This window comes from Veronia pacifica (assembly GCF_001707825.1).
Lineage (GTDB): Bacteria > Pseudomonadota > Gammaproteobacteria > Enterobacterales > Vibrionaceae > Veronia > Veronia pacifica.
Map to the genome: position 1 here is coordinate 230,686 of NZ_LYBM01000001.1, position 109,366 is coordinate 340,051.

Annotated in this window: 103 protein-coding genes, 5 pseudogenes and 1 riboswitch (1 of these 109 cut by a window edge); of the genes and pseudogenes, 61 read left to right on the top strand and 47 right to left on the bottom strand. The window is 43.2% G+C overall.

Annotation, left to right across the window (positions count from 1 at the left end):
- Positions 1-269 carry the 3' end of a TetR/AcrR family transcriptional regulator gene (locus tag A8L45_RS01030; protein WP_068898492.1) on the top strand. It extends 337 nt beyond the left edge of the window, so the window shows 269 of its 606 coding nt (coding positions 338-606); the start codon falls outside the window, past its left edge; it ends in the stop codon at positions 267-269.
- Positions 270-363: 94 nt separating this feature from the next.
- Here A8L45_RS01030 and A8L45_RS01035 read toward each other — a convergent pair whose 3' ends face one another.
- Both A8L45_RS01035 and A8L45_RS01040 read right to left on the bottom strand, forming a co-directional pair.
- Entirely contained in the window at positions 364-1,041 is a 678-nt protein-coding gene (locus A8L45_RS01035; RefSeq protein ID WP_068898305.1) for a peptidoglycan DD-metalloendopeptidase family protein, read from the bottom strand.
- Entirely contained in the window at positions 1,038-2,261 is a 1,224-nt protein-coding gene (locus A8L45_RS01040; RefSeq protein WP_068898307.1) for an MFS transporter, read from the bottom strand. The genes A8L45_RS01035 and A8L45_RS01040 overlap by 4 nt, the downstream gene beginning before the upstream one ends.
- A 372-nt stretch (positions 2,262-2,633) precedes the next feature.
- Between A8L45_RS01040 and A8L45_RS01045 the strand changes: the two genes are divergently transcribed.
- From A8L45_RS01045 to A8L45_RS01055, 3 genes are all read left to right on the top strand, one after another.
- Positions 2,634-3,701: a helix-turn-helix domain-containing protein gene (locus A8L45_RS01045; RefSeq protein ID WP_083228130.1), complete on the top strand. Its 1,068-nt coding sequence runs from the start codon at positions 2,634-2,636 to the stop codon at positions 3,699-3,701.
- A gap of 149 nt (positions 3,702-3,850) precedes the next feature.
- Positions 3,851-5,113: a sterol desaturase family protein gene (locus tag A8L45_RS01050; RefSeq protein WP_068898312.1), complete on the top strand. Its 1,263-nt coding sequence runs from the start codon at positions 3,851-3,853 to the stop codon at positions 5,111-5,113.
- A gap of 288 nt (positions 5,114-5,401) precedes the next feature.
- Entirely contained in the window at positions 5,402-5,977 is a 576-nt protein-coding gene (locus A8L45_RS01055) for a glutathione S-transferase family protein (RefSeq protein WP_068898315.1), read from the top strand.
- Positions 5,978-6,088: 111 nt separating this feature from the next.
- Here the strand turns inward: A8L45_RS01055 and A8L45_RS01060 are convergent, their stop codons facing one another.
- Positions 6,089-7,297 carry an amino acid deaminase gene (locus tag A8L45_RS01060; protein ID WP_175401865.1) on the bottom strand — a complete coding sequence of 403 codons (1,209 nt, stop codon included), beginning with the start codon at positions 7,295-7,297 and terminating at the stop codon, positions 6,089-6,091.
- Between the two features lie 273 nt (positions 7,298-7,570).
- Entirely contained in the window at positions 7,571-8,056 is a 486-nt protein-coding gene (locus tag A8L45_RS01065; RefSeq protein ID WP_068898319.1) for a DM13 domain-containing protein, read from the bottom strand.
- Positions 8,057-8,350: 294 nt separating this feature from the next.
- Here A8L45_RS01065 and A8L45_RS01070 point away from each other — a divergent pair, with 294 nt between their 5' ends.
- On the top strand, positions 8,351-8,728 hold the full coding sequence (locus A8L45_RS01070; RefSeq protein WP_068898322.1) for a RidA family protein: 378 nt from the start codon (positions 8,351-8,353) through the stop codon (positions 8,726-8,728).
- Between the two features lie 182 nt (positions 8,729-8,910).
- The gene (locus A8L45_RS01075) at positions 8,911-10,509 is read left to right on the top strand and encodes a hypothetical protein (protein ID WP_068898324.1); all 1,599 of its coding nucleotides are present in this window, start codon (positions 8,911-8,913) and stop codon (positions 10,507-10,509) included.
- A 172-nt stretch (positions 10,510-10,681) separates the two neighbouring features.
- Here the strand turns inward: A8L45_RS01075 and A8L45_RS01080 are convergent, their stop codons facing one another.
- The 7 genes from A8L45_RS01080 to A8L45_RS01110 form a co-directional block, all read right to left on the bottom strand.
- On the bottom strand, positions 10,682-11,215 hold the full coding sequence (locus tag A8L45_RS01080; RefSeq protein ID WP_068898326.1) for a hypothetical protein: 534 nt from the start codon (positions 11,213-11,215) through the stop codon (positions 10,682-10,684).
- A 196-nt stretch (positions 11,216-11,411) separates the two neighbouring features.
- Positions 11,412-12,887: an alkaline phosphatase gene (locus A8L45_RS01085; protein WP_068898328.1), complete on the bottom strand. Its 1,476-nt coding sequence runs from the start codon at positions 12,885-12,887 to the stop codon at positions 11,412-11,414.
- 271 nt (positions 12,888-13,158) lie between these two features.
- Entirely contained in the window at positions 13,159-14,871 is a 1,713-nt protein-coding gene (locus A8L45_RS01090) for a pentapeptide repeat-containing protein (protein ID WP_068898331.1), read from the bottom strand.
- A 532-nt stretch (positions 14,872-15,403) separates the two neighbouring features.
- Complete coding sequence (locus A8L45_RS01095; RefSeq protein ID WP_068898333.1) at positions 15,404-16,990, bottom strand: S1 family serine peptidase; 1,587 nt, start codon at positions 16,988-16,990, stop codon at positions 15,404-15,406.
- A 620-nt stretch (positions 16,991-17,610) separates the two neighbouring features.
- Positions 17,611-17,988 carry a DOPA 4,5-dioxygenase family protein gene (locus tag A8L45_RS01100; RefSeq protein WP_068898336.1) on the bottom strand — a complete coding sequence of 126 codons (378 nt, stop codon included), beginning with the start codon at positions 17,986-17,988 and terminating at the stop codon, positions 17,611-17,613.
- 183 nt (positions 17,989-18,171) lie between these two features.
- Positions 18,172-20,151, bottom strand: coding sequence for an EAL domain-containing protein (locus A8L45_RS01105; protein WP_068898338.1), 1,980 nt, complete (start codon positions 20,149-20,151; stop codon positions 18,172-18,174).
- A gap of 685 nt (positions 20,152-20,836) precedes the next feature.
- Positions 20,837-21,394, bottom strand: coding sequence for a TMEM165/GDT1 family protein (locus A8L45_RS01110; RefSeq protein WP_068898493.1), 558 nt, complete (start codon positions 21,392-21,394; stop codon positions 20,837-20,839).
- A gap of 88 nt (positions 21,395-21,482) precedes the next feature.
- Positions 21,483-21,584, bottom strand: a riboswitch (yybP-ykoY riboswitch).
- A 235-nt stretch (positions 21,585-21,819) separates the two neighbouring features.
- Between A8L45_RS01110 and A8L45_RS01115 the strand changes: the two genes are divergently transcribed.
- Together A8L45_RS01115 and arsH are read left to right on the top strand one after the other, a co-directional pair.
- On the top strand, positions 21,820-23,298 hold the full coding sequence (locus A8L45_RS01115) for a cobyric acid synthase (RefSeq protein ID WP_068898494.1): 1,479 nt from the start codon (positions 21,820-21,822) through the stop codon (positions 23,296-23,298).
- Positions 23,299-24,348: 1,050 nt separating this feature from the next.
- Positions 24,349-25,071 carry an arsenical resistance protein ArsH gene (gene arsH / locus A8L45_RS01120; RefSeq protein ID WP_068898341.1) on the top strand — a complete coding sequence of 241 codons (723 nt, stop codon included), beginning with the start codon at positions 24,349-24,351 and terminating at the stop codon, positions 25,069-25,071.
- Positions 25,072-25,461: 390 nt separating this feature from the next.
- Here the strand turns inward: arsH and A8L45_RS24110 are convergent, their stop codons facing one another.
- The 3 genes from A8L45_RS24110 to A8L45_RS24330 form a co-directional block, all read right to left on the bottom strand.
- Positions 25,462-25,647: a hypothetical protein gene (locus tag A8L45_RS24110; RefSeq protein ID WP_139122268.1), complete on the bottom strand. Its 186-nt coding sequence runs from the start codon at positions 25,645-25,647 to the stop codon at positions 25,462-25,464.
- Between the two features lie 419 nt (positions 25,648-26,066).
- Positions 26,067-26,699, bottom strand: coding sequence for a flavin reductase family protein (locus A8L45_RS01125; RefSeq protein WP_068898343.1), 633 nt, complete (start codon positions 26,697-26,699; stop codon positions 26,067-26,069).
- A gap of 59 nt (positions 26,700-26,758) precedes the next feature.
- Positions 26,759-26,899: a hypothetical protein gene (locus A8L45_RS24330; RefSeq protein ID WP_175401866.1), complete on the bottom strand. Its 141-nt coding sequence runs from the start codon at positions 26,897-26,899 to the stop codon at positions 26,759-26,761.
- 154 nt (positions 26,900-27,053) lie between these two features.
- Here A8L45_RS24330 and A8L45_RS01130 point away from each other — a divergent pair, with 154 nt between their 5' ends.
- Complete coding sequence (locus tag A8L45_RS01130) at positions 27,054-27,776, top strand: AzlC family ABC transporter permease (RefSeq protein WP_245680625.1); 723 nt, start codon at positions 27,054-27,056, stop codon at positions 27,774-27,776.
- Positions 27,776-28,078 (top strand): AzlD domain-containing protein, encoded by a 303-nt coding sequence (locus tag A8L45_RS01135; RefSeq protein ID WP_068898345.1) that lies wholly within the window; start codon positions 27,776-27,778, stop codon positions 28,076-28,078. The genes A8L45_RS01130 and A8L45_RS01135 overlap by 1 nt, the downstream gene beginning before the upstream one ends.
- 215 nt (positions 28,079-28,293) lie before the next feature.
- On the opposite strand, the gene A8L45_RS01140 is transcribed toward A8L45_RS01135, so the two are convergent.
- Entirely contained in the window at positions 28,294-28,833 is a 540-nt protein-coding gene (locus tag A8L45_RS01140) for a YybH family protein (protein ID WP_245680617.1), read from the bottom strand.
- A gap of 391 nt (positions 28,834-29,224) precedes the next feature.
- On the opposite strand from A8L45_RS01140, the gene A8L45_RS01145 reads away from it, so the two are divergent.
- The 4 genes from A8L45_RS01145 to A8L45_RS01160 all read left to right on the top strand — a co-directional run bounded on the left by A8L45_RS01145 (position 29,225) and on the right by A8L45_RS01160 (position 34,806).
- Positions 29,225-30,988, top strand: a complete 1,764-nt coding sequence (locus A8L45_RS01145; RefSeq protein WP_068898348.1) for a diguanylate cyclase — start codon at positions 29,225-29,227, stop codon at positions 30,986-30,988.
- Between the two features lie 743 nt (positions 30,989-31,731).
- Entirely contained in the window at positions 31,732-32,550 is an 819-nt protein-coding gene (locus A8L45_RS01150) for an FKBP-type peptidyl-prolyl cis-trans isomerase (protein ID WP_068898350.1), read from the top strand.
- 608 nt (positions 32,551-33,158) lie between these two features.
- A complete protein-coding gene (locus tag A8L45_RS01155) occupies positions 33,159-33,815 on the top strand; it encodes an outer membrane protein (RefSeq protein ID WP_139122269.1) in 657 nt (218 codons plus the stop codon).
- Positions 33,816-34,173: 358 nt separating this feature from the next.
- Entirely contained in the window at positions 34,174-34,806 is a 633-nt protein-coding gene (locus tag A8L45_RS01160; protein WP_068898352.1) for an outer membrane beta-barrel protein, read from the top strand.
- 89 nt (positions 34,807-34,895) lie between these two features.
- On the opposite strand, the gene A8L45_RS01165 is transcribed toward A8L45_RS01160, so the two are convergent.
- The 4 genes from A8L45_RS01165 to A8L45_RS01180 all read right to left on the bottom strand — a co-directional run bounded on the left by A8L45_RS01165 (position 34,896) and on the right by A8L45_RS01180 (position 39,264).
- Entirely contained in the window at positions 34,896-35,192 is a 297-nt protein-coding gene (locus tag A8L45_RS01165) for a hypothetical protein (RefSeq protein ID WP_068898354.1), read from the bottom strand.
- Between the two features lie 233 nt (positions 35,193-35,425).
- A complete protein-coding gene (locus tag A8L45_RS01170; protein ID WP_068898356.1) occupies positions 35,426-36,736 on the bottom strand; it encodes a metallopeptidase TldD-related protein in 1,311 nt (436 codons plus the stop codon).
- A gap of 3 nt (positions 36,737-36,739) precedes the next feature.
- A complete protein-coding gene (locus A8L45_RS01175; RefSeq protein ID WP_068898358.1) occupies positions 36,740-38,173 on the bottom strand; it encodes a TldD/PmbA family protein in 1,434 nt (477 codons plus the stop codon).
- A 467-nt stretch (positions 38,174-38,640) separates the two neighbouring features.
- The gene (locus A8L45_RS01180; protein ID WP_068898360.1) at positions 38,641-39,264 is read right to left on the bottom strand and encodes a MarC family protein; all 624 of its coding nucleotides are present in this window, start codon (positions 39,262-39,264) and stop codon (positions 38,641-38,643) included.
- A 463-nt stretch (positions 39,265-39,727) separates the two neighbouring features.
- On the opposite strand from A8L45_RS01180, the gene A8L45_RS01185 reads away from it, so the two are divergent.
- From A8L45_RS01185 to A8L45_RS01195, 3 genes and pseudogenes are all read left to right on the top strand, one after another.
- A complete protein-coding gene (locus A8L45_RS01185) occupies positions 39,728-40,723 on the top strand; it encodes a TRAP transporter substrate-binding protein (RefSeq protein WP_068898362.1) in 996 nt (331 codons plus the stop codon).
- 69 nt (positions 40,724-40,792) lie between these two features.
- Complete coding sequence (locus A8L45_RS01190) at positions 40,793-41,443, top strand: TRAP transporter small permease (RefSeq protein ID WP_068898364.1); 651 nt, start codon at positions 40,793-40,795, stop codon at positions 41,441-41,443.
- A gap of 3 nt (positions 41,444-41,446) precedes the next feature.
- Positions 41,447-42,807 (top strand): annotated as a pseudogene (locus A8L45_RS01195) (TRAP transporter large permease).
- A 51-nt stretch (positions 42,808-42,858) separates the two neighbouring features.
- On the opposite strand, the gene A8L45_RS01200 reads toward A8L45_RS01195, so the two are convergent.
- The 5 genes from A8L45_RS01200 to A8L45_RS01220 form a co-directional block, all read right to left on the bottom strand.
- Positions 42,859-44,205: a sigma-54-dependent transcriptional regulator gene (locus tag A8L45_RS01200; RefSeq protein WP_068898366.1), complete on the bottom strand. Its 1,347-nt coding sequence runs from the start codon at positions 44,203-44,205 to the stop codon at positions 42,859-42,861.
- Positions 44,198-45,994 (bottom strand): ATP-binding protein, encoded by a 1,797-nt coding sequence (locus A8L45_RS01205; RefSeq protein ID WP_068898368.1) that lies wholly within the window; start codon positions 45,992-45,994, stop codon positions 44,198-44,200. Before A8L45_RS01205 ends, A8L45_RS01200 begins: the two co-directional genes overlap by 8 nt.
- Before the next feature lie 300 nt (positions 45,995-46,294).
- Positions 46,295-47,575 carry a ribonucleotide-diphosphate reductase subunit beta gene (locus A8L45_RS01210; RefSeq protein WP_068898370.1) on the bottom strand — a complete coding sequence of 427 codons (1,281 nt, stop codon included), beginning with the start codon at positions 47,573-47,575 and terminating at the stop codon, positions 46,295-46,297.
- Between the two features lie 16 nt (positions 47,576-47,591).
- Positions 47,592-49,262: a ribonucleoside-diphosphate reductase subunit alpha gene (locus A8L45_RS01215; protein WP_068898372.1), complete on the bottom strand. Its 1,671-nt coding sequence runs from the start codon at positions 49,260-49,262 to the stop codon at positions 47,592-47,594.
- A 541-nt stretch (positions 49,263-49,803) separates the two neighbouring features.
- A complete protein-coding gene (locus tag A8L45_RS01220; RefSeq protein WP_139122279.1) occupies positions 49,804-50,343 on the bottom strand; it encodes a methyltransferase in 540 nt (179 codons plus the stop codon).
- A gap of 47 nt (positions 50,344-50,390) precedes the next feature.
- On the opposite strand from A8L45_RS01220, the gene A8L45_RS24335 reads away from it, so the two are divergent.
- Positions 50,391-50,573 carry a hypothetical protein gene (locus tag A8L45_RS24335; protein WP_175401867.1) on the top strand — a complete coding sequence of 61 codons (183 nt, stop codon included), beginning with the start codon at positions 50,391-50,393 and terminating at the stop codon, positions 50,571-50,573.
- 59 nt (positions 50,574-50,632) lie between these two features.
- On the opposite strand, the gene A8L45_RS01225 is transcribed toward A8L45_RS24335, so the two are convergent.
- Positions 50,633-50,911 carry a pyocin activator PrtN family protein gene (locus A8L45_RS01225; RefSeq protein WP_068898376.1) on the bottom strand — a complete coding sequence of 93 codons (279 nt, stop codon included), beginning with the start codon at positions 50,909-50,911 and terminating at the stop codon, positions 50,633-50,635.
- A 34-nt stretch (positions 50,912-50,945) separates the two neighbouring features.
- A complete protein-coding gene (locus A8L45_RS01230; protein ID WP_068898378.1) occupies positions 50,946-51,827 on the bottom strand; it encodes a hypothetical protein in 882 nt (293 codons plus the stop codon).
- A gap of 523 nt (positions 51,828-52,350) precedes the next feature.
- Between A8L45_RS01230 and A8L45_RS24340 the strand changes: the two genes are divergently transcribed.
- On the top strand, positions 52,351-52,515 hold the full coding sequence (locus A8L45_RS24340) for a hypothetical protein (RefSeq protein WP_175401858.1): 165 nt from the start codon (positions 52,351-52,353) through the stop codon (positions 52,513-52,515).
- A gap of 239 nt (positions 52,516-52,754) precedes the next feature.
- Positions 52,755-53,249: a GNAT family N-acetyltransferase gene (locus tag A8L45_RS01240; protein ID WP_068898382.1), complete on the top strand. Its 495-nt coding sequence runs from the start codon at positions 52,755-52,757 to the stop codon at positions 53,247-53,249.
- A gap of 123 nt (positions 53,250-53,372) precedes the next feature.
- Here A8L45_RS01240 and A8L45_RS01245 read toward each other — a convergent pair whose 3' ends face one another.
- From A8L45_RS01245 to A8L45_RS23690, 4 genes are all read right to left on the bottom strand, one after another.
- Complete coding sequence (locus tag A8L45_RS01245) at positions 53,373-53,891, bottom strand: hypothetical protein (protein ID WP_068898384.1); 519 nt, start codon at positions 53,889-53,891, stop codon at positions 53,373-53,375.
- A gap of 307 nt (positions 53,892-54,198) precedes the next feature.
- The gene (locus A8L45_RS01250; RefSeq protein WP_068898385.1) at positions 54,199-54,822 is read right to left on the bottom strand and encodes a CIA30 family protein; all 624 of its coding nucleotides are present in this window, start codon (positions 54,820-54,822) and stop codon (positions 54,199-54,201) included.
- A 481-nt stretch (positions 54,823-55,303) separates the two neighbouring features.
- Entirely contained in the window at positions 55,304-55,537 is a 234-nt protein-coding gene (locus A8L45_RS01255; protein ID WP_068898387.1) for a hypothetical protein, read from the bottom strand.
- 253 nt (positions 55,538-55,790) lie between these two features.
- On the bottom strand, positions 55,791-57,473 hold the full coding sequence (locus tag A8L45_RS23690; RefSeq protein ID WP_175401868.1) for a cholesterol oxidase substrate-binding domain-containing protein: 1,683 nt from the start codon (positions 57,471-57,473) through the stop codon (positions 55,791-55,793).
- A gap of 97 nt (positions 57,474-57,570) precedes the next feature.
- On the opposite strand from A8L45_RS23690, the gene A8L45_RS24345 reads away from it, so the two are divergent.
- The 4 genes from A8L45_RS24345 (at position 57,571) to A8L45_RS01280 (ending at position 63,133) form a co-directional block, all read left to right on the top strand.
- On the top strand, positions 57,571-57,756 hold the full coding sequence (locus A8L45_RS24345; protein ID WP_175401869.1) for a hypothetical protein: 186 nt from the start codon (positions 57,571-57,573) through the stop codon (positions 57,754-57,756).
- A gap of 552 nt (positions 57,757-58,308) precedes the next feature.
- Positions 58,309-58,518, top strand: a complete 210-nt coding sequence (locus A8L45_RS01265) for a hypothetical protein (RefSeq protein ID WP_139122271.1) — start codon at positions 58,309-58,311, stop codon at positions 58,516-58,518.
- A gap of 1,380 nt (positions 58,519-59,898) precedes the next feature.
- The gene (locus A8L45_RS01275; RefSeq protein WP_068898394.1) at positions 59,899-61,401 is read left to right on the top strand and encodes an RCC1 domain-containing protein; all 1,503 of its coding nucleotides are present in this window, start codon (positions 59,899-59,901) and stop codon (positions 61,399-61,401) included.
- A gap of 910 nt (positions 61,402-62,311) precedes the next feature.
- Positions 62,312-63,133, top strand: a complete 822-nt coding sequence (locus A8L45_RS01280) for a hypothetical protein (protein ID WP_068898396.1) — start codon at positions 62,312-62,314, stop codon at positions 63,131-63,133.
- A gap of 147 nt (positions 63,134-63,280) precedes the next feature.
- On the opposite strand, the gene A8L45_RS01285 is transcribed toward A8L45_RS01280, so the two are convergent.
- The 6 genes from A8L45_RS01285 to A8L45_RS01305 all read right to left on the bottom strand — a co-directional run bounded on the left by A8L45_RS01285 (position 63,281) and on the right by A8L45_RS01305 (position 66,738).
- Positions 63,281-63,490 carry a hypothetical protein gene (locus tag A8L45_RS01285; protein ID WP_139122272.1) on the bottom strand — a complete coding sequence of 70 codons (210 nt, stop codon included), beginning with the start codon at positions 63,488-63,490 and terminating at the stop codon, positions 63,281-63,283.
- Positions 63,491-63,804: 314 nt separating this feature from the next.
- The gene (locus A8L45_RS01290) at positions 63,805-64,254 is read right to left on the bottom strand and encodes a GNAT family N-acetyltransferase (protein ID WP_068898399.1); all 450 of its coding nucleotides are present in this window, start codon (positions 64,252-64,254) and stop codon (positions 63,805-63,807) included.
- Between the two features lie 76 nt (positions 64,255-64,330).
- Positions 64,331-65,044, bottom strand: a complete 714-nt coding sequence (locus A8L45_RS01295; protein ID WP_175401871.1) for a hypothetical protein — start codon at positions 65,042-65,044, stop codon at positions 64,331-64,333.
- A gap of 420 nt (positions 65,045-65,464) precedes the next feature.
- Positions 65,465-66,004: a disulfide bond formation protein B gene (locus A8L45_RS01300; protein WP_068898403.1), complete on the bottom strand. Its 540-nt coding sequence runs from the start codon at positions 66,002-66,004 to the stop codon at positions 65,465-65,467.
- An 8-nt stretch (positions 66,005-66,012) separates the two neighbouring features.
- Positions 66,013-66,165 carry a DUF5993 family protein gene (locus A8L45_RS24355; RefSeq protein WP_175401859.1) on the bottom strand — a complete coding sequence of 51 codons (153 nt, stop codon included), beginning with the start codon at positions 66,163-66,165 and terminating at the stop codon, positions 66,013-66,015.
- Positions 66,166-66,558: 393 nt separating this feature from the next.
- Positions 66,559-66,738 (bottom strand): hypothetical protein, encoded by a 180-nt coding sequence (locus tag A8L45_RS01305; RefSeq protein WP_068898404.1) that lies wholly within the window; start codon positions 66,736-66,738, stop codon positions 66,559-66,561.
- Between the two features lie 587 nt (positions 66,739-67,325).
- On the opposite strand from A8L45_RS01305, the gene def reads away from it, so the two are divergent.
- Positions 67,326-67,847: a peptide deformylase gene (gene def / locus A8L45_RS01310; protein WP_245680620.1), complete on the top strand. Its 522-nt coding sequence runs from the start codon at positions 67,326-67,328 to the stop codon at positions 67,845-67,847.
- A 214-nt stretch (positions 67,848-68,061) separates the two neighbouring features.
- Entirely contained in the window at positions 68,062-68,496 is a 435-nt protein-coding gene (locus A8L45_RS01315) for a TIR domain-containing protein (RefSeq protein ID WP_068898408.1), read from the top strand.
- A gap of 66 nt (positions 68,497-68,562) precedes the next feature.
- Here A8L45_RS01315 and A8L45_RS01320 read toward each other — a convergent pair whose 3' ends face one another.
- Together A8L45_RS01320 and A8L45_RS01325 are read right to left on the bottom strand one after the other, a co-directional pair.
- A complete protein-coding gene (locus A8L45_RS01320) occupies positions 68,563-69,207 on the bottom strand; it encodes a hypothetical protein (protein ID WP_068898410.1) in 645 nt (214 codons plus the stop codon).
- A gap of 414 nt (positions 69,208-69,621) precedes the next feature.
- Positions 69,622-69,990 (bottom strand): YgiW/YdeI family stress tolerance OB fold protein, encoded by a 369-nt coding sequence (locus tag A8L45_RS01325; RefSeq protein WP_068898411.1) that lies wholly within the window; start codon positions 69,988-69,990, stop codon positions 69,622-69,624.
- An 876-nt stretch (positions 69,991-70,866) separates the two neighbouring features.
- Between A8L45_RS01325 and A8L45_RS01330 the strand changes: the two genes are divergently transcribed.
- From A8L45_RS01330 to A8L45_RS01390, 14 genes and pseudogenes are all read left to right on the top strand, one after another.
- Positions 70,867-71,868, top strand: a complete 1,002-nt coding sequence (locus A8L45_RS01330) for a DUF1996 domain-containing protein (protein ID WP_175401872.1) — start codon at positions 70,867-70,869, stop codon at positions 71,866-71,868.
- A 249-nt stretch (positions 71,869-72,117) separates the two neighbouring features.
- Positions 72,118-72,615, top strand: a complete 498-nt coding sequence (locus A8L45_RS01335; protein ID WP_068898415.1) for a GNAT family N-acetyltransferase — start codon at positions 72,118-72,120, stop codon at positions 72,613-72,615.
- Positions 72,616-72,697: 82 nt separating this feature from the next.
- Positions 72,698-73,240, top strand: a complete 543-nt coding sequence (locus tag A8L45_RS01340) for a DinB family protein (protein ID WP_068898416.1) — start codon at positions 72,698-72,700, stop codon at positions 73,238-73,240.
- Between the two features lie 797 nt (positions 73,241-74,037).
- Positions 74,038-74,178 (top strand): annotated as a pseudogene (locus tag A8L45_RS25660) (DUF6881 domain-containing protein); the annotation flags it as partial.
- Positions 74,179-74,245: 67 nt separating this feature from the next.
- Positions 74,246-75,136, top strand: coding sequence for a hypothetical protein (locus tag A8L45_RS01345; RefSeq protein ID WP_068898418.1), 891 nt, complete (start codon positions 74,246-74,248; stop codon positions 75,134-75,136).
- A gap of 544 nt (positions 75,137-75,680) precedes the next feature.
- Positions 75,681-76,100, top strand: a complete 420-nt coding sequence (locus tag A8L45_RS01350) for a cytidine deaminase (protein WP_068898420.1) — start codon at positions 75,681-75,683, stop codon at positions 76,098-76,100.
- Positions 76,101-76,283: 183 nt separating this feature from the next.
- Positions 76,284-76,790, top strand: a complete 507-nt coding sequence (locus A8L45_RS01355; protein ID WP_068898422.1) for a P-loop nucleotide/nucleoside kinase family protein — start codon at positions 76,284-76,286, stop codon at positions 76,788-76,790.
- A gap of 300 nt (positions 76,791-77,090) precedes the next feature.
- A complete protein-coding gene (locus tag A8L45_RS01360) occupies positions 77,091-77,456 on the top strand; it encodes a DUF4870 family protein (protein WP_068898424.1) in 366 nt (121 codons plus the stop codon).
- Positions 77,457-77,687: 231 nt separating this feature from the next.
- A complete protein-coding gene (locus A8L45_RS01365) occupies positions 77,688-78,101 on the top strand; it encodes an NUDIX domain-containing protein (RefSeq protein ID WP_068898426.1) in 414 nt (137 codons plus the stop codon).
- A gap of 486 nt (positions 78,102-78,587) precedes the next feature.
- Positions 78,588-79,253 (top strand): DUF2491 family protein, encoded by a 666-nt coding sequence (locus A8L45_RS01370; RefSeq protein ID WP_175401873.1) that lies wholly within the window; start codon positions 78,588-78,590, stop codon positions 79,251-79,253.
- A complete protein-coding gene (locus A8L45_RS01375) occupies positions 79,250-79,684 on the top strand; it encodes a DUF350 domain-containing protein (protein WP_068898428.1) in 435 nt (144 codons plus the stop codon). The genes A8L45_RS01370 and A8L45_RS01375 overlap by 4 nt, the downstream gene beginning before the upstream one ends.
- A 10-nt stretch (positions 79,685-79,694) precedes the next feature.
- A complete protein-coding gene (locus A8L45_RS01380) occupies positions 79,695-80,675 on the top strand; it encodes a DUF1190 domain-containing protein (RefSeq protein ID WP_068898429.1) in 981 nt (326 codons plus the stop codon).
- 129 nt (positions 80,676-80,804) lie between these two features.
- The gene (locus A8L45_RS01385) at positions 80,805-81,974 is read left to right on the top strand and encodes a glutathionylspermidine synthase family protein (protein ID WP_068898430.1); all 1,170 of its coding nucleotides are present in this window, start codon (positions 80,805-80,807) and stop codon (positions 81,972-81,974) included.
- 187 nt (positions 81,975-82,161) lie between these two features.
- Positions 82,162-82,584: a bleomycin resistance protein gene (locus A8L45_RS01390; protein WP_068898431.1), complete on the top strand. Its 423-nt coding sequence runs from the start codon at positions 82,162-82,164 to the stop codon at positions 82,582-82,584.
- A 182-nt stretch (positions 82,585-82,766) separates the two neighbouring features.
- Here A8L45_RS01390 and A8L45_RS01395 read toward each other — a convergent pair whose 3' ends face one another.
- The gene (locus A8L45_RS01395; protein ID WP_175401874.1) at positions 82,767-84,077 is read right to left on the bottom strand and encodes a hypothetical protein; all 1,311 of its coding nucleotides are present in this window, start codon (positions 84,075-84,077) and stop codon (positions 82,767-82,769) included.
- A gap of 1,757 nt (positions 84,078-85,834) precedes the next feature.
- Between A8L45_RS01395 and A8L45_RS24115 the strand changes: the two genes are divergently transcribed.
- From A8L45_RS24115 to A8L45_RS01420, 7 genes are all read left to right on the top strand, one after another.
- On the top strand, positions 85,835-86,185 hold the full coding sequence (locus tag A8L45_RS24115; RefSeq protein ID WP_139122273.1) for a hypothetical protein: 351 nt from the start codon (positions 85,835-85,837) through the stop codon (positions 86,183-86,185).
- 55 nt (positions 86,186-86,240) lie between these two features.
- Entirely contained in the window at positions 86,241-86,984 is a 744-nt protein-coding gene (locus A8L45_RS01400; RefSeq protein WP_068898435.1) for a HupE/UreJ family protein, read from the top strand.
- A 16-nt stretch (positions 86,985-87,000) separates the two neighbouring features.
- Positions 87,001-87,855: a hypothetical protein gene (locus tag A8L45_RS25150; RefSeq protein ID WP_068898437.1), complete on the top strand. Its 855-nt coding sequence runs from the start codon at positions 87,001-87,003 to the stop codon at positions 87,853-87,855.
- Positions 87,856-88,336: 481 nt separating this feature from the next.
- Positions 88,337-89,023 carry an HAD family hydrolase gene (locus tag A8L45_RS01410; RefSeq protein WP_068898439.1) on the top strand — a complete coding sequence of 229 codons (687 nt, stop codon included), beginning with the start codon at positions 88,337-88,339 and terminating at the stop codon, positions 89,021-89,023.
- Between the two features lie 422 nt (positions 89,024-89,445).
- The gene (locus tag A8L45_RS01415; RefSeq protein WP_068898441.1) at positions 89,446-89,871 is read left to right on the top strand and encodes a beta-galactosidase; all 426 of its coding nucleotides are present in this window, start codon (positions 89,446-89,448) and stop codon (positions 89,869-89,871) included.
- A 60-nt stretch (positions 89,872-89,931) separates the two neighbouring features.
- Positions 89,932-90,099 (top strand): hypothetical protein, encoded by a 168-nt coding sequence (locus A8L45_RS24360; protein ID WP_175401875.1) that lies wholly within the window; start codon positions 89,932-89,934, stop codon positions 90,097-90,099.
- Positions 90,100-90,138: 39 nt separating this feature from the next.
- Positions 90,139-90,705: a hypothetical protein gene (locus A8L45_RS01420; RefSeq protein ID WP_139122274.1), complete on the top strand. Its 567-nt coding sequence runs from the start codon at positions 90,139-90,141 to the stop codon at positions 90,703-90,705.
- A gap of 69 nt (positions 90,706-90,774) precedes the next feature.
- Here A8L45_RS01420 and A8L45_RS23705 read toward each other — a convergent pair.
- Together A8L45_RS23705 and A8L45_RS24365 are read right to left on the bottom strand one after the other, a co-directional pair.
- Positions 90,775-91,047 (bottom strand): annotated as a pseudogene (locus A8L45_RS23705) (IS4 family transposase); the annotation flags it as partial.
- On the bottom strand, positions 90,995-91,234 hold the full coding sequence (locus A8L45_RS24365; RefSeq protein ID WP_068898444.1) for a hypothetical protein: 240 nt from the start codon (positions 91,232-91,234) through the stop codon (positions 90,995-90,997). The gene A8L45_RS24365 and the pseudogene A8L45_RS23705, both read right to left, overlap by 53 nt.
- 219 nt (positions 91,235-91,453) lie before the next feature.
- On the opposite strand from A8L45_RS24365, the gene A8L45_RS01430 reads away from it, so the two are divergent.
- Entirely contained in the window at positions 91,454-91,927 is a 474-nt protein-coding gene (locus A8L45_RS01430) for a GNAT family N-acetyltransferase (RefSeq protein WP_068898447.1), read from the top strand.
- A 351-nt stretch (positions 91,928-92,278) separates the two neighbouring features.
- Here A8L45_RS01430 and A8L45_RS01435 read toward each other — a convergent pair whose 3' ends face one another.
- Positions 92,279-92,977 carry a lipase family protein gene (locus A8L45_RS01435; protein WP_217492106.1) on the bottom strand — a complete coding sequence of 233 codons (699 nt, stop codon included), beginning with the start codon at positions 92,975-92,977 and terminating at the stop codon, positions 92,279-92,281.
- A gap of 322 nt (positions 92,978-93,299) precedes the next feature.
- Entirely contained in the window at positions 93,300-95,180 is a 1,881-nt protein-coding gene (locus tag A8L45_RS01440; RefSeq protein ID WP_068898448.1) for a sensor histidine kinase, read from the bottom strand.
- Between the two features lie 111 nt (positions 95,181-95,291).
- On the opposite strand from A8L45_RS01440, the gene A8L45_RS01445 reads away from it, so the two are divergent.
- The 5 genes from A8L45_RS01445 (at position 95,292) to A8L45_RS01465 (ending at position 99,297) form a co-directional block, all read left to right on the top strand.
- Positions 95,292-96,464 (top strand): Mur ligase family protein, encoded by a 1,173-nt coding sequence (locus A8L45_RS01445; RefSeq protein ID WP_068898450.1) that lies wholly within the window; start codon positions 95,292-95,294, stop codon positions 96,462-96,464.
- An 87-nt stretch (positions 96,465-96,551) separates the two neighbouring features.
- A complete protein-coding gene (locus A8L45_RS25155) occupies positions 96,552-96,836 on the top strand; it encodes an SGNH/GDSL hydrolase family protein (RefSeq protein WP_068898452.1) in 285 nt (94 codons plus the stop codon).
- A 133-nt stretch (positions 96,837-96,969) separates the two neighbouring features.
- The gene (locus tag A8L45_RS01455; RefSeq protein WP_245680621.1) at positions 96,970-98,118 is read left to right on the top strand and encodes a hypothetical protein; all 1,149 of its coding nucleotides are present in this window, start codon (positions 96,970-96,972) and stop codon (positions 98,116-98,118) included.
- Positions 98,119-98,131: 13 nt separating this feature from the next.
- On the top strand, positions 98,132-98,818 hold the full coding sequence (locus A8L45_RS01460) for a tail fiber domain-containing protein (protein WP_068898457.1): 687 nt from the start codon (positions 98,132-98,134) through the stop codon (positions 98,816-98,818).
- 89 nt (positions 98,819-98,907) lie between these two features.
- Entirely contained in the window at positions 98,908-99,297 is a 390-nt protein-coding gene (locus A8L45_RS01465; protein WP_068898459.1) for a M15 family metallopeptidase, read from the top strand.
- Between the two features lie 56 nt (positions 99,298-99,353).
- Here the strand turns inward: A8L45_RS01465 and A8L45_RS01470 are convergent, their stop codons facing one another.
- Positions 99,354-99,980: a response regulator gene (locus A8L45_RS01470; RefSeq protein ID WP_068898460.1), complete on the bottom strand. Its 627-nt coding sequence runs from the start codon at positions 99,978-99,980 to the stop codon at positions 99,354-99,356.
- A 653-nt stretch (positions 99,981-100,633) separates the two neighbouring features.
- Here A8L45_RS01470 and A8L45_RS24370 point away from each other — a divergent pair.
- Positions 100,634-100,990 carry a hypothetical protein gene (locus A8L45_RS24370; RefSeq protein ID WP_068898505.1) on the top strand — a complete coding sequence of 119 codons (357 nt, stop codon included), beginning with the start codon at positions 100,634-100,636 and terminating at the stop codon, positions 100,988-100,990.
- Positions 100,991-101,249: 259 nt separating this feature from the next.
- On the opposite strand, the gene A8L45_RS01480 is transcribed toward A8L45_RS24370, so the two are convergent.
- Positions 101,250-102,155: a LysR family transcriptional regulator gene (locus A8L45_RS01480; RefSeq protein WP_068898462.1), complete on the bottom strand. Its 906-nt coding sequence runs from the start codon at positions 102,153-102,155 to the stop codon at positions 101,250-101,252.
- A gap of 120 nt (positions 102,156-102,275) precedes the next feature.
- Between A8L45_RS01480 and A8L45_RS01485 the strand changes: the two genes are divergently transcribed.
- The 5 genes and pseudogenes from A8L45_RS01485 to A8L45_RS25600 all read left to right on the top strand — a co-directional run.
- Positions 102,276-103,073 (top strand): DMT family transporter, encoded by a 798-nt coding sequence (locus A8L45_RS01485; protein ID WP_083228136.1) that lies wholly within the window; start codon positions 102,276-102,278, stop codon positions 103,071-103,073.
- Between the two features lie 24 nt (positions 103,074-103,097).
- Positions 103,098-103,262 carry a hypothetical protein gene (locus tag A8L45_RS24375; RefSeq protein WP_175401876.1) on the top strand — a complete coding sequence of 55 codons (165 nt, stop codon included), beginning with the start codon at positions 103,098-103,100 and terminating at the stop codon, positions 103,260-103,262.
- A gap of 177 nt (positions 103,263-103,439) precedes the next feature.
- A complete protein-coding gene (locus A8L45_RS01490) occupies positions 103,440-103,943 on the top strand; it encodes a GNAT family N-acetyltransferase (protein ID WP_068898465.1) in 504 nt (167 codons plus the stop codon).
- 253 nt (positions 103,944-104,196) lie between these two features.
- Complete coding sequence (locus A8L45_RS01495) at positions 104,197-104,562, top strand: GFA family protein (protein WP_083228137.1); 366 nt, start codon at positions 104,197-104,199, stop codon at positions 104,560-104,562.
- Positions 104,563-104,758: 196 nt separating this feature from the next.
- Positions 104,759-104,884 (top strand): annotated as a pseudogene (locus tag A8L45_RS25600) (transposase); the annotation flags it as partial.
- 56 nt (positions 104,885-104,940) lie between these two features.
- On the opposite strand, the gene A8L45_RS01500 reads toward A8L45_RS25600, so the two are convergent.
- Entirely contained in the window at positions 104,941-105,675 is a 735-nt protein-coding gene (locus A8L45_RS01500; RefSeq protein ID WP_175401877.1) for a trypsin-like serine protease, read from the bottom strand.
- Between the two features lie 969 nt (positions 105,676-106,644).
- On the opposite strand from A8L45_RS01500, the gene A8L45_RS01505 reads away from it, so the two are divergent.
- Complete coding sequence (locus tag A8L45_RS01505; protein WP_068898469.1) at positions 106,645-107,115, top strand: hypothetical protein; 471 nt, start codon at positions 106,645-106,647, stop codon at positions 107,113-107,115.
- A 95-nt stretch (positions 107,116-107,210) separates the two neighbouring features.
- Positions 107,211-107,768, top strand: a complete 558-nt coding sequence (locus A8L45_RS01510) for a nucleotidyltransferase domain-containing protein (RefSeq protein ID WP_068898471.1) — start codon at positions 107,211-107,213, stop codon at positions 107,766-107,768.
- Positions 107,769-108,145: 377 nt separating this feature from the next.
- Here the strand turns inward: A8L45_RS01510 and A8L45_RS01515 are convergent.
- Positions 108,146-109,167: pseudogene (locus A8L45_RS01515) on the bottom strand (IS110 family RNA-guided transposase).
- Positions 109,168-109,366 lie beyond the last annotated feature (199 nt).

Below are 109,366 nucleotides of genomic sequence, written 5' to 3' on the forward strand. Positions count from 1 at the left end.
ATTGTGATGATGAGGTTATTGAAATATGTAATAGCTTCTTTGTCGCGATGGAGGAAGCGGTGTCAAACGCGCTAAAAAACGATATCGAGCGAGGTATTATTCGAGGAGATACTGACGTTTCAGGAGCATCTGGGATGATGATAACCCAGTTACAGGGGATGAGAGTACTGTCTAAAGGCAGACAAATGCCTATCGTCAGCCAGAGTAAGCTTATGATTGAAAATATTATTAACGGATTTCGTCATTCTCAACCAGCGGTTGAGATTTAGCAGAGCCACTGTCGGTAAGTGGCTCTGCTATTGATAACGTTAGCTTTCAAAGTCGAAAAAGCATGTGTTTAAACGTCAGTTGCTTCAACCACGTCTAAATATCGTCACGACGAATTAATAAATTTGGATTTGGGCAGTTCGCTAACATGTATTCAGAGTCTGACATAAAAGCGACACCGGGATAGTCGTCTGTATATTCACCAAGCTCTTTGATTATCTGAAGGTGAAGGTGAGGTGCCCATCCTCCGTTTTCTGACTTTTCTCCGACCCAACCAAGTAGCTCACCAGCAGCAAGTGTTTGACCGGGAGTGAGATGAGATAAAGTTTCACTCGCCAGATGTCCAAAAAGGGTGAAGAAAACGACCTTCTCAATCTGATGGCGCAAGATAACTGTAGGACCATAGTCTCCCTGATGTTGGTGGTCAGCCACACTGTGCACGGTTGCTTTCAGAGGACTAAAACACGGTGTGCCTGATGGTACCCCCAAATCGAGGCCAATGTGCAGATCACGAGAAGGTGTATCCGCAAACTGTTCTGTGTTTTCGTATATCGGTCGTTGTTCGTTGTAGCGACCAATTGACATGACGGCCTGTCTTTCAGCCATCTGGGATAATACCCAAGTGTCGACATCCTTTTTCTCAGCAGCTGCTTGCTGCCATATCTTGCTGGTGCGCGATAAATCAACAACCAACGCTCTACCAAACTGGAACTTTTCGGGCAGAATATTGGCGACTTCTTGAAACTTTAACAGTGACTCAAAGGATGTATTCATGATGACTTTTTCGTTTTAGTGAGCAAGAGCGCCGAGAATAAGCCCGCGCCAGCAATCCACAATGGCAAATACAGAGCAACATTTACCATCATAGCTGTTATGTATCCACTGAGTGTCCATGCCAATCCAATCGCTGCACTTGCAAGTGCCATCGCCCACCCTTGATCCTTTTCAGATGCCGACACAGAAAGTTTTGTCAGATAGAAAGGGTAGAGCACCGCGACAGCGATTATCGTCGGTATCAGCACCACCATATGCATCCAGAATTCAGCACATAGCGTCAAGACAAACATACCGGATGCGGCGATCACAAGGCCTGTACGGAGGCATTTTTCAAGCGGCCACTGCTTCAACATCGCGGATGGCAGTAAAAGCAATGAGCCTATCATCACAATGCCTATGGTTGACATCAGCCACTGATATTGACTGCTTTCCACTGAGTGACCAAATACTTCTGGCAAAATAAACGATACACTTTGGAAGTAAAGACTCCAGCAAAACTGACAAGTAAAGATGAGCCCGAGTGAGGCAATGAGTCCGTGACGACTACGACGTAATGGAGCGATTAGTGACAGAGGATTTTCTCTTGCTACTGCCTTGGTAGACATGGGTATAAATTGTAAAAGGAAGAGATTAAAGATAGCGATCAATAGGCAAGCATAAAAGGGTGCTGATATGCCAAATTCTGCACTCAGTTTGCTACCCAGTGCCGGTCCAAAGGACATTGCTGCTGTCATGACGACACCAACTAAACTCATGAGTCTGGCACGGCGAGTACCCTCTGCCATGTTAGCCAGTTCTGCTTGTGCAATGGGTTGGCTTGCCGAGCCTAAGCTATTGATCATGTTTCCTGCAAAAAGCAGAATCACTGAGCTTGCTGCGATAGCCATTACCGGCATGACAAAGCCAATCGACGCGATGATCAGACAGAAAGACATCATGAATTTTCTGGAAATACTGTCCGATAAACGGGCTAAAAAAGGTGTAAATAGCATTGAAATAAAAGGGGCTGCAGACATGACCAGACCGAAAAGCTGTCGACGATCTTCAATAGTCATACTCGGATCTGTCATTCCCTCTGCTGTCCCTAAAAAGAGGCCAACGTATGACGGAATGGTGATAAAAAAACCTGCTGAGCCTAGGAAAATAATTGAAAACAAAGTGAAGAGGCGAAGTGCCTCTGAGGTGTTGCGCGCTGGCAACGCCTGATGGTTAGACATAGTGTTGCTCCTCTAATAACCGCGGCATTTTAGAGCAACTTGCTGCAACCATCTAGCAGAAAAAATAGTCAGATTTTGTTTGTGAAGTTCAGTTAATTAAAACAAAAAAAGTTGTACAAAGAATCGACGATCAGTGTTGGTGATAAGTTACTAAAACTCAAATACGTTACATGTGAAAGTGTTAATAAGAGGTAAGATTGTAGGGATTTTTTGAACAAAAATGAATTTCCACAGGTAAAAACAGAAAATTTTTACTAGTTTTTCAGTATCTAAGATTATTTAGTCAAACTTACAGAAAGATATGTAATTATTTGGATTTTATCAATAATTTCAGTTTTCTATATTAATTTAACATGTGAAAATACCGAGAAAATGAAAGAATTATTATTACCAACATATATGTCTTCTTTCACAGTACTTTTGATACTTGGATTAGTTCTGATAAAACAATATAAGAAGCTACCAACATCTTATCTAAGTCTTTGGAATCTTGCCTTTATCGTTTGTATTCTTAGCCACATTGTAAGAACAACATTCTCTAATTCAATTGGTTATTGGTTACATTGGGTGAATGGTATTGAATATTTCACGCCAGTACTTTTTTTGATCTGTATGAGACTACAGTTTGAGGATGGATTTCAACTTACATGGGTTGAAAAATCAGCACTTATAATAAGTATTCTGTTTTATATTTCATTTATGTATCTAGGCCCAGTAAAAAATAGTAAAACGCATGATTCTATGTACTTTTACTATATAACAAGCATCCAGTTTTCCCTTGATACTCTTTGCGTCATTTATGCATATTGGATTATGTTTAAGAATTGGTCAAGTGATCTTATTTATATAAGAAGGCTTTCAAGATTATTTCTTCTAGTAGTGACTGGGCCTACAATTATTTTATGTATTATTTTACATTTTGTTGGAAATAGTATCTTTGATAGATCTTATTCTTCAGCAAGTGATTTTATTATCGCCGTTGCCATTATTATTCATGGAATAGTAATATTAGTGAGTTTTCTTGAAATAAGACAAGATATAGATCCATTAATACCTAGTGTAGAAAATAATGAAATAAAATCATCTGAAGAATATCAATTTGATTTAGAGTTGTTAGAAAATAAAATGCATAAAGAGTTTCTCTATCGTGATATTGACTTATCATTAACGAATTTATCTGAAAAATTAGGTATACCAATATATCGAGTTAGGAATGCGATTAATAAAGGGTTAGGCTACAAAAACTTTCACGCATTCCTCAATAGATATCGTATCGAAGAAGCAAAGGGCCGATTATTGGAAAAGGGCAATCAAGATACTATTCTAAAGGTATCAATTGAAGTGGGTTATAAAAACCTCTCTACATTTAATAAAGCTTTTAAAGATAACTGTGGTATAACACCGACTGAGTACAGAAAGAGTAATGAAAATATAAAATGAATAAATTCATTACTCTGTTTTTTCTAATTTAATATACTGAAATTATTATTTTTTTACCTTTTCATTGGTTGTGACCAATCTATTCATTGGAACAACGACAGCTGCTTGACCACATTAGGGTTACGTTTTTTAAGCATTCCGGTGGGAAGATGACTTTTCAAGAGAGTTTGTTCATTGCTGTGCCGAGTTTCGTGCTGCTGATTTCGATTGAGTTTATTGCATCTCGTATTATGAAAAAGGATGTCTATCCGAGTCTCCCTGATGTTATTAGCTCACTGAGCTCAGGCCTCGGGAATATAACATTTTCGACTATTGGTCTGATATTTGTATTGGTACCTTACGATTGGCTTGTAGCCCGAGTAGCACTTTTTGATATTTCATCAGAATCGTGGTTAGCGTGGATAATTGTGATCCTTCTAAAGGATTTTTCTGCCTATTGGATACATAGATGGAATCATAAGATAAATGGTCTCTGGCAACTCCATTTAATACATCATAGTAGTGAGGAGTTCAATTTACCTGTTGCGCTTAGGCAGCCTGTAAATGGATTTATTAATTATCAGAGCGTGGCGTTAATACCTGCAGCTATTATGGGTATCCCAACAGAGATGGTCGCTATCATTGGGTTTGTGCATTTATTTTATCAATATTGGTATCACACTCAGTTAATTGGGAGTCTTGGGTGGCTGGAATACGTTATTATGACGCCGCAACAGCACAGTATTCATCATGCAATGAATAAAGAATATATGGATAAGAATTTTGGTGCCTGGTTTAGCATTTGGGATCAAATGTTTGGTACATTCCAGCTAAAAATATCCGGCGTCGAAGAGGTATATGGTGTTACTCAGCCAGTAGAAACCTGGAATCCAATTAAGATTGATTTTATGCATTGGACTAAAATGATGAGGGACAGTATACATACTAAGAAATGGTCTGATAAATTTGGAGTTTGGTACAAGTCTACAAATTGGCGACCTGATGACGTGGCTAAGAAATTCCCAAGTAATAAAATTGAGCATGTTTCCAAGCTCGAGAAATTTGATCCTAAAATTTCATTACCTCTTATTGTTTGGTCAACTTTAGAACTTGGTCTCGCAACGACGCTGGTAGCCATTTTCTTCCTCACATTACCCGACCTCAGCGCAACACATATTTATGTGATTGGTGGTTTCATCCTTCTTAATATCGCAACGTATACAACGATAATGGAAGGGAAAAAACAGTTTTTATTGCCAATATCTCGGGTTGTCGCTTTTGCTCTGGTATTCCTCTGGGGAGATGTCGATTTGACAAACATACCTTGGCTTCAGTTTGTAGAGATAGTGCTTTTTTGTGCATATGTTACTGCCATCTGGGTGGCGCAATCGTGGAATGAGAAAAGGACGGGTATTAGAGAAACGGCAGTATGATCCACTTTCTGCTGTTCCGTATACTGCCTGAGTATCCTGCTAACGGAACAGCAGCTTTTATCTTAATATATACAGTTTTAAAGTGTTAAAATCATCCTGCACTATTGATCCATAGTGTCTTCGTCGACTCGTCTCTACGTTAATCAACAACATCGTTTCGTCACTTCACCAGTGATATGAGTCGCTCATTTGCGTTGCTCTCATTTCGCTTTGATAGATGTATTTGACCAGAGTGTCATTAAGAGTTGAATATAGTCATCTTTCCGCAAATGATAATTCGGAGAAGCAATGCTAACTTTATTCGGCTCGCACCCGTCACCCTATGTAAGACGCATACGTATCTTACTGGCAGAAAGAGATTTCGAATTTATACCTTTAAATATTTTTGGGTCTGAAGATAGGGCAGTATTGACGAAAATTAATCCCACCTTGAAGATTCCCATGCTAGATGATGACGGTCAGATAATTTTCGATTCTAGTGTCATCTATCGATACCTATCAGAAAAATATACCTATCCAGTTCTCGATTGGCAGCAGGAGAACCTGCTAACGTGTATCAATACGGTCAACGATACGATGGTGCAAGTGATGACTATGAAGCGTTCAGGCTTTAAAACTGGCGATGATAAGTTTGTCTTCAATCTTCAAAGAGAACGGGCGGGGGTGCTCTTTAACTACCTTGATGACCAGGCTGCTCGGGGCCAATTTTCGGAATGGGACTTTCCGTCAATTGCTCTTTACTGTTTGCTGGATTGGGTCAATTTTCGTTCGCTTCATGATTGGTCTGAACATACTAACTTATGTCGTTTTTTCCAGCAGCATGAGCATCGGGCTGCGGTCTTGGATACCATCCCCCACGACTGAATGCATCCCATTTTACCCAATGGTGCAACATCTAGTGTGGCTACGGACAGGCCTACTGTGAGGTTGCGCTAGTGTCTACCCACGTTGGGCGTATTGCTAAAACTACGTCATTTAAAACTTTGTTTTGATGGTGTCCAGCAGATTGAATGAGTAATCAACAAGGTGTATTTGTCGCCATTTGTCCATCGTTAAGCAAGGATGGCTTTGACTAAATGCGACAATGTCTCCCGGCAACACATTACTGTTAGTCGGTATATCAATCATTAAATGTTGATCCATAATGCCAGTGACCTGCCATTTGAACATCTCAGTTTTCTGGCCAACTTGATTGCGGTAATGACGTATCGGTTTCGGATATCCAGCGTCAAACGCGATGTCCCGTTTACCGATATTCACTATAATTTTTCCCGGCTCAGGCACCGAACAGATATACGCCCAAACCTCAAGGCAGTTGAGTAGCTGGCCGGGAACAGAACCAGCTATGTCATCTCTCTCTATCACTTTATCCTGCGCTTGCTGATAAATACCCTCGTCATGAGTGATATAACAACCGGGTCTGAGAACAGGAAAAATGTTGTCAGGCAGAATGGCGTGACTAATAATGTCCGCGACGACATCGTACCATGCAGAGCCTGCTCCGGTGAGAAAGACCTCGTCAGTATCAAAGGCAGACTGATGAAGGAGTAGGAGAGTGGTGTCTACTGCCCGCTCAATAAAGCGTGATACTTCATTAACTGGATTCTCTCCCTTAATCACACCCTCGTAGAATTCAATGCCTTTCAGGCGAACCGCGTGATGCTTTGAGATCTCAGTAACAAGTTGTTGGACCTGCTCGTCACTTCTGCAGCCGCATCGACCGCCTTCTGTACCCAACTCAATTAATACATCTATCTGTTGATCAGCCGCTGAGAAAAAATCGGCCAATTGCTTCACGTTGTCTATTGAGTCGACAACACAGCAAAACTGAACGTCTTCATCAGAGAGTAGCTGAGAGATGATACGCATGTTTGCCTGACCGACTAGTTGGTTAGCCATCAGCAAGTTTTTGGCACCTGTCTGGTACGCATTATAAATCTGTATCGGTGTTGCCAGGGTCAAACCCCATGCTCCCATTTCACGCTGACGGGTAAAAATATAAGGCGACATAGTCGTTTTAGCATGAGGGGCAAAACGAACATTACGTTTGTCGCAGAACGTCTGCATCCAAGCAAGGTTGCGTTCGAGAAGATCAGAGAAAATGACGGCAGCAGGGAGACTGATATCTTCTTTCAATAGATTAGCTTTACGCCCTTCTTGAACAAAGTTGTGTCCTTTTTCCATGTGGATTTCCTTGCTGTGTATGTTGAGTCCAGCCCTTACAAGCATTGGTTTTTATAATGCCTGACATAGTTCAGCAAAAATATGTTAACTGCAACTGTGTTATTCATCAGAAAGGTTCGATCGATGGACTCGTCGGTCGATATGCCGACCGACATGACCCGCCATATGCTTTGTACATAAAACGATAGTGCAGTGAGCTCAGTGCTTTATATTGGGTGTACGTCAGCCATTCAAAATGACCTCATCTTGCCTGCAACCGTAAGAGAAGGTTCTTCATTGGTACGGGGTATATTGTGCAGATGTGATAAATTCTCCGAATGTTTCACACCAAACAATGACGGTATTAAATTTTGACGGATCGATAGTGTCTGGTAGGTCGACAATAAAGTTATCGAAGGTTTTAATGTTCCCTGCGCGTAACATGTCTGTTTTTAGGCGGTTGAAATCCTCTTCTGTTTCAATGAACTGGGGAGAGAAATACAGATAATAATCAGGACCGGGCGCCAGTTCGCCGGAGAAAACCACTTGTGTATCAGTGATGGATACATCTCCTTCTCCCCAATGGAAATTATCGCTGTCAATGCGGTCACGTTCGAATTTACCTGAGTACTCAGTGGCTGCGGAAGCCGCTTCGATTGCTTCACCATCCGGAGCGGGTGGTGCGATGAGAATAGGTAATGCGTAAATTCCCAGAGCAAATCCGACAATAAGCATCGCTGAGTGACTCACAGTCAATATCGCAATTGTTGTCTTTTTCATTTTGTTCTCCGCGTAAACCTTTTCTTCACTATACCCATGCATGAAAAAAAGAGTCGGTGTGAAACCTTATCGATGAGATAGATAAATCACAGTTTGCGAAGATACCTCTGAAAAATATAAGCGCAGGTTCACGTGATATCTTTTTTGTGTGAGGAATGACGCCAACTAATCAATTTCACAGCTTGCGATGTGCTTCTCGCTCAAACACATTTTTAGCAAATACAACTGAAAAACAGTGATAATGCAACGACGGCTGTTAGTTTTGAAATACCTTACGCATTTGGAGATACTTTTATGACCAGAAAGCTCATTTCAAGTGGTTCAGAGTTTGAAGCTTTGATTGGCTACTCCCGTGCTGTCGTTGATGATAACTGGGTCTTTGTATCCGGTACAACGGGCTACGACTATAACACGATGACAATCAGTGATGATGTCACTGCTCAGGCTGAACAATGTATGGTTAATATCCAACAAGCGCTTGAGCAGGCAAACTGCAATATGACAGATATTGTACGTGTCACTTATATACTGCCTGACAGAGACAACTTTGAAGCTTGTTGGCCTGTACTTGCCAAATGGCTGGGCGATATTCGACCTGCAGCGACCATGTACGAAGCACGATTAATGAACGATGAAATGAAAATTGAAATTGAGGTGACGGCAAAGAAATAAGTTTCAAGTTATTCTGTCGGAATATACTGTAAAAACTCAATAATCCAATCGAGTTTGATGTGATTCACATATAGTAAAACACATTTGACCTTACACATGATGTAAACGATTACCAACGTTGCCGTCTAAAACATAAAAAGCTAGTTTGTGCAAAAAACAATCTAAAAATAATGGGTTAGGTTATGCATAAATCTTATGTTTTATGGGCTTTAATAAGCCTTACAGCCTGTGGTGGCAGCGAGTCACCCGTTTCTGACATTCCCAAAAAATCTATCGTACAACTCAATCCTAATTATCGAGTCGAGCTGGGTGACAGCACTTTTTATCCTTCCTTAACTGAGCAAACCAGCCAGGTTTATGTTCCTGTTAATCAGTCGGCTTCTTTTTGGTTAAGAGGCTTGTCCGATGACATCATCGCCAGTCACACTTGGTCCCTGAAGAAGCAATCTGATAGCGGATCTACTACAGATGTGGGAGTGACAAAACTTGGGGGAAAACAGTATGAGTTTTTACCCAGCTCGCCAGGCCAGTATGTGCTGGAGTCTTGCGTGGACAAGCGAAACTATAATCCCACCTTGCCCGATGGTTTTTTTCATTGTCTATACATTAATATTCATGCAGTTAATCCAGAACAAATAGATGTCGTGACCGATAAAAATACGGCGATTGATATTCCTGCGAGCAAATTTATTGATGATGATGGCATGCGTTTTATTGATGTCGAGCAACCAAAGCGGGGTGTCCTACTTGTTGACAAAGCAAGACAAACGTTAACGTATCGACCCTTCAAGGATTTCGATTATCTTATGGATGATATGCCCGCTGAGGTGCAGAACATCAATGTCACTCTCACCAATGGTACTCAAACAGTCATAAAGACACTCCGTTTAACCGTTTCTGGAACGGCGTCGTCTCCTGCATGCCATGAGGGGAATAGCCGCAGAATCGAGCCGGGTGCATGGGGTGACGAGCCAACAATCATTGAACCTGATGAATGTATTGAGATGGATGCCAGTAATTACTCACCATCAGGTCGGTGGGATACTATTCGCTCTTTCAATGACATCACTCTCTTTGAGGCACTGCTGGGTATCGATGCCGATAGCCAGATAATCCGTTTCAAATATCCGTTTTATGGTCATTTTTGGTTGTCTTGGTGTGAAGGGCCGAATCAGTGTGAGAGCGATCTTTGGCAAGTTAAAACCAATCTAGAAAGAAGCAGCATTATTGAGGCACCAAAACTTGAGAGAATGGCCCCAGAGGTGGCAGAAGTGGGTACAGTGTTTGCTGCTAGTGCTAACGTCTCTGATGGTAATGATAGCGAACTTTTTTATCACTGGACGATCACTGACATCTCCACCAATAGTGTTGTTTTGGGCAATATGATAACGGATAGCGCTCAGCTGGATATTGCCTTGCCCTCTAAGACAAGCGATTTAAAAATATCGGTAAAGGCGCAAGGTGCATCGCGCATTGTCGATGACTACTACGGTAACGACTCGATCAGTTTCCCTGAGCGACAATATTTACATGTGCGAGGAGATAGAGATGACGCGCCTGAAGTAGTGGTAAAACTTAACGGAAAAACCTACAAAGGAAGTGATCACAAGGGAGAGATTGTTTACTTTTTAGATGCTGAACCGGGTGATTCGTTGAGTTTTGATGGACTGAATCAATATTTAGTTCTGCTTCGCCCTTTAATCATGTTGCGTATTACTCTTATGTTCGTGGCTCATCACCCACAAAAATTGTGCGAAATGGCACCTTTAATCACACCTTAATAGATAACGCCTATCAGGCGGTCATAGTGTGTGCTCATAACGACTATCTCTGGACTGGAGTAGATGGAAGTTGTATTGAGTTTTACCTCCGCTAGCCAATCTGAAGAGGGCTTAAAAGCCCTCTTTTTTTATGAGCTTGATATAGCGTTGCCTTCATTTCAATATTTTCTATTTAACAGTTTATAGATGCCATATAAAAATCAGAGACGGTTTGTTTCTCAAACCTGAACGGGGTTTGCTCTTCCGGGCTGCCGTTCAGTTTCATGGATTCACCAAACTCGACACTTAGCGTTTGAATTGAGTCAAAATTTGTAGGATAAAAAATATTGATAAAGGCACTGTAGTATTCGCTCCCCCTTCTGGGCTGGCGTTTATCGACAGTAAAATGCTCTGGCTCTTGCGGTTTTCCATTCACTAAAATGACAACCTTGCTGGCATTGAGTGAGATAATATCCTTTTCTGATTGAACATATACATGCACATAAAACGAATGTTCGTTACTATTATTGGGTTTAACTTCCAAATAATAATCTTTTGTTTTACGCGACAAGGTATCCAGTTTTGTTTTTTGATAGCCACAACCTTGTGAGCGACTCAATGTGCCGTCGTCTGGATTAGGTGCCAAATAGGTTCGGGAAGAGGGATATACAACACATCCTGACAGTAATATTGCCAATCCTACAACTGTGAAAAAGCGGGTAAGCATGACTTGCTCAGGATTCTGTTTTTCTGATAGTTATAACGATAAACGGAACGGGCAATTTGTAAAAGTAAACAGCGGGGTGTGACGAAAGGAAAGGCACTTCGTGAGATAAAGTGCCTTCTAACGTTTGTCGAATTTAGCTTTTTTCAGTACGCGTTTATACGATCATTGTCAGTGAAGGTAATACATACTGTCTGGACTAGTTAGTCAGCCCCGCAGCATCATTGATGACATGGTAAATATAACTTTGCTCGACGGTGCCCTGAAACAGCCAAGCCTGAGGCCCCTGAGCAAAAATAGTTACGTCCTCCCCTGAATGTGTTTCTGAGCTCAAACGAACCAATGCCTGCTGTTTGTAGTCCATAGCGGTAACATCATCGTCGTTAGGATTAGCTCGCACACTGTTTTCTGCACCAGGACCGTTACCGTAAACAAGCGTGGTGTACTTTTTGCCATCCTTGTCTTCGTTATATTTACCCTTCGCTTTTGACAGCCCAAGAATTGGGTTACCACGTTGAGAGTACCCATTCATGATAAGCGTATGAGCATGATCCGCCGTGACAATAATCAGCGTGTCTTCTGGATTAGTTTTTTTCAGTGCAACGTCGATGGCTTTGTCGAACGCCAGCGTGTCTTCCAGAGCTCTTGCAGCATTCCCGCCATGGTGAGCATGATCAATACGTCCTGCCTCTACCATCATTAGGTATCCATCTTTGTCTTTCTTAAGAATATCAATGGCTTTTTCTGTCATCTCAGCGAGTGACGGCTCGTTATTCGCTTCTTTTCGGTCCGCTTCGAACTGCATATGACTATTTTCGAATAGGCCAAAAACACGTTCCGCCGCTGCAGCGTTAATGGTGTCGAAACCTTTGCGGTCATAAACGAATTGACCGTTGGGATAGCGTGTTTCCCATTCGGAAATCAGGTTACGGCCATCCTTACGTTTACCTTTTTTCCCTTCAGTTTCAGGATCCGCCATTTCAGCAGGAATGAACTCACGACGTCCACCGCCAAACGCCACCTGAAAACCATCTCCGTGGTCGAATTCAACAAACTGGCGGGCAATATCTACACACCCTTGGATCCTATTGACGTTACTGATTTTACCGTCGTTTTCCCAGCCCCTGTCCGGGCTATGCGCGTAGGCGGTTGCGGGTGTTGCATGGGTCAAGCGGGCGGTTGATATCACACCCAGTGCTTTACCTTTTTCTGCCGCCATCTGGAATATTGTTTTGGTTTTATTTCCATCGACAGTACTACAGAAGCCACGTTTTACATTGTCATTAATATTCAGGACACCGGCTTTCGTTTTGACACCTGAGACCATCGCAGTTGCTGTTCCTGCTGAGTCGGGTGTTTGCATATCTGTGTTATATGTTTTCGCTAGCGCAACATGCGGCAGAGCCTCCATCATCAGGCTGTTCTCCTCGCCCGGATTACCCTGCATTTGGCCTGCATAGATTCGTGCCGCAGTCATGGTGCCAACACTCATGCCGTCACCAACGAACAGGATAACGTTTTTGGCTTTCCCTACAATTGGCTTATTTGCTTTTGCTTTTTTAATTGCATTCTGGCCTTGAGAATACCAAGCATCTGACTGTTGTGGCGGGGTTGCAATGGCCGAGTTGGAAATTAGTGCAGCGGTAATAGCAGAAAGAATAAATAAGGGCTTCACGGCTTTACTCCATAGGAATTAAATAAGACGTGGCTAATATTCTAGTGACAGTGTTGCGAGTTTCTTACATCTCATATTAAAGTGCTGAAAAAGTGCGCTTTGGCGTAAAAGTTGAGAGTATGTTCATAACTCTGGCTCCATACTCTATGTAATAACTGATTGCCCCACGTAGCCAGTGGATTCATGACATCAGATAACGATACTCACGTATCTTGATATGTTAACAGCGGCGATATCGATTAAAGCGAGCAGGTTGTATGTTTCCATACGTTTAATCTTTAAATCCGTTTCGAATGCCTATCAAAGCAGAGACAGCACAAACGATGCAGAAAAATTGGCAAATGATTCGGACTGAGGTGGGCAGTGGCGTTAACACTGTGGTCAGTGAATGACTGGTTATACTATCTTGGTTATTTAAAGAGCCGATGTTCGGTAAATATGGGAACAGCTCATGTATCGCAAAACTCAGGCTTGCTAACCAATCGTGTTGAGTAAGTAACAAGAGCTCTTTTGCTGATGCGACAAGGTCTTTTTGGTTAAGACTTTGTGGAGAAAAATCTGATACCGAAAAGACAGTATGTAGCAGTATCAACACTAAAATGATGAAGAGAGGTCGACAAACGTATTGGCCGTAACCGCTGATGAAACTGACCAGTATGTCGAGAACTGATTCTAACCTTGTTAACGTGTGCCAGCGCTGTGCTCTGCGTTGTAGCTTCCATAATTTTTTTGATAATCGGGTATTCCCACTCTTTTCAACCAGTCGTCTGAGTATGCGTAGTTTTTCACTGTCGTTCGGTCGCAGTGCCTTTGTGAATATTCCTTTCCTCTGTATGAGGAGATCTACATTCAGCATGGGCACACAGACTTGGGTGGGTAATAGCGACTCTGTGAAGTCAGGAATCATTGAAGATGAGCCTGAGATAGAAAAAGAGAGACTGTCGCGAAAAGCGGTATGGCGGAAACTCAACTTTTGAACATTCTCATCAATGATGATGTCTCTTAGGTCAACAAAATGATTCATTATCGAATCCTCAAACTCAAAGATTTCTGCCCCAATTAAAATGCTATTAAATCGAATGGGCGACTGATCCAAGTACATTTTGTTGAATTCGCATGTTTCGCAGCGAAATTTAGCACTGGTAAAGTTCACTCTGCATATTTCAAAGCGTGCAGCGAAAAAAGAAACATCGTTACAGTGAAAATGAGCGCCAGAAAAATCGACATCGCCACATTTAAAAAACACGTGTTCGAAGTTAACATTTCTGTCTCCAAACGAAGCATCTGAAAAATTAACGTCAGTATCACCAAAATGCGTTTCAGAGAAAGAGACGAGAGGGCCTTCAAATGATGCATCAATGAAATGCACATTGCCGCCGATAAAACGTGTGCCTTTAAATAGGGTATTTCCTTTACCGAAATGGGTACCTGAAAAATTAATATCGCCGGTATTAAAAACAGAATCTGAGAAGCTAACATTTCCGCCTGCAAAACGAGAATTCGAAAAGTTGATATCCCCATCACTAAATGTGACATGTCTGAAACTCAAATTTCCTTTTCCGAATTCGGTTTGAGAAAAGTCGGCATTAATATGACCAAAAGCGGCCATATCGAAAACAATTTCAGTATCTCCGCAATGCACATTGTTGAAATTGAACTGTCCTGCTTCAAATTCTGATGAGAGAAACGACAACTTTCCCAATCCGAACATTGCACCAGTAAAATCGACCTGACAATGGCCAAATTTAGCTCTGTCGAAGTTAGTTTCTCCATCACCAAATATTGTTTTTTTGAACGAGATAAGACCGTTAGGGAAGTGATAGCCCGTAAAGTTGATATGTTGATAAGAGGACAAATCAGTAGATTCAAAGCTGATGTCAGCTTCGGGGTGCTCTCCAACCCAGCGATTCCATGCATCCCTGCCTTGTTGCCACAAAGTTACTGCTGCCTTCCCCTTCAGGATGACTTTCATCTGATCAGTCACGGCTAACTCATTATTTAGATTTATTTACCTGTCACCTTATCTGTAAATGCCTTCTTTTGTTGTCTGAATTGCAATACATTTCAATGGGTATGGAAAATTATCATCTTCGGTAAATCGATCGCGATGGATGTGTATTTATACTCCTTCGTGAGTGCGGAAAAACGTTTAGCATTGTTGCTACTTACCCTGAGATATTCGTCGAATTTTTTATACCATTTAAGTGGCAGATGAAAACGCAGGAGAGTGCTTTTCTTGATGAGGATGTATTGGATTTATTGTAGTGATCAGCGTCGGAGATAAAACAATCAATACCTGAATAAAGTAGCCATCGAAAGTCATGCATGTCCGCTAATTATATTGATTTTCATATACCCGTTTCTAAAATGCGCGTTGTCGTCGTCAGGTGATAAATGCAGGAAATATCTGGCTCTTTTTTACAAGTATCTGACAGACTTCAAGACAATTGAATCCCAGTCTATGACGCAGGCTGATAGGAGTCACTCAACCTGCGTCATAGGGTTATAAAATCACGTTAGCTGACATTACTCCGTCTTTTGCTACCAGCGAAAAGCAATAACAGAGCGAATGGGATGAGGGATATGGTGCCGGCAGAAATTTTTTGCACTTTCACTTCATCATTGTCTGAGGATGAGGGTACATACTCAAAGACAAATACTGTTGAGTCCGGGAAATTTTTCGCCTGATAGGTACCACCTGTGTCTTTTACCTCTCCCACCAGTGTCTGATTTTTCAGTAACCTTACCAAGGTCTGCTGGCTATTTGACTGTGCTTTGATCTCGAATTGAAATCTGCGCTCATTTAAGTCGGTGAACATGATAACGGACTTCTGCCCTTGCTCTATCGCTGCGGGAAAAACGTCTGTTCCATCTGTTTGCCATGGGTTCTGATTAACGTAAACTTTGACCGGTACCCGTGAATCCTCTCTTCCTCTGAGTTCCACCATATTGACGAGAGAATTGGACCCTTCAATCAGACCTTCATAACGAGTAGTCACGATGAAAGAGGGAAGCGCCACAGCGTCAGTCTGAATATCGATAGTCTTTGTCTGGTCACCTCCGACGACGTTAATCTTAACGCGAAGGTCACAGCTACTTCCAGGTGATAATGTCTTGTCTTCGCAGTTGTTTTCGAGCAATGTGATGTCGCTGGGAGTCGTGACGGAAGTGATTGAAAAAGAGAGATTTACGTTATTGCTGATCTTCAGTTCTTGTGTTGTTTGTCCTTCGGAGAGGTACTCAAGCTCTAACGCTTGGTCATTGTTGACATTTTCCCCTCCAATTATCGCTTCTATCTTATCCTTGAAGTCGCTCAAACGGTAATATGCAGTGTTTATAGCACAGGTGGTGCCAGTGTAAATTCCGATGAGCTTTCTGAGACCATTATTATCAACTATCAGCGGGCTTCCCCGGTCAAACAGGCAAGAGGCGCTGCTGTCTTCATCGTTTGTGGGTTTCGCACACACATAGGTTGACGGATTGAAGTAACCAGAACTGCAGTCCTCATCTCTCACCGTTGTAAATTCAGTGGTTCTAAATTTAATGACTGGTGGTATTTGGCCGATATCGAGTGAAGAGACTCTGGAAAACGCAGCTGTACCTGTGTTGGTCTCTTGGTCAAGTTCCAGAATGATGGGGGATGCGTCCGCATCTTTGGTCAATTCTATCAATACAATGTTATTGACTTGGGCATTGTCATCCGAATCTGCACCTTCACTAAAGAAATACCTCTTCTTTTCTTTAATTCGTTGGGTGCCTTGGTCCGAGCCAAATTTTGTGAATCCGACGATGGCGTCAACTTTACCGTCAGTGTCACTGCTGCTTAGGCAAATCCCGGGAATAACGACATAACGCTTGTGAATCAGCGCTCCGTAACACTTTAATTCATCGAGAACGACTGACTGTTCTGATCGAACGATAGCCACAACGAATGGCCACACGGCTTGTTGTTTTACAGTAGCTCTCGTTTCTGACAAATTTCTATTTTCGTTTGCCGATATCTCAGTTGAGAATAGTAATACAGCGACTGAAGACCATAAAAAGAGAAGAAGTGGCATTGGTCTGAATGTAGCAACACTGAATATTCTGGTGATGGTTCTCATATAAATGTGACTAACTTGTGATGATGCCGTATCCAAATTATTAACAACAACGGATATCACGAATGTTTTAATGTCGAGATTCAAATGATATGTTAACCATATGAATAATATAATTTTTAGCGTTTTAAACTGATTGATTTTTTAAGCTAAAAAATAGAGATCTAATTATTTATATAAAATTTTTTTCAATAAAAGTTCCATGGAATTTACATTTGAATTTTATTAGCTTTGAATATGTAAAGTGAGGGCGCAATTGATGTCTTAAATTAAGGGCATGTTCTTTTTAGGTGTTTTTACTACTTTAAAGGGCTAATGGATTAATAATTTAATTATTATAAAGGTTTAACCATTGATAGCTGCAGAATCACATGGGTTTCAAGAAAGTGATTTGCAAGTCTCCAGGTGGATATGACTAGTAATATGGTCTTTATTGTTTTTGAGAGGTAAAACGCTTTTGTTATTTACCGGCCATGTTTTTGTGACGATTAATAACAATGAACAAATCTGATGAGCAATTTGCTAGTCAGAGAAAAGTGGATGGTATTAACTCTTCAGATCAATTTTCAAACAAACCAGCATGTTCAATCGCATTGCCGCACTTCACACTCAATCAGCGGATCTCAAGTCATTTTTGGGCTTGCTGTAAACGCCGAGAGGTCAAGCTCCACAGACTCCCCTAACCAGTAGGCGTTGTCAGTATGATCAAGGTAGTCATCGCCTGTGACACCATGAATGAGAATACTCAAATGCTTTCTTTGTAGCTCCAGCCAGTTCACCACTGTGTCAAAATTATTTTTTTGAAAGAGTATTTGATAACTCCACATAGTATGCGGCCCAACCTTTTTCCGGTGAAAACGTCCAATCTCTACTCCAAGTTGATGATGGATACTTTCACGAAGTTGTTGTGCAAACGCTGCGCTTGATGAGTCGAAATAGACATGAGCGTGGTAGTGGTGATGAAGGTTTTGGGGATATTGTCTATTTTCATTCAGTTGCATATTTATCTGTTTATACTAGCTGTGTTGTTAATGTCTGAGATCAAAACACTAACGTAAAGCGGATGGTTTTTCAGCTTTAGGTGCTTATTCTTACCCCTGAATGCGACCTTCCATCAATAAACTAATATTCGACCATTCTTCTTATCGGACAGAAGATAGCGAATTGCTATCCGTAGTGCCTCATTACAGCTCACATTTTTCCGACACTTCAGCAGGCAGAGGATAAGCACCAGGACTTAACAATGCGGAGAAGCATTCCTGGCGTAGAGGCCGGGACAAGTAATACCCTTGTAAGTAACGATAACCCTGACTTTGAAGAGAAGTATATTGATTTTCCGTTTCTACCCCTTCAGCGATAACGGCCATATTAAGTGCTTTGGCAAGCGCAAGCGTGGCTGCAATAATTGTTCTGTTACTTTCTGAATCTGTACCTGTGAAGCTCTTGTCCAGCTTAACCACATGAAAAGGTAAATTGTGAAGCACCGACAAGGATGAATAACCTGTACCAAAGTCATCTAGGTAAAGTTTGACACCAAGCTTGGCAATATCTTCCAGCCAATATCTTAAATCTTGGTTGTTCAGGACATTACAAGATTCTGTTAATTCAAGAGCTATGTTAGCTGCTGACACACCGTATTTTTTCAGCATTTGACTTAAATCATTACTAAATCCGGCATGCAGCTGAATTGGCGAGATATTTATGCTTATTGTGAAGGTGTGATCCAGTTTCTCCTGCCACTGAGAGACTTGTTTTAGTGCTTGTTTGAGCACCCACTTTCCAATATTTACAATCTGTCCCGTTTCCTCTGCTACCGGAACAAACTCTGAAGGTGCTACCTGACCAAGCTCCTCATCATGCCACCGGAGCAGTGCCTCAGCACCACGGATACGGTTCTCACAGACATCATATATAGGTTGATAAGCAAGGGTAAACTTATTCAGCTCGACAGCTCTAGACAACCTTTGTCGTATATGAACTTTCCGAGACTGCTCTTCCATTAAATGAGGTGTAAAAAGGTGATACCTATTTCTTCCATTGAGCTTCGACTGATGCATGGCAAGGCCAGCTTGTTTCAATAGTGAATCGGTATCTTTTGCATTGTGAGGAAAAGAGCTACAACCAGCACTGACACTGATGCAAATGTCACCAAGATTCTTTAGCTGCAATGGCAGTTGCATTTTCTTTAACACTTGCCCCAACTTTAAATGGATACTGGCACTGTTTTGTGCAGGGACAAGTGCAAGAAACTCATCACCGCCAAAACGTCCGATTTTGCATGGTTCTTTGAGGATTTCAGAGAGTTTATCTGCTGTTTTACTCAACAGTTGGTCGCCAACATGGTGACCATAGATATCATTAACTTGTTTAAACTTATCAACGTCAATAAAGACGAGATGAAATGGCTTTTCTTGTACTACCGCTTCATCAATAACTTCTAGCATGCCGCGTCGATTAAAAAGACCGGTGAGCTCGTCGTGGGTTGCCTGAAAACTGGCTTTATGAAACATTTGCTTCTGTTCACTGATATCTGTCAACGATACCAGAAGCTGAGCCTTGTCTTGCAGCCACTTGGCGGATGCCTTAAAACAGTGATAACTCCCATCAAGCTCGGGTTCAATTTCAGCATCGAATTCTTGCTCTATCTGCGCTCTTCGTATCCAATTATCAGCGACAGCTTGACAGCAAACCAGATCAGCGAGTTCAGTCACTGGTCGATAAAAGCACGTTTTGAAATAGTCATTGCAGCTAATCAAGACCCCGTACTTATCAAACAGAAGAGACAGATTTGAGCCTATAGTAATGGCTAGATCACGACGAAGACTGTATTCGTTAGACAGCACTTCAACCAGCATTGTCTGTCGGCCATCTGAAAGTTTAAAGCCGGAGAACACACAGAGCTTTCTTTTAAGCTTTTGTTTGGGCGTGAACGTCCACCAGGTTCGAATATTTTCACCCTTTTCGAACTTAGCCCTATAGCTTTCAAGCGTCGCTTCCACAGCCTCAGACATGCCACTTTTCAGGTCTCTTGCCGCCAGCTCAGCAAGCGAGGTCGCTTCCCATAGTTCTACAGCCGAGCTGTTTGCCCAAATGATTGATTTTTTCTCAAAGTCAAAAATCCAAATTGGATTTGATAGCTGGTTTAGCACGTTGTATTCATTCATGATCGGTCCACTGCCTGACACCCGGCAAAGGTTTGAATCAAAGGTTGTTTTAAATTAGCTCACGGAATGTAGATTTGTACTAAGAATCAGGCATTTTTACTTTTAGAAAAAGACAATGAGCAAAAATCTTTCGAGTAGTGGGGATAATAAAGAGTAATTCATAAAAACTAAACACTTTTGTGTGTCTGTTTAAGCGAAGTGACTAAAACATCTTCTGTTAGTGGTATTAAATACGTTGATTTGCTGAATTAATATTCATTTTAATAAAATTAAACTCATTTAAATTAATAACTTAATATCAACATGTTTAATTTTCTGATAACTTTGTGTGTCTTTAAGTTATACGAAGAAATTCTTATCTTAACTCTCTCGTTACTCATTCTTCGTACCCTTTATTATAGAGATTCAAGTTTATTAACATAATATGACAAAGCCTGAAAAATAAGACATACACTGTTACCAAACGGTTTTAATGTTGTTATTTTACCAGGCCTCAGATAGATGTTGCAGACAGGGTATCAGTCGTGGTGTAAATCAAAGGGAGAGCGTGTAAATAATCATAGTAAGCGGAACGCTCTCTAACATGTCAGCTCACCATGACTGATACCAAGGCGTATTTACGGTATTTCTGTGTTGAATCAGTAATGTGTCGCTTCTATCGGCTCTGTGGGTGAAAGAGGTGTCGTTAGGGGTTAAATGCAGCCATCAATGCCATTGATAGGAAAAACACGGATGCTGTACGTCGAATAATCTTGAGTGGTAGCGCTTTTGCGCAGAATTGGCCTGCGACAATGACAGGAACGGTGACTAACAGCATACCAATAGTCGTGCCTATAATGACGGTAAATAAAGACTGACTGAATTGGGCACCTAGTACAGTTGTTGCCACCTGAGTTTTATCACCGATTTCAGCGATAAAAAATGCAATAAAACTGGAGAAAAAAGGACTGGCTATCGACAAACGGCTATTTTCCTCAAAACGATCGGGGATGATGATCCAGCTTGCCATCACAATAAAACTGGCCACTAACAGCCATCGTAGAGTGTCTGCTGATAGATATTCGGCTATTGCAACGCCTATCCATGCCGCAATAGCATGATTTATAAGGGTTGCCAGTGAAATGGCCAGAATAATGGGTATGGGTTTGCGGAACCGACTGGCCAATATAAATGATAATATCTGGCTCTTATCGCCTATTTCGGCGAGGGCTATTGATGATAATGATAATGCTAACACGCTCACAGTGTACTCTTCAGGGCGAGGTTTTATAGATACCAAAGGCAATCCACATGCCCCGCCCGGTTCATGCTGTTTTGCCATTGGTCTCGCCAAACTCATACGAATGTGAGTCATGATTGCCACGAAGATTAAGCTTCAATTATGTTGACAATCATCTCTGTTAACAGAGAGGCTACTCCCCAAAGGAATGTTTAGTATAGCCATGTCCTATACGTTTTATCAACAGACACTTATTGGGGTTTTAAGAGCTTACAAGTGTTATGGTTTCTATGTGCTCGGTGCGCTCAACGACAGTAAAATTCGCTGGCTGAACGTTTGATTTCAGTGTGAGTGAGCTTATCGATTACCCTGTCGCGCAGAATATTTTTAATATGTCAAAACCACTGTTTTTGGGTTTTTTGACGACAAGAAGAAAATGGAAAAACAGAATGACAACCACCCTTATGGTTCAAGGCACCACGTCTGATGCCGGGAAGAGCACCTTAGTCGCAGGGCTATGTCGAGTGTTTGCAAGGCGAGGCTATCGCATTGCCCCCTTTAAACCGCAGAATATGGCATTAAATAGCGCTGTGACTCCCGAGGGCGGCGAGATTGGACGAGCTCAGGCTTTGCAGGCTACTGCGGCAGGCGTGCCGCCGCACACAGATTTTAATCCCATTCTTTTGAAACCCAACAGTGATACTGGGGCGCAGGTGATCATTCATGGTCGGGCGATCAGTAACATGGAAGCGGCGGTATATCATGATTACAAAAAAGTGGCGATGGAAGCGGTGCTCAGTTCCCACCGACGATTAAATGAAAGCTACGATTGCGTTATGGTTGAGGGAGCGGGGAGCCCAGCGGAAATCAATCTTCGCGAAAACGATATAGCAAATATGGGCTTTGCAACAGAGATAAAATGCCCGGTGATCATCATTGCGGATATCGACAAAGGGGGCGTTTTTGCTCACTTGATCGGCACTTTAATGTTGTTAAGTGAAGACGAGCAGGAGCTTGTGAAGGGGTTTGTTATTAATCGCTTCCGTGGTGACATAGGACTCCTGCAATCTGGTCTTGACTGGTTGGAGAAAAAAACGGGTAAACCTGTTTTGGGCGTATTGCCTTATCTTCACAACTTGTATCTTGACGCAGAGGACGCGGTGGCTGCTGAAAATATTGTCAGCAAACCAACGCTTAAAGTTGCTGTATTGTTGCTCCCACATATCAGTAACCACACAGATTTTGATGCTCTCAGGCTGAATCCAAGTGTTGACCTTTGCTACGTGAGACACACTCAACGAATAAGCAATGTTGACCTTATTGCCATTCCCGGCAGTAAAAATGTGATTAGTGATCTTAATTTTTTATACAGTGAATGCTGGGATCAGGACATTCAGCGCCATGTTCGTTACGGCGGTAAGTTGATAGGGATATGTGGTGGTTTTCAAATGCTTGGAGAATACATTTATGATCCTTTGCATATCGAGTCGACAGAAAAGGAAATGAAAGGTTTAGGCCTTGCTGAGTTTTCAACAGAGCTGACAGAAAGTAAAACACTAAATCATGTTTGTGGCTTTTCGAAAATGCTGAATTCGACAGTCACGGGCTACGAAATTCATTGCGGTCGCAGTTATGGCAGTGCATTAAGAAAATCATTTGTCGATTTTGAGGGGCACCCCGACGGAGTTCTGTCGGATGGTTTTATATCTGAAGATGATCAGATTATTGGAACCTATTTCCATGGGTTATTTGACGATCCTTCTGCGTCGCAGGCATTACTTTTATGGGCGAGTAACGGGCGTCTAGATACGCCTGCTATTGATATTGATATAAAAAGGGAGCAGCAAATTGATTTTCTCGCTGACGCCTGTGAGCAACATTTAAATATCAGAAAAATTGAGTCAATGATGGGTCTGATAACAGAATGATCATTTTAATTTATTACTATCAGTACCTAGTTTCACATATTGATAATAAGTGATTTGGATATTATTTATTTACCGTTTCAATGCATACGTATGCTGTTAGATATAGGTTATATACCTATAAGTCATTGACTGGTAGAATAAGAAAGAAAAGAGATGACGCAATAGTCCATAATCATATCAAACATTATGTTTTTAGGTTTTTTGGGAGTGTATATTTTTGCAAGCTATTGAAAATTTGATATTTTATTTAATTTGTACCTTATATTAAAGAAGCTGTTATATATTTTTTGAGTATGGTTTTTTAAGTGATTTTAGAACTTTTTGATTTTTCTTAGTACGGAGGACTCTCTAAATTAGTTATTTCATATGAAATTAATTAATATGAAATAAGATTTTTATTTTTATCTTAACTGTTTTTAAAATTTATATTTTAATGGGGGGAGTGAATTACTACTTCTTCAAACTAGTACAAAGATAGATATATATTATAGTCAGAAAAAAAACAGAGCTGATAAGGCTCTGTTTACGCTAAAAAAAAGTCAACCCAGCGTAAAGGAAAAATTCAGGCCAGACTTACTGATAACTAAGAATGTTCTTTAGGTCAAATTAATTATTCATATTCAACTAGTCAAAGACAGGAATTGAGTAGAATTCGCAGTTTTAGTTTTTATGTTTCTTAAAAAAATAATAAGTTATATTAATAAACGCCATTATATATCTAGATCAATATAGTATCAATATTGATTGTTTATTTTTCACATTATCAAGCGTAATGTTTAAAAAATGATATGCTATTTATTTGCTATATGACTTAGTTTTATACTCATGGCGAGTCGAAAAATTAGTCATTAATCATATTCCGTTTTCGATTATATATCTTAAGGTATTTATTTAATAATATCTAATTTAGTTAATATTTATGTTATGAGGTTGATTGACTATAACGAATAGACAATTTAGTATATATGGAAAATCATATATACTGTTAAGTTGAGGTCGTACTAGAAAGTGAAATGGCCTATGATGTTGTGTTTTAGTTGAGTAAATTCAATGAGTAAAAAAAATATTGACGACCTCTTAAATATTGAGGAAGAGTCGTTTAGTCTACCATCAAAAAGCAGTCTTTCTCTTTCTGAAACTGGGCACCCTCCTCGAATATTACTGATGTATGGCTCGTTGAGAGAACGCTCATTTAGTCGCTTACTCGTTGAGGAGTCCGCACGTCTTTTGACTGCGATGGGTGCCGAAGTGCGAATTTTCAATCCTGAGGGGCTGCCACTACCGGATTCTTGCGAGCCCTCTCACCCAAAGGTCAGTGAGCTACGTGAGCTGGTCATGTGGTCAGAAGGTCAGGTTTGGTGTTCTCCCGAAAAGCATGGTTCTATGACAGGGATCATGAAAAGCCAGATAGACTGGATTCCATTGAGCCTTGGCGCAGTCCGCCCAACACAAGGAAAAACATTGGCTGTTATGCAGGTGTGTGGCGGATCGCAGTCATTCAATGTCGTCAACCAACTCAGGGTATTGGGACGTTGGATGAGAATGTTCACTATCCCTAATCAGTCGTCTGTCGCAAAAGCGTTCTTGGAGTTTGATGAGAACGACCGTATGAAGCCTTCATCTTATTACAACCGGGTGGTGGATGTGATGGAAGAACTTATCAAGTTCACGCTATTGCTGAGAGATAATCAGGATTATCTGGTTGATCGTTATTCAGAACGGGTTGAAAGTGCTGAGGCACTCTCCAAACGTGTAAATCAACGCAGTATCTAATGAAAGAGGGTAGTCTATAAAATGGCTGCCTTTGTTAACATGTTATGCCTTAAATGGCGGGCAAAAGCCGGCTGAAAAAGATGACGATACTTGTTGAATACGTAGGCAAGAAATCGTTCTGTATCTTGCCTTGCGTCGCCAGTTCCTATTTTTAAAGTCGTATTCGTGTTTAGAGCGAAACGGTCTCTTTTCTAACGCATTAAGTCGTGGGTTCTAGCGCGAAGACAAGCCTGGCAGTTCGAGATGTTGAACTATTCGTTGTAACATCTCTTGGAGATAGTTTCTGAGTGCCTTGATTCCAACAATTATCTCTTCAGGAATATGCTTTAGCCCTTCTTCGATTTTCAAACAGATGTTAATGCTGTTCTCTAAAATTCATAAATGTGCGTATCACATAAGCTCTCCACCTTTAACTTTCTGAATGACAACAGCAACACCGTCGACCTCAGTCATTCGATAAATACCGAGAAAGCCAGTGTTTTTCGCATTGATAGCGGCTAGATTTTGCAACCAGTGTCTAATCACAGGCGCACTTCCTGACATAATAGTATCAAGATCGCTGGGCAACGAAGTCAATCCTCCCGCTTTAAGGAGCTCAATCTAGAGACAGAGTGAAGAAGAACAGGCATCAATGGTGTATAGACTGGAACAATTTGAGCATAGCGACTGCCCTGTCGTAAGCGGTGAACTCCATCTTGGTTAGGTTCAAAGCTCAAGGTAGGGTATCAGCTAAACAAGGTGTGATATGACAATGTCAGATGCCTGAATAAATATGTTTTAGAAAATGTCCGGGTGAATTTGCACCGGAAGGCTATCATCTCTAACCGTATATTATCTTCTCTCTGTTATGGCTGGTTGTGAAAAGCAATATGTGCGGTGGATTTTCGCTGGTGGGAACATGCCGAAGCAGATTGGCAGACAATCGGTTCGGCGTTTGTCTGCCTTATATCGGATGCCACTTATAACCAAGCGACCTGTCGAATGTGTTGTTCTTTTTATCCTATCTCATCTGGTTTGACGTCAGGTTTGGCGTAACTTAGACGACCTAGGCGATGGCTCCGGTGGTAAGCATCCAGGCTAGAGACGGCGACCGTTTCCAATAATTCTATGTCAATAAAACCATCTTCTTGTACCGCTAGAGGCTCTACGATGACATCTGTTATCTCGCCGATTATCATGACTGTTTTGTTAATTTCCAGTGTTTGTGTTTCCGCTAATTTGAGAGCAAACTTTAACCTGCTTTCCTTAACAAATGGTGCGTGCGTACCCTCTATATATTGCTCATGTAATCCGACGGCCTCAAACTCAGATTGTTCTTTTGGGTATCTTGCTGACGTTTGGTGAGCCTGTTTCCATATATCTGCTGACACATGATTTATTGTGTAACTGCCCGTGGCCAAAATATTCTCGAGCGTATCGCGTGTGACTGTATGTGGCCTGACGATCATGCCAATCAATGGCGGGTTTGCGCCGATGTGAAAAACAGAACTTACGATAGCCAGATTAGTATTACCGTTGGTATCAGCAGTACCGATTAAGTTAGCACTTTTAAAACCGGATAGGCTGTTGATAAATTTAGCTCTAAATCGATCGTCACTTGCGTCAATTGCAGTGCGGCTCCAATGCATGAGTATTCTTCCTTATTAAGCCAATTGCTGACAGTTTACTGAGATCACGGATATTTGGATCACTTGATGATAGCTGAAACCTCTACACGATTACTTGCCCACTGCTGAATATCTTTATATTCAATGTTGCTGAAAACATAAACATAGGGTTTTTGAGATTCAAAATCGAGTGAAGATTTGTTATCGCTCTCAGTTTTCATTGTGTCGTCTGTCTCGCCTACACTGCGGCAGTTAGGCTGGCAACACCAATAGTTACTTTGTATAGGTCATAATACCTCTTGTCTCCTTTTTCCTCTCAGTTGAGCACACCTGATTTTGTCAGGAAAAAGTGCAAAAAATGGAGTTTGCAGTTTGATTAATGAACGTAAAGAAAAAAGATTGGTATCTGAGTCTGATGTGACAAACTGGCATCACTTTCGACGTGGTGCATTAGATGTATTCCCTCTTTGCCTTGCTGTTATGCCGTGGGGGCTACTCGCAGGCTCATTTGCAATTGAGTCTGGTTTGGAGCCCTTGCAGGCTCAGGCTATGTCTGCTGTGGTCTTTGCTGGAGCAGCGCAACTTGCAGCAACAGGGCTAATGAAAGCGGATGCAAGCTTTTGGGTACTGATGCTGACAACACTAATCATTACGTCGCGCCACCTTTTGTACAGCCTATCAATGCGTGACAGAATAAGCCCGCTCCCTCTCCGTTGGCGACTTGGCCTTGGTTTTTTACTTACCGATGAATTATTCGCGGTCACCGCCCATCAAACACCCACAATGTTCAATCGTTGGTATGCACTCGGTGTAGGTTTATGGTTTTACCTTTGTTGGAATGTTGCCAGTTTCGTCGGAATTGTAGCTGGAGAGCTAATTCCTGATCTTGACAACATTGGTCTGGAGTTTGCGATTGCGGCAACGTTTATTGCTATTGTCGTTCCCACCATAAAAAATATGCCAGTGTTGATGACAGTACTGACCGCTATGACCTTATCTGTTTTCTTTGAATTGATTCATTTGGAAGGCGGTATGATGGTGGCTAGCCTGGTTGCAATGGCCGTAGGCTTTTTCTGTCACCAGGTGAGGGTGAAGTGATGATTTGGCTATCTATCTTTGCAATGACACTGGTGATATTTTTTAGTCGATATCTATTTTTGTCTCCCGGACTTCCACTAAAAATCTCAGACAGACTCAGGGACTTCCTTTCTTTCTCTGCACCGGCGGTATTAACTGCATTATGCGCGCCAATTATCTTTCTACAAGGTGGCGAATTACGCTTAGATATTAATAACCCTTATCTATCTGCTGCTATTGTTGCTGTGTTACTTGCCTATTTCAGTCGCAAGATGCTGCTCACTGTCATCGTCAGCTTTTTGGTGTTTTTCTTGCTCAAATAAAAAGCCGGAGCAACAGCTCCAGCTTTTTTAAACTATTTTCAGACGACTATTTCAGTTTTCTCGGCTGCTCTTTTTGATAAATATTTGATGAATTATGCTAAGCGATACTAATCTGTAACCATAGCTTTAAAGATTCTTCGTTAATAAACATGCTGAGTGCAGAACTTTACTAGCCGAAATTTAGTGTTATTGCGCATGACTCTTCTGCTGTCTGATTATTTCGCACCAACAATTTCGAAGTCATCGACACGCAACTTTGCTGAGCCGTCTTCTTGTAATATCCATAGCTCTTTAGTAATGATGCCGTAAGCATTATTCATTTCCCATGATGCAGAGACGACAGCAGCCTCTTTACTCACCACTTCAAGTTTTGTATTCATGTATTTAACATCTTTAAAACCCTGACTGATGATATTTGTCCAGAATGCCTGAATTGATTTTTTACCAATGAATATACCGAACGGCATCGCAGTCATGACTGAACCTTCTTCATATTGGTCAGCAGCCCCCCCGGCATCGCCACGGTTGAAAGCACTCTTCCATTCCTCGCTGGCTTTTAAGACAGCCTTGGTGACACGCTTTTTGTCTGCTTCATTTATTTGTAAACCTTGAGGTGCTTTATAATATTCAACAACATCCATAGGTAATTTGGGCTGTGGTTTTTTGTGCTCATGTGCAGTGGCCGAATGAGACGACATTAGCAATGTTGCTGTAATAACACCGCTAAGAAATGATTTTTTTATATTGATTTTCATAATTTTCCCTATCGTAGTTTAACTAATATACTCATCACCTAAAGATTCATCTCTTAAATGAGTGCTGTTGCTTACAGAGGTATGCCAGTAGTGAACACAATTACAATAACGCTATTGTCACTTCGAAATAAATATCAAACGGATGAAATCACTATTCAATAAAGTCAAATAATCAGATCTGATATTTTATTTATGGTTATGAATGATGATTATTAATAAGAATGCTTTTTGTTATGTGACTTCATGTGTAATGGAATTAAACGGTACAAAGTAATGTAAAGAGATAACCGTTTTACATTGATTGAATTTTTTTAGTTTTAATTAACAGCTAATTCATACAGATGACTATAATTATTTAATTGTTATAGATGAGACAATTAGGCAATGTTTTATGTTTGACAACATGAAAATAAAGTTAAAACTTCCGATTATACTCATATCTTTTGCACTGATTTCAGCCATTATCACTGGCGTAATAAGTTATACATACGCAGCGGATCAACTGACATTATCAGCAAAGGCGAAGTTAACGGCATTGCTTGAATCGCGCAAAGAGTCTCTCATTCACTACTTTGATATCATCAAGCAGGATCTAGCTTTTCACAGCAAGGCTCCGACGACACGAGATGCTACCATTGAATTTATTAATGGGTGGCGTGAAGAAGGAAGCGATAGTGAAACAATACTTCAAACCTTGTATACCAAGAATAATCCTTTTGCATCAGGACAAAAAGAGTCATTACTTGATGCGGAAGATGGATCTGCGTATAGCGTCGCTCATCGAAAGTATCACGGCTATTTTCGTAATTTAGCCGCAACACATGGTTATTACGATATTTTTTTGGTTGATACCTTGGGTAATATCATCTATTCAGTAAAAAAAGAAAGTGATTACGCCACTAATATCCTTACAGGGCAATGGAAAGACAGCCATATCGCCTATGCCTTTACCCAAATTAACCGAAACCCATCTGTGAATAATATCTACCTGACCGACTATTTCAGGTATGGACCAAGTAACAATGAGCCAGAGGCATTCTTTGCTGCACCTATTCATATAAATGGCGAGACCTACACCGGTGTATTGATTTTTCAGATGCCTATTGATGCTCTGAATAAGGTCATGCATGTTACTGCGGGTATGGGAGAGACGGGTGAAACGTTTTTAGTTGGCCCAGACAAGCTCATGCGAAGTGACTCACGTTTTTTTGGGGCAAAAAGTATACTCAGTACGGTTGTAGATACAGATTCGGTAAACAAGGCACTAAAAGGACTAACCGGTATACAGTTCGACAAAGATTATCGTGATGCTCATGTATTATCGGCATTTTCACCAATATCTTACATGGCACTAAACTGGGTCATCATTGCGGAGGTTGAGAAGAATGAAATACTTCATGCGTTGAATGAGCTCGCCATCATTCTTACTGCCGCCATGTTAATCGGTGTGCTGTTTATCTTCTTTTTTGGTTTTTACTTCGCGTCCAACATATCGAACCCCATCTCCAATATGACAAATATAATGGAGCGTTTAGCGGACAATGAACTTGATGTGAACATATCTGTCACGCAACGGGATGACGAGGTGGGGTCGATGGCTAAAGCCCTTGAGGTGTTCAAATCAAATGCAATTGAAAGAGACAAACTGCAAAAAGAGCTCACTCATATGGCTCATCATGACATGCTTACTGGGTTACCGACCCGTAAGCTCATCATGGATCGACTTCAGGATATCACCTCAGAGTCAGACAAAGACGAGCAGACTTTTGCAGTAATGTTTGCTGATCTGGATAACTTTAAAACAGTGAACGATACCCTCGGCCATCACATTGGTGACGAGGTAATAAAATCGGCTGCAAGGATCTTCAAAGAGTCGTTAAAAGAGAATGATTTCGTGGCACGCATTGGCGGTGACGAATTTATCCTTTTGGTGTCAAATGTCAGGGACACTGAGGCGGCGCTGGAAGTGGCGAACAAACTTGTGATTGCAATAAAAACAGGTTTGAGTGTCGTGTGCGCGACCATTCCGGTTACGCTTAGTCTTGGTGTCGCTATCTATCCAGAAGACGCAGATGACGTCACATCACTGATCCGTCATGCAGACGAAGCTATGTATAGAGCGAAAGAGGGCAGTAAAAATCGTTGTAGCCGATAGTGTAGGCGGGGCGCCTTACGTCGTTTTGTATGCTGATTAATTGAAGCGAAAGTTGATGAGTAGACGTTGATTTTGAGTCGTTGCACTCTCCAGTGCACACTTTATATTGCAAATAAACGTACACTTTTCGTATCTTTTGCGGAACCCAAACAAGGTGCTAGCCACTAACACATACAGCGGTACAGAATATCTAGCTCGAAATAATTGGTTGTAAATGAATTCAATTTCATAACAACCAACTTATTTTAAGCGATAAACTAGTTAATTTAGCTTACATCTAACAGAGAGAGCCTGCGCTGAAAGTCCATGTACAGCAGTACCACTATTAGAGTACGCATTACATGGTTTAATGGGGAATATCATCCAAAGAGCTTGCGCTAAACTATTAAAAAAATTAATTAAGAATTTTCTTTTGTCTCTCCAAGCGAATGGCACGGTCTGAGAATGGTTATTTTTTAGTCTCAGCAATGTTAGTTTCGTTCATCACTGAACTCATCGTCTTTCATCTCTTTGCCGCTAGAGGCTGCAACTCAGAAGGCTCTGATATTAGTCAGGCAAAAACCTTTAGATCTCATGTTAACAGTCACTTTCCTGTGTCTGTAACAATACACGTGCCAGTGTAAAACGTCATGTTGTCATTTACACATTTAATTTTAATGTGACTCCCGGGTCGATACTTCACTGATAGTAAAAAACGTCACTCTTTATAGAGTCGTGATGTTACTTACTACAGGGTTGAATTAATGAAAACAGTCTTAAAATCACTGCTGCTCAGTGTTGTACTTTGCAGCCACTCCTTTGCAGCCACTCAAGTCAGTGCACCTAAAGATGTCGCTAAACAACCAGCTGACGCCATTGAAGTCGAGCCTGGTCTTGCTTATCGGGTCGTTGAAGCTGGCTCTGGATACACAGCAAAAAAAGCATTTGTAAAAAGTCACATAATTACATGGTCAACAGACGGTAAGACAATATCCAACTCACACGATCAAGGTATCGACTTAACCCGCATAGATATGTTGAACGAAATACATCCGGGTATCGCAACGGCTATTCGCCTGACACCGATTGGAGAAACTCGTATTTGGTGGGTTGCCAACAAGCACTTACAGCCGGGATATCGGGTCGCGCCAGAGGGCGATCAGGTTTTACAAGTTCAGGTGATCGAGGACATGGCACCGATTACCGCTCCCGTTGATGTTTCTGTTGTGCCAAAAGAAGCGGTAGTCACCAAATCTGGTCTGGCTTATCAGGTCATAGAAAAAAGTGATCAGGCGAAACCTGATGCGACCGACATTGTTGAGGTGAATTATACTGGTTGGTCTGCTGATGGTTTGATGTTTGACAGCTCATACCCGAGGGGAAAAACGCTTGAATTTCCACTCAACAGAGTCATTAAGGGCTGGACAGAGGGTGTACAGTTAATGGGACAGGGCGCAAAATATCGTTTCTGGATTCCTGCCAAGCTTGGCTATGGGGAGAATCCGCCGATTAGCGCCTTAAAAGGAACGTTGGTATTCGATGTAGAACTATTGTCATTCAAGAAAGCTGAAGAAAAGTCTTAATTTTTTGAGTACTGATTAACCTTGTCCTCACGCACAGTTGCGCTGAGTTTTCGGTTTCAAAATGCTATCTGAAACATAAGTCTATCTGGTATACAAAGCAATCTGATGTCTTACCTCTCAGGTTGCTTTTTTTGTGCCAATAACGCTATTTTTGGATCAATAGTGCCGCGTCATGCATTTGAAAAAGTGGTCGTGCAATTATTTTTTACTCTAACATTCGTTGGCTTTAGCGCTTTTTAAATCCGAGTCGGTGTCCATAAAATCGTCAGTATGTACATTCTTTGTTTAGTCGTTTTACCGACATCTTCAGATGCATTTTTCGTATTTTGACGTCAAAAATCCAACATTTTTACTTCCACATTTCAACTATTTACCAACCATTAATCGTGGGTAAAATCTCATTTCTTCAAAAATAATTTGAAAATAGGGGTTGTGATTTAGAAAAAAACCGTGATAGAGTTCTCACCATCAATTGTACGGCGTACATTAAACATGGTTTAAAGAATAAAAAACCATGTGCTCCAAAAAATTAGTGAATTAAGAACGACTTGGATGCTTTTTTATCACCTTTTTAGAAAAGACGAACTTAATTCATATTAGGAGCAAGCGTGAAAAAATTAGTTTTATCAGCCACCGCGATTATGTCATCAGTGTTCTTTGCACATTCAGCTGCGGCAGCAACTAACTTGAGCCAAGATTATAACTTTGTATCAGGCGGTATTCAGTACAACCACTACAAAGATAAGGCGTATAAAAAAGCTGAAAACGCAAAAAAAAGTGATATGACCAGACATACTGCGGGTGGATACCTTCGTGGTAGCTGGAACTTCTACGACAACATGTTCGTTGAGGCTCGTGCTGAAGGCACTAAAAATGGCGACCTGAAAGAAACAGGTGCGCTAGCTGGTGTTGGTTACTTTATGCCAGTTAATGACAAAATGTCAGTGTACGGATTAGCTGGATATTCTGCGGAACACGTTAAGCTAGGCAAGAGTAAAGTAACTGAGAAAGGCCTGACAGGTGAAGTTGGCGCTAAGTATCAGGTAATGGATAACTGGACAGTAGAGCCTGCCGTGCGTTACGCCAAGTATCACAAAGCTGGTTACGAATTCCGTCTGGGTAACAACTTTAAAGTGACAGATCACGTCAGTATTGAAGCAAACGTTGCCCGTAATAACGTGAAACTTATGTACGGTGAGAATCACGATCAAGAAGTCAAATTGAAAGAAACCAACTTTGAGTTGGGTGCACGCTACAATTTCTAATCTGCATGTACATTAAAAAGTCGCCTTGTGCGGCTTTTTTACTTTTCAGTTCCCAAAAAATACAGCAACTTACTATTCTCTTCAGTCATATTTAGGTTATTTACTCCAATATGCATAAATTTGCATTCATAAAGTATCTAAGTATGAATGCAATATATCTCATCAATAACACAGAAAAACTCAGAGTGACTGCCTTATAGTCGTTTCCGAGAAAGCAAAGATGGCAACAAACATAAGGTTAGATAGTTATGTGATATCACATTTGTTATTCAGCCGTTAACAAGGAAGTTGTCTTTTTCACGTTTCGTCTCTTAGGGAAATGACTAGGTTACAATTCAGAGAATAAAAAGGTGTTATTTTGAAAAAATTATTATTATCCAGTGCTCTCGTCACCGCTTCTTTTATTTTGTCTCCAACAGCAGTCGCTGCCGGGCATGGTGGTGGATATGACTTCGTATCAGGGGGGCTCTCACATACGCGTCTGAAAGATGAGATTCCAACAAAAACTGATGCCCGCGATCGCAAAGAGAGTAAAAACGTTTCTGGTCTATATCTCCGTGGTAGTTGGAACTTTTTCGACCATGTTTATGGAGAAGCACGCATTGATTATCGCAAGAAAAATGACCTGTCGTATGAGGAAGGGTTAATCGGGCTGGGTTACTACTATCCCGTTGATGACAAGCTTTCAGTAAACGCCTTGGCTGGCTACTCATCGACGCGCACAAAATTGGGTGAGAAGTTCAAAGATAACGGTCTGAGCGTTGAGGTCGGCGCTAAGTATCAGGTGGTTGATATTTGGTCTTTTGAGCCTGCGATCAATTACAGAAGATATGATATTAATCGATATGAATTGAGATTAGGTAACAGTTTTAAGGTAACTGATGACATCAGTATTGAAGCCAATCTTAATGTGTTGCAATACAAAGAGGATGGTTCTGATTCTACCACCAGAGATACCCGTGTAGAGTTAGGTGCCCGTTATACTTTTTAACTATGTCTTCTGCTGCACTGACTAAAAAAGCGCGTTTAGCGGCTTTTATATTTCAAGAAGTCATGCGTGCTTTACCACATTGCAAGAGTTCAGTGACAAGCTTGCTGCAGTGCCTGAATGCGACTGTTTCTCATATGATCGTGCATGCTCCAGTAAGACACTCTCTCTCGCTTCTCTTCTTCACCAACGATAGTGACAGTGATGGTTTTCTCATCATTTCTATCGCTGTCAAACCAATATCCATAAACATCCTGACGAGAGCGTCTATTCGGCAGTTCCTGCCTTGAAAAACCAGTGCTGGCGATGTGACTGTAATGGTTCACACTAACATCCTCTGTATTTATCTTCACGTCGTTGAGTGCCACACGTTGCCGTTCAGTTCCCATAGTATTCTGACAATTATCGATATTTGTGATGTGATGATTTGATGCAGATAGTAAGCGGATCCGTGAGATGAAGGAGTAGAGTGTAATATTCCAATGTACCCAGTTCTATTTCTTAAGGAGTAACGATCTGAAAAAGTGTCGAGATATTCCCTTGACGAGTTGGTCGACAAAAAAACCGGAGAATCCTCCGGCTTTGTCATGCTAATTAACTATGTACCTGAGACTGGAAGCTATCACAGTGTAAAACGCATTGATTTAATCAGTGCGCCGGGCGCTTTTGACCCTCCGCGGGCACGCTGATTTAACTCAATAGTCTCAACCGATAGCTCAGATTCCTGCGTTAGCGCTTCTAACTCGCTACCAAACAGACGATACAAGGTGTCGTCAAAGCGCATCACATTGATCGGAGCAATAATCTCACCATTCTCAACCCAGAAACAGGCAAAGCGTGTCATCCCCGTGATCCGCGCTGAAGCTCTATCTGACGGGTTAAGGTAGTGAAGATTGTTGATGTAAATCCCTGTACCCAGCTCTTTTAGTACCTTATTTTTCGAAAGGTCGCCGGATTCGATTTCGAGGCTACCAAACCCTTCATATGACCCAGCACCATTGTGCTCGACGTTAAATTCGGCACCTGTTGTTGGGCTGATAAATAAACTTTCCGTTTTGCCTTGATTAATCACAGTACGGCTCTTAGCGATGAAACCGCTGCCATTGAAATCAGGCTTCATGCCAATATCGAAGTTATCTTTCACTGTCAGTAGCGGAGAGAGGGTATGTTCTCCGTCATGAAGCTTTTGCAGTAAACTGGACTTATTGCGGAAAGCACCGTAGCTGCAATCAAGAAACCAACTTAGGTAATTGACCGCTGCTGGCGATAAATAGACACGATATTCACCGGGATCCAGTGTAATGGCGTCCCGTCTCATGATCTCTGCATCGCGAGCAGAGTCCTGAAGTTTGGCTCTGAAATCATCTAATGACCATGTATCGCTGCTGTAGCTACCCGTTGCTGCCTTGTCAGCGGTGATGAAGATACTCCAGTTGAACGTAACGTCATCATAAGCAGCCCAATTGATTTGACCGAGATGATTGGCGAAACCAATATACTGTTGCCCCATCACTAATAAGCCCACTAAGTCATACTCTTTCGACGAACGAATAATATCGCTGACAATCTTGGTGGACTCGTTAAAGCTCCTCTCAACATCACGGCATGTAGATATGGGCTCTCGGTTATAATCGAAGAGTGTGTATTCAGGTGATACAGAGATGGACTGACGCAAACTCTCAACCAAGGAAGATAAGAGCGCTTTGTCTTCCTCGTGGTCCATGGTGAGAGAGACTTGAGCTTTAGCCTGCTTCTGACCATCAATCCAAGTCAGAGCAATTTCGGCCTGATACTGATTGGAAGGTTGACGCACCTTACCCTGGCTAAATCTCACATACTCAGTATCTTCACCGTTAAATGAGAGCAAGAAGCCCTCGTCCTCTCGACGAAGAGATTCGATGGTATTTATCGTTTCGTTAAAATACGTTTTCATCCCTTAGCCCCCAAACACTTCAACGTTTTTAAACACACAGGCAGGTGACGCATGCCCAACCGTGATCAACTGCATAGGCTCTGCTTTACCGCAGTAAGGTGTGCCGTGCACGCCGAACGTTGACGCATCACCGACCGCACTGAGATTGCGCCAGAAAGCACTCGAAATGCCACGGTAATTGGGGTTTTTTACCACTTTGGTCAGCTCACCACGCTCAATAAGTTGTCCGTACTGACAACCAAACTGAAACTTGTTCCGTGAATCATCGATTGACCATGAACGGTTTGTATTCATCAAAATCCCTTTTTCGATGCCACCGATCAATTCTTCCATCGACTTGTCACCTGCCTCGACATTCAGGTTTGCCATTCTGTCGAGTGGTGGGCGGCGCCAAGTGTCAGATCGTGAGCATGCCACCCCATCGACACCGAGACGTTGTTGAGAAATCGTTCCGCCGAGCCCACGTTTCAGCACTCCACCTTCAATGAGCATGGCCTTCTGAGCAACTGAGCCGTCATCATCAAAACCGTAGCTTGCAGACTCATGAGGAATTGTCGGGTCAAAGCTGACATTTAATAGTTCAGAGCCGTATTGATAGCTGCCAAACATCTCAGGTGTGACGAAGCTGGTGCCCGCAAAGTTACGCTCATCACCAAGGATTCGGTCCAGCTCAATTGGGTGACCAATGGACTCATGAATCTGAAGCATCATTTGATCGGATGTCAGTAAAAGATCCATGGCTTGTTCTGGACAGTTATCAGCAAACACAAGCTCCTTGGCTTGATCACCAAGCTGCTGTGCTTTACCAAACCAAATATCTTGCAGCAGCTCCCATCCCCCTTGCATCACAACACGACCAAGACCAGTGTCCCGTGTCTGTGCTTCGCCATTGGCGAAAGCCGTTGCATTCAGGCCCGCATGGACAAAATGGAATTGCTGAGATATTTCGCCGCCATGGTTTGTCACGATGAGCTTGTCTTCAACATCAAAAGCGAGCTGGCTACGCCAGTCAACAATCGTATCGTCGACTTTCAACTGCGCAGTGCTTTCTTGGAGGACAGATAACTTCTCACTGAGTGGCACATTGCGAGCATCTATCTCTACCGGGGTTTGATAGCGGCCTTTTTGATGCGGCATTTCAATTGCGCTGAAATCAGTCACAAATGCGTGTTTATCCAGTCTGGCGAGTCTCATCGCACGGTCAAGAGCACGGCGCAAACCTGACACGGTCAAGTCACTGGTACTGGCAAAGCCCATTCCGCCATTATCGATAACCGTGATTTGCGCCCCTTGATCCCAGCGATGACTGACAGGGAGCACGAACGTTTTTTCCATTTCTAATGATTCGGTTCGTCTGTTAACAAAACGAATCGAACAATAATCAAGCTCTTTTGGAGCCAGCTCTAGAAATCGCTTTCGAATGATTTCTGAAGGCATAATTTGGTTCCTTTATCGTTATATAGGTAAGCTGCTTTTATTGAATATCAGTCAGTTAGAAACTAAAGAATACGTAGGTGAAACATTATGACTCTCCTGTCAATTGGGTCGATTAAGATTGAGGCGAGCGCTAAAAGCATAGATCTGTGAGTAGTTTAAAAACATTGATCTGCGAGTAGCTAAACGGTTAAAAGATTAACACTTAGTATATGTGGTGCTATTTGCTGATTAATAAAGTGATGTATTCGTCTAACAGATTAAAATCATTGGGGTTATTTCATGATGTGGGTCGTAAGAAATACAGTTGTTGAAATAAAGATCCGGGAAATGGCTTTTGGGCAATCGATGAGAGAGTGAAAGATCCTCTAAAAAATCCTGAGTCAGATCGGACAACAAAGGCGTGCCAGTGAAATCGCTAACACGCCAGACATGAACAAGGGTAAAGGGGAGTTTGGCTGAGGTCTTATCTAGAGATAAAAGTCTTTTATCCCAATGAGGAGATTATTAAGTGCAACGGCGGCCAGAATCAGCCCCATGACTCTGCTGATAATGGCAGCGCCGACATTACCGATAAGCTTTGATATTTGTGTCGCGCCGAGTAAAAGACATAAGGTAAGTAACAACACGACAAGCATAATGCCTGCGGTGATGCTCTGATCAATCAGTGAATTTCGGGCATTGTCAGTCAACATAACGATTGCCATCATGGCACCCGGCGAGGCAATTGAGGGCATGGCCAGTGGATAGACGGCCAAGTCTGCTAAGTCAGAATGGCTGACTTCTTCTGAGAGTTTGGTTTCCTGTTCCGGCTTGCTCTCACCAAAAATCATCGTCAGTGCGAACAGCAGAAGAACCAGTCCGCCGGCTGCCTGAAAAGCGGGCAGGGGGATTTGCATCGCTTCTAATAACAACTGCCCTGCAATCAGGAAAAAGAGCAAAACCCCTGTGGCAATACCGACAGCTTTCAACGCGACAAGACGACGTTGTTTTGCATTCAGGTGTTGTGTTTGCGAGAGGTAAACGGGAACTGACCCAATGGGGTCGATAACAGCCCAAAGAACGATGAACTGAGTAAGCAAAATGCTGAGCACTGATGGTCTCCGGTAGTGGTATTTTAGAAGGAGAGAAAGGCGCAACATTATACCTAAACATTGAAGGGATAATTAATTTCAATAATATTCAAACGGGTAAAGATGTAACCAAATCTTTATATCGTCTTGTCTCTCCGTATTCTTGTATTGATATCTCTAATACCCGCCGATGAGCACTTTGTTTTCAGGTAGGGGGATATCTTTGCTGGTATCAGTCCGGTAAGGGTAGAGAATGACTCAATTTCACCACACCATGGGTCATTACCCACCCATTTTTTATTCCTTCAAAAAGTCCCTCCTCACTCATTCAGAGTGACTTGAGTTTAAGTTAAATAAAATCAATATCTTAAATCCTGCTGGTTGGGTGGCGTAGCAATTGCTTATTGGGTGCGACTACATCGTCTAGACAGACTTTGTGCAACCAAAGCCATGGCACTATTCCGTCAAACAAGGAGAAACAGATATGTTTAAGCCACTACATGTACTCGCTGCGTCTGCGCTGGCATTAGGAAGTTTTCAGGCAGCGGCAAACTGCGATGATGGTGAGCTGGTGATCAAGTTCAGTCATGTCACGAATACAGACAAACATCCGAAAGGTATTGCCGCTTCGCTGCTTGAAAAGCGAGTTAATGAGGAAATGAACGGTAAAGTCTGTATGCAGGTATTCCCGAACAGCACACTCTATGACGACAATAAAGTGTTGGAGGCTCTGTTAAATGGTGACGTTCAGCTTGCTGCTCCCTCACTGTCTAAGTTCGAAAAGTTCACCAAGAAATTCCGCATTTTTGATTTACCCTTCCTGTTTGATGACATTGACGCCGTTGACCGATTCCAGAATTCTGAGGCGGGAGAAAAGCTGAAAAACTCGATGAAACGCCGTGGCCTCAAGGGACTGGCTTTCTGGCATAACGGGATGAAGCAGATGTCAGCCAACACGCCACTGATCAACCCCTCTGACGTCAAAGGGTTAAAGTTCAGGGTACAAGCGTCAGATGTTTTGGTTGCCCAGTTTGAGCAGCTTGGCGCAAACCCACAGAAAATGGCATTTAAAGAGGTTTATGGAGGTCTGCAAACCAAGGTTATTGATGGGCAGGAGAATACCTGGTCGAATATTTATGGCAAAAAGTTCTTTGAAGTACAGGATGGCACCACAGAAACGAATCATGGCGTGCTCGACTATCTGGTCGTCACCTCAACCTCTTTCTGGGATGGTATGCCAGCCGATGTGCGTGACCAACTCGCTAAGATCATTACCGACGTCACTGCGCAGCGAAATGCCGAGTCAACCCGGGTTAATCTTGAAAACAAGCAAAAAATCCAAGAAGCAGGGGGCAAGGTTCGTCAATTGACTGCTGCACAACGATTGGCATGGCGCGATGCGATGAAACCGGTTTGGAAGAAGTTTGAGAAAGATATTGGAGCCGATTTGCTGTCTGCTGCACAGGCGACAAATCGTTGACCTGACCCTGATATCAACCTTTGAGCCCAAACATGGGCTCATTCATTTTCTCAATGTTCGGGACTTTTTATGGATAAACCGACACCTTCCTCTGGTTCGACATCTTTGTCGGACGTGGTTGAGGAGACTCTGATTGCTATTTTACTGGGGGCAATGACTCTTCTCACTTTTGCCAATGTGATCTCCCGTTATGTCTTTAACGACAATATCTTGTGGGCGCTTGAGTTGACTGTGTTTATTTTTGCCTGGCTGGTCCTCATCGGCGCGTCGTATGGCGTGAAAAAGCACTTTCATATTGGCGTGGATGTGTTGCTTGAGGCGGTTTCACCGCGTTGGCGGCATGTGCTCGCGCTGATCTCAGTGTCTGTCTGCATATTGTTTTCAGTCCTCCTGTTTATTGGCTCATGGAATTACTGGTTCCCATTTGTGACTGAGCGGGCATGGTATGAAACCGATGATATTCCAATGCCAGAGATGCTGCAGTTTTTAGCCGGCTGGCTCAATGAGGGAGAGCGTTACGAAAAGCTGCCCCGTTTTATTCCTTACTTTGTACTGCCACTGGCAACAGCGTTATTGACGGTTCGGTTTTTACAGCTGGGCTATCAGGTCGTTACCGGAAAACTGGACCGTGTGATCAGCAGCCATGAGGTGGATGATGAATTAGAAAAATTTAAGCATGCCGCGCAGGGAAGCGACGTGAACGCAGATAAGGAGAAATAGGGCGTGGATATTGTATTTCTATTTCTGATGGTAATTGGTCTGATGGTGATCGGTGTGCCGATTGCCGTATCGCTTGGCTTTTCAAGCATTGTGTTTCTCTTGATCTACTCTGATGGTTCGCTGGCATCTGTCGCTCAAACTTTGTTCAACGCCTTTTCAGGTCATTACACCTTATTAGCGATTCCCTTTTTTATTCTGGCTTCGAGCTTCATGTCGACAGGTGGAGTGGCAAAGCGGATCATCCGTTTTGCATCGCGATGGTGGGCTGGTTTCGAGGTGGGCTGGCCATGGCGTCTGTGGTGGCGTGCATGATGTTTGCCGCCTTGTCGGGATCATCGCCTGCCACCGTGGTAGCGATTGGCAGCATTGTGATCGCGGGTATGGTGCGCAATGGCTACAGCAAAGAGTTTGCGGCCGGGGTGATTTGTAATGCTGGGACGCTAGGCATTCTGATTCCGCCTTCCATTGTGATGGTGGTCTATGCCGCAGCCACTGATGTGTCGGTGGGCCGGATGTTTCTCGCCGGGGTGATCCCGGGACTAGTTGCAGGTTTGATGCTGATTATCGCTATTTACATCACTGCAAGGGTCAAAGGTCTGCCCAAACAACCTTTTGTCGGCTGGCCTGAAGCCATTGCGGCTGCCAAGGAATCAAGCTGGGGATTACTGCTGGTGGTGATCATTCTGGGAGGCATCTACGGCGGTATTTTCACTCCGACAGAGGCGGCAGCAGTGGCGGCCGTGTATGCCTTCATCATTGCCAATTACGTTTATAAAGATATGGGACCGTTTGCCGATCCTGATAACCGTCGTTTCTGGCTGATAAAAGTGATGCAGGCGTTTGTTCATCCCGATACTAAGAAAACCCTGTTTGAGGCAGGAAAACTCACAGTGATGCTGCTGTTTATTATCGCTAATGCGTTAATTCTCAAGCATGTACTGACCGAAGAGCGTATCCCGCAGATGATCACCGAGTCTATGCTGTCCGCCGGACTTGGGCCAATCACCTTCCTGATCGTGGTCAATGTATTGCTGCTGATAGGCGGTCAGTTTATGGAGCCATCAGGCCTGTTGATCATTGTGGCACCATTAGTGTTTCCCATTGCTATCGCACTGGGTATTGATCCGATTCATCTCGGCATCATCATGGTGGTGAACATGGAGATTGGTATGATCACCCCGCCAGTCGGACTGAACCTATTTGTTACCGCTGGTGTCGCGAAAATGTCGATGTTAGGTGTAGTTCGGGCAGCCTTGCCGTGGGTGGCAGTGATGTTCTTATTCTTGATTATCGTCACCTATGTTCCCACGATTTCGACTTGGCTACCGACATCGCTGATGGGACCGGAAATGATCGCCCGCTAAAATAGGAAATTAGCAATGGCAGTAAAAGCGCCATTGCTAATTATTGAACCATCAGAGATCGGCATTTTTATAATCTTCTTTATCCAGCCCGTAACGCTGCATTTTGTCGTACAGCGTTTTTCTGGCTAACTGTAACATCTGCATCGTGTGTTTAATTGAACCACCATTTTCGATCAACGCCTGTTCAATGGCTGCCCGTTCAAACTCTGCCACTTTATCAGCCAACGCTACGGTCTCTGCTTTTTCCCTCTCATTGGTCAGAGGGTCCAGTTTTCGGAACAGAACAAATCGCTCGGCGGCATTGCGTAACTCACGAATATTACCCGGCCAGTCATGTTGCATCAGGTGGTTCAGGCTTTGACTATCGAGTGTTGGTGTCGCTTTACCGTGCCGGTCAGAGGCAATCAAAAGAAAGTGGTGAAATAGAGCTGGGATATCGTCTTTTCTCGCCCGAAGCGGCGGTAAGCTGAGGGTCACAACGTTGAGCCGATAATAAAGGTCTTGTCTAAACTGACGTTGCTCCGATGCCTCAAACAAATCTGTTTTGGTAGCTGCAATCACCCGAATGTCGATAGGACGGGACGTATTTGACCCAATCCGTTCAACAGTTCTCTCTTGTAACACCCGGAGCAAGCGTATTTGTGCTTGCATCGGCATCGACTCTATTTCATCAAGGAAAAGGGTTCCTTTATTAGCATGCTCAAATTTCCCTACCCGCAGGCTGTCTGCACCCGTAAATGCGCCTTTTTCGTGACCGAAAAGCTCACTTTCAATCAGGTTCTCCGGTACCGCACCACAGTTAATGGCGACGAAGGGATGCGCATTACGCGTACTGTGTTCGTGCAAAGACCGGGCAACCAACTCTTTACCTGTGCCTGTTTCGCCTAAGATGAGGACATCGGTTTGGGTATCTGCAATCTGACTGATCGTCTCTTTCAACGCCACGATGTCTTCGTTAGTACCAATGATTCGCGGGCCAAGCACCTGACTGGCTTTTAATTTGCGTCGCAATGCTTCATTTTCTCTGATCAGTTTCTGCTTTTCTATTGCTCTACGTATGGTGTCGATCAGTCGTTTAGAGGAAAATGGTTTCTCGATAAAGTCGTAAGCGCCATCCTTCATGGCATCGACTGCTGTCGCTATGTCACCGTGGCCGGTGATAAGCACCACGGGTAAATCCGGGTTGCGATGGATCACGGTTCGGCAAAGGTCGATACCAGATAAGCCGGGCAAGCGGATATCACTGACGACCACTAACGGAAGCCCTTGTTCTTTGATCGCCAGCAGAGCTTCTTCTGCAGAAGAGAAAAACGCCGCATCGATGTCTTCCAGTTCAAAGGTCTGTTGATAGGCATGACGCAGATCTGTTTCGTCATCAATAAAGTACACATCACGCATTATCTTCATCCTTTTCAAACCTGATGGTCAGTCTGGCCCCGTCTAGCGGGGATTGCCCCACAACTAAGGTGCCATTCATTCCTACGATTAACTGTTGTGACAACGAAAGACCAAGCCCCAGCCCATTTTTACGTGTGGTGTAAAAAGGTTCGAATAGCATTTCTTGGTCTGAAACACGAATGCCAGGTCCATTGTCATCAATATGGATGTGCCAGCATGTCTCTGATGCCTCAAGTGATACCCGAAGCAAACCGGTTGAGCCGGTATTAGCTTCATTAATTGCCTGAATGCCATTGTTGATCAGGTTGATGATCACTTGCTCTAACTGTAATGCGTGCACCAGAGCGAAAGCAGGTGAGCTGGGTAATAACAGGTTGATGTCTACCTGATAGCGTTTGGCTTCAGCTGCGATCAAGGAAGCAGCCTCGTTTATGACGGTGCGTAAATCAGTTTGACTGGCCTTCACGTCATCGGGCTTTCGCGCAAACGCTCGAAGCTGCTTACTGATGTCTGCCATCCGCTCTGTGAGGGCGGTAATACGTGATAGGTTTTCATCGACACGATGCCATTGTTCCCGTGCTAAAAATTTTCGCCCGTTGTCAGCAAAGCTGCGAATTGCAGCCAGAGGGTTATTCAGCTCATGACTAATAGTGGCAGACAATTGGCCAATGACGGCAAGTTTTGCTGCCTGTATCAGCTCTGCCTGAGCAAGCCGAAGGGCTTGTTCAGCTCTCTCCCGCTCACCGACCTCTGATTGCAGTTCGGAGGTTCTCATCAGCACTTGCCTTTCAAGATGCTGGTTAGCGGATTCACGCATCTTTTCCAGTTGCCGCTGTTTCTGTCTCCGTTGATAGAAAACCAATGAGATCAGTAAGATCACAGCAAAAATGAGAGTCAGGATAGTGAGAAAATATCCAAGGCCATGATAAAGCAGGTGGCTGGGACTCAGTGCCCGGATATCAAAATTAAAGCCAGCCACGGATTTTGAGCTGACAATCACGTCCATGTCGTCGCTGATCAGTCTGCTGGTGTCACCACGTGAAGGTGAATCGGCAAGTTTCCCTCTGAGCTGAAGTGATGAAATCTTTCGGTCTGAGTACTGACGGCTTTCTTTGAGCGTTTGTTGTTCCTGTTTGGTCAGCGGTCGCAAACTCTGATAAAGCCATTCAGGCTGACTCGACATAAAAATCACCCCATATGGATCAGTGGCGACAAACTGGCTTTGTTGATTCTCCCAGTTAGACTCAATAGCCGACAGTTGCATCTTAACCACGACCACCCCTTGAACCCTGTTGTCTTGGAGAACCGGATAAGCAAAGTAATAGCCCCGCTTACCCGATGTCGATCCGAGTGCAAAATACTCTGCTTTGCCACCATCTCTGGCTTGTTTGAAGTAAGGACGCCAGTCAAAGCGTTTGCCTATAAAGGTATTGGACTCTTGCCAGTTACTTGCAGCTATCGTCATCCCACTTTTACTCAGTAGATAAGTATCAGCTGCCTGACTCACCCAGTTCACCCTTTGCAAAAATTGATTTGCTTTGAGCACAGTGGCGGCATTAGCAGGAGCAGATAAGGTATTTAACAGCAGTGTGTTCTGACTGAGTAGTTGTGGGATTGGCGAATATTTCTCAAGACGACTAATAATGTGATTGGAAAACACATCCAGTTGTCGATGCTGGTCAATCACCAGAGAGCGATAATTGTCTTGCCAAATCAGATAACTGCCTATCATGGCCGCTATAAGGTAACCATTTAAAAGTAATATCGATATGGCTGTTACTTTTCGCATCTCTTGTGTCCCCGATACTTGCTGGGTGTCAGTGTTGAACCGTTGGCTCTGATTTTGAGGCGACGACTATCCAGTTACATGACTGACTGCATAACAAGTTATGTGACTACAGGGCAAGGTCTGTTTCATTAAGTGTGAGTAAGCAACAAATATTGAGGGCAGCTCAGTGATGGCACTCTGGAAGCAGCGATAAAAAGTGAGGTGGACGAGCGGGAAAAGTAGGATGAAATTTCGTTGGTTGTCAGTTATAGACAGCCTCTGTAGACAGAAAGATGTGCCTACAGAGACTATTGACATCTCTTAGAATAGGTCGTCAGCCGTGACTGATTGTTGGCGCTTATTGTAATTGATTGAGCGTTTGACGAAGAAATCGACATGTTTTGTCGCCATAATTTCATCATCAAACCATTCGGTTTTTTCGAGCAGGCTTTCGTCAATCTCAAAAACAGGCGCTATATCAATGTTGCTTAAAGACTGGTTAAATCTCTGTTTAATAAACTCCCTGATCTGATCTTTGGGCAAGAAGCTCAATTCACCATGCTCAAAGATCCAGTCGATCACTTCGCTCTCAGCTTCCATTGCTTGTCGACACAATGAGGACACGGTTTTGGCATGGGTTTCGTCAAACCAGCTCGGATTTTCACGCTTAATTTGTTTAATCAAATCAACGCCAAAGTTTCCGTGGATCTGTTCCTCTTTCGATGTCGCCTCAACAACATTTGAGATCCCTTTCAACAAGCTACGATGTTTGTTAAACGACATAATGATCAGGAACTGTGAAAATAAAGAAACATGCTCGATGAACAACGCAAACAGTAAAATGGACTCTGCGTAGTCTCGGTTGTCATCAGAGTTGGCATTTTTCAGAGCCATATCCAGATAACGTACACGCTTCATGATCACCGGGTTGTCTTTAAGTGCCTCGAATTCATTATTCAGACCCAGAATTTCCAGCAAGTGCGAGTAGGCGTCAGAATGGCGTACTTCTGACTCTGAGAAAGTGGCACCCACTGCGCCTATTTCGGGTTTCGGCATTTTGCTGTAGATGTTGCCCCAAAAGGTCTTCACAGCGACCTCAATCTGGGAAATTGCCAGCATGGTGCGTTTTATCGCTTCCTTCTCTTCAACAGAAAGGCTGGATTTAAAATCCTGAATATCCGAGGTAAAGTTAAACTCAGTATGTACCCAATAGGAGTGGCGGATGGCATCCACATACTCACAGAAATCAGGGTATTCATAAGGTTTGAGATTCACGCGTTTTTCAAAGATGTTAGTCTGGCGCTGCCTTGCGTGCTCATTACGGTAAAGAATGTAAGCCTTTGCGACATCGTGGAAAGACGACGACATAAGCGCGTCCTCCACCATGTTCTGAATCCCTTCGATAGAAGGGACATAGCGCCGGTCTTTTTCGCGAATCGCTGCCAAATCGCCCATGACCTGGAGGGCAATATTATCAGCATCCTGCTGGGACCCATTGTCGACTGCCTGCATTGCTTTATAAATCGCGTTACTGATTTTTTCTTGCTTGAAGGCCACAATTGAGCCATCGCGCTTCTGTATCTGGTTAATTCCGTGAATCATAGTGGGTTCCTACTCGTTAGGCTTCGCAAGCTTTACATTGACGTTGCTGGTTCAGCATCTGGGCAGCGTTTACGCTGTGCTGATAGTAGAGAGACTTGATCCCCAGCTTCCAGGCATTGATGTATAGCTGGTTAATCTCTTTTGCAGGGGTCGCCGGGTTGACGACCAGATTCAAAGACTGGCCCTGATCGATGAAGTCCTGACGAACAGCAGCTTGATCAACGATGCTCATGGGATCGATTTCGCTGAAGGTTTTAAAGACTTCTTTTTCCAGTTCTGTCAAAAATGACAGATGCTGAACAGAGCCGTCGTGGTCACGAATATCCTGCCAGACGGCTTTGGTGTTCTGTCCCTTTTCTTCCAGCAGTTTTTCTAGATACGGATTTTTGATGGTTGTTTTGACTTTACTGATGTCTTTCACATAACAGTTGCGCCAAACCGGCTCTACCGACTGTGACACCTGACCGAGAATGAACGCCGATGAGGTCGTTGGCGCGATGGCATTTAAGGTGGTGTTACGGCGTCCGACTCCTTTGAGCATGTCGGGCTCACCAAACTGTTCCGCCAGTGCTGCTGATGCCTGATAAGACTTTTCTTTGATCAGCTTAAACACATCAAGATTGATGCGGGCAGCATCTCGTGATTCAAACGGGATCATTTTTGATTGCAAATACGAGTGCCAGCCGAGTACGCCGAGACCAAGTGCGCGGTTCTCCTTTGCAAAGGCGTAGGCTTTTTGCATGAACTGGAAAATACGCTGGTCGTCCAATGACTCAGAGTCACGATACACTTCCAGCTTGGTTAAGAATTCGGTAACCACCGCATCAAGGAAATACACCAAGGTTTCTACCGCATCGGTATCTCTCCACTCATCAAAATGCAGAAGGTTCATTGACGACAACACACAAACGAAAGACCACCGCTCGTCGGAGGGGAGCATGATTTCAGTACAAAGATTTGAGGCAACGATCTTTTTCTGGTGTGTTTTATACACATCAACCGTATTGTTGTTTGCGTTATCCTCAAACAGGATGTAGGGATAACCCAATTCACCCCGACGGCGGATCACTTTCGCCCACAGCTCACGTTTTTGTTGATCGCCAGCGATCATCTCCTCCATCCATTGATCATCGACGGTCACGCCATGCGTCAAATCCTGAATCGGATTTCCTTCCATGCCAATATCTAAAAACTCATTGGCATCCGGGTGGCTGAGTGGGAGATAGGGTGAAAAGCGTCCACGTCGAACAGAGCCCTGACTGACCACATCTACCATGGTTTGGAACAGCTGCATAAAATGAACCGCCCCTGATGAATGACCGTTGTTTGTGATTTCCGCCCCGCGGTGGCGCAGGTGTCCGAAGTATCCTGATGTGCCGCCACCCAGTTTAGACATGGTGCCCACTTCAGACTGGGTGTACAAAATGTCGCCAATGTTATCGCCAATGCATGAACCAAAACACGAAACGGGCTCACCGCGCTTTTTACCAAAATTAGACCAAACAGGTGACGAGAGTGAATAAAAGCCTTTCTGCATGTAGTCATTGAACTTGTTTGCGAAGCCCTCAATGCCAAGCAACGACTCTGCATGATCTGCAATTTCTCGGATGCGAGTTTCGGGTTCAACCCCCTTGTCAAGATAACCACTTTCAAGAAATTGTCGCGATAGGTCGTTTAGCCAGTGCATTAAAGCCCCCTATTGATCAATGCTATAACACCACTACATGTAGTACTAAATAAAATATGTATCACCATATGTTGAATATGATTCTAATTATCATTCTCAGTAACCGCAAATGATAAATCTGAAAATTTGGCAAGAGACACCTTTTTAACATTGTGTATGTCAGTGCTCACTCGTTGGTCTAGCGCCTTCTTTTCTGTGGCCTAAACCGTCGGTGAGAGGGCAATATTAGGGCTGAATTTTTTGTTATTTTTTGGGAGGATTATTCAGTGGGACAAGACATTGGCGTCGATAGAACCATAAGCAAAGTTCGCATTGCGAGTTAACGCGACTACACAACGAAGGGGGGAGTATTTGGTTGTTGTCGCTATGCCAGATATGGCTGGTGAGTGCGGACTCGTTCAATTCAGTTGCTTGATTAAATGAGTCCGTATTTTGAACTTCGGCGGTGTTAATTCACCTTTAAGGCAGTTTCAAAGTCATTGCTTTTGTCGCTTCAAGTTGGCTGCATTGTGCTTTTATATTGGAGGTACGGAGGTTTGCCTTACAGCCACCGACGCACCTTATTTGTGTAGTCTGTATAACTGCTACCGAACAGTTGCGTTAACGCCACCTCTTCAGGCTTGATCTGAAAAATAGTCATATAGATCATAAATAAAGGAACAAAAAGCAATGCAATGGGATGACCGAGAAATACCGCAGCTGCCAGCAGTAAAAGCGCGAAACCGACATACATAGGGTTTCTGGTGTATTGATAGATGCCGCTCTGTACTAGCTGGCTGGAAGAATCTGGATGCATGGGATCGACGGTTGTCTTATGTACAGCAAACTCACGCACGCCTAAATAGCAACATAATATCGCAGCCAGGAGAAGTATTACTGAGGCTGCCAAACGATAGGAGAGTGTTACTAACACACCCAGACTATCACCGTTTATCCACCACATAAGTGTTATGCAAATAACAACCAGAAACAGAGGTGGTATCTTGAGTTCTAAAAACTTCATTCTTACTCTCATTTTATGTAGATAAAAAGTATTGCTTGATACCCATCGACGATAGCAAACACCTCCTCTATGTTTCATTTGTACAATGATTAATTGCGAAATACCTTGAATGATTACCAAGTTCAATGCGTATATCCAACGAGGAAAAGATACCCGAATTCAGGGGTTCTACCGCCCTCAATACAAGACGTTCGATGAGGGGCATTGAAGTGCCCTCTTTTGTCGATGCCTTTTTATCCTACTATGGCATCGAACTCTTTCTTCTTGGTGGGAGAGAAAAATACATAGAGTCAGACTGTATGTCTTGAGAGGAGGATACTGCCCAGCGTCGCGGGAGTGTCGCTTTCTGCGCCCATCGCTGGTTATGTTATGCGGCGGTGCTGTTAACGCTGACCAATGCCTTGCGCCCCTCTTCGAGTTGGACGTCTCTGAACTTGGCGAGGTCATCAACATGGATCAGCTCAGGACTTCGGTTGCTGCCGCGCATTTTGAAGGTGGGCACAGGTAAGGTTTGGGCTTTTGCCTTAATCTCTACCGTGTTTTTAGTCAGCCCGAAAAATTTTTCGCATATGTCCTTAAGTGGGATAGTTGTTTTGATAATTATTAAATACTGATAAAAGAAAAAACCGCATGGCGGGTTTATCATAATACAGAATTAATCTTAAACTATTTTCTGAGCCTTATTTTTCCAAAGTTAAATTCGAGTAATTGATTGAATGACTATGCTTATTTTTTAAATGCTCAAAAACATCAAACCACTCGAGAGATAAACCTAATATTTTATTGTTTTGTAATAAGACTTCACATCGATATTTCTCAAATCCTACTTCATTCGCATAGCTTTTCCACATTGATAAGAGTGAAGCTCGCGCCTTACTCACAACTACCTCAGTTAAATTACGGTTTAACATATGTTTCTGAGAGATAGCATAAACAAAACCATCAATTATATCTGTAAGTTCAAGCTTAATATCTTTGGATAGCCTTTTTGTGGGTACATTTGCTTTTTTTAAATCTTCATAATAATAAAATATATTAAAATTTACAGTACGACTTAAAGTGTTTTTATCATAACGTATACCTGTTGTGAACTCTCTAACTGGTAATTGACCATGCTGGTTATTGTTTCGAATTTTGCAGCCTACTACATAATTTAGGTTTGTTTCATAGATTTCACTTCGTTGATCGATGACCTTTTGCTTTGAGCTTTGTTCCTTTGTCAGTTCAAACGAAAAACATTTTCCCTTATCTTCATTGTAATGTAAATCTAAATATAGTTTACTTAAATTAAATAAGTTAAAAGCTAAACGGTTTAATGAACTACGAACCTCATGATTATATATATAGTCCGCTTTTGGAAATGATAGTGACTTCAAATTCCAATAGTTAACTTTATTTTTATAGTCCCAGTAAGATTCAATAATTTGATCATAAATAATTTCTATATCTAAGGATTTAACTAGAGTTTCTCTATAGCTGATAGCCTTTTTAATTTCAGATTCAGAAACTTCAAAAGCTTGATATTTTAATTCATCTTTACTGTATATAAATAAATTTTCCATAAATGCTCAATTATAATTGAATTAATAAGATTCAATATTTTTAATAAAAATATAGGATTAAATTTTAGACTGTCTATTAATTTATAATCCTCTTAATTGCAGAATAGTAACAAAATTAGCTCATCAAAAACACAAATGAAGAATATTAATTATTTTCCATTGAGTATACCAAACTGGGAATGAGGCGAATATCTTGGCTAGGTGCCTTCGTTCTAAAAGTAAGCAATTTTGGAAAGAAAATTTCCTGAATAAAATGAACTGATTTCTATTATCATTTATAGGTTGCGAGTGTGTGAAAGGTTTAGGTGAAAAAAGCTAAAAGTAGATAGCCCTAGCAGTGGCGAGTATAAATTTTTCATTCTTAGGATGCTTTAGCATGTAGCTTATGCGGGAATAGTCGGGTGTATACCTACCACATAATATTGATTTTTTTGTGGTCAAAACGAATCACCGAGCAGCGACACCACCATATGGACACCTTCTTTTTCCGCGTTGCTTTGCAGTCACTTACAATCAATGTTTTGTGTTTCAGATTGAGGTCTTTCCATTTCAGGTGACACCCTTCACCAAATCGCATGCGGGTGAGAATGGAAAAATCGAGAATATTAATAAAGGGTATTTTGATGTCACCGTTCGCCCTGAAGTTCTACCGGGCTTGATAAGCCTCGCGCAGTTTGTCGAGTTCTAACGCCGTCTGTCTGCCGGCGTGCTTTTGGCTTTTGCCAACCCGTTTCATTTTAGCTAATTGCGGCATATCTCTAAGAAAGACTGAATCAATCGGTTAGAAAGTGAATTATGGTATGAATAAGTCATAACGACGTCGAAAAAAATATCCGTTCCATAAAAATATCCAATGAGTTAAGTATTGAATAGGATGGAATGTATAAATATTTAATAAATTTTTAGATTTTATTTATTGGAGACCTTATGAGCCTTACTGTTCGTCCCGCGACAATTGCTGATATAGATATTATTCTTCACTTTATTAGAGAGTTAGCTATCTATGAAAAGGCCGAGCATGAGGTGTTAGCCACACCAGAAAAAATAGAAAAAAGCATGTTTAGTGAGCACTCGGGCGTGTACGGACTGATTTGTGAGCTTGAGGGAGCTGCAATCGGTTTTTCGATTTACTTTTTTAATTACTCGACGTGGCTCGCTAAACCCGGACTTTATCTAGAAGACCTTTATGTGTCACCTGATTATCGGGGCAAAGGTGCTGGCATCTTCCTCCTAAAACACCTGGCCCGCATTGCCGTTGAGAGAGGATGTGGCCGTTTCGAATGGAGTTGTCTGGACTGGAATACTCCATCCCGTGAGTTTTACGAGTCACTGGGTGCTGAGCCACAACATGAATGGATTGGTTATCGCATGAGTGGTGAGACATTGGTTAATTTCGCCGAGGGCAGCAAAACAAACGTTTAATGGTATGTCGGACTGATGGATCACTGTTGCTTATCGTAAGATATCTGTAATTAATAAAAAACGTCATACCACCAGACCAGTATGACGTTGAAGGGTGATGTTACCGCCAGACTATTCGGTTACCTATTTATTTGTTGAGTCGCTACTGGGAGCAATAGGGTCATCGAAATTCGGATAATCAGGCCCTGGACATTGTTGCTGAACTCTCGGTAATTCAACACTATCCAGACCAACACCATCGCCACATGTGAAGATCCACTTTTCACAATCATAGTTAGCATCTTTCACTCTTAACTTTCCGTCTTTGACAGACATCTCCAGTTTGCAGTGGATGCCAAACTCTTCGTCATTTTCGGTAAACACTAAGGTATCACCGACTCGTTTCATTGGCAGTGCTCCACCTGCTCCATCACCCTCTTCGTCGCCTTCGATGCTACAAATGTGATAGTTGCCTCCCCAGAGCAGCCCCCTGACAAAGTATTGGTCATCCTCATTTTTTACTTCGATATAGGATGCTACTTCCGCTGATTCATCCGATACATAACTTTCAGTTGTCATGGTGTCTAGGTAGCAGCCAGTAAGTGAATCAGCCAGAGCTGAAGTCGTGAATAGCAGGCCAATTAGTGGCAATACCTTTTTCATGTGAGCCTCATGAGCTTTTCAGTGTGATCTTTGTCGAAATATGTATCTGACTGAATGGCTGGCGTTGAGTTCAAACAAATAACCGTTAAGGCAAAGAAAGGTAGGTTGATTGTTGCTATCGGCTAATGATTTACGACCACTAAATACTAACCAATAAATGGAAAAGGCGAAGAATTGTGTACGGGAGGAAGGCACAGGCCTGTTGTGGTGGATTGAAAAGGTAATAAACCGCCTCGCACTTAGCGTCTATGCAGACAAAGTAGGAAACGGTTATCTTTTAACATGTTATAAAGTGGTACTTGTGCGGTTAACCGTCACAGTTGGATTTAAGGCTCAAGAGTTGAAGACCATAAAGTCCTTTCTGACGAACACCATTGTCCCCTTGTATTGGAGTACCAGAGATTCTGATGCCGATAGACTCAATTTTGCTGGTATCAAGGAAAGGTGCCTCTGGGTATGCTCTACCTCTGCGTTCAGCTTGGAAATTGCCGAAATAAAAGTCTTTTTCGAATTCCGCGCTCGGCACAACATCAAAGTTGTATTTGTACGAAAAACCTTGTGTTCTACTTTCTTCTGTTTCAACAATTAGCTGATAAATAGCATTTTTCTCGTTGAGGGACTTGCCTGTCAAACATAGTGAGTAAGAGTTAGACAGATCATAATCTACTCCGGCAACGAAGCTGGCAAAAGCGGCACCGCTTGGTTGCGGATTGAGTTGGGTGAAGAAAAAGTGGCTTTTGTTGTTTTTACTGTTCTGAAACCCATTGTACGCGTGAGACAAACCTGCCTGTCTTTCTGTCGCGTCAGTGATCATCCTAATATTTTCGACAGGCTGCTTAAAATCTAAAACGATATCCCCTAATGCCATCGCTTCGGTTGCACCAAATGTTAGAGCAAGAGGTAATAAGGTTTTGCTTATTGTCGATTTCATAATAACTCCGTTTTCATATAAGCGACATATCAAAAATTAACAAGAAAAATCAGCGTCGTGTATTTGATTCACTGATAGTTAAATAACGCTAACTTTTACGGGTTGAGAAATTATGAAGATCAGATAAATGACTGATAAAATTGAGTATTAATTCTATTTTTAGATGTGGTTATAAATTTTAAAAAAATTCATTTATTGATTAATCCATCATTAAAATAATCCTATTGTTTATTATTCAAAAATATGCTCAACATTTAACCGATATATTCGATAAATATAAAAATCTACTGATATTTATGACATGTTTTTCAATTATTATCCGATGCATATCTAAGCGTTGTAAGGTAATGCCAGAACTTCTTTATTTATTGATCAACATGCTTTTGCTTGATAGACAATACTTGTCTGGTCAGGAGGGACGAACTGTTTGGATGCTACCGACCGTCAATCTAATACTTGGCTTACGGGGTGGGAAATACCTTCAATAAGTTTCCTTGAGAGAACATTGTCTTCGGTCCGCGGTAACAAGCACGTGTTCAATACCTAATGCAGTGACCTTTTGCAGTAGCAACTCGAGTATCCACTTACCATTTCCTTTGCCACGATGAGATGGGGCAATATCCATAGCTGATGTGCCGAGCCTCTGGAGGAAGGACACATCATCGATATTATGACTTACACGAATGATTCCAAGAATGAACCTGAGAGATCGCATTTAGCGCTCTTTTATCGACTAGGCCTTATGGATATTTCGATCTTGCATAGCTTGTGTCTATGCGTGACGAACAAAAGTTTTGATGCGTTTGCAGAATTAGGCTGGAAGAGTAAGGTGCTACCTTAAATGTCAGGATCAACTACCAATACACTGAGCCCAGACATTGTCTCTTTCAATATAATATGAGCCGCTTTCGAAAGTGTCAGGTTGAGAAGATAAGATGCTGAGGCGTTGGTACTTCAGCAAAAAAGTTTTATGGAACCAGCTTTTTGATAAAAGGCGAAGAGAAAAGGTAATGAGGATCATACCGTCTTAATCGGGCTACCGTGTTTTCATATGTGCTGGTGGCTGATGCAAATGTGTCTCGCAGAGTATTGGCGATGAAGTCGTGGTTTTGCCACGGCCCAGAGGCGTTGTAGCCCCATCCTTTTGACCATTCTACTCTGATTTGCTCCGCAGGCAGCTTCTCATAAAGCCAATTTTCAATTTCCTGATACAGAGCGCCCATTTCAGGCATATCACTAAAGGTTAATAAATCTAACCACACAACAGAATCTAGGGAAGAATCTGTTGTTGCAGTTGTTGCCGAAAAAGCGGGCGGTTTTGCTCCAAGTATATTGAGGCCATTTGTGGTGTCTGTCCCCGTAATGCGAATTTCCATTGGACCAGCCATCGGATATTGTCCCCGTGATGCGTACTTATCCTGCAGTCTCAGATAGACCTGAGTGAAGTCATGTAAAAAAGACTGTATGTCAGACCGATTGAGGTGAACAGCATAGCCATTAGCTGTTATGCGCAGCGTTGTCTCTCGGACATAAACTAAGGTTTTCCAAGCATCACCCCACAAATCATTGCTTTGCGTAAGGAAAGATCTGGTATGACTATTTCCCTGTAGAGTATGTTCTACTGCCTTGATGTATGGTTCGAAGATATTGAATTCGGCTTCAGATATGACGTCTGTAGTGGTCTCTCCTCTCCTGGACTTTGTGGGTTCAGTCATTTTTTTGAATAACGTCTCCCGTTTTGCGCCTCCTTTCAGAGCAAAAGAAGTGATTGCCGCCTGAAGCTTGCCAAATGCGGGTACTAACGATGGATTTGCTACCAAGGTGCTTTTAATAAAATCTGAGATAAAAACAGGTATGTTGTCGCTGAAAGGATAGTTATAGGCACCAGACACCCTTCTTGAAGACGGCGGTTTTTCAGGTTCGTTGGTCCACACTTTTAGCCATGGATACTGACTAAACGGAAACCAAATGACCTCCATACGCCCAGCATCATCAATAATATTCGAGATTGTCAAAGGTGACTCGGAGGCGGTCTCAGCGAATAGTTCGGTATGGTGAATATTGGTGAAGCTCTGACAACGAAGATTATAATTCGGTAAAACAAAGAGAGTGGCCTCAATAATGATGGTTGAGCCAAGTGCAGTTAGAAATAAATCGCCATCCTCTTCACCTCGTTGAAAAGTGCGGATTGCGTATTTTTCTCCGTTCCAGACCATTACGGTTAGCGATAATACACAGTTGCTGATAGAGCCATTAAAGTATTCATTCTCTGTGGAGTCCTGATAATCGACTTTGGTGCCATGGCCACCTATTGACAGCATGCCTGCTAAAGAAAGGTTTCCAGGAGCTGGAGTATTTGAGAATGCATAGCCCGGTATATTGGGATTTCCCCCCGGTTGATCAGAGAGATATTGATAAAGAGCTTCAGCCTGAACGCCACCTCCAGCTCTCACTACACCATGGTCTTCTGCCGAGGACACCATATCAAGGTGATCAAACTGAGATATATCGATGAGAAGCGCTTTTTTGTCTGACGCCTCCTCAGAGATGATCAATGGCGACCAGTTATGCATTGAACCAAAGGCTTTGATGTAATAGTTATTATTAAGCGCCCAATCAGCTAATGTTTCTAACCCTTGATTACTATACACTTTTGCGGCTAGGACATTTTGAACGCGTATGTCCTGTGACCAGTTTTCATAAGTAATTCTGTAAAATCTACTGTCACATCCAGTAAGTAAAAAAGACATGGGAAGCGAAGAAATTATAATGGGAGAAAATAACAAACCATATGTGCTTTTTAGAAAACCTCTCCTTTCTTTATTTATTTTATCCATAAATATCCTTATTCAATTAAGTGAGTTAAAAATAACGCCAAACTTTATAATTGGAGGTGTGATGGATAACAAGAGAGAGGAAGTTACTATTTGTTAAATAAAGTTATTTGTTTTTTTATTAATAACTCTGATGAATATATATTTTATAGATTATTACACTATATTAATCACTATTATGAGTAACATATAATTGAATATAAACTTATAAATAGTGTTATATAAGAAATAGATTGGCCAATAATATTTTATTAAATACTTAATTAGAGTTCACTTGTTTATATGTTAAGGCATGATAAACAAGATATGTCTTATCAGGAGCTTGAATATAGTAATGTTCAAGAAGCGTAAACCGATGAACAATCTGTAGTGTTCGGTTCATGTGACACAAGCTTGGAGTGACGAGCAAAGTAAACTCAACAATATTACTCTCAATCTTATTTTAAATTATTGAAATATAATAACTTATCGTACTTAAAGCTGGGGCGTAAGGCCAGTGTGTGATTATTGATTTTTTACAAACACGCGATTAGCCGATACGTCGGCCAAGCATAAATAGTCGACCAAACATGAATATAAGTAGCATGAACACACAGCGAGTCATTCTGCTTCCATCCTTCAAAAAATCCGATAGCAACTAGTCGCTGGTTACGTGATCCAGTCAGATTGTGTGCTGACGGTCGAAGAAAGTCCGGTGGATATCCATGACTTGATGGCAGAGTTACGAGATCTGGTGAAAGTTGTGGATATCTTTGATTCCATTGAAAGCATACCGCTGTATCTTCTGGACATCATTGATATCCTCATTGCAAACGGCGACTTCTCCGTCGCGCAGAGCTATCTAGCTGATTTCAAGAGATGAGCCACAGTGTTGAGCGGCTTCCTGATACCAGTTGAAGACGTTGAAGCAATGACATTAAAGACTGATGAAGCGATTGAAGAACTGGGCGTGATGTAAACAACATCGACATTGTCAATAAATAGATAACGTAAAGGAGACCAGTTGTGGTGAAAGTTGAAGAAAAGTGATGGACGCTCGCTTTCGTGTCACTGTTGCTGGTCTCTTTTTTATATTGGTTTTGGCAGCAATCCCGGATAAGTGAACTCGTTCAACTGACAGTGCTAAGTATTGGTACCCCTGCCTATCTTTGTCTTTATACTGTTCGCATCAATCCGCAAAAGTCGCAATTCTCCATCAAGGTTATCTCTGTCGCCTCAGGCTTGGTGATTAGCCTTCATGCTTTATTAACAGTTTTTTTTCGGGGAGGAACAAGCGGCAACGTGAAGATAACTACGTTTTTCATTTATCTAGCAGTTTTACTTTACTGTCACGCGCTATATTTGTCACGCTGAAGAGCTTGTATCCAGTATTAATAACACATCCAATCCTCTCAGCTGGTGCATCGTTAATTGGCCTCATCCTTATTGAGATGTTAAATATCCCCCAATCGATTGGAAGTATCATTATCTTGGCTGTGCAAAATCAATCTATTTCTTTGGAATGGTACGAGCCACTTTCACTCATTTTTCTTATTCAGATAACTCTGGCTACTTTCCTTTTTCCTTTTCTGTTGTTTTCAAAGTGGCTAGCTACCAAGCAAGAAGTCACGTTGTCAGCCAGGATGATTACAGCTATGGCAATAAATGGCTCTGTCGGCGCTGTAACCTTGTTTGCGATGTGTTTTAAATGATGTGTGTTTCGGTGCTGCCTATAACCTTATAAGCAAGCCGTTGAAACTGAAATCAGTGAACAAGCCAATTGGAACTGGCTTGTAAGTTGAGTACACAGTTTATGGCTACGAAAAGCGGGAGATGATAGTGAACACCCATCGCCTATCGGATCATTTCGCTGACTTCTACTGCCAGTAAAAAATACTCAGTGTGGGTATGAATACGTGATGGCGCTATACCTATAAAACCTTGTGCTCACTGTTTAAATAGAGTAGCAAAATTGTTGTTATGACTATGAAAACATGACGACAAAAAAGCTTAAGTCAGTATATTTTTGCGTATCAATTAAGGCCTCAAACCTCGAGAGCATTGGTTTACGTGGAAGAGTGTGATGCTGCATTAGTGACACAGAAAATCCCCATATCATTTGTTTGTATTTCTGCGATGTATCTCGAAACTGCCCTTATCCTCTGCGAGTATAAAAATTAGCCGATGTAGATTGATAGCGACTTAAGATTATTAAACGAAATCATGTTTATTACTTAATTGTTACCTTTCATCGGGGATGAAAATGAAGAACTTCAAACATAAAGCCTTATCAACCATCTTCTTCTTGTCAATATTATCTGGCTGTGACTCTATTTCTGAAAATACAGTAACAGAGTCGCCAGAAGTAGATCCAACTTTTACCCCAGAATCAGAAACTTCCGATGCTTTTTTAAATAAAAAATTTAATAGCTGGGGCAATGATGAATTAACGCTTTCGAAAGTGGAGTGTAAAGCCTGCGATAGCAGTCCGTTGAAATTGGTCGCTCAGAACCCTGTAAAGGAAATTTTTTCGACAGGTTCGGCTTTCGCCGCATTGCGAGCAGATGGAACGTTGGTCACTTGGGGGGATACCCAGTATGGTGGCAGTCTTTACAAGGGTGTGTTTGATCCGCAAAACCCGGTAACAGTTATCTTCTCGACAGAGATGGCTTTCGCCGCATTGCGAGCAGATGGAACGTTGGTCACTTGGGGAAGTATTGGCGGTGAACGTGGAACTGTCACCTTTGATCCCCAAAACCCCGTAAAGAAAATTTTTCCGACTCACTCTGCATTCGTTGCTTTGCGAAAAGACGCTACCGTTGTGGCTTTGGGAGAGACGTTGGGTGATAGTGCCCCTGCTTCGTTCAACTTCGAACCCATGAACCCAGTCAAAGAAATTTTCTCTACGCAAAGTGCATCTGCTGCAATTCGTAATGATGGAACTGTGGTTGCTTGGGGAGACAAAGAACAGGGCGGTGACGTTGGTGCCGTCACCTTTGCCCCCGACAATCCTGTTAAGAGTATTTTCTCAACTGCGGTGGCATTTGCCGCATTGCGGGAAGATGGCACAGTTGTAACTTGGGGAGAGACATATGGTGGAGGTGATCTGGGTACAGTAACCTTTGATCCGAAGAACCCTGTCAAAGAGATTGTCTCATCATCTTTCGCGTTCGCAGCACTACGACAAGACGGCAGTGCTGTTACCTGGGGGAACGTGGATGAAGAGAGTGAAGGGGATGATTCTAGCTCGATAATCTTTGAGCCACAAAACCCAATCAAGAAAATTACCTCTTCAGCTATCGCATTTGCTGCTCTGCGAAAAGATGGCACAGTCGTTACTTGGGGAGAGAAGGGGTCTGGTGGTGATCTTGGTAAAATCACCTTTGATCCGCGGAATCCGATAAAAAGTATTTTTTCAACAGATTTCGCATTTGCAGCACTGAAAAAAGATGGCTCTGTGGTTACTTGGGGGGATCCTGAAAGTGGTGGAGATAGCCACGCGATTACCTTTGATCCCCAGAATCCCGTAAAAAAAATCTTCTCGACAGAAACAGCCTTTGCTGCATTGAGAGAGGACGGGTCGGTGGTTACTTGGGGTGATCCTGAAAGTGGTGGAGATAGTCACACGGTTTCTTTTGATCCCCAAAATCCTATCAAGGACATATATACATCAAAAACTTCATTTTCCGCAGTAAGGGAAGACGGTACGGTAGTCGCATGGGGTAATGCTGAAACTGGCGGTGACTTAAGCGACGTGGACTTTTAACTTTAGCTACACGCAAAAGCGCTCCAGCATTAATTGTGACGCCCCTAGACCATATTAAAGTGAATAGCACTGCAAGTGCTCACATTCACACGGCTTCTTTTACCCTATGCAAGAGTACCCTTGAGGGGTACTGTTTCAATGACACTTGATGAGGGATGGGGCTTCCTTGTGAGGTGAGCATTGTTAAAACATATCGGACCAGAACTGAAAAACTGGTGAGCAGCATCCTTGAGAATGGCGTTTTAATGGAGAGCGGTGCAAAGATTCGTTGACCACCCAATTACACGTCTGAAGAATAAATCGATGATCATGGCTAGATATAACCAGCCTTCATGCGTTTTGATATAAGTGATGTCTGTTACCTATGATTGATATGGAGCAGTGAGCGTAAACGCTCGTGTCAGCTTATTGGCGACAACGATATTTTCAGCACCTCCCCGAGGACGGGGTTTTCAAGAGCCTCTTTGAAAGTACAATTCCTCCTATTTCATCAGGTATCGTCCAACTCTAGTCAGAGCTGTTAAATGCGTCTTAGGAGATAACCCCGCCGACTGAGCTGGGTCAAATGACAGGCATAAACTCAACAAATCAGTAAAGAATGCACGTTACTTGTTTATTGCTTACTACAAAATTAAATTATTGATATTTGAAACTTAAGTATCGAGATAGAGTACAGCCTAACGGCATGAAGTTGCCGAAGAAGTGTATTTCTACCCATAAAGCTAACTTGATAAATCGATATAACCTTCTTAAATACTATTTATCTTTTTTATGAAATAACTATCTGAAACCAACATAGATATGAAGAAAGAAACAGTGCAGTCACCATATGATATCTTTTTGAACGTTGTTTTTTTGTTTCGCTTAAATAATAATACGTCGTCCAATTAATTCAGGTGAGAGATAAATCATGAACTTCAAAATTATACCTTTATGTTTGTTTACATCTTTATGTATGGTCGGCTGCGGAGGCGGTGATGCAGGAAGTACTACAGGCGCTAAAGGCACTGGAGGTTCAGGTTCTTCCATTACAAGAAAAGGTAATTTCTACTATTCAGTATTCAATTACACAGATTCAATCAAAAAATTCCGAATAGTCGAAAATGAAAAATGGGGTGATGCTTTTCGTATCGTTTGGGGAAATATACTTTCCGAAGGGCAAGTGCTTAAAGACTCCCTTCAAGCGAACGCGAACCCTCAAAAGCCCTCAACATTAGAGGGTATGGTTGATTTCGAAATGCTAAACGACCAAGACACACCAGTTGACCATAAGAATGGTTTTATCGGCGAGTTGGGTCCTGACCATTCTTATGCCTATTTTATGACAAAAACCATTACCCAAGGAACGCAACTTCCAGCTAGTTACGAACAGGTAGATGTATTTCCATACGCAAAGAAAGACATCAAAGGCAAAGTGCCTGTGATCAGTTACCTTAGAGACGGCGATATTATCCTCAACCGCCAATGTACTGATTCATATCAATCAAGCTCAATAAGCCAATTAGATATCAAAAGAGGCGACAGCTTTTCATTCTCATGCCCAGAGGGCTCTGAACTTTCCGGCGGTTCAATAACATACCGAGTGAGTGGAGAGAATGACTTCCAGACAACCAGCTTTGATTTAAACCTTATCAGCGCAGTAAATACCTTTAAATATCCTGCACTTGTTTTACATAATCAGCCAGCAAAAGGTACAGATTACAAAATCGAAATTGCGGAACTTGACAATTAATACAGAACACCAGCCAGTAGACTGTTTGGACGCGGTTTAAGGTAGTGGGGAATAGCTGACATTGTATTCACTTCGGTAATACTGAGGCTGTGACTAAACAAGTGGGAAGCATTGCTAGTCAGTTTGAAGCACGCTTTATAACAGAGACTATGGTTTTTTAAGCTTCTTGCGCAGCAGTGAAGTTGATAGGGGGCTTTGGCTCCCTTTTTTGATCTTCTGTGCTGCCTGTGCAATGTAAGGCTCAAAGACTACATCTCCATCAACAGAATTTATTGATGTGAAAACTCCAACACTAAATAAAAATATAACGGTACTCAACATTCCAAAACCCGGAGACTTGAGGATTTTCTTTGCCATTACTCCTTGTATACATACCAGATTAATAACCCCCAAAGTGTTCAATAAAATTCCTACGATTTGTCCAATATAGTGCATGGCTAAAATTTGCGACCGTCTCCACGCCATAAATCTTCTCGTGTGAAGAGATTTGTACAAAATCCTGCGCGTGAAAATCACCAAACTGTTTTAAGTTGATAATCCTGCTTAAGTACAGCGATGTGGTTTCTATTCCCTTTTATCGATTGCGACTGTGTGAAAGGTTTGGATGTAAGAGGCTAAAAGTAGAAAGCCCCCGTTTAGCAAGGGGGCCTGGAATGACGTTTATTAGCCTGCTAGGTATAATGTAATTCCATAATAGTTTCATCAAATTCATCTTGTTCTACAACGGTAAAATTAAACTGCTCGAAGAACTTTTTCATTGCGTCATGTCCTTCGACGTGACAGATAGATATTGATTTGAAGCCCTCCAATTGCTTGATTTCTTCAAGTACAATCTTTATTGCTTCTGAACCATAGCCCCGACCTTGAAAACTCACATCAATTAACAGCTGGTCTATGAAGATTTCACTGGGTTTTCCATTTTCATGATTGGGATAGTACTGGATAAAACCAATTGGCTTATCTTCAAGATAAACGCCCCGATTAACGTAATAGTCATAGAATTTTGATGCGGCAATAGCTTCTGACGGAAGCGCAACATAGTTTTCTTGCTCTTTAGTGATTTCAACGTCAAGCATTTCGAACCAAATGTCTTTAGTGATTTCTCTTAGATTAACGTCCATTTTTTATTTCCTTTTGTTATATGTTGACACGGCTCACGTCCAAATAATTGCGATGAAGGAGTGATAGCTAAGCGCTTCAAGACCTTATTAATTTGCCTTTTGTACGCCGATAAATTATCAATAACAAAATTATGCTCAATAGAAAGTAACAGACTAAAGTGGTCGCAACGTAAAATATTGAAATATTAGCCTGTAGTGACGAAGCATATGTTTTGGCGCCCATCCCACCGGGAGAGAGTTCGATTTGAGGGTTGAGATGGCTTAATTGACTAAAGTCAGAATTAAACCTTACTTTTAATGTGTAGACGCCAGATGTAAGAACAGGCAAGCCAATACCTTCTTTCCATCTTTGTCCTAAGCTACCTCCTTGCTGTATATGAGGTGTCGACTTCCCTTTAACCTCAACACCTTTATTGGAAGTGAATGTCCAGTGAATTTCGTAGTCTTTATACGTGCCACAAGGAGCTTTTTTATGTCTATTCCAGCAACCAAATTCTCCAAACACCTTTTGAAGTTCAGCGATACTAGAATCAAAAGTTACGAATAGAGAATATTTACCTGAAATTAATACCTGTAGTTCAGACTCAAAAATATACCCTTTTTTAACTTCTGTATCTTTCTTCAGTGGGGATTCCCATATCTTACTGTCAATAAAAAACAGCAATAATAAAAATGTTATTAATATAGTAGTAATGTAAAGCAGTTTCTTAATACTCATCGGCCATAACAGTGCAACAAACCCCAATACCTCCAATGTAATTCCTAATATTTGCCCAAAATAATTCAACAAGGAATTTTGCGAGTGCCTACACGCTCTTCAATCATCTGGCCCACAGGCAATGGATAGATGTCCTGTTCGTGAAAAATCACCAAGCTGGCAAGAGACGCGAATTCTGCCCAAGTGCAGCGAGGTGTCTACTATTCTCTTTTATCGATTGCTAGAGTGCCAAAGGTTCGTAAGAAAAGGCCCAGAGTAGATGGCCTAAGCTTTCAGCTTTCTCTTGCCTCGACATCTTTCTCATACAACTTATGTGGAAATAACTTTGTGTAAACAAGTCATAAGGTTTGAGGGGATTTGTAGGGGATCCGGTGGTGACAATAGACGGTATGTTGCGGCAATTCGAAAAAAAAGGTAATTGAGAAGTGCTCCCCAATTACCCAAAAATCCGTTAATGTATATCTAGTTATAGTATTTTTACGTGTTTCTTTATTAGCTGAAAAGCCAGTATTTAACTGGGTCAGCGGCACACTCGTAAGGCCCACACTCTGCGAATGTCAGCACAAAATTCAGGAACACTGATCCAATAGCAAACCACATGCAATATTTACCAATTTTGGTCATTGTTTCGCTGTTTTCGCTCCACTTTTCCTGCCAGAGCATATTCAAAACAGAAACCCCTAAAATTGTCAGGCCAAAGATAACGAATGCCCAAGTGTAGTAGTGCATTCCCATGACATCAGAACCATAATGTGGCGTGCCAGGAATAACATGCAGTGATACCTGTCGAAGGGCAGACATGGCACCAAAAAGGGCACCCAGTAGAATCACACCGTAGTGACGCTGACGGATACCGAAGCGAACATTAAGTGCAAATCCAAACAATACCAGCGCGAAACCAACACGCTGTAATAAGCAGAGTGGGCAAGGCAGTTCATTCAAAGCAAACTGGAAAAAAATACCGGCAAAGAGCACTGACGCAATGCCAAACATGCCGAGAACATTCAGTTGATAAACATATTTTTGTTGCATGATCACCTCTACAGCAAAATCGACAGAGCATCTGTCGCGTGGTGATTCAGCCAATAAATGCTCAGTGCAAGGGTAACTGCCCATAAAGCATACGAAGGTTTTTCTTTGCCCCACATGACAAGCAACATTGCGATGCCCGTCAGTAGGAAAATCAGACTCATCAAAACGGCTTCTCCTCTTGTTAATGGAAATATGATATAGATCAAGTTAATTTGAAAAAAGAGTTATGAAATTTGAGCAAGATCATGAACTGTTAAGATATTTTGACGGTTTTTTGTAACTAAATGATTTTTTTGAGTTATTTAAAACACTGTTTGATATTTTTTCTGGTAGTCAAGAGCGATAAGAGAGATGAGCGATTATTGTAATAGTCTGTTTTCTATTCAACTTGGTTGGGAGTGAGTGCTGAAAGACGTCGAACGCTTGTGTAAAGAAAAGGCACCGATGTTACATATTGGGGGGAGGTAACAATCAGTGCCAACAGTAATTGCCCGTTGGGCCAAACCGGGAATGGGAGCACCCGGCATTTTAAAATGTCGTTTTTTTAATTCGGTTTAATAGTGGTTGATGACATTGTCACGGTGATGATTTGTTAGTAAGTGAGATATCCCCATTAGTGCATAACCACCTAGCAGGTAAATGCCAATTGCCTGTTGAGCTGTTAAATCGTCAGAACTTTGCCAGGTGAAAAAAACCGCAACTATGTAACAAATAAGCGTCATGCTCTGGGACATACCACCTCCTTATACATCTTATCCAGCAAAAATCTCTGTTACTGGTGATAGATACTAGAGGACATTTATGTCTGATTGATGACGATATAGAGTGAATACATTCGTCGAGCAACTCGACTTGATAGCCATATATTGACGATGAGTGCGTACTGTAATGTCGTAATGTCTCGGTTTAGCGATGTTTTAGAAATGCGGACATGTCATTGGGATGTTGGCATATCATTTTCGCGAGGTTCGATTAGGGCGTTTGTAGGCGATGAGTCCCATTGCCACCATAAGGGCACTGTAGAGCGATATCATCAATAAGATATCTGACATTATTACGATCCCGTGGATTATTTGATAAATGTAATTTTAGTGAATCATATATCATACCGCTTCCTATCTTCCTCCTTTGCACACTAAAAATTGAACTAAAGCAAACCTGCTCTGTGCAATTTTCACTTCATTTCAGTTGATTGAGCCATGAGTAGACAAGTCCGTCTTTGTTTATAAGGACTATTTCACAGGGTTAGGGCAATGGTGGCTTGTCAGCCGGGATAGGGCTAGTTACTCTTCTAATATGGATATTCAGTATGGAGGGGTTAATGGAAATTGCTCAGTTAGGAAATCCGGTTTTGCGCCAGCGGGCCGAGGCAGTCAAAACCAGCGAGTTTTCAGAACTTCAGCCGTTTTTTGCTGATCTTGAAAAAACCATGATAGTCCATCATGGTGTAGGCATTGCTGCACCTCAGGTCAGTGAGTCGATTCGTGCATTTATTGTGGCACCTAAGCCAAATAGTCGTTACCCCAATGCGCCTTTAATGCCTCCCACACTTATGCTCAACCCTAAGTTAATCAGCCAAAGTGAGAATATAGAAATGGATTGGGAGGGGTGCCTCAGCATACCGGGCATTCGAGCGAAAGTACCCCGCGCGAGTGAGATAGAGGTAAGTTATCAGACTCTGGATGGGAACACTGTTGATACGCAGTTCTCTGGTTTTGCTGCTCGCGTGTTTCTTCATGAACTTGACCACCTTGAAGGGATTGTCTTTTTGGATCGCACTGACAGCAGTGAATATGTCACCGATGCTGAATTCATGCGGATCATTGAAGCTGATATGCGCTGATTTCGTCAGTGAGTCGCTGGCCTAGCGCCGTTTATCGACAAGGGTAATGCCAGAGTGTGATCTCATCCCATGTTCATTTGCTTTATCGGTTGTCTCGCGATCATTGCTACCGTTTCATGCCTGCTAATTTTCTTTTTCGGGCTGTTATCTGACTGAAAAAGCGAGAAGATATAGTTACTCTCTTTTAAGGATATGCAGCAAACAAGGGAAGGTTATGCCAGCAATGCTCGTCTGTTATGCGCAGGATGATTCAGCGCACTTCCAATCCATAAAATCGTTGTGTGCCAGTCCTCAATGCGGCGTGTCATGTGTGAGCGGAAGGTGTTTGCCTGAAGGCATATTATCGGTAGGCGAAAGTCAGCCAGACGACCTTTTTACCCTGCCTGATCATGAGAAAGAAGCAGTTAAAGATTTTCTTTCACAAGTGTCAAAAATGCTGGTTCTGGTCAGTGATAAAACTACCGAAGATGATTGGGTACGTTGGCAGGTAGCATCGTATCGTGAGACGCGTAAAAAACCTGATATGCTCTTTATGCGTGTGAATGGCGATCGAAATGCGCAAATGATGCAGGGTGATAGTAAAGAAGATGTTGTGAACTGGAATAAATTGCGATTGATTTACTGGTTAGAAAATCAAGGAAAAGCGTAGCTCAGGGTGTTACAGAGAGGGTTGTAAGAAAAAAGCACTGCCATTGGGACAGTGCTTTTTACATTTTTATTGGTAAAGAGCTGGTTTTTTAACGATATTTTTCGTGAACACTTGTCCTTTTATTGCGGGATAGGTGAGTTTTAGCAGCTCTAAATCTTCTTCGAAATGGTCTTTCACATCGACACTGAAAGTGCCATTTGAGAACCCAGCAACACGCTGATCAATAAGGGGTAACAGAGGACCTACGGCTTCTTCATTATCTTTTTTCTCAACGATTGTCGCCGTGATATCACCCAAGTAAGTTATTTTTCCTTTTTCAAGTTTCACCATCTGATCAAGCTCAAAGGCTCCGTCTGCTGATACAAGAAGTGGAACGCCTGCATGCAGGGTAAACTTTTGTACTTGTGTCATGCCTGCAGGCGCTTCGAAGCTGAAAAAGTATTCACGGCCATTTTCGCCGTGGTCAGCAATCATGTTCGTTCGAATAGAAAATTCGAATTTTTTACCTTCTGACATAACGCTTAAATTCCACAGCTCGGGCTGGAATGATGGCGCATTGTTATTTTTTACAGTGATCCTGCCGAAGGCAATACTCTTTTCGCTGGTGTTATAGCTGGTTTTTTCATGATTGATGGGTGCATCGGGGATGGATGTACAGCCAGTGAAAACAATCGCAACAGCAAGTAAAAAGATCGCTCTTATTTTATTCATAACTCAGTCTTAGATGGTTGGGTTAATTATTTACCCGTCTCAAAGCGTCTGTTTGCCTGTTGAGCATCAGATAGACTATCCACGGGGAAAAAAATTGAAAACGGTGTTCAATTGGTAGGGAGTATATTTGTCTGAAATCACTTTATCAACAGAATTGTCAATTAATGTGCTTTTGTCTCTGGACACATTTTTATTTGTTAAGCGCTAAAAAATAAGAAATACGCAGTTAAAAAGGAGAAGATAGGAAGTACACGTATGGTCTAAAGGTGCCTTCAAGCGGTTGATATTCATAAAGCTGGTGGGTCTCTGCTGCCATAACAATACATATAAGTGTTAGAAAGGGTAGAGTGTATTACCGTACCCTTTGTTATACGTAGATTCAGTGATTATTTAAGGTAGCGGATCGTCATATTGTTATTTTTCTGCATAGCTAATCCGGTCTACATCAACAGAAATTCTTCTCCAATCTCTGTCGACTTCCCCTCTCAATATCAGTTTTGTTTCCGGCGTTGCCTCCACGCCATTCCATAATCGATGGTCAATATCTACTTCTATTTCGCCTGTTTGATCTCGGAATAGGTAATCATCTCCACCGAGAGAGGAGACGATGTTGCCGACCAGTTCGACATTAGTATCATCTACTGCATCGCGCGCTGATGCGACCGTTTGTAATACTTTAGCGGCCGATGGACCTTTAAATCCTCCTTTCGAACCATGGTGTTCGGCGACTGCAAGACTGGATGTAAACATGGCAAGGCAGGTTAAAGTAAATGCAATCTTCATAGAAGCCTCCTGTTGGCTCATATCGCATACGGTTACGTGAAGCATTAATCAGAACAAGACAAGAGTGTTGGAGTAGCACGTAAGTGTATGCCGTTTAGTAATGATAGATAGCTTGGAGTGGTGAGATTATCCCTTAACGTGCCGCATCGCTATACTTGGAACCCTAATAAACCATTGCATAAATGAGACTGACTCAGTGTTATTTTCGCAGTGATGTATTTATCAAAGATCAACAAGTGTTTTACGAACAATAGGCGAGCGACAAAGATTATGATTTCCGTCGAAAGACGGTGAGTGATTGTGTATTCGTAATTTGCGTTGTCTTTTACCCGAGCAAGAATGCAGGCTAAGTCTGTGATAGGCAACATGCACTCTACACCAATAATTAGATGAGCACAGGTTTCCCCCCGAAGACAAAATATTATGGACTTACCTCAGAACTCCTATCTGGACTTTATCGAGAATCGATTGAAATAACTAAAGTGGCTCGCGTGAGGCGAGCCATCTTTAATTTAGGAAGTAGTTGGAAAATATATGGATATTCAGATCCTCAGACGTTATCCGGCGTTTGGAAGGCATGTGTTTTCTACCGCGCTGACCTCATTTGCTGATTTTTATATTGATACTCATTCTCCCAACCCAAACGCCCCACGAATTCCTTGCTGACACCTAAGTCGTACCTGCATAACTGTATGTTATAAACAGAGTGGATCGAATCTCCCAGATGAATCACCTGTGATTACGTGAGTCCGATAATCTTGGCAACTACTAAAATATCTGCATTAACCACAGAAACAGCGGCCGGCACCTCTCAATTAGTGTGCGTTGCCGATAGATGGAAAGACAATGATATTTTTGCCAAAAATAAAATCATGGATGCTACTGGTAACCTCAGCGACGACTTTAATATCGTGCCAATCAGGTGCGAACATCGGTACCAGTGATGTAGGAAGAAACCTAAAACCCGGCCTACAGCTATCAAGCGAAGATTACGGCGAGCGTGAAGATGGGAGCGGTGCCTTCAGAACACATTGTCTCGAATCACATCAAAGCAATGACGATCCGCTGGTTTATCCAGATCAACCAAACGCCACTCATTCCCATGTGTTTTTTGGTAATCCATCGGTCGATGCCTTCACCAAAGCGAAAAGTTTAAGACAAGCAACCAAAACCACCTGCGACGGTAACACGCTTAATCGTTCAGCATATTGGGTGCCAGCGCTTTATGGTGCCGATGGTCGACGGATACCTTACATCGAGCCACTTTTTTACTACAAAACGGGTTATCACTTACCGGCAAGTTCCATTCAAACACCACCAGAAGACCTGCGAATGATTGCTGGGCAAGCAATGCCAAACGTGTTGCAAAGTACCCAAGCGGTTAAATTTCGATGTGCCAGTTGGACTTCAAATCAATCTTGGTTTGATGACGGTGACCCACTGGATCATATTGCTCATATCCCTGACTGCAAAAAAGGTGATTTGGTGGAAATGAGGATTGTCTTTCCGCAGTGTTGGGATGGAAAAAACCTTGACTCAGACGACCATCAAAGTCATATGGCCTACCCAAGCGAAGCAACGCCACCAATGACGGGCACAGGCGCTTGCCCTGCCAGTCATCCTATCGCGATCCCCGAAATCTCATATAACTTTGCTATTTACGTTACCGATGAAACCGGACCATCGACAGCGTGGCGCTTATCCTCAGATATGAACGCCAAATTACCCGCAGGCCACAGTGCCCACGCAGACTGGATGAACGGATGGGATAACGACATTATGCGAGCTATCGTCGAAAATTGCCTCAACCCCGCTTTCGAATGCAGTGTAGGCTTGTTGGGTGATGGCACTCGTCTAGTGTCAGTGATTGAAGAGTAATTAGGCACACGCTTCTGTTGTTCTGGCAAACACGGCTTTGAGAAATATTTTCTCAGGGATGTCCCCCGCTTTTTGGGCTTATCACTTCCCGACAAGACGAAATATCACCTCTCCAGATTGGCCAACACTCATGAATGGCGATTGTGCGTTTAAATCTCTCAACATTTAACAGCGTTATTGAATGTTAACGTCAGCTGTTATCTTAAAAGGCCCAACGGATTGTATTTACCCACGTCGGAGACATCGAGCATGGCAGAAGCAGTAACGACATATTATCTAGAGATGACATCGCCTTCAGACCTGAAGGATAAACCCGATTCGAAGGGCCTGAATGTTATTGAAGCAGAAATTGATGAATTCAGACTGAACAAATTTCTCTATGAATATGTCGGTGGACCTTGGCAATGGAAAGACAAGCTGTCACTCCCTGATTCAGCGTGGGCCGAGTATGTTTCAAATCCAAATCTTCGCACCTGGGTCGCTTATTTCAAAGGGGCGATTGCTGGTTATTTTGAACTGCACGCTGAAGATGACGGCAACACAGAGATCATGTACTTCGGTCTAGCTGAGGCCTTTATCGGCAAAGGGTTTGGCGGCTATTTGCTCTCTCAGGCAATTCAGTCCGCGTGGAGCATTCCATCAACCAAACGTGTATGGGTTCATACCTGTAACCTTGACCACGAGTCTGCGCTTAACAACTATCGAGCGCGGGGTTTCACTCTCTGTAAAACCGAAAGCGATACCTGAATACCAATTAACCCTCTAAGAAGTGTTGCTCCTTGGGGAGGATTTGAATTAGAACAAACATATTGACGATGGAACGAATGAAATGGATATCTCTGCAAACTTTAGAATGCTCGCTTTATACAATCAGCGAATGAACAGACAGCTTCTAGAAGTATGTCAGCAGTTAACAAACGAACAGTTGCAGCAAAATACCAATGCGTTCTTCCCAAGCGTGATGGCTCACTGGAATCACATCTTGTTCGGCGATTTAATCATGCTTCAGAGGCTGGTAGCGAGTCGTTTAGTTGATATCGAACCTTCAACATTAGAGCAGCTACCTAATGCAAAAGCAGTCGACGATCAGTTTGTATCCGACCTGAAAGGACTTTCCATATTGCGGCCTCTGGTGGATTCTATCTACGTTGATATTACCCGCTCACTCAAGACTTCAGACTGCAATAATCTCGTTCGGTATACCACGACGGAAGGTAAAAAAATCGAGCGCAATCTTACCGAGTTTTTACAGCATATATTCAATAACCAAACACATCACAGAGGTCAATTAACCTGTGTGTTAAGTCAATTAGGTCTGGACTTTGGCTGTACCGATTTACCTATCATTGTACCGGAGGGCACACGTAGTTAGCTTTACTGTCAGGCAGTCAGGCAGTCAGGCAGTCAGGCAGTCAGGCATTCTTCATACGTCTCAATGTCCCTTATCCATTATTGATTAGGCTCTGTAAAATTAAACTCCCGTGCCAACTTGTTGGCGGCGACAATATTGTCGGCACCTCCACAAGAGCTCGACTTTTTATAGCCCCGTTGAGACGTTAAGCCCTAACGTTTCTGAATAGCCACCGTTCCAATAGAGACACTTGAGACTCTATTTTCAGATCCTAACAGATGGCTTAGAGCAGCAAACCTAAGCTGTTTCTGTTCAAAAATAATTTATGGTAATAGCATTACTCGATTCTAATACCGGGGTTTTAGATAAGAAAATATTATCCCAAATTAGCAATCGAACAGGATGAAGGATTTCTCGATACTTCTCGTATGCGTAAAGACCAGAAGCTTCTCAAGTAAACTGTTTACATATCAGAGCCAGTCAGTTTTTCCAATGCCATTTATATTTCCCATTTTTGTTTTTTCCCGCAAAGGATTTTGGACAATTCTCTACAAGATAGAGAAATTAGGGTGTGCAGACGATCGCAAATTTCGCTCGTGAGTTATATTGGACAAATCGCAGGACTTATATTGGACACTTTGGGGTTTATTAATCTGTTATGTGCCAAGTAAGAAATGAGAAACGTCGACGTAAATTGGTTACATGATTTAGACGAGGATCCTTACCGTCTTGTGTCGGAAATAGTTGACGATCAATAAGAAACTAGAAAGTTAGCGTTTTTCCGAACGGGTGAAGTCGGTTTCGCATCTTTAAATTCTAATACCAGAAATACCATGCGTGGCATTGCTCGAGTACCAGAACAAGAAGACATTAATTCCCAACATGAGTTTCAAGGCAACATTAGATCTCAACAACAATTTGAGCAGTTGTGGCAGCAGTTTGTACAGCAAGGCTCATGACAAGACGCTCAAGCAAGGACGCACTAACGCATACCGCTGCTTTGGACGTCAGTTTCATAGAGGAAAAATGACAGATCGAGAGCTAATTGAAAAAGCACTTTATAGCAGTGCGACCATTCATCAACCTCATTCATTAAAAGCATATTTATCCGCTAAGCATCTCTATGAGCGCTTTGGTAAAGATGAAAATATTTGGGCTAAAACTGGCGAGTTAATAGATCAAAGTGAACTTAGAGTTACAGCGGTGATGTCTGAGTCCGTTCTAGCTCCAAAATTTTCAGACTTTCGTATTCATAGGGTGTTAGAACGAGGTATTTACCCAGCGGCTTACCAAGCTATGTCTCAGTGGCATGAAAACAAAGGTTTTCAAGATATCTTTTCTTACTATGTTAATGATGCTTCATCTACCAGAGAGTACCTCTCTCACAATGTGACAATTTTGCTTGCGTTCAATTGTGTTTACGCTGAACTTGAAAGCAAACAGATACCCGCATTTCTTGACCGATTTACAGAGTTTGTTACTTCAACACTTTCGAAAAATGATGCGGGGGTAAGTGAAAAGCGCATTGTTGAAGTCGATGAAGTGCTCGAGTCTTGTATCGGTCAATTCGGTTTCTTTGGACACAACTTGATCACCCTTACTTGGGTTTTGCGTTGTAAAGATAGCTTGTCGAAGAATCAGTTTGCGTCAATGCTCTTCAACCTTTATTCACAGGCTAATAGTCCTTTGGAAGATCCGGACGACGAAATCGACATAAGTCTATGGGATCAATGCTCGAATAGTTGTGGCTCGGAAGCGTTCGTTAACTCGACTAAAGCGCTTGTATACAATCATACTTCTAACCTTCATCAGGTCACGCTAGCAGATGCCCTTTGTTTCTTGCAATCAACATACCCTGAGCAAACTGGTGAGCTGGGGCGCATCGTAGAATATCATTGTCGATTACTGGAAAAATAAAACTAAAAACAGTCATGTAGAAAGCGTTAGTTGCAGCTACAGCCTAGGTGTCGCCCCACTAAAACAGGTCATTTCAGTCAGGATATACTCTAAACAAACAATTTAAGAGCGATTCAGCACGCGCGGCAATTTTGATACGCCGTGATTTGAGTTTTGAAGCACATTCGGCAGCTTTTTTATTGTGTGCCTCACTCCTTAACTGGGCGTTATCTCACATCAATTTTAGCATTTTTGTCCCAAGGCTTAGTCGCCAAATCTCTCCTTTCATAACCGCCGATTTGTAGCGAAATCGGCAAACAATCTTTGTTTGAGCGGCGTGTCTGAAATTCCAATCACACAGTTGAATTCGTGTTCGGGTTGTTGTCTCTTGGTGGCTCAAACACGACTCGTAGCGAAGTAAAGCGCAGTAGCTTTTTCTATAGGTGCTGGCGGCAAGCCGCGAAAGACATGGAGAAAGGGCTAACAAATGCAGCCACAGGACAAAAAACCGCTCCGCCATTTTTTGCCTGTGCTGCGGGGGTTATAGCCCTAGAGTAAATTGAATATGGATAATATGGAAAAAGCCGAAAATGAGATGTATCAAGCGGCAGTAGAGCTTGTTAAGACACGTTACCCTAGAGGCTGGGGTGGTGCAGCAGCGGTCAGAACTGAGTCAGGGAAAATATTGACGAGTATTGCTCCTGATACCAAAAATGATGCTCTTTCACTTTGCATGGAAGTTGGCGCGTATTTAGAGGCTCACAGGCTCAATGAACAAGTCACTCACTCATTATGTTTATTCCGTAATAGTGAAAACGAGGAGTTTCTCATTCTGTCACCATGCGGTGTTTGTCAGGAACGCTTAGTTCATTGGGGTGGCGATGTAAAAGCGGCAGTTACCACCTCAGAAAACAAATTGGTTTTCAGAACTCTACGTGAATTGATGCCTCATCATTGGTCTCTGGTAAATGGTCAAGCGCTATAACAAGGGCAGCCACAGGACGGAAAACCGCCCTGCCATTTTTTGCCTATGCTCGGGGCGTTACGCGTCAATGATGACCAGGCAAGAATTTATAGAATCAGTTGATTTCTGCTTTCCATGTAAGGAAAAAGAGAAGACTTCTGGACGCTTTGATACTCATAACCCTTCATATAAAAAGGTATTTAATTGAACAGCCCAACACTATATATATTTTCAGGTCTACCCGCGGTTGGTAAATCAACACTTGCTCAACTGTTATCGCAACGGATGCAAATTATGTATATTCGCATCGACACTGTGGAACAGAATCTGCAAGATATGTATGGTTCGGATGTCAAAAATAGAGGCTATCTGCTCAGCCATAGGATCATAGAGGACAACTTATCACTTGGGCTGAGTGCAATCTCCGATTCGTGTAACACACTCGAGTTCGTTCGCCGAGAGTGGGAGTCAGTTGCACGGCGATCTGGCGCAAAATTTGTACATATCGAAGTCGTCTGTTCTGACCTCGTAGAACATGAAAACCGTGCAAAAAATAGAAACATAACGGTTGAGAACCTTGTGCCCCCCAGTTGGACACAAATTCAAGAAAGAGCTTACGAGCCTTGGAGTGCTGAAGTGATCACAGTTGATACAGCTGGTAAGAGTGTAGAGAGCTCTTATCAGGAACTTCAGTCAAAACTGATATTGTGATTTTGTATAAAACAAAGCAATAAACGTGGACGCTATCCTCTATCAATTTTAGCGTGTTGAGTCTCAGTGCTTAGCCGCTAACCCCCTCCTTTCAAAGCCGCCGATTTGTATCGAAATCGGCAAACAATTTTTGTTTGAGTGACGGGTCTGAAATTCCAATTACACATTTAAATTTGCGTTCAAGTTGTTGTTTCTTAGTGGTTTAAATGCGGTTTGCAGCAAGATCAAGCGCGGTCGCTTTGTCATAAAGTGCTGGAAGGCGTTATGACTTTCATCAAATTGACAACAAAGGAGAAATCAATGTCAGACTTTCAAGGAACAAATGTATCACCCCAGTCTTTATCTTCGAGAGATGATGCTGCAAAAACAAATGCTCTTATTGCTTACGGTCTTATGGCAGTTGGCTTTTTTACGGGGATCTTTTGGGTTATCGGCGCAATTTGGGCAATGGCCAAGCAAGGAGACGCTCAAGGGACAATATTTGAGGATCATTATTCAAACATCATCAAAACATTTTGGTGGGGGCTTGTACTGACAATACTGGGCCTTTTCTTAGCCTTTATTTTTGTTGGTTACTTTATATTGTTCGCTGTTTGGATTTGGTCAATTTATAAAGTCATTAAAGGTCTCGCCAATATCACGTCTAATAAAGCATACAATTCGTAACAAGGCGAGCCAGCAGGACGCAGCAAAGCTGCGCCTCTGCCCGCGGTGAATTATTCCAATCTTACAAGCGGCCAGTCTTATTCCATGCTGTTTGGCCGTATCGAGCTAATACTGTCACATTGATTCCTTCGTATACCGCTTGCCAGCCTCCTCAGCAAAAGGCGCTGTACTTCACAACACCGTAAACCTTGTTATATCCCATCACCAGAAACAATAACCTAGAGAGTAGAAATGAAGCCAAGAGTGAGTGTTGTATTCATCAGCGACAACAAGAGAATACTGTTAATCAAACGGTCTAAAGGTAACAGAGAGTATTGGGTGTTTCCCGGCGGTGGCGTAGAGCCCGATGAGTCGCTGGACGAGGCCGTTCGGCGGGAAACCTTTGAAGAAACATCGTTTGTTATTGAAGAGGCAACGCCTATTTTCTCGATAAATAACAATGTGAGGCATGAACACTTTTACACAGCAAGAACGGTGGAATTCACCCCGCAATTATCGCCCTGTGGCCCTGAATTTACCGCTCAGAATAGATTGAACAGTTACGACCTGAAATGGATTGATATCAGCGAGATGACATCGCTTGATGTTTTTCCTTCTGAAGCCAAGGAGCTGGTTGACGCCCTGATAGCAGAAGCCCGGATATAACCCACGCCAGCCATTTTCTTCCCTGCATCTCGGCACGTCCCCCGTCAGACACGCGTTGTTTGTGTGATGTGCCTGAAAAATGAACCTCATATTTGATATCATATGCAGCTTATTGTCTCTTAGTGATTCATACGGCGTTTGCGACCGAGCAAAGCATGGTAAATTGTTTAAAAGGGACTGGCGTTAAGCCGCGAAAGACGTGAAGCATGGACTCACACATGAACCACCGGCATATTTTGCCCACCTCCCTTGTTTACCCTTACCTCACTGCGTTTGGGATGCATAGAATACGCTCGCAAAATGCAATTTATTCAGACAGTTAATGTCACTATGAATATTACGACAACAGTCAAAAACAACAGATTGACTCGATGGCCACTGCCATCGGGCGTTCATTATTTCTGATGGTACGTTGCAGCGCATTTTAGGTGACGGGGCATCGATTATTACCTGTCATCTGTGACAGGATTTTTTGAGGTTTTTACGTTGATAAAGAAGTGGTTATCCGCCATTGGCCTTATATCTGACAGCAAGCATAAGCAGGCTTCCGGCGAATCAGCTATCCCTCAGGTACTGGGATTTACACTTGGCGCTGTGGTCAATGTTGACAGAGTGCGGCTGGCAATACTCGAAGACGACCTGACGTTTGAAAACGCCAGCGCGAGTCAGACAATCCTCGCGGTAGGCGTCGTCCCGCTGGGAGAGGGAACCCGCGTTATCCGCTATTACACGGATGACGACGGATTTTTTCAGATTTTACAGCAAGGCACCCAGGATAGCGGCGTGAAGGAGATAAGCCTCTGGTATTTCTTTGACAATACGCCCATCGATACCGATTCAAGGTGGGACACTGTGCTGGCAGACGAAGTAGTGACACCCGAGCGGCACTATGAGCTGGATGGCAATCAGTTTGACGCCTACTGGGGACATGAGCGGCCCGTGGCGATGACAGAAACCACCTACACATCCGATGGCCAGAAGACGGAAACAGACCAGTTTGTGATGCTCTACAGCCGCGACATCAGCGATGGGTTAACAGAAGAATTAATGATCGCTGCAGAAGAAAAAGGCAGCGAAATGGGTTTCGAGAGGATCGTCGCCCGCAGTACAGGTATTCAATTAAAACGCAATCATTTCAAGGTAATGGCATGATCGAATTTATAAACAGCGAATCCATGGTACAGTTTTTGGGCGGCCTCCAATCGTTTGGGGCATATTTCGGCACATCACTGATCTTCCTGATTATTTTCAAATCAATTTATTCACTGGTCACCCCCTATGACGAATGGCACCTCATCAAAGAAGAGCGCAATGTGGCTGCGGCTATCGCGTTCGGTGGCGCCACGCTTGGCTACGGTATTGCTATCTCCAGTGCAGCGAGTAATTCAGTTGGGTTGTTAGATTTCGCCTTGTGGGGATGTGTGGCTCTGGTTGCACAAATCGTCGCATTCGTTCTGGTGCGGTTTCTGATGTTGCCCAAAATTTCAGAAAGGATAGAGAAGCACGAGGTACCTGCAGCGACCGTTCTGGCCTCTGTCTCCATTGTGATTGGTCTGTTAAACGCGGCTTGCATGACATACTAAGGGGTATCTGATGAATAAACGCCGAATGCGCAGTGTCGCCAGCCAGATCCTGAGTAGACGAAAGACCCACAGCAGCCTGTTAGTGGCCCCAATTGCGGTGGCCATGACGGGATGCAGCGAAGTCGACTATTCCATTTACCTCGACACGGACAGTTGCAAAAGCGCATCCAAAATATCCAGCTCCCAGTGTGATGTCGCATATAAAGAGGCGTTGCGTGAGGCCAGACGGACCGCTGAGAAGTTCTCAAACTATACGGCTTGTACCAAAATATATCGCGAATGCCGCTATATCGAAGAGGGTAATTTGGGTTGGGAGCCCAAAATGCACGCCTTCCTCGTGGCAAAACTGACCCCTGAGAACCGGAGCGATTATCCCTTCGGGTCCCAATTTCTCAATGGGCTTTACTACCAGCCGTTGTTTGCCCTCGACTGGCCAAGCGAAAAACTGACCTTTGCTGACAGGAAAGAAGTGGGTGATCTGAGAGATCTCTCCGATATCAGTTATGTGTCGTACGACTACATGAGCCCGTTGCCGAATGCCGCATACCCATTTATCGCGTCTGATGTGCCCGCTCAGGCACAGGCCGGTCTTACATCCAATAACCAGTTATCCGGTAGTAACGATGATGATTGGGGTACGGTGGAGACACTTGCTGCGGCCTATGTTGCGTCTGAGGTGATTGACGAGCTGGGCGATCATGCCGAGCGCAAGCACAAAGAGAAGACGTACAAAGAACGTTTGCGTCGCGAGCAGAACCAGCTCAAAACCGCATCGACATCACCCAAAAGTGCGACGCCAGTAAAAAGCGCGTCAACATCGCCTAACAGTTCGACACTGGTCAAAACCAGTCAGGCGGCTCCCAGTCAGACAAAAGTCAGGGAATACAACACCCAAAGTAAGCCCAGGTATGCCGACAAGCCGAAAGTCAAAACGTCGTCCAGAGGTGGCTTTGGTAAAACATCCGCTGCAAAAGTGAGTTGGGGCGGATAACCGCCATGCCGGGCCTGTCACCGGGCCCGGTGTACTCAAAGTAAACAGCATCTCAATCGTACAAACCTGCTTGCGTGTCCGCAGTTAACCCGTCTCTCACTCACCCGCTAACCAACAGGTAGGCTCACCATGTTACAAATTCCGACAGCACCCCGCAGTGACTGGAAGCAAACAGCGAAAAAATTCGGCTTTGGTTTTCACTCTGTTGGCGATGATCCCTACTGGACGGAAGACAGATATTATCAATTCACCCTGCAACAGATAGAAGAAGGCATCGAAGCCCCGACCGCTGAGCTTCATCAGATGAGCCTGAAGGCGATTGAAAAAGTTATCAACAGCGACGGACTGATGACAAAATTCCAGATCCCCAAGAACATGTGGCCTCTGGTTCGAAAGTCATGGGAGATGGACGAGCCCAGCCTCTATACCCGCCTCGACTTTGCCTATGACGGAAGGAGCCCGGCCAAGCTGCTGGAATTTAATTCTGATACGCCCACCTCTCTGTACGAGTTGGCGTTTTTTGGCTGGCTGTGGCTGGAGCAAAAAGTTGACCGTGGCGAGCTGCCCCGTGAATCAGACCAATTTAATCTGCTGGAAGAGCTATTGATTGGCCGACTGAAACAGCTGAAAAGCGTGATGCCATTTAACACCCTGCATTTTGCTTCCTGTAAAGAAACCGAAGAGGACAAGGGCACCGTCGATTATCTCGCCGACTGCGCAAAAGAAGCCGGCCTTGAAACCCAGTTTGTGTATGTTGAAGATATCGGGATCAGTGAGTGCGGAAAGTATTTCACCGATGCCAACAGCAAGCCCATCGATACGCTCTTCAAGCTCTATCCATGGGAGTTTATGCACCGCGAATCCTTTTCTGAACATTTGGAGAGCGTTGAGATCAACTGGCTTGAGCCAATGTGGAAGTGCATCAGTTCAAACAAGGCCATTCTGCCTTTGCTGTGGCAGATGTATCCCGGACATCCCAATTTACTGGAAGCGTATTTTGAAGATGATCCGCAGGCAACACATTTAACCAGCTATGTTAAAAAACCCATCTATTCACGCGAGGGCGCCAACATCTCCGTGGTCAAAGAAGGCACAGAACTGGAATGCGTAGATGGCCCATACGGTGAAGAGGGATTTATTCTGCAGAAGTTTCACCCTCTCCCCCGGTTCAACGACAATCATGTGCTGGTGGGAAGCTGGCTTGTTGACGACCACCCTGCGGGCTTATCGATACGGGAAGATAAAGGGTATATCACCAAAGACACCAGTCTGTTTGTCCCGCACATCATCCTTGGCTAGTAAAACGCTTTGGCTAGTGAAAGCCTTGGCAATGAGTTTTATCGGTCAACGATTGTCAGAATCAGGCACACTGTAATGAGGTTGGCAGACGCACTGGCAGGCGTTTCATCGTCTTTGAACCTTTCGTCTTTAAACATATTGCATTTAAACCCCTCACATTCGAACCCATCACGTTTTAAGGAGTGATATGGAAGAGTATTGGAACCCTATGGTTCCCGAGTTATCGGTTTCAGACTTTGCTGAATCACTGGGTTTTTATCGTGACATTTTTAGCTTTAACGTCAGAAATCAGCGGGAAAACCCAGACTTTGCCTATCTTGAACTTGAAAAAGTTCACATCATGCTGGAGCAAATTCATGACGAGGCATGGGTCACAGGCGATTTCGTTTACCCTCTCGGCAGAGGCGTCAATTTTCAAATAGAGCTGTCAGATATTTCTTCTGTGCATGCGCGTATTCTCGCTGCAAAAATCAAACTATTCAGAGAACAGAAAGAGACTTGGTATAACGTCGGTGATTCTCTGTCCGGACAAAGAGAGTTTCTGGTTCAGGACCCTGACGGTTACCTGCTAAGGTTTACCCAGTATTTAGGCGAAAAACCTAAGAGCTAGGGATAGATGATAAGCACCTTATATTCATCAATGTGTTAGATAGCGACGACGCAGAAATCTTCCAGCCCTATAGGTACTTAAAAATGCCATCAAATCTAAAGAAAGACGACCCAAAATCGGGTCGCCTTGAAAGATTTGAGCGAATGTATTGAGCCGACAAACTGTCAGTTCATTTTCGAGCGTTACTTTTCCTTTATCCACGTCGTGTTTGCAAGGTTTCCAACTTCCTTCCAATCGACATAGAAGCTTCTTTTCGCAACAGCTTTTCCGTAAACAGAGTCCTGAAACTTGGTGTACTTACGACCTTCGGACGTCGTTCCTCGCTTTGCTAACACCTGTCCGGGGAATAACTTCACTCTTATGAGAAACTTTGAGCGGTGAACAGCTGAAGGTTTCATCGCAAACACAGCAGTAAGCGATGGCTTCTGATTTCGGCTAAATCCGTTTGTGTAATAATACGGATTGAAAGCATAGCGAGTATGTCCGGCAAAACTACACCCGCCATGTGTCGGTCTTTTCATTGTATCGCAGCCATAAGATTCTGAATCTCTATCAATCAGCCAGGTTGCACGTCGATAAGTAGACTGGTCAGCAACATCGTAGGTTTTCTTGGAATAAGAGACACTCGATGAATCTGTGTGAGAAAAGCTGGTCTGAGTGTTTCCGCTAGCGCCTAATGTCGCTGAGAGACTGGCGTTAAAAGTACCTGTACAGCCAGGAGACATACTGATAGTACACCCGACAGAAACGCCTGCAGATGCGGTGGCGCTGGCATTCCAACCCAATGAATGGGAAACACCGACTTCAAGGCTATCCGATTCGCTATAAGATGTCTCTCTGTCTATATTGACTGGCAGTGAACTCCACAATCTGACATTCTTATCCCAGGAAAAGATACTGATATTACTTTTTTCAATAAATGGACTGATCAGTCGACCATTTGACCCAACACCTTTCTCTCGAGCAAGCTTACCAGAATAAAGTCCAGCGCCACCAAATGATGGATTGGTCGTCACACGTACAAAGTTCATTTCAGGCGCGCCGCCCACAGGCTCTGAACGCATAAGCTCTATCTTAAACCTAAGATGAATGCCTGCTCTATTGGTCTTGCATGGATCAATTTTTGGACCAGTGAAGGAATAATTATCACCTGTCTGACGCCATGAATTCTGCGGACATGATAATCGACTATTATGTACGACATAATAAATTGTTTTCGAGTTGGCGTTAAAAGTATCGTACTTCCCGATACTACTTTTTACGTTTTGGTTCCAACCCGCTCGAGACAATATGGATTGAGTAATATCTCTTCGTTGTTGGCTTGAAATTTCTTTATTCCGCTTGATAACGGCCTTAATATCGCCGCGATTTTGGACGTCAATAGAGTCAATATGGACCTCGCCCTTTGCCTCTCTTAGCAAGATCATATTATTTTTACATTCAGGGCCAAGAACAGTAATTTTATTGAATACATGACTCGCCTTCTTCGTCATACCTTTCGTGCAATCAAAAAGTAAAACATCACCTCGGTTCCGTTTCTTTTTCAACCCTTTAATATCATTGGATTTTAAATTCCTTACATTTATATAAATTGTATCTCCAAGTTTTTTTGCTGATAAGTTCTTAGCCAACGGTGTTCTTTGATCATAGTTAGCTGCATATGCGGAAAATGACATACAGAAAACAATGGGTATAGCCATTATTGTTCTTTTCATTTCTCAATCCTTAGATTTATATTTAGCGTTCACCTATATAAGTATTTATCACTGCCTTAGTAAAATAAATTTAGTACTGCTTTGATAAATACCTTTATCCCAAAAAATCTTATTTTGGGAATCTTAATTAGTAATTGTTAATGTTCTACAATCGCTAAAACCATCTTTTATTTTACATGCCCCTTATTTATAAGGGGGAAGGGTTATATAATTAGAAATGGATGATATTTAATAAAAATCGATAATAAATGACACCGTTTTGAACGATGATATGAATTCTCTGGTTTTATTAAAAATAATCATAAACTGTAGATAAGTTTATTTAAGTAAACTTAACTAAGCTTGTAGTCTATTTTTTAATTTAATAAATTTATTATTGTTTACACCTTTTGGAAATTAACTTTACGAATAAAGTATAAAATAAAAATGGATGTTACTTAATATACAATCAAGCTCTTATTTGTGACTCATAAATAAAATTAAAGTTTAAATAAAAAGATTTTTCTATAATAAACATGATGATATAAGTTAAATTGCATAAATTTTTAATATAATTAAATTTATCTTTAATTTCAATAGCATTAGAACCATCTATCATTTAAAAAACTATTAGAACTATCACTTTAAAATTGTGAACAAAAAAAATTAATATTGTATTTTCTTTTGTCTACAATGATATTTTTGAAGTGAGTCACTTTTTCGATAGAGATAAAGTACTGAAGTTCAGTAATTTATCATAAATTTAATTATTATATTATTATTCTTGCAGATATTGTGGATGATGACTATTGATACGCCCTTTTAAAACAATACCTCTTATTTCCGACCTTATATAACACTCAGTTGCCTGTTACCCAAAGACAACCAAGAATCAAACGAAAAAAAACGATTAATTAACTTACTAAGTATGAGGTTAAAAAAATATTCTTTGACTTTGGCGCAATAAAAATTGATGAAAAAGAGAATATGATCTTGGGGAAGAGAATAAATCAAGGTCATCATTTTCCATTAGAAAAACGCTATTAAATATAATAGAGAAAATATGAAATTTATTTTATAATTTCAATGACTTGGTTATCAATGACTTGGTTATCAATGACTTGGTTATCAAAGATTAATAGGGCGTATACGAGGATGTGAGTGATTTTATTCCTGACATGAATCAACCAGCCATAGGCGAATGTTAAACCGCAAATATTTCCCCCGCTTCTTGGGTTTATTACATGTAATATTGAAATGCTCATCACACATCACACATCACACATCACAAGAGATCACGCGTTGTGTTACAAGCGAGTCTGTGTTGATTCGTTAAATGCAATTGCCTATGTTCATTTTCTTCGCACTGTTATTAACCTGATATTCAATCTGGATATCATCAGGAATTGGGGCATTGGTGTCGATTGTGTGTTTTGAGATCGTTGCCACATTGCTGTAGGTATTCGGTATCCAGTTAATTTAGTAGTCTCTACTAATACTCATTGTGCGCTAAAACCTGAATTCGATAACACCTGTTTAAAAAGACGATAAAGACTATGTTTTCTCGATTGGTAGTACACTTTGTCTGCTATTTGATGTTGCTTGTTGTTGCGATAAGCACGACGTCTTTTGCTATTGGCGAGTTTCAGTCTCACAATCCCTTTGCGGCTATCGAGTTAGAACACGGTCATTCGCACATATACTCCCACGGCCATGGTGAGGACTTAGAACATCCATTCCATCATGATGCCAGCAATCACTCACACGATAACGCCCATTTCAACGTTAGCCGTGTGCTGGCGGTAACCTCTTTATCCGCAACCCAATTAATTGTTACAGCTATCGGATTACCCATCCATACCCCTTTCCAAATAGAGCGTCCTCCGAAAGTGCCATTGTGTGCTTAATATCTATTACGCTGAATACATAGAGATAAAATCACTCAAAAAATACGGAGTTTTTATGATGTTACTTTCTTCAAGGGAAGGAAGCTTGCTACCTATTGGGGCAGGAAACCATGTTAGAAAGGTACTTTTTCTAATAGGAATTACCTTGTTAACTGTAATGAGCACAGATGCGCTTGCACATGCTGTCGCTCAAGGTGACAAAGGCTATATTCAGGAAATCACAGGTACCAACATTATCGCGTTTGTTTACTTGGGCGCCAAACATATGGTGACTGGGTATGACCATATCCTATTCCTGTTAGGGGTTATTTTCTTTCTTTATAAACTCAGGCACGTGGCGTTGTACGTCAGCCTGTTTGCCCTTGGGCATTCAACAACCATGCTTTTGGGCGTGTACTTCAACATTGGCATTAACAGCTACATTATTGATGCCATAATCGGGCTTTCAGTGGTCTACAAAGCCATGGATAACCTCGGTGCTTTTCAGCGTTGGTTCGGGTTTCAACCTAATACCAAGTTGGCGACGCTGTTATTCGGTCTCTGTCATGGTTTTGGCCTTTCCTCGAAAATTATCGAGTACGACATTTCTCCTGACGGTTTAGTCCCAAACCTATTTGCATTCAACATTGGTGTTGAGATCGGCCAGATACTGGCACTTTGCGTCATGTTGATTGTGATGGGTTTTTGGAGGCGACACAGGCATTTTTATCGCCACGCTTATACTGCCAACGTCGTTATGATCAGCTTTGGTTTCATGCTCATTGGTTATCAGTTAACGGGCTATGTGGTTACCCAGTAATTAAAAGGATTGAATTATGTATAACTCTGATAAGCCTAGCCGCGAGGAACTGCCAACCACGAAGCAGTTGGTACGATCGACCATTCTCGCTTTCGTCGCAGCTATTATTATTCTCGTTACTGTCATTTTTCCGGCCGAGTATGGCATTGATCCTACAGGGATTGGTAAGGTTACCGGCTTAACTGAAATGGGTGAAATAAAGGAGCAGTTAGCGCAAGAAGCCGCTGAAGATAAAGCCGCTACAAAAACTGCCGTGATTGTTGAAAGTGCCGTGCCAGTCGCTGTTGAAGATAATGCCACCACTAAAACGGCTATGATTGAAGAAAACGCGGTGCCAGTTGCTGTTGAAGATACCACCACTAAAACGGCCGTGATTGTTGAAAATGCGGTGCCAGTCGCTGATGAGGATAATGCCACCACTAAAACAGCCATGATTGTTGAAAATACTGTGCCAGTCGCTGTTGAAGCACCGCCTACACCTATAATCACAATCCAACAGTCAGAACCTGTTGTCCACCCTGCACCACTACAGGAGGCAAAAGATCAAGCTAAACCAGTATGGAGAGACACTATTTTGCTCTCTCTGGAACCAGGACAGGGTGCCGAAGTAAAACTCGTGATGCAGAAAGGGCAAACAGCAACGTTTGAGTGGAAATCCAAGGGTGGGCCAGTTAATTACGACACCCATGGTAACGGTGATGGACGTTCTATCAGCTATGAAAAAGGCCGTGGCGTTCCCAATGACGAAGGAGAGCTAGTTGCTGCTTTTACCGGGAATCACGGGTGGTTTTTTCGAAATCGCAACGACCAAACTGTTATTGTTACTCTCAAAACAGATGGTGAATATGCGAGAATGAAACGCATGCTATAACGAGTCCCCTCTGTTAATTCAGGGGGTATTTTTTTGAATACGTCCCCTAAATTTCTTTTGTCCGTAAACATCAATGCTTGGGCTTAATTGTCAGCTTGATTTTGTCCAACTTTTCGCCAGCTCACCCGAGTAGGCGTAATTCGAACCTGAGGAGAGTGACAACCTACCCTTAATCAACTCCGATAATTTTTTTAGGGGTTGAGTTGCGTTTATGGCGAAGGTTTCAATGTTTATGCCCGCTCAGCATTTTGAAAAACTTTTATATGCGAGAGGCTCGGGGTGTATAGATGATCGCAAGTTTCACCCATGAATTTAATTGAACAAATCGCAGGAATTATATTGGACGCTTTGGGGATTATTAACGTGTTATGTAAAGGAATTAACGTGATCGTATGAGCGAAGCACGACCAAACAGAACATAAGAATACTGAACGACGACAAGGATGGAAAAACTGACCGCTGACAGAATAAGGAGATCGACATGCGCTTACAACATACCCCCTCTGCGCCACCCAACTATGCAGTACTCCTTTGGGATAACGACGGTGTGCTTGTCGATACCGAACGTTTACACTTTCAGTCCACTCGTGATGTGTTCGCGCAGGCAGGGATTGATCTCACCATACAACACTACATCGATTACTTTTTGAAACGCTCCGGCGGGACCTCTACGTTTGCTGCAGCTCACGGCCTGAGCGAGGCAGACATTGCTGCGATAAAACGTGCCCGTAACGCACGATACCTACATTTGCTTGAGAGTGAACCCATCACCATATCCGGTGTTCGCGAAACGCTTTTGGCGTTGCGTCCCCACTTTGTCATGGGGATCGTAACAAGTTCTCGTCGTCAACACCTCGAAGCCATGCACCAACGTACGGGACTGCTCGCGTTTTTTGACTTTATCGTGGCGCGTGAGGACTACAAACACAGTAAACCTGCGCCTGATCCCTATCTCTCTGCGATCGACCACAGCGGGATTGCGGCAGGCAGATGTCTTGCCATCGAAGACGCGCCACGAGGTGTAACGGCTGCCCGGGCAGCAAAGCTTGATTGCTGGGTCATTCCGACAGCGCTTACCGGTCAGGCAACCTTCACAGACGCGACGCGAATCCTCGACCGTATTACTGATGTTGAATCGCTGCTCAGACCCAAAACCCTCACTGAATAGCGACTAGCTTTGTAAGCTCCTTTGAGACAATTTGATCAGACTCGGCCTATCTAAGACGTCTTAATTTGTTCCAAGAGCTACCAATTTCTCTGAGATTTGTCTATGAAGGTTGACAGGGCCATTGTCGCTATTTCCTCTTGGGAGTTGAAAATAACAACACTAACAGATACCTATGAGTGGGGATGTGTGCGTTCAACCTTCTTTAGAACTGGCAAGCTCGGAAAGTGAAATTTTAATGCAACATTCGATATGAAAGCATTCTTCTCACAATCCTTTTAACTCTCTCAAACTTTCTCAATTTCCTCGCAAATTTTATCTCGTATGGCTACAAGATAAAAACGTGACTAAAGTCACATTTATGCGCATGGTTTTGTAAATCGAGTTCTTAGATCACATCAAAAATAATCACAGTGGTGAATGAAATGAAAAGATTTCGGTTATGTAAGGATACAGCTCTTGTATTGCTGGCAACGGCAGCACTTTGGGGAGGGCAGGCACATGCGCAACAGAAAGACCCCATAAAAGGGCTTGTGACAAAGGGCCTTCAGTGTGCGAAGAATGGCGTTATTTTGCAGCTGAATGGTCAGGCTATTATCACTGATAACAAGCATTGTGTTGATCTTCGAATGAAGGCTAGGGGCATTGAGGTTGACGGCATGACAGTGTCTGTTAGCTGGAAATATCTTGAGCCGACTAAAGGTAATTTCAATTATTCGATGATTGATAAAGCGTTGAGTGCTATGAGTAATCGAGGCAAAAAAGTTCGCTTGAGAGTCTTTACCGGTGAGTATGCGCCAGATTGGCTGAAGGGCGAAGCGGGGCAATATCTTGGCAAAACGACGGGTTAAGGAGAAAAGGTCTATCTTGCCAAATTTTGGGTTGAAAGGTATTGGGACAGATATGATCACATGATGAAAAATCTGGCTGCGCGCTATGATGGCTCAGCGAATAACGGTCGATATCTTTCTGAAGTAGCTATTTCATCATGCGCGATGGAAACAGCAGAAACGCTGTTAATGCCAGGCACAGACGCTAAGGGGCAAGCAAGACGAACAGCAATGATCAATGCTGGATAAACCGCTCTGGATCATAAGCGCTGCATTCACCGACAGATTATGACTCACACCCGATACTGGAAAAATACCTTTTCTATGTTCACGGTGAAACCGTGGGTTGAGGTAACGGGCGCAACAGTTGAAGAATATCGCCCGGACTTTTCGGGCAGAATGGTGTCATTGTGTCAGGACGCAAACCGACTGGGTTCACTGTGTCGAATTGGTAATACTTCTATAGGCTTAGAAGATTGCTTCTACGACTATGTCAATAATAACCATGCGTTCAAAAACAACATATTAAAAACTGTTGCACAATCGGGTAATATGCCCTGGGGACAAAGCTGGGTTGTGTCAAAAGCCCTGCCTCCATGGTCAGACAAAGCCGATGGTTGCGATTACCCAAGGTGTCCTTATCCTGTCGGTTGTGCGGGGACGGCAACACACAATCAATATCTGGGTTATAGCAATGGTGGTTGGACGGGTGTGTTTGGCGATGTTGCCAAATACGTTGCACACAATGGCTTGACCTCATTCGAACTACCAGAAAACTGGGTGGAGGTTGTACAAGGCTTGTCCGAGACCCAGCTCAATCGCTTGAAAGAGGCTCAGAATACAATGAAAAAGTAGTTGTTTAAGACGCAATGAGTTTATTACTTTTTCGATGTCATAAAAGCGCCCCAAATGGGCTAATGCCAGTCAGTTAAGCTGACTGGCTTTCTTTTTATTGGGGAATTTCTTTGCCTTTGGCTCTACGATCCTCGGGTATGTTCGCTCTTCTCGTATAACAGGAAGCACATGATGTATCACTTCTTCATGTAAGTGTGTTATTCGTTTAGGAATGGTTCCCGCCGACGCCAACAAGAATCCTAAAATGACATGAATGATGGAATGAGCGCAGGTGTTGAAGCTAAGTTGATTAGGGTAGATACCCGGCACGGACTTTGCCATATGAACCATCTGATATCTCATTTAAGATGCCTGCCCCAGTTTGCCCATTTAAATTCACAATCAGGTTGTTGTTTCTTGGCGGCTCAAACATGGTTTGCAGCAAAGCTTTATGCGGTAGCTTTTTCAAAAGGTGCTGGCAGTAAGCCGCGAAAGACATGGAGCAAGGGCGAACAAATGCAGCCACAGGGTCAAAAAACTTCTCCTGCATTTTTCACCTGTGCTGGAAGGCGTTATCCCCATCAATTTTAGAATTTTGAGCCCCAAGGTTTAATCGCCAAATCCCTCTTTTAATAGCCGCAGGTTTGTGTCGAAATCGCTGAACAACCTTTGTTTGCGTTGCGTGTCTGAAATTCTAATGACGTATTTGAACTCAAATTCAGTTTTTGTTTCTTTGTGGTTTTAAGACGGGTTGCAGCCAAGAGGAAATATGGAAATCTCACTATTAGCGGAACATCGTCAGCATGCATCAGTGATTGCAAACTGGTACTTCGATGAATGGGCTTCAAAAGTTCCAAACGTCACTATTGAAATGGTGCAGAATGATATCGACCTCAAAGCGTCAAATACTAAGATTCCATGCAGTTTAGTTGCCCATGAAAATGGCGAGCTTGTCGGTACACTAGAGCTCAAAATCCGTGAAAACAAGCAGCACCCAGAATATGAACATTGGATAGGGGGTGTTTATGTCCCAACACCAAAGCGGGGGAGGGGAATAGCGAAGGCGTTAATATGCAAGTCAAAAGAGACTGCAATTGATAATGGTGTGTCTTGTCTTTACCTGCAATGCGAAAGCCATAACGTTGGTTTGTATACAAGGTTGGGTTTTAGACCGTTGCATCAATCAGATAGTAATAATATTCAGACAACAATAATGTGTATTGACCTGTTCCCTAAAAACTAGACCTTACCCAAAAAGCATGAGTATTTATTAGTTTAGCTATCCAGTAATTACCCTAGCCAACTCATTTTTGTCCAAATTTAAGCTAGTTCAAAATTGCCCATCAAAGTGTCTAACTGAAATGTGTCTATCAAGTCGATAGCTAATCAGTGAGAAGATACCTCCGGAACCCATGGTGCGATTCACAACTGTCGTATCGGCCAAAATAGCAGAGGAGGAAGGCACGTTGATGCTAAGTAGCAGTGATTATCGGCACTGCCAAAAAGCATTATTTCATGATGACCGAAGGCATCCGCAGTTATAGCCAAACAAGCTACGGACGGGCAATTCAGGTCGTTTGGGTTTGTATCAAAGTCAATCTCGGCTATCAAATTTTCCTGACTTCAAGAATGCTTTAACTTGGGTAATAACGTCTTCGTTTCGCATCATAAAGGTATGGGTAACGGGCATGACCACGTGGTCAGTCATTCCCTCTACTTTCGTACTTGCGACAGATACCGTTCCGTCATCAGGATTTGGCAACAGGTGAGAAAAAATAGGGTTGAGGGTGTAGCTACCGGCAATAATACCGACAGGGTAGGTAACAGGTCCAAGAGTGCGAGGCACACTATTTTCATCAGTGCCAAGCTGCAAACCTGCGGGTCCATTAATAAGTTTGACGCCCGGGAGGCTTTTGAGGGTATCTACAATTTCACTGCCCTGATTTGGAGGCCCAAGCATAACGACACGTCCCAATCGATCTAGCTGCGTGGTAGATAAATATTTTCTCAGAACAATCCCGCCCAGCGAGTGCGTCACAAAATGTATCTTTTCGGCGCTGCCGCATTTTGAAATGGCACGCGGGATATGAAGATCAGCAATTTCCTCGATACCTATACTCAGGGAGGGGTAGCTATAGTTTGAGATTATGTAGCCTTCATTTCCGAGCTCCTTCGCTATTTTCCTCATGGAATATTCAGTGCGTCCCATCCCATGAAGCAGTACTGTACATTCAGTATACGGGGCTATGTCGCTGGTAGCGGCTAGAGCAAGCGCTAATAACATTGACTGCATAAATCTCTTCCTTTTTCTTCCTTGATACCTTTATCGCCTTGGCAATTCTAACGACGAAGAAACTAAAGGTTGCTGATATTTCATTGTTTGTCCGCAAGCTTTTGTAATCAGTCATTTACCCTCTTACTTCAACGAACATTGTGCAATATCTCGCCACGTGCGACATGTATCAATAGTGGAAAAGTGAGGTCCATCGGAGTTCAGTCGATTAATAATTTCACCGAAAATAAGCGTTGTGATGTTTGTAAAAAAAGTAAAATTTATCAGATACCTATACCCATTAGCTTTCCAATGATTTTCCCTTCATGCATTGATGCCATTTTTACCTGCGCAAAGGTATCGACACCCTAGTAATAGTGCGTGTGTCGTCTCTTTCGAAAACATAATCTCCGCCCAGTCTCTCTATGCGCGATTGTATTGACGCCAAGCCGTAACCATTTGGGTTCGCTGTGAGAGTGTTATCACCCCGCCCGTTGTCTTCAATATTCAACGTCATCTTCTCTGTCTCTAGTCGGCAGCGGAAAGAGACTCTGTCTGCGGCTTGTGCATGCTTGATGGTGTTCGTCATTACTTCCTGAAGTATTCTGAGTAAATCCAGTTTCTGTTGGGCAGTGAAATATATCTCTTCATCGTTAATGTCCACGTCCCAGTGCAGCACAATCCCTGCCGCGTCTAATACCGGGTCGATACGAGTGCGCCATTGACCCAGCAAAACGGAAAACTGAGATTCAAATAGGGGATTACGACTATCAAGGATCAGGCGAAGGTCATTGAGACAATGCTGCGCTTTGCGTTGGAGGTCGTTCCGGTGAACTGTGTTGACTCTGATCAGTGTGATCAGTTCGACGAGCTGACTTCCCAACCCATCATGCATGTCGGACAAAAGGTGTTGTCGCTCAGCTAGGAGAGCCCGCTGCTTTTCGCTTTCGTAGGCGATAGACTGTTCCTTCTCGTAGCGTTTTACTGCCTCGACCACTTTGTCTTCCAACGACTTCTGTAATTCTTCACTTTTGTTCAAGGCACTGACATAACGGTACATCAGCAGCGCAGAGAGGGTTAAAAAGAAAAGCAGGTTTGCATGTATGCTCAGTGGAAAATACATATCCAGAAGTTGCATCCCATCCAGCGAATCCAACACTCCGGCGTAGACACCGAACAAGCCGGAGATCGCCAAAAAAACTGCACTGCGACTTGGTTGTAAAACAACCTGCCACAGCAGTCTTCCGCCGATATAGACGGCACTTAATGCGACGAATCCCCGCAGAAAACTCTCGTTAAATCGCCACCAAAGATACTGAGGATCCCACTCATACAAAGCGAAAGAGGCGACTACCAGCGAGCAGGAGATCCACCAAAACCCCAACTCAAGCCTTCTTGCTGCAATGCCATACCAGCGGTGGAGAAACAGCACCATAAAAAGAGTGAGAAGCGGCTGAAAGGAAACAGACAGCATCCAATACATTTGTTGAGAAATCGGCAGTTGGGAAATGGTGAACGTCATATTGGTCATCGTCCAACATACGGTACCCAGCGCAAAGTAAAGATATTCGCTGTTTTGACGACGAAACCACCAGAGTAATAAGTAGAAAAGGGCGATTATCGGTGTCAGCCAAAGCATGATTTTATGAACGCCAATTTGAGACCAGTAAAGACGGAAATAAACTGGCTTTACCTCCGTTGGTGTCCCCACATAAATTTGCGGTAATCGAAGGCCACCGCTGGAGCCAATTTCCACCATCACAGATAAACGTTCACCATTAAAAAGACGATGAGGAAATTCGTGATAGGCGGGTTGATAGCGAAACCTCGGCATCATATGTTCCCGGGAGTAGGCCACAGGAGCGGTCTGCCAAAGTAAGTCGCCGTTATAGCGCATCACTAATGTGTCTCTGAATGGAGGAAGTAAGATAGCGGTGGTTTCACCCGCCATTTTGGGGAGCGTGACCAAATATTTTCCGTATGAAAACCCCTTCCCCGAGCTGGCGTTATGCGGCAGTGAAACGTCGCGATAGGTCGGTGTGTCGTTCCGCTTAATCAGTTGTTTTGCCGAATCTACTGCCGGCAAATTAATACGATGACTGACTTCGAGCCCGTTCACCATTGTCAGTAACAGCAGCGCAGGCAAAAACAACACGGCTGTCAGGCGAAAAACAGCCGCGATAATCGAGTTCCCAGCAATCATCGCAGACAGCTTGTCGTTCATGCGTGCATTGCTACCCCCTAGAACTTGGGATGGTGGATATTCCTGTCAGGTTTACGCTGGTAGCCAATTCCTAATCGCATACTGCTAACCGCTTCTGGCAAGGAACTCATCATGAAATTTGCTGCTGTCACTGGAACTAACGGGAAAACCACCAGCATTGAATTTGCCCGTCAACTGCTGAGCCATATCGGTGTGTCCGCGATGACGTGGGGCACATTAGGGATCTGCCATCAAGACGTCACTGAATCACTGCCTTGGTATTGCAACACGCCTGAGAGGATCTACGACCATGTGCAGGAAGTGATGGCGCAATGGCAAATCGATATTTGCTTGATGGAATGCTTCAGCCGACTTCTTATCTTGGGACAATATCAAAAATTCCATTTTGACTGCGCAGCTTTTACCAACCTGTCTCACGATCATCTCGATTACCATAAAACCGAAACAGATTATCTCAACGCCAAACTCACCTTGGCAGCCCATTGCCGACCCGGTGCCAGTATCTGGCTTCGTAACGAGGAGCCGCACCGCAGCGCGTGGTTTGATGCCTGCGCTCAACATGGCTGCACAGCCAAAACCTTCAGTTGCCAAACATCGGCCAGCCAGTGGTATGGCGCACTCAATCAAGATCAACTCACTTTGCGCTTGGGCGGTGAACACTGGCAGGGTAGGGTGCCTTTTTTTGGTCAACACAATGTTTGCAATCTCCTCACTGCACTCGGTTTGGTAGCAAGCCTTTGCGGCGAACAAGCCATCGAAAAATCGCTGCCGTCGATTCCCAAACTCACTCTGCCCAAAGGCAGATTGCAAGCGGTCGACGCGGGAGGAAAACGTCATATCTTTGTTGATTTTGCGCATAACCCAGATGGCCTCGATAACGCGTTGTCTGCGTTGAGAGAACATTATCAGAAACCCCTGACCGTGGTATTCGGCTGCGGGGGAGATCGTGACAAGACCAAGCGCATTCCGATGGCAAAGAAAGTCGGTAAGCATGCCCGGCACATTTTTATCACTGGCGACAATTCACGCACTGAGCCGATTGAGCATATCGTCTCTCCCTTACGTCAGACATTGCCTCATGCGCGTGTGGTGAAAAGCCGGGTTGACGCTATTTATCAGGCACTCTCTCAACAAACGGATGAAGACATTCTCGTCGTTGCGGGACGCGGGCATGAAGCCTACCTCCCCGGCGCTACCACCTTGCTATCTCCAGCTTTCTTCAATCAGCCGATGTGTGATGCTGACGTCATCAAACTTTGCCTCAAGCAAATACAACAAGACTGAACCTGATTCCTAACACGTTTCATTGCGGGCGTTTTCAACTTCTTTTTACTCACGCCCCTGCTATCAACGCTTGTAAAGGAGAAACTTATGCGAGTTGCAGTGATTGGCGATTCTGTCATGTGGGGACAAGGGATCCCCAGGCGGCAAACATATGCGAGCCAATTGGTATCTTGGCTTGCCCATGAGCTTGGTATTCGTGCCTCTATTGACGACATTCACCAGCCTATTACCGGAGATTTCAAGGCTCACTCGGGTGCGATTATTGGTGACAAGAGAGAGCATCATCGTCGACCGGCTTATGATACTCATCATCCCCAACCGGTTTTTTTGGTGAATTACCGGCGGCTTATCCCACCATCACCAAACAACTGACAGAGCTTGAGCGGCCTGAAAGTATCGACCTACTTCTAGTGAATGGCCTCGCCAATGATGTTGGCTTTACATCTGCCGCGACAGACTATGAAAAGACAGTCAGAAAGCTTGATGACTGATCGATCAGCGTTTGGTGCCCTTTATCCGCAAAGTGAGGTCGCAGTGCCCAAATGCCCTGATTGTCTATACCGGCTATTTTCCATCTGTATCCCCGCAGTCAAGGTTTGACACAGTCGAGCAGTTTATTGATTTGATGGAGCAAGCGGGCTCGGTACTGCAGGAGATTATCAATTTTCGCACCGGGAATCGTTTTGCTGACGCGGCCATCGACTTTGCTAAGGAACTGACGCCGTTAGATGACATTCTCGGCTGGTTTGCTGAAGGGCTACAGACACCCGCAGATGCGGTAGAGCAAGCCAAACTCAACGCCTATCTGTTCTACATTGCGATGGAGCTGGGCGCGATGCGCGCCATCAATAAGGTAAATCTCGAACTCGCAGATACCTCAAAAGCGCCTGTTTGGTTTCTTCACCCCGGGCTTTCTGCCACGCGTGCCATGTTTACCAAGCGCCCGCAGGTTTGGGGTTTGAATGGCGACAGATTGGTTACCCGAGAGCGAACTAAACTCTGCCCCAACTATCAGGTTGGTCTGGAATATTCCAAGAAGAGTGGATTTGACGTCGAGCAGAACCTGTTCTCTGCCATCGCCTGCCGCAAAGCCCATATGCTGCATCCCAACAAAGCAGGGGCAAATCAGTATTTTTCACGACTGCGCTCAATGATGGCAGACCATCATACATTCAGTCTGAGAAAAATCATGAATAACATTGCGCCAAGTTACAGCTTGCGTAAAGCCACAAAAGAGCTGGGTATTCCCTTCTACGGCTCACTGCGAAACCTTATTCCGCATCAAACCTTGAATATGCTCGGTGCTACTTTGACCGTACAGGCGAAAACCCGCGCCAAAAAGCTCATCTTCCACCTTCACTATGGCAACAGAAAATTTCCGCTTGTAGTAAAAGCCGCGGCAAATCAGGGCGCATTGACATTGTTTGCATCTGAACAGGTGGTTCTCGATCTGGAAGCGAAGCTGCCTATCCGCTCACTGACTAAGCTCAGTCTTCGCTGCGCCACATCGGGCGTCAGTAAAGTGAACAACGTCAATTTGCAGGTCATGATCAATGGCGCGAGTTTCGCCTTTGATCTGGAGGAGGCCGCCGCTGCACTCAGACCACAAGGTATTCCTCTTCCTTTCGGCCTCCACTCTACTCAACATCATTAAAAGGACAGTCATCATGGCGACAGATATCAAACTTCAAAGAACACGTATCGACAACATTGCCCGCATGATCCGGTTTGGTGAACAATTGGACGCCAACAGTGGAAGTGGCATGGTCCTCAACGGCAATACGCTATTTGTTACTGACAATATCGCCCGTTTCCGTGGCGGCAGTAAGCGGACGTATATCACCCCTGACAAAGTGTCGACGACCAAAGCCATCACCAAAGAGGTGTTTACCGGGCAGTTGGAATGCCGACGTGAAATACGAATAGGTATGCTGGCTGCTGTCTCTGAATCTATCGATAATGAACCCGGTTCGTTGAAAGTCACAACCCCCAAACAGACTCCAGACATTCATATCGATGGAACAACCAGTACCATTAAGGCCCGCCAATTCCGGCGTTCATCTGACGAACGACTCAAGCAGAACATCAAACCGATCGTTTCTGCGCAGCACTTACTTAACCAAATTGAAGGTGTGACCTACCGGTGGAAGGACACTCATCATCTAACGGAGGAATTTGGTCTGATTGCTCAGCAAGTTGAAACCGTGATCCCTTCGTTGGTTGATGAAGACGAGGATGGACTGAAAAGTGTTGACTACGAAGGCTTGATTCCACTGCTGCTTGAATCGGTCAAACAGCTTTATTCTCACGTCGAGCGACTCGATGCCCGCCTCATTGAGTTGGCGTCAAAGTGACGCCACCGAAAATGTTTATGGATTAATGAACACATCAATAGATGCATGAATTCATGGATAGGGAAGACACAGATCTCTGGGAGTGAAAAATGACGACATTTTACTTAGGTGAACGGTCATTGAAGCGATTGGACGGGGTACATGAAGACTTGATCCGGGTGGTGAGACACGCCATCAAACTGTCCTCAGTCGACTTTTCCGTGCTGGAAGGGTGTCGAACCGTCAATCGGCAGCAGCAGTTGCTTGAGGCGGGTGCCACGACAACGATGAAGAGCCGTCACCTGACCGGACACGCGGTCGATCTTGGTGCTTACCTATGTGGTCAGATTCATTGGGATTGGCCACTCTATTGGCAGATTGCTGATGCCATGAAAGAGGCGGCTGACAAGGAAGCCATCGCCATTCAGTGGGGCGGAGATTGGAAAACCTTTCCTGACGGCCCTCACTTTGAGTTGTCTTGGCAGGATTATCCGCCCTGAGGAGGCTAACATTCCACTGAAACAAAGGCTCTGGCTGATTATTCCCCGGATAACGGTCAGAGCAATCCCTGCTGGTTGGCTTCAAACACCGCCTCACAGCGACTGTTTACTTCAAGTTTGCGATAAATGGCCTTGATATGATCATTTACCGTATAATGCGAAATCCCCATTGTGCTGCCTATTTCACTGGTTTTTAGCCCTTTTGCTAACAGCACCAATACTTCATTTTCTCTCTGGGTCAGCGGATTATTCAGTGGTGTTTGGGCCACACTCTGAATTTGATTCAATACATGAGCCGCGACTGCCGCACTCATTGGAGCACCGCCCGCAATTTGATTGGCAATGGCTTCCTCAATTTTCTCAAACGGGGTGTCTTTTAACAGGTAGCCCCGTGCGCCAGCCCTAATCGCATTGAGCACATTGGATTCATCACCAAAAATGGTGAGTACCATGACTTCAGTATTCGGCGAGTGCTGCCGCAAGAAATGAATCAGCTCACACCCATTACCGTCTGGCAGCCCTAAATCGACCAAGGCCAAATCGTAGCTGTCTTCTCCTGCCAGTGACAAGGCTTCAGCTAAAGACCCAGCACAATCACAGTGAGAAATTGTTGGGGAAAGGACCAACTGTCCGAGAAACTGTTGATAGGCTGGGATATCTTCAACAATCAATAAACGAGTCATAGATGACTACCGAATAGTAAGAAACTCACAACGTCAGAGTATTAGTGAATCAGTTGGCGAGTGCTGTCAAATGCTCAAGAACAATAGGCAAGAAATTCCTGCTGAGACGAGGGGAAGGGTTAAAAAATGTGAGCTTATCCGGACCAAACTCCCGCTGAAATAGAAGTAGTTTGGCCGATTAATCGGTTTGTTTAGCGCTCAGCCGATGCTGGTGAGGTTCTGAATTGCGCGACCAGTCCTTGCAACTCGCTTGCCTCGCAGAGCAGTGTATTACTGATCTTTGCAGTTTCGCTGACTGTGTCATTGAGCTAGTCGAAGACAGTATCTATTTCCATTAAATGTTGTCCAATGTAATTCATATTTTACATTTTGGTATTTTTTCCACATAGGATTTTGAACCATCCTCTATGCGCGAGAGGAATAAAGCCGTGTAGACGGTCGCAACTTTCACCCACGAATTATCTTGGACAACTCGCATGAATTATTTTGGACACCTTGTGGGGTGTTAACCTGTTATGCGTATCGACATGAGGAGATATTTGTTGGAATACAAGGCATGGAAAGTAGAGCTCGGTACACACAGTAAAGATGAGTTACTGTTCTAGCTTTCAAAGAATAAAATCAATCTTAATGCTTACGCTGTCATGTTATTTATGTCCCAAGAGTTTGAGATTTCGAATAAGCGACAAACAGTAGAGTTAGTTAAGGTAAGTGTCCACGAATTAGGATATTCAGAAGGCGCTTTGATTGTTGATATTTTAGATGCGGCGAAAGAGCAGAACTTAATGCCTTGTGGTCTTGAACTCGCCCCTTATCTTAGATTGCATTACCTATCGCAACCTGACGGTCCGCTATTAACCGTCGCTTCAGTCCCACCATTTTCTGATGACATGTATCCAAGAGGTTTTTATCTCAGCGCTAATAGCACTGGGCTTTGGTTAAGGGGATATCGAGCGACAGACGATGTACTCTGGGCTCCTGACAGTGAATTTGTTTTCCTCAGGCCATAGCATAACAAGCTGCTCAAGAGGGATGTGCAACGCGTGACATCTCACTATGCGTTGGTGTTAATGTTTAAGGCGGTATGCGGTGGTATCGGTATTGCCTTGCTCACTCTTTAACAGGCTTTATCCCCCATCAATTTTAGAATCTTGAGTCCCAAGGTTTAGCTGCAAAACGCCTCTTTTTATAGCCGCAGGTTTGTATCGAAATCGGCGGACAACCTTTGTTTGCGCGGCGCGATTGAGCCTGAATATTTAGTCTGGACAGTTAACTTGACTCGTTAACCAAAAACCATTGCTGCAAGGATTCAGCCGTGGTCTTGATCGCTTCGTTTTTACCGTCTTGTTTGCGGCTGATGATGTACCAGGTTAAAGGGAGTCCGTGTTTGGTGACGGAGACCGCTGCGACCAGTGCTTGCTTTATCGAACGTTTGAGTGCCCAGCGAGAGAGAATGCTCACGCCCAAATCAACGGCGATCATTTCCACGATGGCATCGGTCATTTCCACCATTTGTATGTGTGGAATGCGAATGCCGGATGGCCGGATAAAGCGCTCGTATTCAAAGCCGGGAAGCGCATCAAGGCTGTAGGTGAGATAGTCCTCATCCACCAAATCCTGCGCCTCAATCCAAGGTTTGGAAGCAAGGGCGTGTTCAGGGTGTGTGATCAACACAAGCTCGTCTCTTATCAGGGGTTTGCAGTCTAGTAACGGGTTCTCTGACCGCGCTGGCGAAATGATGATGTCGGTTTTCCCCGTTATCAGGGTCACTTCGGCTTCACGGGTTGCAGCAGCAACAAAATCTATTTGTACTTTCTCCCTGCAAAACGCGAGCGATTTCAGAAACCCCGGCACCCAATGGTAAGCGGAGTATTGCGCCATCCCTACCCTCACTAAGTGACTGGCATTAGCGGCGGTGCGTTCAAACTCGTCTTCTGCACGCGATAGCTCCGGCAATACAGAGGAAGCGGTTTGGATCAGTGCTTGTCCGGCTGGCGTCGGTTTGAGCTTTCGTCCGTCTCGCTCGAATATCGCGCCACCTAATCGGCGCTCGGCTTCTGCAAGCCGATGGCTCATGGCGGGTTGTGTCACGCCGAGCACGTTTGCCGCCGCGCCCAAACTACCATATTTTCCAATGGCATCGAGCAACTGCCAATGACGAATCTCCAGCCTCATACATGCATTCCTTTTATGTATTTATAGAGTTATTCATTAATAACTTTATATCAAAACCACTAACATTCTCCTTTGGTTCTTCAGATACACGGCGCTATAACAGAAGGAGGGAGACACACCATGGGGGGATGGATGGTACTGGCAGCCGCGTTTGGATTCAGCTCGAACCCGTTGTTGGCGCAGTTGTTATTGAGTCAGGGATTCTCCGCCGACTCTATCACGCTTTATCGCTTTGCTATCCCGACGCTACTCATGTTGTTTTTAATCAAAAAGCGCCCTGTGTTGGATATTGAATTTCTGCGCTTTGTCGTCGTGGGCGGGCTTTCGGCTGTTGGCATGCTGGCTTTTATGACAAGCCTGATTCAGCTCGAGCCCAACACAGTGATTTTGATGTATTACGCCTACCCCATGTTTACGATATTGCTTGGCTGGCTTTGCTTTAATCGAACCATGAGCCGTAACCGGATGATAGCGGCGATACTTATCGCTATCGCGGTCGGTATCATGCAAGACGCTCAGGGTGTTAACGCTTCTTGGCTCGATATACTGGTGTGTCTTGTTGCGCCAGCGTCGTATGCGGTGGTGATCAATATGTTTTCTCTGCCGGAGAAAAGCCACGGTACCGCCGCACGAATGTTCGCGGCCTTGCTCGGTAATGTGATGGTGCTTGTCCCTGTCACACTCTTCAGCCAACACGCCTTTTCGTTGCCATCTACGCTTGAGCAGCTTGGACTGGTGCTGGCGCTCGGTGTGCTTTCTGCAGCCCTGCCCCAATATTTGTTTTCACGCGGCGCGCAGTTAGCAGAGATGGAGAAAACCACCATGATCAGCAGCTTTGAAGTGGTGTTTGCATTGGGGTTGGCGTGGCTGTTTCTGGGGGATGCATTGAGTATGAACGGCATCATGGCGGCCGCCTGATTTTTCTCGCGGGGCTGATTCGCTATGAAGGGATACCGGCGCCAAGAGACAGTGCAGAATGATATCAAGCTAAAAGCAGCCAACACAGAGGCGCTATGTAGGCTGGTTGCCCGTGAAAATGGCGAACCTATCGGTACATTGGATCTCAACATCCGCGAAAATAAGAAGCATCCAGAGCATAAACCGTGAATAGGTGGTGCTGATGTTCCAACAGCAAAGCGTGGGAGGGGAAATCGCTAAGACGTTAATATGCCTCTCAAAAGTCCCCCATTTCTGTTTGGCGTGTTTATGCCAGGGCCTCCGGGCACTTACCTTTGACCTTAGATTTGATAGTGTAAGCCTGACATGTAAGGGAAATAGCACGGTATGGAAACTGAAAATAGCATTAATGCTAACCTGACTGAATTCCAGTCAAAGGATTATCAGTTACTCATAAACTGGATAGATTCAAGTGAACTCAACTATCTATGGGGTGGTCCACAGTTCGAATATCCTCTGACAATAAAGCAACTCCAACAGCACTATGCCCGAGATGAGGCCTTGCCCTTCCTGTTTATCCGCGATGATCAGCCTGTAGGATTTATTGAATTATATAAGGTGTCAGAGACTGAATATCGACTATGCAGAGTGTTTATCCATCCAGCTCATAGAGGAAAGGGTTATGGCGCAATCATGCTGGAGCTCGCGATCGCTCGGGCGAAGCACAAATATCAGTCGCAAGTGTTATCGCTCGGTGTTTTTGCGCATAACCGGTCTGCCATCGCCTGTTATGAAAAGTTAGGTTTTAAAACCTACGAAGTCGTCAGCGGGTTGAGGTTTTTCAACGGCAAACACTGGGATCTTATCCGTATGGCCCAGAGTTTACGATAATTTTCACTCTCCCCTATCCGTTAATCATTTCGGGAAAGGGCTGCCTTAAATTTCGTCATATATTCACACTTGCGCAGTCACTAATATGTGAACTATATAGTGTTGTTTTCCTTTCGTATAAAATTAAATACTGTGTATGAAACAATCTTAATGCATTGATGCTAAAGGTGACTTAAGATGCGGCCTTTAATTTTTACAGTCGCTTTAAAAGTAATGAAAAAGCTGTCTGTTAAGTATCAAGGTGTTTTGCTCGATGATTGAAGTAAGTTGCCATTGTGGCAATATCAGAATAACAGTTCCTGCCACTACAGAAGAAGTCACAAGTTGTAATTGTTCCGCTTGTAGTAAATACGCGGCACTCTGGGCATATTTTTCACCCAAAGAGGTGACCATTACATCTACAAAAGGGGCTATTTCTTCATACTGCTGGGGTTATAAAACACTTGAATTTCACCACTGTGATAACTGTGGTTGCTTAACTCATTACACGCCAACAAAAATTGGCAATGAAAACAGAATGGCGGTCAATTTTCGTTTAGTTTATCCAAGTATTATTCATTCACTTAAAACCCGGTATGTTGATGGTGCTGCTGATACATGGGCAGAAATAAATAAGTAATTACCCAGCACGCTTTTACCCCACGTTGAGTTCGTCTCATTTCAAGTACGATATTTTGAATGTGGTGTTTTACGCCTTTTTCTCGTTTAAATCGCACTTTTTCACTACTGCTATACAACGTTGCTTTTGTCCACTTCCCCTATGCTGAGACAGGCTAAAACGGGAGTTTTCTGCCACATAAAAGCAGGAGAGCACCATGAAAAAATCACGTTTCACTGAATCTCAGAGCGTCTCCATTCTCAAAGAGGCAGATGCAGGCATGAAAGAAGATGATATTTGCCGCCAGCATGGGATCAGTAAAGCGACTTACTACTACTGGAAAACTCTCGCTATGCGTTGTCTCGTTAAAGGGGAAGTGGGCCCCGCTGCGCAAGCTGCTCAATTCAAATCAGGAAGCAGGGGATTTAGCCTTATCCAGTGCAGTTTTTCTCCGGGGGTATGGCGCTTTACAGTCTTATCCAGCCATTTGCGAGCATAAGCGACCAAAACGCCTCTGCCTGAACCATGTGTTACCGCGAATAATACATCACCCGCGATAGCCGTCTCAAATATCCATGGGGAACCGCTGGTTCCTGGCCCGCCTCTTCTGTCTTCTTTCGAAATGTATGCGTTTTGTTTTTTTCCGGCACGCACAGGGATATTTTTCCATGGTCCTATGGGTACAGACAATTTTTTCATTGGCAGTGAACCATGCTTCGCTTTGAGCGGTGTGCCTAAAAGCAGAACGGGCTGCAAGACATTTGATTGGTGAATGGGTGTTGTAAGCTGAATCAATGCCAAATCTGCTTTTTTGTAAAGATAAACGGCTGAGGCTTTAAGACGTTCTTTAGCACCGCCTTTGTAAAAAAAGCGGGCAGGGATGCTTCCAGGCTTACGCTTTCTTTTATCGGTAATACAGTGCTTTGCCGTTAATATCCAAGATGGAGCAATAACTGCTCCGCGACAATTACCGAGATGAACGCCATAGTCTTTTCTCGGGTTGGTAGAAAATGGTGTTTGTGATGGATTGATAAAACTGGCTTTCTGAGTCGTGACAGCATTTTTAGCAAATGAAGGTGATGCATTTGTAAAAATAAAAAAGCAGGCAGAGAGAGTCAGACACAATTTTAGCATCTTGGCGTCCATCATTAATTCATCTTAATCAAACCATAATCATAGATAATGAATCACTACATGTGACGTAAAGGCGAGAATAACGGTGCGCTTTTTATCGTCTTGAAAGGACAGCTAACTGTAACGATGAGAGCTGTAAATCAAATTCGTTACCTCGGTGAATGGTATGTTGTTCCTAAAGGGTTGAGCACTGTCCCAAAGCCCAAAATAATACCCGTTTCATAATGGCAGGCCGTCTTCTGCCGCGCATACTGGTGAACAACAAAGTGAAGTTACTCTGTTATCAGAAGAGCAAGTTTGGATTTAAGGTATAACAAATAAGGAGTAAGTTGTTGCAACGTCAACACGACATCCTGAGTGTTGAATAAGCCCGATGTTTCTCTGTCAGCTAATTTTACGATCTGATTTGGACGTGTGGGGGTGTTAGCGCTTTTTTTGCTTCGAGCGTCGTCATCGCAAAGCAGAGTTCCTCTCTCAGCGCGTGCCTCCTGAAAGTTCAGTGTCGCTATTTGCCATACCTTTAATTATTCGTGGTTTGCTAATGTTTTATTCTCTGAAACTGGCTTTTGTTCGCTTTTGAATGAGACATGATGGCTAGCTTAACATTGCCCCAAATCTTGTTAGTGCAATAGCACTATTCGAGTCTAATCCCGAGGTTTTAGATAAGAAAATTTTATCCAAAATTTACCGTCAATCTGGATGAGGGATTTCTCGATACTTGATGTGTGCGATGGGGTAATTAACCGATAAAATGACACTGTGTAAATATCCATGTCGGCCAATTTGTCCAATATAATTCATATTTCCCATTTTGGTGTTTTTTCCCGCAAAGGATTTTGAACAATTCTCTTCACGCAAGAGGTTGCGGGGCGTGCAGACGATCGCAAATTTCACCCATGAATTATATTGGACAAATCGTGAGAATTATATTGGACACTTTGGGGTTTATTTCACTGTTAGCTATACAAGATGAAATTCGAATTAATTAAATATACTGAACTAAATAGGAAGTATTTCGAAGAATCACTGACTTGGGCTCAATACTATGAGCCTGATGATATCGATACACTCGAAGAGCTTGGTTTTGACCGAAAAGTAGTATCGTCGGAGTTGGAGAACGTTGGTTGGTCTGACGAGTATTGGTTTGCCATCCCAGATAAAACTAAAGTTGGCTCATTTATGTTTGAGCACCGAAAGGCCAATTTTATAACCAAATCTGGAAAAAATTTAAGTGGTTATGTAGTTAATTCAGGGCATTGTGTTTGCTTATTCGGTGAAGAAAAGGAATGGGATATTAATATCAACCTTCTTGATCTTCTGGAGGAGGAAATCAGTGAACTTAAAAACGATGTAGGTCTCGCAGAGATTGAAGAACTATTGCCTTTAAAGGTTAGTATTCCGTTCAAAGGCATTCAATTTACATTCGCAGAGAGCAGCTAACAAGGCTATGCATTTGACGTCAAAAAGCTTCGTTCGTTTCACTCACTTCACTTTTTGCCGCAAATGATAGCGGCGTTATACAAACGGAGGTGGTTTTGAGGTCAGAAAAGCTAGATTTTGAGCATCTTCCTCTCCAAAGTGAGTTAGTTCGATCTGTGTGCTCAGTGTTTATTTCAGAAAATGACGTAGTAGCGGCGGTGTTATTGGGCTCATTGGCTGCAGGGAAAGGTGACCGTGTTTCGGATGCAGATATTATTGTGTTCACTAAGAACAACTTCCATAAGTCGGCAAATGAGTGCTTCTCAGTTTTTGAGTGCGACAAGGAAATATTCTACCTACTTGATGGTTTCCACAATGATAATGCTTACTTTAAAAAGTACATCTTCAATGATTTAACGAGTACCGAAATTCATTGCTTAGATCTGAGTGAATCGTTCAGTATTTCAAAACCGTTTAAAGTGCTATTCGACAAAACGGGCATCATCGAGCAAAGGGTAACGGATGAACCAGCTCCAAAGCATGAGGACTTTCCCGCTTATACGAATGGTGATGAAGGTCTTACTTGGGAGCTTTTTGATTGTATCAAGTGGTTAAGTCGCGGAAATTATGAGTTGGCTAAGAACCATTTAAAGAAGCTTGCCGATAAACTCTAATTGTTTGTATAAAAATCTGTTTAAGAATGATTCGCAACGCGAGGCATTTTTACCATGCGTTGAATTTAGTGTTTAAGGTGGTATTCGGGAGTTTCGGTATTGCGTTGCTCACACCTTAACAGGGCTACATGGATTCCCCCGTTCGTCAAACATCCGCTAGACTTTTGAAGATGGGTTTTGGACTGCCGCTCTACATTCGGCCTTTTACTGACTCACGTCATGGCCCTGATGACATTGCGCGGTTGCAGTGCCTCATTCGTTAGAAGGCATCAATGTGCCCGCCGCATTAACAGGCTCTCTGCAAATGGTCTTAACCTTTCCTCATCAGCTGCGTCTGCAATGACCCGGTTGGTGTGTTTCCCTACGCCGCCTCGTGCTCAGGCGGCGTAGTCTTGATACTCAGTTTGGTTGTGTAACAGTGCCCAGATAATGCGGGCGTTCTTTGCTGCCAGTGCCACAATGGCTCGATTCATCCCTCGTCGTTCAAGGACGTTTCTCCCCCAGACACTGAGCCTGTCCTGTTTTTCGCCCAAGTTAGTTATTACAGCTCTTGCACCATGAACCAAGAGCGTTCGCAGGTATTTGTCACCGCGTTTACTGATACGCCCCAGTCTGGGTTTACCGCCTGTTGAATACTGTTTCGGCACCAAACCTAGCCAGGCAGCGAAGTCTCTCCCGGAGTCGAACTGCTCACCTTTACCGATGGCTGCAATAATGGCTGTGGCGGTTTGAGGCCCGACACCTCGGACGTGAGAATACGCTTTGCATTGGGGCTGGCTTTGGTCACCATATCAAAGCACTGTTCCGTGTCGTCGATACGTTGATTCAATGTCTGTAGGTGTTCAAAACAATCCGCCAAGACGGCGCGCGCAATATCAGGTAAGCCGTTTTCAGCGGCTTCGAGAATGAGCGGCACCTCCCGTTGTACAGCGGCTCGCCCCGTAGGGAAAACGATACCGAACTCACTGAGCAAAGCACGAATACGATTAATGAGAGCAGTGCGCTCCTGAACCCAGTGTTCACGCATTCTGTGAATAGAAAGAATCGCTTGTCGTTCAGGTGATTTAACAGGAACAAATCGAGTTGAAGGACGCTGAACCGCTTCACAGATAGCCATGGCATCATTAAGGTCATTTTTGCCTTTTGTCCGATAAGGGCCAACGTATTTCGCGGCCATTATACGGGCATCGTGTCCTAGCTTGATGAACTCTCTCGCCCAATAATGCGCCCCAGAGCACGCTTCGATACCTATACGCATGGTGGGCATATTTGCTAATTTAGTCAGCAATTTAGTACGTGAAACGGACTTGTGGAGGATGACTTTTCCCCGGTCATCAACGGCGTGCAGAGAGAAGTGATGTTTGGCGAGGTCAACGCCACAAAAGAATAGAGAAGACATGGTTACCTCCGGTATTAAACGCGACACCTAAGTGTGGCAAATCCTCGTGAGGGGGAATCCATGTCATTCGTTATACGTACTTTGAATTCGGTTTTTATTTTTAAGGAATTAGCATGTCTATGAGTTTGTTTGTTGTCTTAGCTCTAGAAGTCGAGCCAAATACAAATGATCTTAATGCAGCAGCAAAGGAGCTTTGACC

Excerpts from the sequence above, each read along its gene's own strand:
- A8L45_RS01035 (WP_068898305.1), bottom strand. The coding sequence starts at position 1,041 with ATGAATACATCCTTTGAGTCACTGTTAAAGTTTCAAGAAGTCGCCAAT.
- A8L45_RS01040 (WP_068898307.1), bottom strand. The coding sequence starts at position 2,261 with ATGTCTAACCATCAGGCGTTGCCAGCGCGCAACACCTCAGAGGCACTT.
- A8L45_RS01045 (WP_083228130.1), top strand. The coding sequence starts at position 2,634 with ATGAAAGAATTATTATTACCAACATATATGTCTTCTTTCACAGTACTT.
- A8L45_RS01050 (WP_068898312.1), top strand. The coding sequence starts at position 3,851 with ATGACTTTTCAAGAGAGTTTGTTCATTGCTGTGCCGAGTTTCGTGCTG.
- A8L45_RS01055 (WP_068898315.1), top strand. The coding sequence starts at position 5,402 with ATGCTAACTTTATTCGGCTCGCACCCGTCACCCTATGTAAGACGCATA.
- A8L45_RS01060 (WP_175401865.1), bottom strand. The coding sequence starts at position 7,297 with ATGGAAAAAGGACACAACTTTGTTCAAGAAGGGCGTAAAGCTAATCTA.
- A8L45_RS01065 (WP_068898319.1), bottom strand. The coding sequence starts at position 8,056 with ATGAAAAAGACAACAATTGCGATATTGACTGTGAGTCACTCAGCGATG.
- A8L45_RS01070 (WP_068898322.1), top strand. The coding sequence starts at position 8,351 with ATGACCAGAAAGCTCATTTCAAGTGGTTCAGAGTTTGAAGCTTTGATT.
- A8L45_RS01075 (WP_068898324.1), top strand. The coding sequence starts at position 8,911 with ATGCATAAATCTTATGTTTTATGGGCTTTAATAAGCCTTACAGCCTGT.
- A8L45_RS01080 (WP_068898326.1), bottom strand. The coding sequence starts at position 11,215 with ATGCTTACCCGCTTTTTCACAGTTGTAGGATTGGCAATATTACTGTCA.
- A8L45_RS01095 (WP_068898333.1), bottom strand. The coding sequence starts at position 16,990 with ATGAGAACCATCACCAGAATATTCAGTGTTGCTACATTCAGACCAATG.
- A8L45_RS01100 (WP_068898336.1), bottom strand. The coding sequence starts at position 17,988 with ATGCAACTGAATGAAAATAGACAATATCCCCAAAACCTTCATCACCAC.
- A8L45_RS01105 (WP_068898338.1), bottom strand. The coding sequence starts at position 20,151 with ATGAATGAATACAACGTGCTAAACCAGCTATCAAATCCAATTTGGATT.
- A8L45_RS01115 (WP_068898494.1), top strand. The coding sequence starts at position 21,820 with ATGACAACCACCCTTATGGTTCAAGGCACCACGTCTGATGCCGGGAAG.
- arsH (WP_068898341.1), top strand. The coding sequence starts at position 24,349 with ATGAGTAAAAAAAATATTGACGACCTCTTAAATATTGAGGAAGAGTCG.
- A8L45_RS01125 (WP_068898343.1), bottom strand. The coding sequence starts at position 26,699 with ATGCATTGGAGCCGCACTGCAATTGACGCAAGTGACGATCGATTTAGA.
- A8L45_RS24330 (WP_175401866.1), bottom strand. The coding sequence starts at position 26,899 with ATGAAAACTGAGAGCGATAACAAATCTTCACTCGATTTTGAATCTCAA.
- A8L45_RS01135 (WP_068898345.1), top strand. The coding sequence starts at position 27,776 with ATGATTTGGCTATCTATCTTTGCAATGACACTGGTGATATTTTTTAGT.
- A8L45_RS01140 (WP_245680617.1), bottom strand. The coding sequence starts at position 28,833 with ATGAAAATCAATATAAAAAAATCATTTCTTAGCGGTGTTATTACAGCA.
- A8L45_RS01145 (WP_068898348.1), top strand. The coding sequence starts at position 29,225 with ATGTTTGACAACATGAAAATAAAGTTAAAACTTCCGATTATACTCATA.
- A8L45_RS01150 (WP_068898350.1), top strand. The coding sequence starts at position 31,732 with ATGAAAACAGTCTTAAAATCACTGCTGCTCAGTGTTGTACTTTGCAGC.
- A8L45_RS01165 (WP_068898354.1), bottom strand. The coding sequence starts at position 35,192 with ATGGGAACTGAACGGCAACGTGTGGCACTCAACGACGTGAAGATAAAT.
- A8L45_RS01170 (WP_068898356.1), bottom strand. The coding sequence starts at position 36,736 with ATGAAAACGTATTTTAACGAAACGATAAATACCATCGAATCTCTTCGT.
- A8L45_RS01175 (WP_068898358.1), bottom strand. The coding sequence starts at position 38,173 with ATGCCTTCAGAAATCATTCGAAAGCGATTTCTAGAGCTGGCTCCAAAA.
- A8L45_RS01185 (WP_068898362.1), top strand. The coding sequence starts at position 39,728 with ATGTTTAAGCCACTACATGTACTCGCTGCGTCTGCGCTGGCATTAGGA.
- A8L45_RS01190 (WP_068898364.1), top strand. The coding sequence starts at position 40,793 with ATGGATAAACCGACACCTTCCTCTGGTTCGACATCTTTGTCGGACGTG.
- A8L45_RS01200 (WP_068898366.1), bottom strand. The coding sequence starts at position 44,205 with ATGCGTGATGTGTACTTTATTGATGACGAAACAGATCTGCGTCATGCC.
- A8L45_RS01205 (WP_068898368.1), bottom strand. The coding sequence starts at position 45,994 with ATGCGAAAAGTAACAGCCATATCGATATTACTTTTAAATGGTTACCTT.
- A8L45_RS01210 (WP_068898370.1), bottom strand. The coding sequence starts at position 47,575 with ATGATTCACGGAATTAACCAGATACAGAAGCGCGATGGCTCAATTGTG.
- A8L45_RS01215 (WP_068898372.1), bottom strand. The coding sequence starts at position 49,262 with ATGCACTGGCTAAACGACCTATCGCGACAATTTCTTGAAAGTGGTTAT.
- A8L45_RS01220 (WP_139122279.1), bottom strand. The coding sequence starts at position 50,343 with ATGAAACATAGAGGAGGTGTTTGCTATCGTCGATGGGTATCAAGCAAT.
- A8L45_RS24335 (WP_175401867.1), top strand. The coding sequence starts at position 50,391 with ATGCGTATATCCAACGAGGAAAAGATACCCGAATTCAGGGGTTCTACC.
- A8L45_RS01225 (WP_068898376.1), bottom strand. The coding sequence starts at position 50,911 with ATGATAAACCCGCCATGCGGTTTTTTCTTTTATCAGTATTTAATAATT.
- A8L45_RS01230 (WP_068898378.1), bottom strand. The coding sequence starts at position 51,827 with ATGGAAAATTTATTTATATACAGTAAAGATGAATTAAAATATCAAGCT.
- A8L45_RS01240 (WP_068898382.1), top strand. The coding sequence starts at position 52,755 with ATGAGCCTTACTGTTCGTCCCGCGACAATTGCTGATATAGATATTATT.
- A8L45_RS01245 (WP_068898384.1), bottom strand. The coding sequence starts at position 53,891 with ATGAAAAAGGTATTGCCACTAATTGGCCTGCTATTCACGACTTCAGCT.
- A8L45_RS01250 (WP_068898385.1), bottom strand. The coding sequence starts at position 54,822 with ATGAAATCGACAATAAGCAAAACCTTATTACCTCTTGCTCTAACATTT.
- A8L45_RS01255 (WP_068898387.1), bottom strand. The coding sequence starts at position 55,537 with ATGCGATCTCTCAGGTTCATTCTTGGAATCATTCGTGTAAGTCATAAT.
- A8L45_RS24345 (WP_175401869.1), top strand. The coding sequence starts at position 57,571 with ATGGGAAGCGAAGAAATTATAATGGGAGAAAATAACAAACCATATGTG.
- A8L45_RS01275 (WP_068898394.1), top strand. The coding sequence starts at position 59,899 with ATGAAGAACTTCAAACATAAAGCCTTATCAACCATCTTCTTCTTGTCA.
- A8L45_RS01280 (WP_068898396.1), top strand. The coding sequence starts at position 62,312 with ATGAACTTCAAAATTATACCTTTATGTTTGTTTACATCTTTATGTATG.
- A8L45_RS01285 (WP_139122272.1), bottom strand. The coding sequence starts at position 63,490 with ATGGCAAAGAAAATCCTCAAGTCTCCGGGTTTTGGAATGTTGAGTACC.
- A8L45_RS01290 (WP_068898399.1), bottom strand. The coding sequence starts at position 64,254 with ATGGACGTTAATCTAAGAGAAATCACTAAAGACATTTGGTTCGAAATG.
- A8L45_RS01300 (WP_068898403.1), bottom strand. The coding sequence starts at position 66,004 with ATGCAACAAAAATATGTTTATCAACTGAATGTTCTCGGCATGTTTGGC.
- A8L45_RS24355 (WP_175401859.1), bottom strand. The coding sequence starts at position 66,165 with ATGAGTCTGATTTTCCTACTGACGGGCATCGCAATGTTGCTTGTCATG.
- A8L45_RS01305 (WP_068898404.1), bottom strand. The coding sequence starts at position 66,738 with ATGTCCCAGAGCATGACGCTTATTTGTTACATAGTTGCGGTTTTTTTC.
- def (WP_245680620.1), top strand. The coding sequence starts at position 67,326 with ATGGAAATTGCTCAGTTAGGAAATCCGGTTTTGCGCCAGCGGGCCGAG.
- A8L45_RS01315 (WP_068898408.1), top strand. The coding sequence starts at position 68,062 with ATGCCAGCAATGCTCGTCTGTTATGCGCAGGATGATTCAGCGCACTTC.
- A8L45_RS01320 (WP_068898410.1), bottom strand. The coding sequence starts at position 69,207 with ATGAATAAAATAAGAGCGATCTTTTTACTTGCTGTTGCGATTGTTTTC.
- A8L45_RS01325 (WP_068898411.1), bottom strand. The coding sequence starts at position 69,990 with ATGAAGATTGCATTTACTTTAACCTGCCTTGCCATGTTTACATCCAGT.
- A8L45_RS01330 (WP_175401872.1), top strand. The coding sequence starts at position 70,867 with ATGCTACTGGTAACCTCAGCGACGACTTTAATATCGTGCCAATCAGGT.
- A8L45_RS01335 (WP_068898415.1), top strand. The coding sequence starts at position 72,118 with ATGGCAGAAGCAGTAACGACATATTATCTAGAGATGACATCGCCTTCA.
- A8L45_RS01340 (WP_068898416.1), top strand. The coding sequence starts at position 72,698 with ATGGATATCTCTGCAAACTTTAGAATGCTCGCTTTATACAATCAGCGA.
- A8L45_RS01345 (WP_068898418.1), top strand. The coding sequence starts at position 74,246 with ATGACAGATCGAGAGCTAATTGAAAAAGCACTTTATAGCAGTGCGACC.
- A8L45_RS01350 (WP_068898420.1), top strand. The coding sequence starts at position 75,681 with ATGGATAATATGGAAAAAGCCGAAAATGAGATGTATCAAGCGGCAGTA.
- A8L45_RS01360 (WP_068898424.1), top strand. The coding sequence starts at position 77,091 with ATGTCAGACTTTCAAGGAACAAATGTATCACCCCAGTCTTTATCTTCG.
- A8L45_RS01365 (WP_068898426.1), top strand. The coding sequence starts at position 77,688 with ATGAAGCCAAGAGTGAGTGTTGTATTCATCAGCGACAACAAGAGAATA.
- A8L45_RS01375 (WP_068898428.1), top strand. The coding sequence starts at position 79,250 with ATGATCGAATTTATAAACAGCGAATCCATGGTACAGTTTTTGGGCGGC.
- A8L45_RS01380 (WP_068898429.1), top strand. The coding sequence starts at position 79,695 with ATGAATAAACGCCGAATGCGCAGTGTCGCCAGCCAGATCCTGAGTAGA.
- A8L45_RS01385 (WP_068898430.1), top strand. The coding sequence starts at position 80,805 with ATGTTACAAATTCCGACAGCACCCCGCAGTGACTGGAAGCAAACAGCG.
- A8L45_RS01390 (WP_068898431.1), top strand. The coding sequence starts at position 82,162 with ATGGAAGAGTATTGGAACCCTATGGTTCCCGAGTTATCGGTTTCAGAC.
- A8L45_RS01395 (WP_175401874.1), bottom strand. The coding sequence starts at position 84,077 with ATGACGAAGAAGGCGAGTCATGTATTCAATAAAATTACTGTTCTTGGC.
- A8L45_RS24115 (WP_139122273.1), top strand. The coding sequence starts at position 85,835 with ATGTTTTCTCGATTGGTAGTACACTTTGTCTGCTATTTGATGTTGCTT.
- A8L45_RS01400 (WP_068898435.1), top strand. The coding sequence starts at position 86,241 with ATGATGTTACTTTCTTCAAGGGAAGGAAGCTTGCTACCTATTGGGGCA.
- A8L45_RS25150 (WP_068898437.1), top strand. The coding sequence starts at position 87,001 with ATGTATAACTCTGATAAGCCTAGCCGCGAGGAACTGCCAACCACGAAG.
- A8L45_RS01410 (WP_068898439.1), top strand. The coding sequence starts at position 88,337 with ATGCGCTTACAACATACCCCCTCTGCGCCACCCAACTATGCAGTACTC.
- A8L45_RS01415 (WP_068898441.1), top strand. The coding sequence starts at position 89,446 with ATGAAAAGATTTCGGTTATGTAAGGATACAGCTCTTGTATTGCTGGCA.
- A8L45_RS24360 (WP_175401875.1), top strand. The coding sequence starts at position 89,932 with ATGATGAAAAATCTGGCTGCGCGCTATGATGGCTCAGCGAATAACGGT.
- A8L45_RS01420 (WP_139122274.1), top strand. The coding sequence starts at position 90,139 with ATGACTCACACCCGATACTGGAAAAATACCTTTTCTATGTTCACGGTG.
- A8L45_RS24365 (WP_068898444.1), bottom strand. The coding sequence starts at position 91,234 with ATGCAGGAGAAGTTTTTTGACCCTGTGGCTGCATTTGTTCGCCCTTGC.
- A8L45_RS01430 (WP_068898447.1), top strand. The coding sequence starts at position 91,454 with ATGGAAATCTCACTATTAGCGGAACATCGTCAGCATGCATCAGTGATT.
- A8L45_RS01435 (WP_217492106.1), bottom strand. The coding sequence starts at position 92,977 with ATGCAGTCAATGTTATTAGCGCTTGCTCTAGCCGCTACCAGCGACATA.
- A8L45_RS01440 (WP_068898448.1), bottom strand. The coding sequence starts at position 95,180 with ATGAACGACAAGCTGTCTGCGATGATTGCTGGGAACTCGATTATCGCG.
- A8L45_RS01445 (WP_068898450.1), top strand. The coding sequence starts at position 95,292 with ATGAAATTTGCTGCTGTCACTGGAACTAACGGGAAAACCACCAGCATT.
- A8L45_RS25155 (WP_068898452.1), top strand. The coding sequence starts at position 96,552 with ATGCGAGTTGCAGTGATTGGCGATTCTGTCATGTGGGGACAAGGGATC.
- A8L45_RS01460 (WP_068898457.1), top strand. The coding sequence starts at position 98,132 with ATGGCGACAGATATCAAACTTCAAAGAACACGTATCGACAACATTGCC.
- A8L45_RS01465 (WP_068898459.1), top strand. The coding sequence starts at position 98,908 with ATGACGACATTTTACTTAGGTGAACGGTCATTGAAGCGATTGGACGGG.
- A8L45_RS01470 (WP_068898460.1), bottom strand. The coding sequence starts at position 99,980 with ATGACTCGTTTATTGATTGTTGAAGATATCCCAGCCTATCAACAGTTT.
- A8L45_RS24370 (WP_068898505.1), top strand. The coding sequence starts at position 100,634 with ATGTCCCAAGAGTTTGAGATTTCGAATAAGCGACAAACAGTAGAGTTA.
- A8L45_RS01480 (WP_068898462.1), bottom strand. The coding sequence starts at position 102,155 with ATGAGGCTGGAGATTCGTCATTGGCAGTTGCTCGATGCCATTGGAAAA.
- A8L45_RS01485 (WP_083228136.1), top strand. The coding sequence starts at position 102,276 with ATGGGGGGATGGATGGTACTGGCAGCCGCGTTTGGATTCAGCTCGAAC.
- A8L45_RS24375 (WP_175401876.1), top strand. The coding sequence starts at position 103,098 with ATGAAGGGATACCGGCGCCAAGAGACAGTGCAGAATGATATCAAGCTA.
- A8L45_RS01490 (WP_068898465.1), top strand. The coding sequence starts at position 103,440 with ATGGAAACTGAAAATAGCATTAATGCTAACCTGACTGAATTCCAGTCA.
- A8L45_RS01495 (WP_083228137.1), top strand. The coding sequence starts at position 104,197 with ATGATTGAAGTAAGTTGCCATTGTGGCAATATCAGAATAACAGTTCCT.
- A8L45_RS01500 (WP_175401877.1), bottom strand. The coding sequence starts at position 105,675 with ATGCTAAAATTGTGTCTGACTCTCTCTGCCTGCTTTTTTATTTTTACA.
- A8L45_RS01505 (WP_068898469.1), top strand. The coding sequence starts at position 106,645 with ATGAAATTCGAATTAATTAAATATACTGAACTAAATAGGAAGTATTTC.